Consider the following 112,400-nt stretch of genomic DNA (forward strand, 5'->3'; position numbering starts at 1 on the left):
AACGTCGCGTCGAACACGTTGTCGACGTTGAGGTAGATCCGCACGCCCGGCGCGATCTGGTAGTACGAGATCAGGTTGACCAGCGTGTATTGCGGCAGGTTGAAGGTCGCGAGCGCCGTCCCCGCGGCGCGCCGGCCGACGAAGTCGAGGCCGCCGCCCAGGCCGAGCCCCTTCAGGTCGCCGCTCTGGAACTCGTAGACGGTCTGGAACGCGAGGCTGTTGGCGGGCACGTTGGCGATGCGCGTGCCGACCGGCAGAGTGTTGTCGCGGGCGACGGCCGCGTCGACGCGCGTGTAGGTCCCGATCACGCGCCAGCCCGGGGCCAGGTAGCCGGCGGCGGTCAGGTCGAAGCCGCGGCTGCGGACCGTGCCGGTGGCCACGCTGAAGTTCGGGTCGACCGGATCGGTGCTCAGGACGTTGGAGCGCCGGATCTCGAACAGGGCGGCGGTGGCGTCGAGGCGCCCATCGAGCAGGCTGACCTTCGCGCCGGCCTCGTAGCCCTCACCCTCCTCGAACGCGAAGGGCCGGCCGCTGCGATCCGTGCCGATATTGGGCCGGAACGAGCGCGCGTAGTTGCCGTAGAGCGCGACCGTGTCGGTCAGGTCGTAGAGCAGGCCGAAGCGCGGCGTCGCCACCAGACCCTGGAGGCTGGTGGTGCTCTTCGTGAGGTTGTTCGTCGAGACCAGCCCGAGGTCCTCGACCCGGACGCCCAGGAGGGCGTGGAGGCGGGGCGTGAGGTCGATCTGGTCCTGCACGTAGCCGGCGTAGCTCTCGGTCTTCTGCAGGAAGTTCGTGACCCGCGCGGTGATCGGCGGCAGCGGCTGGCCGTAGCGCGGCGCCAGCAGGTCGAGGAGGAACGGGTTCGTCGCGACGTTCGAGCGGTTGAACACCTCCCGGTAGCGGTAGCTGTCGTATTCCAGCCCGAGCAGGAGCGTGTGGCGGAACGGGCCGGTCTCGAACTTGCCCGCGAGATTCGCCTGCAGGTCGAGGTCGGACCACGTCAGGTCCCGCCATTCCAGGGTCCGCCGCTGGGTCCGGCCATCCGGCAGCAGGCCGATGGCGCCGACGCCGTAGCCCGACAGGTTCCCGCCGAGCACCTGGGCGCCGACGTTCAGCACCCAGTCCTGGTCGAACCGGTGCTCGACGCGCAGCTGGCCGAGGGCGTTGTCGACATGGGCCGGCGGCAGGCCCGGCTCGCCGATGAAGCGGCTGCGCGGCAGGGCGCGCACGTTGCCCCCCAGCGGGACGATGCCGCGGTCGAAGGTCTGCGCCGTGCTGACGAAGTCGCCCTCCAGGGTGACGGTCGTGTCCGTCGTCGGCTTCCAGGCGATGGCCGGGGCGAGGGCGTAGCGGTCGCTGGTGACGAAGTCCCGGAAGCTGCCGTTGTCCTCGACAGCGCCGGTGACGCGGGCCAGCACCTGCCCGCTCTCGTCGAGGGCGCCGGTGGCGTCGAAGGTGCTCCGCTTGGCGCCGAAGCTGCCGTACTGCGTGCCGACCGTGAGGGAGCGCGCCGCCAGCGGCTGCTTGGTCACGATGTTGAAGGTGCCGCCGGGATCGCCGCGGCCGTACAGGAAGGCCGAGGGGCCCTTGAGGACCTCGATGCGCTCGATGGAGACGATGTCGGGGCTGTTGGGGTAGCCGCGGTTGATCGGGAACCCGTTGCGGTAATACTCGCCGGTCGCCACGCCGCGGATCGTGAACTCGGTCAGGCCGAGACCGCCGAAATTGTTGCCGCGGCCGACGCCCGCGAGGTCGAGGGCGCTGTCGATCCGCGTCGCCGCCGCGTCCTCCAGCACCTCCTGCGGCACCGCCACGATGGTCTGCGGCACCTCGCGGACGGGCGTGTCGGTCCGCGTGGCGCTCACCGCCCGCGTGGCCCGGTAACCGTCGATGCGGGACGTCCCGTCGCCGGTCCCCGCCACCGACAGCTCCTCCAGCTGGACTTCCTGGGAACTGTCAACGGCAAGTTGAGCCCAGCCTGGAGACGGGAGCAATACCGGAGCGAGGAAGAGGGAGATTCTGGCTGCGCGCCCGGAAACGCCGCGCGAAGCCCGCGTGCAAGACCTTGCACAGTTACGCCGTACCACGATGTCGACCATTCTGTTTCGAGTGGCGCCAGATACGGTGCGGAAACATTCACGGTCAAGCTTGATCGCCGGCGGAGCCTCCAGGCTAGATTTTGAATAACTACAATCTGATCGGGATCGACGGTGCGCCCGCACGAAGCGCGCGAAGACGCCGTCGTCGCCGGTTCGAGCGGTGAGGGAAGGGGAGGTCGCTCCGGCGCACGGGCTCTCAACACGCCGGGTCGCGGGGCATCTGCACAGACGACGCCTCTCGCGTCGTCCGAGCGATCTTCACCGATTCGCGCGCCGCCCAGACAGGTCGGAGCGGGACCTGTTCCCGGTCAGGCGCCGCCGAGCAGCCGCGCCCGGCGCTCGAGGACCGTGGGCCAGACCTCGGGATTGACGAGCCGCGGCGGCGTCTCGCCCCGGAGCAGGCGGACGATCTGCTCGGCCCCCCAGGCGGCCACGTTGCGCCGCGCCTCGTGGGTGACGCCGGCGGTGTGGTAGGTCGCCACCACGGTGTCGAGCTGCAGCAGGGCCGCGTCGAGGGACGGCGGTTCCGGCGACCAGACATCGAGGCCAGCCCCGGCGAGATGGCCGGCGGTGAGCGCGGCGGCGAGCGCCGCCTCGTCGTGGACCCCGCCCCGGGCGGTGGTGATGAACAGCGCCCCCGGCTTCATCGCCGCGAAGGACTCGGCGTCGAAGCTGCCCCGGGTGGTGTCGTCGAGGGGGCAGTGCAGAGACACGATGTCGGACTCGGCGAGCAGCCACGCCCGGTCCACCGGCTCCGCGCCGCGGGCCCGGATCTCCGCGTCCGGGAGGAGGGGATCGTGGGCGAGGACCCGCATGTCGAAGCCGCGGGCCAGCTTGGCGACCTCCCGGCCGGTATGACCGATCCCGATGAGGCCCAGGGTCGCGCCGCCGATCTCGTGGCCCATCAGCGATTCGCGGGTGAAGCCGCGCGCGGTCCGGAGCAGGCGGTCGGAGACGCAGATCTTGCGCGAGACGGCGAGCATCAGGCCGATCGCCAGTTCCGCCACCGAGCGGGCATTGCCGCCCACTTGGTTCACCACCGCGACGCCGGCCCGGGTGCAGGCGGTGGCGTCCACCGTGTCGAAGCCCGCGCCGGCCGACGAGACCGCGAGCAGGTTCGGGCATTCGGCGAGCAGCGCGTCGGTCACGTGCCAGCGGCGCGGCAGCTCGTCCCGCGCCGGCGAGACGTGGAGGACGTGGGCCCGCGCCAGCAGCGCCGCGAGCGCGTCCTCCGGTCCCTGCAGGTCGCCGACCTGCAGGTCGATGTCGGGCTCGGCCCCCAGGCGCGCGTCGAAGACCGGATTGATCCAGACGTTGAATCGGCAGACGCGCTTGGGGGCCGACACCCGGTTCAGCCCTTCACCACCGCGTCGATCGCGTCGATGACGTGGTCGATGTTGTGGGTGTTGACGGCGGCGACGCAGATCCGGCCCGTCTCCAGGGCGTAGACCTCGTGGTCCTCGCGCAGGCGGGTGGCCTCGGCAGGGCTCAGGCCCGTGTAGGAGAACATGCCCTTCTGCGCCTTGATGGCGTCGAAGCCGCGCTCCGGGTGGCGCTGCTGCAGGCTGTCGGCCATCCGCTCGCGCATGGCGCGGATCCGGTCGCGCATCTCGCCGAGTTCCCGCTCCCAGTCGGCGCGCAGCTCCGGGTCGGTGAGCACGATCTCGACGATCGCCGCGCCGTGGGTGTGCGGGTTCGAGTAGCTCGCCCGCACCAGCCGCTTGGCGAAGGCCTCGACCTTGGCCTTCGCGGCCGGGTTCTCGGCCACGATGGTGAGCGCGCCGACGCGCTCGCCGTAGAGCGAGAACGACTTCGAGAACGAGGAGGCGACCAGGAATTCCTGGCTGGACTCGGCGAACAGGCGCACCGGCTCGGCGTCGGCGTCGAGCCCGTTGCCGAAGCCCTGGTAGGCGATGTCGAGGAACGGGATCAGGCCGCGCTCGGCCATCAAGGGCACGAGGTCCCGCCACTCGTCGAGGCCGAGATCGGCGCCGGTCGGGTTGTGGCAGCAGGCGTGCAGCACCACGATCGAGCCCTTCGGCAGATCCTGGAGATAGGCCTTCATGGCCGGGTAGTCGGCGCCGCCGGTCTCGGCCGAGAAGTAGGGATAGTCGACCACGGTGAAGCCGGCCTGGCCGAACAGCGCCTTGTGATTCTCCCAGCTCGGGTTGCTCACCGCCACGGTGGCGTTCGGGTAGAGCTTGGCCAGCAGGTCGGCGCCGGTCTTCAGCGCGCCGGTGCCGCCGATGCTCTGGAGCGTCGCGGCCCGGTTCTGGGACAGGATCGGCGCGCCCTTGCCGAACAGGAGTTCCTGGACCGCGTCGCGGAACGGCTTGGTGCCCTCGATCGGCCGGTAGGTCTTCGGCAGGCCCTTCTCGATCCAGCGCTTCTCGGCGGTCTGCACGGCGCGCAGGCGCGGCACCTTGCCGTCCGCGTCCGTGTACACGCCGACCACGAGGTTGAGCTTCTTGGGGCTCGGGTCGGCGTTGAAGGCCTCGAACAGGCGCATGATCGGGTCGAGCGGCGCGTCCTGGATGCCGGCGAACAGCGAGGTCATGATCGTCAATCGTCCCAGAGGGTCTCGGCCGGCGACGCGCGGAGGGGCGCCGGCACGCCCGGCGACGGGCCGGGCCGACGCCCTTATTCCGCACATCGCGCCCGCCCGCCAGCGCTTCCGCGCGCATCAGCATCCCGATCCGCTCAACGATCTGCGCGACGCTGCGCCCGACGATAGGCCGGGCGTTCCCTGTCCGGTGCCCTTCCGGTCGGGGCGCCGACGGTCCTAGAGTGCCGCCATGATCCGTCGCCTCGTCCCGTTCCTCGCCCTTCTCCTCGCCGCCGCCCCGGCCGTCGCGCAGGCACCGGTGCGGATCGGCCTGTCGGCGCCGCTGACCGGTCCGGATTCCGCCTTCGGCCAGGGGCTCCGGCAGGGCGCCGAGCAGGCGGTGGCCGATCTCAACCGCGTCGCGGGCGGCCGCCCGCGCTGGGTCCTCGTCCCGGCCGACGACGGCGGCGACGCGCGGCAGGCCGTCGCCGTCGCGAAGAAGTTCGCCGCCGACGGCGTGCGCCTCGTCGTCGGACCGCTCGAATCCGGGGCGGTCGCGGCCGCGGCGCCCGTCTACGAGGAGGCGGGCGCGGTCATGGTCGCGCCCGCGGCATCCTACGGGCCGCTGACCGGCCGGGGCCTCTGGAACCTGTTCCGCCTCGGACCGAGCGACGCCCAGCAGGGTCGGGCGGCCGGGGCCTACCTGGCGAAGGCCTTCGCGGGACGCCGGGTCGGGATCCTCAGCGACCGCTCGACCTTCGGCCGCGGCCTCGCCGACGCGGTGGCGGCGCGGCTGAAGGAGGCCGGCACGCCGGAGGTGATGTTCGACGGCTTCCCCCGGGGCAACCGCGACCTCGCGGACCTCGTCGCGCGGCTGAAGGCGGCGCGCCTCGACGCGGTGTATTTCGGCGGCCTCGCGCCCGAGGCCGTGACCCTGCTCCGCGCCATGCGCGAGGCCGGCCTCGGCGCGACCCTGGTGGCGAGCGACGGCATCCTCGACCCCGCCTTCGCCGCCGCGGCCGACGGGGAGGGGACGGTCATGACCCTGGTTCCCGATCCGCCGCGCCTGCCCGAGATCCGCGGCGCCCGCCCGGCGCCGCGCTCCCCCGAGGCGGAGAGCGTCGCGGCCAATGCCTACGCGGCCGTGGAGCTCCTGGCGCAGGCGACCGAGCGCGCCCGCGCCGCCGACCCGAGGACCGGCCGCATCGCGGACGGCCACAAGGTGGCCGAGGCCGTGCGGACGGGGCCGTCCCGGACGCTGCTCGGATCGGTGGCCTTCGACCCGCGAGGCGACCGCGCCGGAGCACCGATCGCCCTGCGGATCTGGCGCCGGACGCCGGACGGTCGCCTCGACTACGCCGGCAACGACGCCGAGCCCTGAGAGCCGGCAAATCGTGTCGATGACGGAACGTGTTCGGTGTCCGTGACTTGCCGCCGGTTCCCGCGGGGACTACATGCGGGCGGTGCTGCTGAGCTGGCGCGGGCGGTCCCCCGGATCGGATCCGCGCCCTGCGGCGTTTCCCGAGCTCGATGACAGCCGAACACGCATTGCCGGAACGCCTGCTGCCGGACGGTCCGACTGGAGAAGGTGCATGGCGAAAGAAGAATTGATGCAGTTCGATGGTCTCGTGATCGAGATCCTGCCGGATGCGCGCTACCGCGTGCAGCTCGACCAGGGCCACGAGATCGTGGCCTACACGGCCGGCAAGATGAAGAAGAACCGCATCAAGACGCTGGCGGGCGACCGGGTGACGGTCGAGATGTCGCCCTACGACCTCGAGAAGGGCCGCCTCGTGTTCCGCCACAAGGACGAGCGCTCGTCCGGACCCCGCCCGCCGGTGCGCGGCGGTCAGTTCCGCCGCCGTTGACGACCGGGCGCGCGCGCCGGGCTTCCCCGGCCGCGCCCGCCTACCTGCTCTTGACCGTCACGGCGCTGCTCTGGGCCGGCAACGCCGTCACCAGCCGCTGGGCGCCCGGTCACGTGTCGCCCCAGGTCATCACGACGCTCCGATGGGCGGTCGCCTGCCTGGTGCTTATGCCCTTCGCCGCGCGCCGGCTCGCCGCCGCGTGGCCGCTCCTGCGGCCGCACTGGCTGCGCATCCTGCTGATGGGCGGCCTCGGCTACACGGCCTTCAACTGCCTGTTCTACGCGGCCGGTGTGCATACCGGCGCGATCAACCTCGCCCTGTTCCAGGGGGCGATCCCCGTGCTGGTGATCGTCCTGAACCGGGTGGCCTACCGGGTGCCGGTCACGCCGGGGCAGGTCCTGGGCGTGGCGCTGACCCTGGTCGGCGCCGGCCTCGCCGCCACGCACGGCGACCTGTCGGTGCTCACGACCCTCGCGTTCAACCGCGGCGACGTGCTCGTCTTCGGCGCCTGCCTGCTCTACGCGGGCTACACGATCTTCCTGCCGACGCGCCCGAAGGTGCCGGCCCTGGTGTTCTTCGCCGCGATGGCGGTCGCGGCCTTCGTCACCTCGCTGCCGCCGCTCGCCGTCGAGTGGGCGACGGGCCACGCCGTCTGGCCCAACCGCGAGGGCTGGCTGATGGTCGCCTTCGTGGGCCTCGGGCCGTCGCTGCTGGCGCAGCTCTTCTTCATGCGCGGCGTCGAGATCATCGGCCCGAACCGCGCCGGCCTGTTTGTCAACCTCGTGCCGATCTTCGGCGCGATCCTCGCCGTCCTGCTGGTCGGCGAGCCGTTCGGCGCGACGGAAGGGGTCGCCCTGGCCCTGGTGCTGGCCGGGATCGCCTGCGCCGAGCGCCTGAAACCGGCGCCCGCCGCAAAGGCCACTCCGGAAGCCGCCTACTCGCAGACGCGGACGCGGCGGATGTAGACGTCGCCGTAGGCATCGTAGGTCCGGCGGCGCTCGAAGTGGCAGACCGGGCCGTAATCCTCCTCGACGTAGACCGGCGGCGGGGCGCGGTAGACCGGGCGGCCCGGGTAGTAGCCGTTGTTGGCCGACGCGATGGCGCCGCCGACGGCCAAGCCGCCGAGCACGCCGAGGGCCGCGGCGCCGCCGGCGCCGATGCCGTCGCGGGCCTGGGCGGCCGGCGCGAGCGTGGCGAGGCTCCCGACGACAAGGCTCGTCGCGAGAAGGTACTTCATGACATCCCCCTGAAAGCAGGCGATTCGTGCCGATCGATCGGCACAGAGCTGCTAGCACACCCGAGCTTTGGGGCGTTTGTTCGGCCGCACGTGCCGGCTTGACGTGAGGTGCTCCGCCGCACCAAACCCGGGGGCGAGCCGGAGGGCGAGCGAGAGGAGCGGCGACCGTCATGGTGACACGGGGCTTCGTCGGACGCAGGCAGCCGCCCGAGACCGGCGCGCGCCTGCCGCCGGGTCAGTATCTCACCGACGATTTCCCGATCCTCCAGATCGGCCCCAACCCGACCGTCGACATGGCGACGTGGCGGTTCACGCTGCGCGAGGGATCCCGGCCGATCAAGGCGTGGAGCTGGGCGGAGTTCGAGGCGCTGCCCCGCACCACCTGGCGCGGCGACATCCACTGCGTCACCAAGTGGTCGAAGTTCGACACGACCTGGGAGGGCGTCAGCTTCGACGACATCCTGACCGATGCCGGGATCACGGCACCGACCGGCTACCTCCTGGCGGAATCCCACGACGACTACACCACGAATGTGCCGGTGGCCGACCTCGTGGGCGGTCGCGCCCTGGTGGCGACGCGCTACGACGGTCAGCCGATCCATCCGGATCACGGCGGCCCGGCGCGGCTCTTCGTGCCGCACCTCTATTTCTGGAAGAGCGCCAAGTGGGTGAAGGGCCTCCGGTTCACTCAGACCGACACGGCCGGCTTCTGGGAGCTGCGCGGCTACCACATGTACGGGGATCCCTGGCGTGAGCAGCGCTACATCGGTGACTGAGGCGGTTCCTGAGGTGGTGACTGACGCGGTGACGGACACAGTGACTGACCCGGCGTTCGAGCCCATCGTCTTCCGCTGGCACGAGGCGGAGATCACCGCGATCGCGCCGGTCACGCCGCACGTGAAGAGCGTCCGGCTGCGCTGCGGCCTCGCCGAGTCCTACCGGGCCGGGCAGCACGTCGATGTCCGGCTCACCGCCGAGGACGGCTACCAGGCGCAGCGGAGCTATTCCATCGCCTCGGCGCAGGACGGCAGCGGCACCCTGGAGCTGATGATCGAGGCCCTGCCGGACGGCGAGGTCTCGGGCTGGTTCTCGCACTGCGCCGAGGTCGGCGACCGGGTCGAGCTGCGCGGGCCGATCGGCGGCTCGTTCTCCTGGGACGGGTCTGACGGCGGGCCGCTGCTCCTGGGCGGCGGTGGGTCCGGCGTGGTGCCGCTCCTGGCGATGCTGCGGCGGAGGGCGCAGCACTGGCGGGCGATCCCGGCGGCGCTGATCTACTCGGCCCGCACCCGCGCGGAGGCGATCGCGGTCGCCGAGCTGGAGCGGCTCGCCGAAACGGATCCCAACTTCTCCCTGCATCTCGCCACGACGCGCGAGCCCGGCGGCAAGCGGATCGACGCGCACCTCGTCGCCGACGCGCTGGCGCGGATCGGGGCGCCCGGGAAGGTGTTCCTCTGCGGCTCGAACCGGTTCGTGGCCGCGGCCTCGGACCTGATCCTGGCGCAGGGCGTCGCGCCGGGCCTGATCCGCACCGAGCGCTTCGGCGCCTGAACGAGGCCTGACGCTTTCCGGTCGAGGATCTCGGCTCTGTCGTCGTTGCGAGCGGAGCGACGCAATCCGGAGTGCGCCACGTTCTCCAACGTCGCGCCGCCCCGGGTCGCTTCGCTGCGCTCGCGACGACGGAGCGGGTTGCACCGACCGAAGCGTTCCGCCGGAAGCCGAATCAGGGGCTGAAGATCAGCACGAGGTAGACGAAGAACAGCACGAGGTGCACCGCGCCCTCCAGCACGGTGGTGCGCGAGCCCGAGAAGGTCTGGGCGCTGAGGATCAGCGTCACGGCCAGCAGGGTCATCTCGGTCGGCTTGAGGCCGAGCACCACGGTCTGGCCGGTGAGCAGCCCGATGGTCAGGATCGCCGGCACGGTGAGGCCGACCGTGGAGGTGGCCGCCCCCAGGCACAGGTTGATCGCCCGCTGGAGCTCGTTGCGGGCCACCGCCTTGAGCGCCGAGATCCCCTCCGGCGTGAACACGATGGCGGCGATCAGCACGCCGCCCAGCGCCGTCGGCGCGCCGAGCGCCGCGATGCCGTGGTCGAGGATCACCGCGAGGCTCTTGGCCAGGATCACGATCGGCAGGACGTTGGCGAGCAGCAGGCCGACATGCTTGGCGACGCTGCCGCCCGAGACCGGATCCGCGCCGTGCGGCGGCTCCGTCGCCTCGGGGATCTCCGCGTCGATGAAGAACTCGCTGTGGCGCCCGGTCTGGATGAGCAGGAACACGCCGTAGAGGGCGAGGGTGAACACCGAGAACGTGACCGCCTGAAGCGTCGTCAGGGTCCCGTCGCTGGTGGAACTGGTGAAGTTCGGGATGATCAGCGCGATCGTGGTGAGCGGGATGATCACCGCCATGAAGGCCGAGGCACCCTGGAGGTTGTACCGCTGCTGGTGGTGGCGCAGGCCGCCGACCAGGAGGCCCAGCCCGACGACGCCGTTCAGCACGATCATCAGCACCGCGAACATCGTGTCGCGACCGAGGGTCGGCGCGTCCTTGGCCGACAGCATCACGGCGGAGATCAGCGCCACCTCGATGATGACGATCGCCAGCGTCAGGACCAGCGTCCCGAGGGGCTCGCCGAGGCGGTGTGCCAGTTCTTCGGCCTCGTGCACCACGCCGAAGGCGGCCCAGACGATCACGGCGAGCAGCCACGCGAACAGGCCCCCCGCGAACAGGGGCTGCGACAGGTCTCCGAGCCAGTCCTTGCCGAACCACGTGAAGGCGAGAACCGTCGCCCAGGCTACCGCCACCCGCAGGGCTGCCATCATGATGAACGTGTACTCCGCTCGGTTCGCGTCGGGCCTCGACGTGCGCGATTCAAGGGAGCCTTAGCAGGTCGTCGGACCAGTGTCGGCGTCGACGGCCGATCGGCCGCGGGTCCATTCGCGCGCCGATGAGGCGGGCCGGATCCCGGATCGAGCGCGCGCAACCGCCCCATGCTGCGACGGGAGTGGTCAGTCGGCCCGGTTGGCGTTACCTTCCAGGCACCCGAATAAAGTCCGGCGCCTGATTCCCCCGCCGCGCGATGGCGCGCTGCCGGGCGCGGCACGGCCGTTGAGAGTTCCCGAAGCTTGCCTTTCCCGACCCTGCCCGCCCCCCTCGCGCGGGCCCTGAGCGACCGCGGCTACGCCGACCCGACGCCGGTCCAGGCCGCCGTGCTGGAAGCCGCCGCCGGCTCCCGCGACCTCCTCGTCTCGGCCCAGACCGGGTCCGGCAAGACCGTGGCCTACGGCCTCGCCATGGCCAGCATGCTGATCGGGGAGGCCGAGCATCTGCCGCCCCCGGCGGCGCCCCTCGCCCTCGTGATCGCCCCGACCCGGGAACTCGCCCTGCAGGTCCAGCGGGAGCTGTCCTGGCTCTACGGGCCGGCCGGAGGCCGTGTCGCGGCCTGCGTCGGCGGCATGGATCCGCGCCGGGAGAGCCGGATGCTCGCGGACGGCACCCACATCGTGGTCGGGACGCCGGGCCGCCTGCGCGACCACCTCGAGCGCCGCAACCTCGACCCGACGGCGCTGCGCGCCGTGGTCCTCGACGAGGCGGACGAGATGCTCGATCTCGGCTTCCGCGAGGACATCGAGTTCATCCTCTCGGCGACGCCCGCCGAGCGGGCCACCTACCTGTTCTCCGCGACCCTGCCGAAGGCGATCGAGACGCTGGCCGAGCGCTACCAGCGCGGGGCCCTCCGGCTCGCGATCAAGGGCGAGACCAAGGGCCACGCCGACATCGCCTACCGGGCGGTGCGGATCATGCCGCGGGAGACCGAGCACGTGGTGCTCAACCTCCTGCGCGAGGCCGACGCCGCCACTGCGATCGTCTTCTGCAACACCCGCAACGCCGTCCGGCACCTCCAGGCCAGCCTAACCGAGCGGGGCTTCTCGGTGGTGGCACTCTCGGGCGAGCTGGGGCAGGGCGAGCGCAATGCCGCGCTCCAGGCCCTGCGCGACGGCCGCGCCCGCGTCTGCGTCGCCACCGACGTGGCCGCCCGCGGCATCGACCTGCCGTCCCTCAGCCTCGTCATCCACGCGGATCTCCCGCACGACGCCGAGGTGCTCCAGCACCGCAGCGGTCGCACCGGCCGCGCCGGCCGCAAGGGCACCTCGGTGCTGCTGATCCCCAATTCCCGGCGGCGCCGGGCCGAGCAGATGTTCGCCATCGCCAAGGTGAGCCCCGAATGGTCGGGGCCGCCCTCGGCCGACGAGATCCGCCGGCTCGACGGCGAGCGCATGCTCTCCGACCCGCTCTTCGCCGAGCCGCCGGCCGAGGAGGACGTCGCGCTGGCCGAGACGCTGCTCGCCGGCAAGAGCCCCGAGGAGCTCGCCGCGCTCCTGGCCCGCGTGTACCGCACCCGCCTGCCGGCCCCCGAGGAGGTCAGCGATCCGGGCGAGGGCCGCGCGCCCCGCGGCGAGCGTCCGCCCTACGACCCGATGGACCCGGAGCGGATCGCCGCCATGGGCCCGGCGGTCTGGTTCCGGCTGAACCTCGGCCGCCGCGACAACGCCGACCCGCGCCGGCTGCTGCCGATGCTGACCCGTCGGGGCGGGATCGGGCGCCAGGAGATCGGCGCCATCCGGATCTTCGACCGCGAGACCAAGTTCGAGGTGCGTGGCAATGCGGCGGCGCGCTTCGCCGAATCCTTCGCCCGCAATGGCTCGCCGGAGATCCAGGTCGAGGCGCTCGCGGGCGATGGGGCGCCGGCCGAGCGCAGGGGGCCACCCGCCGGGCCGAAGGGATTCGCGAGCCCGCGGGCCGGCAAGCACCAGCGCAAGGCCGAGCGCACCGGGCCGAAGGGCGACAAGGCCGGGCGCCAGACGGGCCGGGCCTGAGCGCCGGCCCCGGCAGACGTCCGGCCCCGTGAGCGGGGCCGGCGCGGCGGCTCAGAAGACGTTCTTGACGGCGTCGCCGAGGGCGTCGACGCTCTCCTTCAGCTTCCGCCCGGCCGGCGCCAGGGACGGGAGCTTGATGCCGAGCACCTCTGTATCCTCAGCCTCGGCGGGCTCCGCCTGGGCAACGGTGGCGGCGCCCTTCGCCTTGTCGGCGGTCCGCGTCGGCGCGGGCGTTTGGCGGGTCGCCGCCTTGGGCGCCGGCTTCTCGGGGCGCTCGATCTTCTCGGCGCGCTCCGTCCTCTCCGATTTCCCGGAGCGCTCCGTCTTCTCGGCCCGCTCCTTCTTCTCGGGACGCTCGGCCTTCTCCGCGCGCTCTGTGCTCTCCGCCACCGGCTTCGGCGCGGCCGGCTCGACGAGCTCGCGGGCCCGGACCGTCTCGGAGGCGCGGGGCGTCTGAAGCGCGGCCGTGCGGACCGGCGCCAGCGGCGCGACTTCCCGCGCGGCCGCGACCGGCGTGACTGGCGTCGGAACCGGGATGCGCTGCGTCGGCGCGACGGGGGCCGCGGCGACCTTCGCGGGCTGCGGGGTCGCCGGCCGCGGGGCGTCGGGCGCGGGCGGCGTCGGCGTGATCGCCGCGAAGGCTTCCGGCAGCGACACCATCCTGAGCGCCGGTGTCTCCGGCTTGGCGGGCTGCGCCGGGGCTGCCGCCGCCTGGACGGAGCCCTTGATGGCGGGCAGCCCGTCCTTCAGCTCCGGCCAGTCCGCGGCCTGCCGGGACGCGACGATCTTCACGGGGGTCGGCGCCGCCAGGCCGGCCATCACCGTCGAGGCGGCGACGCCGAAGCCGACCAGCGCGCTCGCGCCGGCCACGCTGAACAGCGCGACCTTGAGATTCAGCGACGGCCCGGGCTTGGCCGACGGCGTCCGGTCAGGCCGGGTCTCGGACGGGTCGAGGTTGAGATCGATCATAGGCCGGGGTCTCTGACACGATACACGCCGCGCGCGACCGGGCTCCCCTTCACCGGCCGCCACACTCCGAGGATTCGAAGGTGGTTCGACTCTGGTGGCGATAGAGGAGCTGCAATACGGCGCAATGATGTCGGTCCGAATTGCCTGCCCAGCCAGTCCTGGCGCGGCTATCCACAAGATTACGCCGCGCCGCTTAAGAATCGGTGTTCGCCCCGTCCGCTGCACTGGGGGCGGGGCGGCCTGAGCACGTCCGGGGCGCCACTCTGCCGGCCGCCCGCGGCGGGCGCCATGGACTTCGCCGGCGCGGTCGCTATGCGTCAGCGCGTGGATACCCGCCCGAACCTGTCCCCGCGTACCGAGACGGCCGAAGCGCCGGACGCTCCCCGGCTCCGCCGCTGGCCCTGGTCGGCGTGGTCCACCCGCGCGCGGCTCGTCGCGGTGGTCCTGCTGATCGACGCCTTCGCGGCCGTGATCTCCTGCGCGGTCATCGTCCTGAACGCCCGGTCGGCCGTGCGCGTCGAGACCCGCGCGTCGCTCGCGACCGTCGAGTCGCTGGTGGCCGACACGATCCGCCTGTCCGACACCGCCGCGCCCGACACGCTGCTCCAGACCCTCGACCTGCGCTTCAAGGTCCTCCGGCACGTCCGGGTCGCCGTGCTCGACGCGGACGGCGACGAGGTCGGCCGGCCGCTGCCGCCGCCGCGCGCCGACCGGGAGGCGCCGCGCTGGTTCGCCGACCTGATCATGCCGCCGATCGAGCGCCACGCCCTTCCGATCGTCGTCAACGGGCGGCGGCTCGGCACGGCGCAGATCACCACGCAGCCGATGGACGAGATCGACGAGATCTGGGGCTACGCCCGGGCGCTCTCGCTGACCACCCTGGCGATCAACGCCGCGATGCTGATCGCACTCTACATCGCGCTGGGCCGGATCCTCGCGCCGCTGCGGCGGCTCGGCGCCGGCCTGACCCAGCTGGAGCACCACGACTACACCGCCCGCCTGGAGCCGCCCGGCGCCCGGGAGCTGGCCGTGATCGCCGAGCGGTTCAACAAGGTCGCCGAGGCCCTGGGCGAGGTCCGGGCCGCCAACGGCCGCCTCAACCGCCAGCTCCTGACCGCGCAGGACGACGAGCGCCGCCGGACGGCCCTGGAACTGCACGACGAGTTCGGTCCGTGCCTGTTCGCCTTGGAGGCCAACGCCGCCTCGATCGGCCGCATCGCCTCCGGCACGGCCGAGCCGAGCCGCGAGAAGCTCGCCGCCCGGGCAGCCGAGATCAGTGCGATCGTCGGGCAGGTCCAGACCGTCAACCGGGAACTCCTGAACCGCCTGCGGCCGCACGGCCTCGGGCAGGCGCCCCTGGCGACCTGCCTCGACCTGCTCCTGCGCGGCTTCGGGCAGCGCCATCCCGGCATCACCTTCGCGGGCCGCTTCGACGGGCTGGCCCGGGGCTACGGCGACCTCGTGGACCTCACGGTATTCCGCTGCGTGCAGGAGAGCGCCACCAACGCCGTGCGGCACGGCGCCGCGACCCGGGTGGAGGCCGAGGCGGCCGAGACCGGCGGCCGGATCGACCTCACCATCCGCGACAACGGCACCGGAATCCCGCCTGAACACGGTACCGGGCTCGGTCTGTCGGGGATGCGCGAGCGCGTGGAGGCCCTCGACGGCACCTTCGCCCTTGACAATGCCGGCCCCGGGGCGATCGTCCGGATCACGATCCCCGTTCCGCCCGACCGGGGCGACGAGAACAACACCGCGCCGAGCGCATGAACGCCATCGCATCCCAGATCGACGCCGCCGCCACGCGCCTGCCGGTTCTCGTCATCGATGATCACCCCATCGTCCTGCAGGGCTGTCGACGCGTGCTGGAGGATTCCGGCGTCGAGACCATCGCGGAGGCGACGACCGTCGTCGGCGGCTACCGGATCTTCCACCGGCTCCGCCCGCCGGTCGTGATCTGCGACCTGACCTTCCAGGGCAGCGGCATGGCCGGGCTCGGCCTGATCCGGCGGATCCGGGCGGTCGCGCCCGAGACGCGCATCCTGGTCTTCAGTATGCACAACGACCCGGTGATCGTCGCCCGCGCCCTCGAGGCGGGGGCCCTGGGCTACGTCCTCAAGGACCACGCCTCGGCCGAGCTGTTCGAGGCCTTCGCCAAGGTCCGCGTCGGCGAGGTCTACCTCGACCGGCGCCTCGCCACCGAGGTGGCGATGCTGCGCGCCGACGCCCGCCGCGCGCCGGAATCGCAGCTGACCCCCCGCGAGCAGCAGATCCTGGCGCGCCTCGCGCAGGGCCGCTCCTACGGAGCCATCGCGGCCGACCTGTCGGTGAGCTACAAGACCGTGACGAACGCCTGCTCGCAGATGCGCCAGAAGCTCGGCGTGCGCACCCTCGCCGAGCTGATCCACGTCGCCGTCACCCACGCGCAGCGGCAGGGCTAAGCCGTGGCATCCCCCGGACCTGACGACGCCTTCTCCCGGGAGGCCTGGGCGCGCAACGCCGCCGCCTACGAGACCATCCGTTCGATGCCGTTCAACGCCGAGCTCGCCGCCGGCACGCTGCCGCAAGACCGGTTCCGGCACTACATCGTGCAGGACGCGCACTACCTGATCGGCTTCGGCCGGGCGCTGAGCCTCGCCGCCGCGAAGGCGCCGGATCCGGACACGATCGTGCAGTTCTCCCGCGCCGCGCAGGAGGCGATCGTGGTCGAGCGCGCCCTCCACGGCGGCTTCTTCCGCGACTACGGCATCGGGCCGGACACCTTCGCGGCCACGCCCCTGACGCCGGCCTGCGACCACTACGTCAGCTACCTCACGGCCACCGCCTACGCCGAGCCCTACGCGGTCCTCTGCGCGGCCCTGCTGCCCTGCTTCTGGATCTACAAGGCGGTCGGCGACGACATCTTCGCCCGCGCGGCGCCCGACAACCCGTATCGCGCCTGGATCGACACCTACGCGGGCGACGATTTCGCCGCGGCGGTCGCGGCCATGATCGCCGCCACGGACTGCGCGGCGCGGGACGCGTCGGAGGCCGAGCGCGCGCGGATGCACCGGGCGTTCACGCAGGCCACCCGGCTCGAGTGGCAGTTCTGGGACAGCGCCTACCGCGACGCGGCCTGGGCCCTGTGAGCCGCCCGGCGCGCCCGTGACCGCGCCGGACGCCAGCCGCCGCGATCTCGTCGCCGCCGCGCTCGCTGCAGCCCTCGCCGCGCCGCTCCGTCCGGCCCTGGCCGCCGCCGGCGATCCGGCGCCGATCCCGCCGGATCGTCCCGTCCGGATCGCCATGCTGGTCTATCCGGGCCTCACCGCGCTCGATCTCGTGGGGCCGCAGACCTTCCTCGCCGGCCTCGCCCCCGGCAGCCTCCACCTCGTCGGCGCGGAGCCCGGGCCGGTGACGAGCGACACCGGCCTCGTTCTGGTGGCGACCCACGGCTTCGCGACCTGCCCGGCGGACCTCGACGTCCTGTTCGTCCCCGGAGGCGACGGCACCCCCGCACAGATGGGCGACGCCGCGCTCCTCGCCTTCCTGCGCGACCGCGCCGCGCGGGCCGGCTGGATCGCCAGCGTCTGCACCGGGTCGCTGATCCTCGGCGCGGCGGGCCTGCTGCGCGGCTACCGCGCGACGTCGCACTGGAGCGTGCGCGACGCGGTGCTGCCGCTCCTGGGCGCCCGGCCGGTGGCCGAGCGCGTCGTCTTCGACCGCGACCGCGTCACCGCGGCCGGGGTCTCGGCGGGGCTCGATCTCGGGCTGGCGCTCGCCGCGCGCCTGCGCGGGGATACCTACGCCCGCACCGCGCAGCTCGTCGCCGAGTACGCCCCGGCGCCGCCCTTCCGCGCCGGCACGCCCGCCGAGGCCGGGCCCGCGACCGTCCGGGCGGCCGAGGCGATCCTCGCGCCGCTGGTGACGGGGGCGGAGGCCGCAGCGCGCCGGTGAGCGCCGCGCCGGCGATGCAACCGGGCCACGGTCCGGCGCGACGTGCGGCGGCGTGCTTGACGACGCGCCGCCGGGGCCCGAACTGTTGCGGTGCACGATCCCCCGGAGCCGCCATGTCCCTGATCGCACGCCTGCGCGCCTACGCGGCCGAGGCTCTCGGCGTCGGCACGCAGGAGACCGTGGACGAGACGCATCTCGCGGCCACCGCGCTCCTGGTCCACGTCGCCCGCGTCGACGGCATCCTGGCGCCGGCCGAGAGCGAGCGCCTCTCGCGCCTCGTGCAGGGCCACTACGCCGACGGTCCGGACGCCGCGCGGGCGCTGATCGAGCGCGCCGCCGCCATGGATTCGGAGGTGCGCGACGTGGCGAGCCTCGTGGAGATGATCCCGCACGAGGCCGACCGGTCCGAGCGCGAGGAGCTGCTGACCATGGCGTGGTCGGTCGCGGCGGCGGACGGCAACGTCGACGAGTTCGAGGAGGCGCTGGTCGAGCGCCTCGGCCGCCTGCTCGGCTTCGACGAGGCTGCCATTGCGGCGGCCCGCCGCAGCGGACAGCAGGGCGTCGCGGCCGCGTAGTCCCGGCAGCCCGCGATGATCGCCAGCCTGGCCCTGATCCTGCTCGCGCAGCTGCTGGGCGAAGCCCTCGCGCGCGGCGCGGGCGTCCCGATCCCGGGGCCGGTGATCGGCATGGGCCTGATGTTCGCGTTCCTGCTGCTGCGCGACAATGCCCGCCTCGGCCTGCCGCGCGTGCTGCCGAAGCCGCTGACCGACGGGACGCTCGAGACGACCGCGCGCGGGCTGCTGATGAACCTGTCGCTCCTGTTCGTCCCCGCGGGCGTCGGCGTCGTCGGCCGCCTCGACCTGCTGCGGGCGCAAGGCGCCAAACTGGCCCTCGTGCTGGTCGTCTCGACCGCCCTGTCGCTGCTGGTCACCGTCCTGGTGTTCCGCGCCGTCGCCGCGCTGGTCGAGCGGCGCGGGACCGACGGGGAGCCCTGACGGGTGGCCGGCGACTTCTCGCTCTGGGTCTACCTCGCCAAGACGCCGCTCCTGTGGCTGACGGTGACGCTGACCGCCTACGTCCTGGCGGACCGGATCGCCGCCGTGACCGGCCGGCACCCGATCGCCAACCCCGTCCTCATCACCGTCGTCCTGGTGGGGGCGGTCCTGGCCGTCACTGGCACGCCCTACGGGGCCTATTTCGAGGGCGCGCAGTTCGTCCACTTCCTGCTCGGGCCCGCCACCGTGGTGCTGGCGATGCCGCTCTACGAGCGGCGGGCGACCGTCCTGCGCGCCCTCGCGCCGATGCTGGCGGCCCTCGCCGCCGGCTCGGCCACCACCCTCGCCGTGGTGATCGGCCTCGCGCGCCTCCTCGACATCCCGCAGCCGATCCTCGTCTCGCTGGCCCCGAAATCCGTGACCTCGGGCGTCGCGATGGGCATCGCGGAGGCGCTCGGCGGCGACCCGACGCTCACGGCGATCCTGGTGATCCTCACCGGCATCATCGGGGCGATCCTCGTGACGCCGATGATGAACCTCCTGCGGATCCGCGACATGCGCGCCCGCGGCTTCGCGGCCGGGCTCGCGGCCCACGGCATCGGGACGGCCCGCGCCTTCCAGGTCAGCGAGGTCGCCGGCACCTTCGCGGGCATCGCCATGGGGCTCAACGCCTTCCTGACGGCGATCCTCGCGCCCCTGGCGCTGCACCTGCTGTTCTGAGCACCTGCTGTTCTGAGGCCTCAGGCGTCCAGCCGGTCGGCCACGGCCTCGGCGAGCGACAGGCTGGAGGTCAGGCCGGGGCTCTCGATCCCGAACAGGTGGACGATCCCCGGCAGGCCGTGCTCGGCCGGCCCGTCGATCCGGAAGTCGGCCGCCGCCTCGCCGGGCCCGGTCAGCTTCGGCCGCAGGCCCGCGTAGTCCGGGTACAGCGCCCCGTCGGGCAGGCCGGGCCAGTAGCGCCGGATCGCGCCGTAGAAGGCCTCGGCGCGCGCGGGATCGACCCGGTAGTCGAACCCGTCGACCCACTCCACGTCGGGCCCGAAGCGGGTGCGGCCGGCGAGGTCGAGGGTGAGATGGATTCCGAGGCCGCCGTCGATCCGCGGCGCCGGGTAGATCAGCCGCGAGAAGGCCGGCTTGCCGGTGCAGCCGAAGTAGTTGCCGCGGGCGAGGCGCAGCGTCGGGACGCGCTCGGCCGGGTAGCCCTCCGTGCCGGCGGCCAGGGCCGGGGCACCGAAGCTCGCGGCGTTGACCACCGCGTCGAAGGCCATCGTGCCGGGCTCGGCGCCGCCGAACGCGGCCCGCCACTGCCCGTCCCGCCGTGCCAAGCCCTCGACCGGGGTGCGCAGGGCGAGCGCGCCGCCGTGATCCTCGATCGCCCCGAGCAGGGCGAGCATCAGCGCGTGGCTGTCGACGACGCCGGTGCGTGGCGAGTGCAACGCCACCGTGCAGGCGAGATTCGGCTCCAGCTGCCGGGCGGCGCGTCCGTCGAGGAGTTCGAGGCCCGGGACGCCGTTGGCCTCGCCCTGGCGTCGGATCGCCGCGATCTTCTCGGCCTCCGCGTCGTCGGAGGCGACGATCAGCTTGCCGCACGCGCGATGCGGGACGCCGTGACTCGCGCAAAAGTTGTATAGGCGCCGGGCGCCCTCAACGCAGTGGTGCGCGCGCTCGGATCCGCCCGGGTAGTACATGCCGGCGTGGATCACTTCCGAGCTGCGGGAGGAGACCCCCGTCCCGAAGGCGTCCTCGGCTTCCGCCACGATGACGGCATGCCCGCGCAGCGCGAGTGCCCGCCCGATGGCGAGTCCGACGACGCCGGCTCCGACGACCAGGGCCTCCATGTCTTCGCGTTCTCCAACGCGCCCGGTTGGGCAGGTGAGTCCTCAATACCGCACTTGAGCCGGAACAACGACGCGCCCGTTGATTCGTCGTTGACCCTAAATCTCAATCCTAAGTAGAAATATCGGCGCGATAAATGCGCGGCTCGGTTGTAGCGGCGGCGGACTGGCCCATAATGAGGCCATCCGCCGCCTCCGGCCGAGGCCGAGAACGTCTCAGGGACATGCACCGGCCGTCGGCGGCGAAGAGCCCGACGGAAACCGACGAGAGCCACATCCGAAACACGTAGAATCGAGGTGACGACCATGCAGATGACATCGCCGAGCGTCGAACTCGCCGCAAAGATCCTGAGCGCCTACGTCACGCGCAACAGTGTCCCGGCGGGAACGCTGCCGGACCTGCTCTCCGAGGTACACCGCTCGATCACCGCCCTGGACCAGCCCGCGGAGCCGCAGGTCCGGCGGCCGACCGAGGCGCAGATCCGGGCCTCGATCCGGCCGGACACGCTCATCAGCTTCGAGGACGGCAAGCCCTACAAGGCCCTGCGGCGTCACCTGACGATGCGCGGCCTCACGCCCGAGGCCTACAAGGCCAAGTGGGGCCTGCCCGTCGATTACCCGCTGGTCTCGGCGGTCTACAGCGCCCGCCGCTCGACGATCTCCCGCCAGATCGGCGAAGGCCAGCGCCTGCGGATGCAGCAGGCCGCGGAGTAAATGGGCGTCGGTCGCCGGCGCGCGAGCCCGGCGACCGGTCCTCACGGCCAGCCCGGGTTCTGCGCCTCGGCGGCGGCGGTCGCCACTTCCTGGATCAGCAGGGCCACGAGCCCGGACCATCCGGTCTGGTGCGACGCGCCGACCCCGCGGCCGCTGTCCCCGTGGTAGTACTCGTAGAACAGGACGTGGTCGCGGAAATGCGGATCCTCCTGCTCGATCCGGCTGTCGCCGTAGACCGGCCTGCGCCCGTCCGGGCGGCGGGTCGAGAGGCTGATCAGCCGCCGTGACAGGTGGGCGGCGATCTCCCGGAGCGCGTAGGTCCGGCCCGACCCGGTCGGCGCCTCGACCCGGAAATCCGGGCCGTAATAGTCGTGGAAGCGGTTCAGCCCGGCGATGAGCAAGTAGTTGACCGGCATCCACACCGGTCCCCGCCAGTTCGAGTTGCCGCCGAACAGCCGCGAGCGCGACTCGGCGGGCTCGTAGGCGAGCCCCAGGTCCCGCCCGTCCCAGGCGAAGCAGAACGGCTCGTCCGCGTAGACGCGGGACACGGCACGCAGCCCGTAATCCGAGAGGAACTCGTTCGGGTCGAGGGCGCGGTGGAGCAGCGCCTTCAGCCGGTGCCCGCGCAGCAGCGACAGCAGCGCCGTCTGGCCCTCGCCGGGCTCGTTCCAGCGCGAGACCAGGGTCGCGAGGTCCGGGCGGTTCTTGAGGAAGAACACCATTCGGCTGCGCAGGGACGGCAGCCGCGCGAGGTCGCACTCGTTGATCACCGCCACCGCGAAGATCGGGATCAGGCCGACCATGGTCCGGGCGCGGATCGGGAGGCGCTGCCCGTCGCGCGTCTCGATGACGTCGTAGAAGAAGCCGTCCGGCTCGTCCCACACGCCCGCGCCCGTGGCGCCGGCGATGAGGAGGAAGTGCTCGAAGAACTTCTCCGCCATGTCCTCGAAGGTCGGGTCGTCGAGCGCCAGCTCGATGGCGATCCGCATCAGGTTCAGCGCGTAGGTCGCCATCCAGGCCGTCGCGTCGGACTGGGTCAGCGTGGCGCCGTCGCCTACCGGCTTCGACCGGTCGAAGATCCCGATATTGTCGAGGCCGAGGAAGCCGCCCTGGAACAGGTTGCGGTCGTCGGAATCCTTCCGGTTCACCCACCACGTGAAGTTCAGGGTGAGCTTGTTGAAGATCCGCTTGAGGAAGGCGTGGTCCGGCTGGCCGGTGAGCGCCCGGTCCAGCTCGAACACCCGCCAGGCGGCCAGCGCGTGGACCGGCGGGTTGGCGTCCCCGAAGCCCCACTCGTAGGCCGGCAGCGCGGCGTTCGGGTGGGTGTAGGCCTCGTCGACCAGCAGCAGGAGCTGGTTCTTGGCGAAGTCCGGGTCGATGAGCCCGAACACGATCGCCTGCAGGGCGAGGTCCCAGGACGCGAACCAGGGATACTCCCAGGCATCCGGCATCGAGATGATGTCGTTGGCGCGCAGGTGCGACCAGTCGCTGTTGCGGCCGTGTCGCCGCTCCGGCGCCGGCGCGGGCTGCGCCGGGTCGCCGGCGAGCCACTCGCGCACGTCGTAATGGTAGAGCTGCTTCGACCAGAGCATGCCGGCGAGCGCCTGCCGCTGCACGAGCCGCATCTCGGGATCGGCGATCGGCGCCTGGAGCGCCCCGTAGAAGTCGTCGGCCTCGCCCTCGCGGGCGGCGAAGAAGGCGTCGAAATCCGCGAAGGGCGCGCCCGGCGCGGTCTCGGCGCGCAGGCGCAGGCGCACGGTCCGCGTCTCGCCGGGGCCGAGATGCAGGTCGTAGCGGGCGGCGCACTTGGTGCCGGACAGGGTGTTGACGGCGGCCCGGTCGCCGCCCACGACGCACCGGTCGATCCCGTCCTTGTAGAAGCCCTCGGCGGGGCCGCTGCCGAACAGCCGGTGCGTGTTGGTCTCGTTCTCGGTGAACAGCAGGTCGCCCGCGCCCTCGGCGAAGAACCGGAAGGTCGGCATCTCGGGGTGGCGCGCCCAGACCGAGCCCTCCGACCCGGCCATCAGCTCCGGCTTCGGCGTGCCCTGCTTCCACGACCACGTGTTGCGGGCCCAGAGCTGCGGCAGCAGCGTCAGGGCGGCCGGGTCCGGGCCGCGGTTGGTCGCGGTCACCCGCATCAGGATGTCGTCGGGGGCGGCCTTGGCGTAGGCGACCTCGACGTCGAAGTAGCGGCCCTCGTCGAACAGGCCCGTGTCGAGGAGCTCGAATTCCGGGTCGTCGAGGCCGCGCCGCGCGTTCTCCTCGACCAGGCGCCCGTACGGGAAGGCGGCCTGCGGGTACTTGTAGAGCATCCGCATGAAGGCGTGGGTCGGGATCCCGTCGAGGTAGTAGTAGAGTTCCTTGACGTCCTCGCCGTGGTTGCCCTCCTGGTTGGTCAGGCCGAACAGCCGCTCCTTCAGGATCGGGTCGCGCCCGTTCCACAGCGCCAGGGACAGGCACCAGTTCAGGTGGCGGTCGCCGAAGCCGCCGATCCCGTCCTCGCCCCAGCGATAGGCGCGGGACCGGGCGTGGTCGTGGGGCAGGTAGTCCCAGGCGTCGCCCTTCGGGCTGTAATCCTCCCGCACCGTGCCCCATTGCCGGTCGCTGAGGTACGGCCCCCAGCGGCGCCACGCCGGATCGGAGCGGGCCTCGACGAGACGGCGGCCCTCGGCGGTCTCGAAGAGGTGCGGCGGCACGCCGTCGGGCTTGGTCATACGCGCGCTGCTCCTGCCCCCGCGGATCCGTACCGGATAAAGCCGCGACGCCGGCGGGGAAAGTCAACGCCCCGCCGCGACCGGATCGCCGCGGGGGATCGCGCGACGCGCGATCACACGATGCGGATCGACAGGTCCGGCAGGCCCTCGATGGAGCCGGCGAGCACGTCCCCGCGGACGACCGGCCCGACATTCTCGGGCGTTCCCGAGAAGACGATGTCGCCCGCCTTCAGCTCGAAGGCCCGCGACAGCTCGGCGATCTGCTCGGCGACCGACCAGATCATGTCCGACAGGTCGGCGTCCTGCCGCACGGTGCTGTTCACGGCGAGCCGGATGCGGCCGCGCGCCGGATGCCCGACCCGGGCGACCGGCAGGATCGGCGTGATCGGCGCGGACTGGTCGAAGCTCTTGCCGATCTCCCAGGGCTTCTTCTGGTTGCCCATGCCGCGCTGGAGGTCCCGGCGGGTCATGTCGAGGCCGGTGGCGTAGCCGTAGACGTGGTCGAGCGCCTGCGCGGCCGCGATGTCGCGACCGCCCGACTTCAGCACGGCGACGAGCTCGATCTCGTGGTGGTAGTTCTGGGTCAGCGACGGGTAGGGATGGTCGGCGACGCCGCCCGCGACGACCTGCACGGCATCCGCCGGCTTCTGGAAGAAGAAGGGCGGCTCGCGCGACGGGTCTGAGCCCATCTCGCGGGCGTGGGCCGCGTAGTTCCGGCCGATGCAGTAGATCCGGCGGACCGGGAAGACCTGCGCCTCGCCCAGGATCGGGATGATGGCCTGCGGCAGCGGGAACAGCGGGGCCGGCTGCGCCTCGGCGGCCGCGGCGGGGCCGAGGCCCGCGGCGGCGCCGGCGGCGACCGCCCCGAGCGCGCGGCGTCGACTGATCGTCACCATGGCCGTGTCCCTTCACCGCGATCCGCGCGGCGCAAGCGGGCGATACGACCGCGCGGGGCCGGCCGCCAGCGGATCCGCGGCCGGGATGGAGAGGCTCAGGCGGTCCGTGTCACCCGGATCCCCTCCGGGGCCGCCGCGACGCGCAGCCCGGTGTAGTCGGCGATCGTGGGATGATTGGTCCTCACCGGCTCGTGATGGGTCGCGGTGACGACCACGACGGCGGCATCCGCGGCCTCGGCCGCCCGGATGCCGGCCGGGGCGTCCTCGAACACGAGGCAGTCCGGCGCCGAGACGCCGAGGCGCCCGGCCGCCAGGAGGAAGCAGTCCGGCGCGGGCTTGCCCCGCGCCACGTCCTCGGCGGCCACCAGAAGGTCGGGGACCGGCATGCCGGCCGCCGCGAGGCGGCGCTCCGCCAGCCGCCGGGGCGCCGAGGTGACGATCGCCCAGCGGTGGCGCGGCAGCGCCTCCAGGAAGGCCTGCGCCCCCGGGATCGCCACGATGTCGTCGACATCCGCCATCTCGGCCTCGGTGATCGCGGCGGCCTCGGCCACGGGATCGACGCCCGGCAGGTTCAGCCGCCGGATGGTCTCGACCGACTGCACGCCGTGGATCGTCGGCAGGAAGGACGCCGCGTCGAGGCCGTGCGCCTCGGCCCAGCGCGACCAGATCCGCTCCGCGGAGGCGATCGAGCTGATGATCGTCCCGTCCATGTCGAACAGGAGCGCCGCCAGGGGGCGCGACGGGAGGGCTGACTCGGGCATGGGCGAGGGCTAGGCCGGCGGCGCCGTCCCGGCAACCGGCCCGCGCGCATGGCCGCGTCTCGCGCGTGGCCGGGCCTCCGGGACGCCTTCGCCGGCGGTCGCGGCAGGTCCGCCCGCTTCACGGGCCGATGCCTTTGGTGTAGCGCGGGGGCAATCCCGGGCCGTCGGCGGCCCTGCAGAAGCGAATATCGACCGACCATGCCGAGCCGCATCGACGCCACCTTCGCCCGCGCCCGCGCGGAGAACCGGTCCGTCCTCGTCACCTACGTGATGTCCGGCGATCCCGATCCCGCGACCTCGCTCGAGGTCCTGAAGGCGCTGCCGGGCGCCGGCGCCGACATCCTGGAATTCGGCCTACCGTTCACCGACCCGATGGCGGACGGCCCGGCGATCCAGGCGGCCGGCCTGCGGGCGCTCAAGGCGGGCCAGACGGTGTCGGGCACCCTCGACCTCGTGCGCCGCTTCCGCGCCGGCAACGACACCACGCCAATCGTGCTGATGGGGTACTACAACCCGATCCACACCTACGGCGTCGACCGCTTCCTCGACGACGCGCTGGCGGCCGGCGTCGACGGGCTGATCGTCGTCGATCTCCCGCCCGAGGAGGATTCCGAGCTGTGCCTGCCGGCCCTCGGCAAGGGCCTCGCCTTCATCCGCCTCGCCACGCCCACCACCGACGAGCGGCGCCTGCCGGCCGTCCTCGCGAACACGGCGGGCTTCGTCTACTACGTGTCGATCACCGGCATCACCGGGACGGCGACCCCGGATTTCGGCAAGGTCTCCGAGGCGGTCGCCCGCATCCGGCGCCACACCGAGCTGCCCGTCGTCGTGGGATTCGGCGTCAAGACCGGCGCCCACGCGGCGGCGATCGCCGAGGGTGCCGACGGCGTCGTGGTGGGCTCCGCGCTCGTGGACGCCCTGGTGCGCTCCCTCGACGGCGAGGGCCGGGCGCAGGCCGGAAGCGTCGAGGCCGTGACGGAGCTGGTGCGCGAACTCGCCGCGGGCGTGCGGTCGGCGGGCGTCGGGCGGGCCGCCTGACGGGCGGACCGGGCACCCCTGGCGGCGGAGCGCGCCCCACCTGATATCTGCGCGGGCTTGAAGCGGACGGACGCAAGTCGATGGTCGAACCGATGAACTGGATCTCGGAGGTGGTGCGCCCCCGGATCAAGACCTTGTTCAAGCGCGAGACGCCCGAGAACCTCTGGGTCAAGTGCCCGGACACGGGGCAGATGGTGTTCCACAAGGAGGTGGAGGCCAATCACTGGGTCATTCCCGGTTCCGAGCATCACCTGAAGATGGGCGCCCAGGCGCGCCTGAAGATGATGTTCGACGAGGGCACGTGGATCGACGTGGCCCTGCCCGAGGTCACCCCCGACCCGCTGAAGTTCCGCGACGAGAAGCGCTACGTCGACCGGCTCAAGGAGGCCCGGGCCAAGACCGGCCTGCAGGACGCGTTCAAGATCGGCTTCGGCCGGGTCGGCGGCCTTCCGATGACGCTGGCCGCGCAGGAATTTGGCTTCATGGCCGGATCGCTCGGCATGGCGGCGGGCGAGGCCTTCGTGCGCGGCGCCGAGACGGCGCTGGAGAAGCGCACGCCCTACGTGCTGTTCGCGGCCTCCGGCGGCGCGCGCATGCAGGAGGGGATCCTGTCGCTGATGCAGATGCCGCGGACCACCGTGGCGGTGCGCCGACTCAACGCGGCGCGGCTCCCCTACATCGTGGTGCTCACGAACCCGACCACGGGCGGCGTCACCGCCTCCTACGCGATGCTGGGCGACGTCCACCTCGCCGAGCCCGGCGCGCTGATCTGCTTCGCGGGACCGCGGGTGATCGAGCAGACGATCCGCGAGAAGCTGCCCGACGGCTTCCAGCGGGCGGAGTACCTGCGCGAGCACGGCATGGTCGATCAGGTGGTCCACCGGCACCAGCTCAAGGAGACGATCACGCGTCTCTGCAGCCTCCTCACCAACGCGGCCCAGGCCGGCGCGCCGGCCGCGGCCTCCGAGGCGGCCTGAGCCCGGCGATGGCCTCGTCCGACGCCTTGATGGCGCGCTTCCTGGCGCTCCACCCCCGCACCATCGACCTGTCGCTCGGGCGCATCGAGCGGCTGCTCGCGCGGCTCAACCATCCCGAGCGCCGCCTGCCGCCCGTGATCCACGTGGCCGGCACCAACGGCAAGGGCTCCACCATCGCGTTCATGCGGTCGATCCTGGAGGCCGGGGGCCTGGCCGCCCACGTCTACACCTCCCCGCACCTCGTCCGCTTCCACGAGCGGATGCGCATCGGCGGGATCGGCGGCGGGCACTTCGTGGACGAGGACCGCCTGGCCGACGCCTTCGCGCGCTGCGAGAGCGCCAATGCCGGCGAGCCGATCACGATGTTCGAGATCACCACGGCAGCGGCGTTCCTGCTCTTCTCGGAGAGCCCGGCCGACGTGCTGCTCCTGGAGGTTGGCCTCGGTGGCCGGCTCGACGCCACCAACGTCATCGACCGGCCGGCCTGCGCGGTGGTGACGCCGATCGGCCGCGACCATGCCGAGTATCTCGGCGACACGGTCGAGTCGGTCGCGACCGAGAAGGCCGGGATCTTCAAGCGCGGCTGCCCGGCGGTGATCGCCGCCCAGGACTACGCCGAGGCCGACGCCGTCCTCTGCCGGCGCGCGGAAGCCCTCGGGGCCGGGCCCGTGCTGGTGGGCAACCAGGACTTCTCCGTGCACGAGGAGCGCGGCCGGCTCGTCTACCAGGACGAGACCGACCTGTTCGACCTCCCGCGGCCGCGCCTCGCCGGGCGTCACCAGCTGGTCAACGCCGGAACCGCGATCACCGCGCTGCGCGCCGCCGGGTTCGGCGACATCGGGATCGCGGCCCTGGAGCGGGGCCTGACCGAGGTCGAGTGGCCGGGCCGGCTGCAGCGCCTCGGCCGCGGCCGGCTGGCCGCCCAGCTCGATGCCGGCACCGAGCTGTGGCTCGACGGCGGTCACAACATCGACGGCGGCCGGATCCTCGCGGCCGCCATGGCGGATCTCGGCGAGAAGAGCGACGTGCCGCTCGTCCTCGTGGTCGGCCTGCTCGGCACGAAGGACGCCGACGGGTTCCTGCGCAACTTCGTGGGCCTGGCCCGGGCCCTGGTGGCCGTCCCGATCACCGGGACCATGGCCGCGCGCCCGGCCGAGGAGGTGGCCCGGATTGGCGAGGATGTCGGCCTCAAGACCTACGCGGCGCCGAGCATCGAGGCGGCCCTCGCCCTCGTGCGGGACATCGCCTTCGAGCGCCCGCCGCGAATCCTGATCTGCGGATCGCTCTACTTGGCCGGCATGGTTCTCGCCGCCAACGACACGCCGCCGGTCTGAGTCGTCTCCAGTCTGGGAGCGCCGCGCGCGGCCGCTGTATCAAGTGGCCGGGAACCGGAGACCTGTGAAATCCGGATTCTGCATTCGAAAATCCGTCGAATCGCCGCAATCGCCCGGACGGACACCCGTCCACGGCCACGCTTTCCTCCCGCTGTGGCAGCTAAGCTACATCCTCGCGGGGCCCGATCGCATAGTTTCATCGGCGATCGGGCTTATGCTGGGGATCACAGTAATGAAGAAGCTTCTCACCTCTCTCGCGGCGTTCACCGCGCTCACGGCCGCCGCTTCGGCCGCCGACCTGCCGCGCCGCGCCGCGCCGCCGCCGGTGTTCACCCCCGTTCCGGTGTTCACCTGGACCGGCGCCTACTTCGGTATCAACGCCGGCTACGCGTTCGACGCCAGCAGCAACTCCACCCGCGGCTTCGTCCAGACGCCCGGCAACCCGGTCGCTCTGGTTCCGGGCGGTCTCGTCCCCTACCAGGCCCTGCTGCCGAACGGCTCGTCGCTGGTCTACAGCAACGACAGCCGCGAGGGTTTCTCGGGCGGTGGCCAGATCGGCTACAACTGGCAGCTGACCCCGGGCTCCGGCGCCGTGATCGGCTTCGAGGCTGACGCCCAGTACCTCGACTTCGGCCGTCGCGCCCGCTTCGCCACCAACGCCGTGGCGATCAACCCGGGCTTCATCCCGGTCAACGGCACGCTCAACACCATCGACTTCTTCGGCACCGTCCGCGGTCGTCTCGGCTGGGCCTTCGACCGGACCCTCGTGTACGCCACCGGCGGTTTCGCCTACGCCACCGGCACGGATGACGGCGCTCGCGTCGGCCTGCAGAACTTCGCCGGCCGCCGGAACGACTTCAAGACCGGCTGGACGGTCGGCGGCGGTGTCGAGTACGCCCTGCCCACGGACTCGTTCCTGAACTTCTTCCGCTCCTCGGCCGTCACGCTGAAGGTCGAAGGTCTGTACGTGAACCTCGACAACAACAACGGCCGCGCCCAGGCGCCGCTGGTTGGTGCTGCGATCTCCCCGGTCGGCCTCGTGCCGGTGTACTCGCTCGCCGGCGCCAGCCGGAACGAGAACGCCTTCGCCGTCGTCCGCGCCGGCCTGAACTACAAGTTCGGCTCGTACTGAGACGGAATACGGGATCCCGGGCCAAGCACCGGGATCCCGAAATAAAAAAACTTGGGCTCGAAACCGAGAAAGCCCGGCCTCGCGGCCGGGCTTTCTTTTTGTCGTTCGGAGCCTTGACGGCGGATCAGGCGGTCTGGGCGCCGATCCAGCGCGACAGGTCGCCCTTCGGTGCGGCGCCGACCTTCTGGTCCACGCGCTCGCCGTTCTTGAAGAGCAGCAGCGTCGGGATCGAGCGGATGCCGTACTGGGCGGCGATCTGCGGGTTCTCGTCGACGTTGACCTTGGCGATCTTCACCTTGCCCTGCAGGTCGGTCGCGATCTCCTCGAGGGCCGGGCCGATCTGACGGCAGGGGCCGCACCACTCCGCCCAGAAATCCACCACGACGGGCTCGGCGGACTTGAGAACGTCCTGCTCGAAGCTCGCGTCGGTTACTTTCACCGTCGCCATAACGTCACCTTTCGGAATTCGCCGCCCGTCGGGCGGCGTCGAACGGGCAGAGGCCCGCGCGGTCCGGTCAGAATTGGCGACGGCCCGGCGCCCGGTCAAGAAGTCCGGTCGCCGGGGGAGGGCGGGGGTGCCCGGGACGCACGGCTCTCTCGGTGAATCGCCCCACCGCGACGTGCGCTGGCGCATGCGGACCGCTTCCGGGCACGCGCCCCGGGGCTACGGGTCACGCCTCGATCCCGATCCGGTCCAGGGCCGTCGCGACGTCGTCGGCATCGAGGGCGCGGATCACCGGCCCCGAGGTCCAGACGAGAATCGGCCGGATCGTCCGGCCCGGGTAGATCTGCGCGAGGAGGCGCGCGTAGAGGGCGATCTGGCCGGCCTCCGCGGCGGGCAGCGGCGCGCCGGGCTCGGGCGGGCGCCCGGTCTTGAAGTCGGCGAGGTGCACCATGTCCGCCGTCACGGCGAGGCGGTCGACGCGCCCCTGGACCACCCTCTCTGTCCCGCCGGCACGGACACGCCCCGACAGCGCCACCTCCGCGCGGGCGTCCCGGGCGAAGAGCGGCGCGAGGTCGGGGGCGTCGATGATCCGGAGGACCGACCGGACGATCGCGGGGGCGGCCGCGCGCGGCAGACCGGGCGCCCGGGCCTGCACGAAGGCGCGCCCGGCCGTCTCCCGGCGGTCCGGCTCGACCCGGGGCAGGTGCTGCAGCAGGGCGTGTGTCAGGATCCCGCGGCGCCGGGCCTGCGCGTCGGCGAGGCGCGGCGGCGGCACGCGCGCGCCGTCCGCCGCCTGCGGGGCGCCGGACGGGTTCAGGGCCTCGGGGGTCGGTTCCGGCGGCACCGGGCCGCGCAGCCAGTCGGGCTCCGACCCGGCCTCCGCTCTGGCAGACGCGGCACCCGCGGCGGGGGCGGGATCCGGCGGGGCGCCGTCCTGCCAGAGGGTCGCGGGGCCGTAGGGGAGTTCCAGCGCCCGGCCGGCGCCGAGTGCCGCCTCCAGGCCGGCCTGGATCATCCGGCACCACGCCGCCTCGGTCTCGCGCTCGTGGCCGCGGAAGGGCGCCACGATCAGCCGGTCGGCCGCGCGGGTCATGGCGACGTAGAGCAGGCGGTTGTGCTCCTGCCGGGCCTTGGCGAGCAGGGCCGCCCGCGCCGCGTCGGTGGCGGCACAGTCCTGCGTCCGCCCGCCCGACCAGACCGGCGGCAGGGCGATCTCCGTCGCCGGGAGCGGCAGGAGGGGCGGGTCGTTGCGGCCGAGGGGCTCGCACCCGTCGAGGATCACCACGACCGGCGCCTCCAGGCCCTTGGCGCCGTGGACCGTCATGACCCGGACCTCGTCGCGGCCCGATTCGAGGTCGCGCTTGACCGTGTGGCCGGCCTCGGCCCCGACGTAGCGGGCGAGGAAGCCGCCCAGCGACGGGGCGTCCTCGCCGGTCTCGGCCTGGGCGGCGGCGGCGAGGAACACGTCGATCGCGTCCCCGGCCTCGCCGCCGAGGCGGGCGACCAGCTTGGCCCGGCCGCCCTGCGGCCCGAGGAGCCGGGCGTAGAAACCGAACGGGCCGTGGAGCCCCGCCAGGGCGATCCAGCCCGACAGGGCCTCGAGCCCGCGCCGCGCGGCCGCGTCGCCCGCCGCGGCGTGGCTGTGCAGGGCATCCTCCAGGGTCTCGGCGAGGTCGCGGCGGGCGGCGATCCGCACGAGGTCCTCGTCGGTGAGCCCGACGAGTGGCGTCTTGAGGGCGGTGGCGAGGGTCAGGTCGTCGGCCGGCAGGAGGCCCGCCCGGCCGGCGGCGACCAGGTCGGCCACCGCGATGTGGGCGGAGACCTCGAGCCGGTCCTGCCCGGCGACCGGGACGCCGAGCCCCTTCAGGGCGCGGATCGCCTCCTCGAAGGCCGGCCCGCGCTTCCGGACCAGGATCAGGACGTCCCCGGGGCGCCAGATCCGGCCGGTCGCGTCCCCCGCGGTGGTCCAGGCGCGCACCGCCTGCGCCACCCGGCGGGCGGTGACGATCGCCGGGGCGCTGGTCTCGGGCGCGTCCACGGGGGCGGTCCAGGCATCGGGCTCCGCGGCCGGCTCAGGCTCGGCGATCGGCCACAGCTCGACGGCGCCGGGCGCGCCCGGCCGGGCGCTGGCGTGCACGGTCGTGCGGACCGTGTCCTCGAAGGACAGGCCCTCGTTGTGGGCGTCGAGGGCGAAGACCGCGTCGACGGCGCGCAGGACGAGATCGGTCGAGCGGAACGACAGGGTGAGCGGCACGTCCTCGAAGGTCAGTCCGGCCGAGCGCGATTCCGCGATCCAGGACGCGCGGGTCAGGGCGAATTCCCGCGGCTCCGCGCCCTGGAAGCCGTAGATCGACTGCTTGGGGTCGCCCACCGCGAAGCGCGTGCGGCTGCCGGACCGCGCGCCCTCGCCGGCGGCGAATTCCTGCGTGATCGCCCGCAGGATCGCCCACTGCTCCGGGTTCGTGTCCTGCGCCTCGTCGACGAGGACGTGGTCGATGCCGCGGTCGAGCTTGTACAGGACCCAGCCGGCGCCGACGCGGCCGAGCAGGTCCAGCGCCTTGTGGATCAGGTCGTCGAAGTCGAGGGCGCCGAGGCGCGCCTTCTGCGCCTCGACGCGGCGGTGGATCTCGGCGGCGATCTGGAACAGCGCCTGCGTGCGGGCGTGGGCCCGGGCGGCGCGCAGGCGGTCGAACAGAGGATCCAGCCGGTCCCGCTCGGCGAGCAGCGCCGCCTTGGCGCCGGCCGGCACGCCCTTGGTCCCCAGGCTGCTGTCGGCCTTGGGCTCGTCCTTCTGGGTGAAGAAGACCGCGCGGTAGAGCGCGAGCGCCTCGGCCCGGTCGGGAAGGTCCGCGGAGCGGAGCCGCTCGGCCTCGGCGGCTTCGAGCGCGTCGGCGAGCTTCTCGTCGTTGGCCTTGCCGGTGCGCAGCGCCGCGACCAGCGCGGCGCGCTCCTCCGGGCGGCACCCGGGACCGCCCTCGAGGATCCCGGCCTCGATCCGCTCGGCGGATTCCTCGGCCGCCAGCCCCAGCGCCCCGTGCAGCCGCCCGAAGGCCCGCTCCAGGCCGGCGGCGTCGCCGATGAAGCTCCGCGCCCGCATGGCCGCCCGGATCGCCGCCCGCAGGGTGTCGCCCGTGGCTTCCGGCGTGACCCGCGCGAGGGCCGCGCTGAGCGGCGTGTCGCCGTTCGCGACGGCGTCGGCCAGGACGTTGGCCATCTCGATATCGAACAGTTCCCGGGCCTTGGCCTCGTCGAGCACCACGAACCGGGCCGGCACGTTCGCCTCGAAGGGGAACATGTGGAGCAGCCGCTCGCACAGGGCGTGCAGCGTCTCGATCTTGAGGCCGCCCGGCGTCTCGACCGCCCGGGCGAAGAGGCGGCGCGCCAGGCGCAGGCGCTCGGGCCCGGCGCGCTCGCCGGTGAGCTCGGCGAGTTCGGCGGCGAGGGTCTCGTCGTCCAGCGTGACCCAGCGGCCGAGCAGCCGGAAGACGCGGATCGCCATGTTGGCCGCGGCGGCCTTGGTGAAGGTCAGGCAGAGGATCCGGCCGGGCGGCGCCTCGTCGAGGAGCAGCCGGACCACCCGGTCGGTGAGGACCTTGGTCTTGCCCGCGCCGGCATTGGCCGAGACCCAAGCCGAGGCGCGCGGGTCGGCCGCCCGACGCTGGTTGGCGCGGGTCAGGTCGTCGACGACGAAGGGGGCGGGGGCGTGCGGGGTGACGCTGCTCAACGGTCCGGTCCGGCTCGGCTGCCGGCTCTCTCTACAACAGAAACGCGCCCGCAGGCCCGCCAAGGCGTCACACCGGCCCTCGCGGGATTGCCCCGGGCGCGGCGCCGTCCCATGGATGCAGACGATCCCTTCCGCGCACACCGAACACGCCCGTGACCCAGCCGACATCCGAGCCGGCGCGCCCGCCGATCCGCTTCCGCGGCCGCTCCTTCATGGCCACCGTCCTGGCGCCGATCCCCCCGGTCGCCGACTGGTTCGGCGACCTCGACGCCCTCAACCGCCGTGCCCCGAACTTCTTCGCCGGCCGGCCGGTGATCCTCGACCTGTCCGGATTGCGGCTCAACCGCGAGGATCTCGACGGGCTGCTCGCCGAGCTGGCCGCCCGCAACATCCCGATCCTGGGGATCGAGGGCGCGGCGCCGTCGCTCCTGGATTCCGCGACCCCGCCGGCCCTGTCGGGCGGGCGCCCCGCGGGGGAGATCGCCGCCCCGGACGAGTCGGCCGCGGACGCGCCCGCGCCGGCCGAGCCGCAGGCCAGAGAGACGGCCCGCTCGCTGATCCTCGACGCGCCCGTGCGCTCCGGCCAGACCGTGCTGCACCTCGAGGGCGACGTCACGGTGCTGGGCGCCGTGGCGTCGGGCGCCGAGGTCATCGCGGGCGGCTCGATCCACGTCTACGGCGCCCTGCGCGGCCGCGCGATCGCCGGCGCCGCCGGCAACCCGACGGCGCGGATCTGGTGCCGGCGGTTCGAGCCGGAGCTGGTCGCGATCGACGGTCTCTACCGCGCCGCCGACGACCTCGACCCGGCCTTCCGGGGGCAGGCCGTGGAGGTGCGGCTGCTGGAGGACGCGATCAAGCTGAACCTGTTCGAGCGAGGTTGAGAGGCTTCGCAGCTCCGGCGTTCAGGCCGTCGGTTAACGGCCTTTCAGCCCGCGCAGAACCCACGGAGACCGGGGCCGAGCCCCCCGCGACGCGCGCCCGAGGGCGTGAGACCATCCTCCGCTGCCCCGATACAAGGATCCCGGCAGAATTTGCCGACCGGATCAGAAACTTAACCCTTCGGTAACCATACCCGCCGTCAATGGTCCGGTAAGGACTCTTAACGGGCGGACATGAGCGACACCCTCCCCGAGCCGATCGACCCGGAGACCGCCACAGCGGCGGCTCCTTCCGCGCCCCGGCCGCTCAGCCTGCGCGGGCGGGCCTTCAAGGCCCTGGCCCTCTCCCCCGAGCCGCCGCTCCCCGAGTGGCTCGCGGGCCTCGACGCGGCGCTCAAGCGCTCGCCGACCCTGCTGAAAGGCCGGGCCGTCATCCTGGACTGCGCCCAGCTCAAGCCCGAGCCGGACGCGCTCGAGACGCTCATGAACGAGCTCAAGGCCCGCGGCATCGCGGTCCTGGGCATCGAGGGGGCCGACGCGGTGGTGGACGGCCTGCCGCCGCTGCTGGTCAAGGGGCACCCGTCCGAGACGATCGAGATCCCGAGCGTCCCGGCCGAGCCGGAGCCGCAGGTGGTCACCTCGATCACCGTCGAGGGCTCGGTCCGCTCCGGACAGAGCGTCATCAACCCGACCGGCGACGTGACCGTGATGGGGTCCGTCTCCTCCGGGGCCGAGATCCTGGCCGGCGGCTCGATCCACGTCTACGGCGCCCTGCGCGGTCGCGCGATCGCCGGAGCCGCGCGCAACCCGCGCGCACGAATCTACTGCCGCAAATTCGAACCCGAGTTGCTGGGGATCGACCGCCTCGTGCGGACGGCGGAGGACATGGGCACGGCCCTGCGCGGCAAGGCCGCCCAGGTCTGGCTCGATGGCGGCAACATCCGAATGGCAAGCCTGGATTAAGGGAGATCGACGCGTGGCAAAGGTTCTCGTCGTCACATCGGGCAAGGGCGGCGTCGGAAAGACGACGACGACCGCGGCCCTCGGAGCGGCCCTGGCCCAGGGCGGGCAGAGCGTGTGCGTCGTCGACTTCGACGTCGGCCTGCGCAACCTCGACCTCGTCATGGGCGCCGAGCGCCGGGTCGTCTACGACCTCATCAACGTGGTCAACGGCGACGCCAAGCTCCCGCAGGCGCTGATCAAGGACAAGCGGCTCGAGACCCTGCACCTGCTGCCGGCCTCGCAGACCCGCGACAAGGACGCGCTCACCGACGAGGGCGTGGCTCGGGTGATGGACGAGCTGCGCGCGAAGTTTGACTGGGTGATCTGCGATTCCCCCGCCGGCATCGAGCGCGGCGCCCAGCTCGCCATGCACCACGCCGACGTGGCGGTGGTCGTGACCAACCCCGAGGTCTCCTCGGTGCGCGACTCCGACCGGATCATCGGCCTCCTCGATTCCAAGACCGCCAAGGCGGAGAAGGGCGAGGACATCGAGAAGCACCTGATCCTCACCCGCTACGACCCGATGCGGGCCGACCGCGGCGACATGCTCAAGACCGAGGACGTGCTCGACATCCTGTCGATCCCGCTGCTCGCGATCATCCCGGAGAGCCAGGAGGTGCTGCGCGCCTCGAACCTCGGCTGCCCGGTGACGCTGAACAACCCGCTCTGCGCCCCGGCGCGGGCCTATGCCGACGCGGCCCGCCGGCTCAAGGGCGAGTCCGTGCCGATGAGCCTGCCGGTCGAGCGCAAGTCCTTCCTCGACAAGCTGTTCATGCGGAGGGCGGCGTGAGCATCCTGGGACTGTTCCAGAAGCGCAGCTCCGGCGCGGTCGCCCGCGACCGCCTGCAGCTGATCCTCGCCCACGAGCGCGCGGAGTCGGGTCGCCCCGACCTCGTGATCCAGCTCCGGGAGGAGATCCTGGCGGTGATCGCCAACCACGTCGCGGTCGAACCCGACAAGGTTAAGGTCACCCTGGAGCGCGGCGAGGGTGTCTCGACCCTCGGCCTCGACATCGAGCTGCCGCTCGGTGCCTCGGGCAAGCTCGACGCCAAGCTGGCCGCGAAGCTCGCCGAGGTCGCCGCCAACAAGGGGGCCGCCAAGCCGGCCTCCTCCAAGAAGGCCGCTTGAGCCGGGCGGGGAGCGTCCCCGCCGGCACGGAGATCCACGCGCCGCGCCCGGTCCGCCGGGTGCGGCTTCGTCGTTCCTTCCACGAACTCCGGTCCCGACTCTCGACCGAGCGCCCCGTCGCGCCATCTCGGAAACCCCGGGGGAGGCCGATGAGAGGATCGCCATGCCGAGCGCCACGACGGACGACGGGATACGGCTCCACTACGAGGAGAGCGGCCGGGGGACGCCGCTGATCTTCGTCCACGAGTTCGCCGGCGATCACCGCAGCTACGAGGCGCAGCTGCGCCATTTCGGCCGGCGCTACCGCGCGGTCGCGTTCAACGCCCGGGGCTACCCGCCCTCCGACGTGCCGGAGTCCGTCACGGCCTACGCGCAGGCGCGCGCGGCCGACGACATCCTGGCCGTCCTCGACCATCTCGGCGCGCCGAAGGCCCACGTCGCCGGCATCTCCATGGGCGCCTTCGCGACCCTGCATTTCGGCCTGCGGCACCCCGACCGCGCGCTGTCGCTGTGCCTGGGCGGCTGCGGCTACGGCGCGGAGCCGGAGCGGCAGGCGCTGTTCCGCGCCGAGGCGGACGCCACCGCCGCGATGCTCCTCCGCGACGGCATGGCGGCCTTCGCGGAGCGCTACGCCGTCGGGCCGACGCGGGTGCAGTTCGAGACCAAGGACCCGCGCGGGCACGCCGAGTTCAGGCGGATGCTCGCCGAGCATTCGGCCCTCGGCTCGGCCAACACCCAGGCCGGCGTGCAGAAGGGGCGGCCGTCGCTCTACGATCTCACGGACGAGCTGGGGCGCATGACCGTCCCGACCCTGATCGTCGCCGGCGACGAGGACTGGCCCTGCCTCACCCCGAGCCTGATGCTCAAGCGGGTCATCCCCTCCGCCGCCCTCGCCGTGCTGCCCAATACCGGCCACGCCCTCTCGGTCGAGGAGCCCGACGCCTACAACCGCCTGCTGGACGACTTCCTGGCGCAGGTGGAGAGTGGCCGCTGGCCGATGCGCGACCCGCGGGCGATCTCGGCGACGATCACCGGGATCAGGGGCTGACCGGCGCGCGGGGGATCAGCCGGAAGCGCGCGGGGCGATCGGGCTGGGTCGTCACGACCGCCTGGGGCAGCACCGGCTCGCGCTCGTCGAGCACCAGCCGGAACCGCTGGAGCACCCGCGCCAGGGAGAGGACGGCCTCGCTCAGGGCGAATTGCGCGCCGATGCAGACCCGCGGGCCGGCCCCGAAGGGCAGGTAGGCGAAGCGCCGCGGGGCGGGGGCGCCGGGCAGGAAGCGGCCCGGATCGAACGCGTCCGGGTCCGGCCAGAGCGACCGGTGGCGGTGGAGCACCCAGGGGCTCACCATGACGATGTCGCTCGCCTTGACCGCGTGGCCCGCCACTGTGTCCGGGCCCAGCGCCCGCCGGACGACCACGAAGGCCGCCGGGTACAGGCGCAGGGTCTCGTCGATCACCGCGCGGGTGAGCGGCAGCCGCCCGTCGCTCTGGCAGCCGGTGGGGTCGGCGAGGTCGGCGGCCCGGGCCTCGGCGGCGACCCGCTCCTGCACCTCCGGCGCGAGGGCCAGCAGGTAGGCCGCCCAGAACAGCGTGCCGGCCGTGGTCTCGTGACCCGCCAGGATCATGGTGGCGACCTGGTCGCGCAGCTCGTCGGGCGTGAAGGCGGCGCCGGTATCGGGATTGCGCGCGGCCGCGAGCAGGTCGAGCAAATCGCCCGAGCGGGACCTGTCCCCCTCGACCGCCCGGCGCGCCGCGATGATCCGGTCGAGGAAGGGGATCCACCGGCGCCGGAACCGGCGGCGCGACCAGTCGAGGGGCACCGGCCAGCCCGGGGGGGTGACGATGTCGAGGAGGTGCGGCCGCCCCATCCGCTCGGCGTACTCGGCGATGAACTGGCGCAGCTCGGCGCCGTGCTGGTCCATCCCCACCGAGAACATGGCGCGCCCGGCGATCTCGAGGGCGAGCCGGTAGAAGGACGTAAACAGGTCGACCGGCCCCGCCGCGGCCTCGGCGGCGATGCGCTCCATCCCGTCGGTGACGGCCGCGGCGATGTGGGGCACGAGGCCGTCGATCGCCCGCGGCGTGAAGGCCGGCGCCAGGGTGCGCCGCTGGTGCCGCCACGCCGAGCCCTCGCTGATCAGGAGCCCGTCGCCGAGGATCGGGCGCAGGATGCGGGTCGTCCCGGTGGTGCGCGCGTAGTTCGCCTGGTTCTCGACGAGCACCCGGCGGATCGCCTCGGGGTCGTTCAGCACGAAGCTCGACCGCCCGAGCAGGCCCCGGCGGGTGACCGGCTCCTCGAAGGCGCGCCGGGGGAAGCCCGCGAGCGCGTTGTCGCGGATCGACCGCAGGTAGGCGGGCAGCGGCAGCTCGCGCTCGGGCGGGGCGCGGTGCGGCGGCACCACGCGCGGCGTCCCGGCGAGGCTCGGGATCGTCCGGTCCGGGGTCGCGGTGGCGTCCGAGAATGTTGGCATGGGGTGCCATCCTGTGCCGGAGACGGGCAGCCCTGTAAACCGCCGGCCGCGCCCCGCGCGGACCGGTCACGCTTACGTCATTCCGCCGCCGTGCGCAGGCGCGCTTCGGCACTCCGGTCGGCACTCTGGATCGGCAGGCGCGCGGGGAACCGGGCCGGGTCGGATTCCGGCGACAGGCTCGCCACGAGGCTCGCCCGGGGCAGGGCGGTCTCGGTCACGTCGAGCAGCGTGTCGACGCCCCGCTCCAGGTGCTCGTCCACCCGGTCGACCACGAGGATCTCCGGCTCGCGCAGGATCGCCCGCGCGAGGCCGACCCGCACCCGCACGCGCTCGGCGAGCGCCTGCCCGCGGTTGCCGACCTCCTTCTCGAGGCCGCGCCGCTGGATCGGCCGCTCCAGGTCGAACTCCCGGAACACCGCGCGGGCTTCCTTCTGGATCAGCGCCTCGCCGTGCATCCGCGCCGTGTCGATGCGGCCGAACAGCAGGTTGTCGAGGACGGTGCTGCGCGGGTTGATCCGGTTCGGGTCGTAGGATTCGACGTCGCAGCCGTCGTCGCCGTGCATGAAGCCCTGCACGACCGCCCGCGCGCCGACCATGCGCTTGGCCAGGGTCTCGTCGAGCAGCCCGAAGCGCATCCGCGGCTCGACATAGGCGAGGGCCAGCGCCAGGAAGGCCACGCTGTCGGTCTCGCTCAGCCGCCCGTCCTCGGGCAGGCGCGCGAGCCGGCGCAGGTAGTCGGGCAGCGCGTCCGGGGTGATCAGCGAGAACCGCCGGAACAGCGGGTGGCCCGGCGGCACGTCGGCGAAGATGTCCTTGAGGTTGCTGGCGATGGCGACGCCCATCCGGTCGAGCTCGTCGAGGAGCTTCACCTTCTCCAGCGCGTCGCGGAACAGGGGGACGCCGGCGAGGCGGCGCGGATCCGTCAGCGTCGGGTCGCGGGGGACGCCGAACAGCAGGTTCTCCCCGACGGTGGCCTGCTCGTTGTAGTGGCCCCGGGCGAAGGGGATCACGAGGTCGGCGAGACCCTTCTGGGCGAAATGCTCGCGCAGGTGCTCCCGCGCCGCGATCATGCGCTGGCCCACCGGCGTGTCGTGGGCGACCGAACTCAGGGCGCCGAGCCCGAACCGGTAGAGCTCGTCGCCGAGGTCGAGCCGGCCGAGCAGGTCGAGCAGGCGCTCGTCGAGCTCGTCGGCATCCCGGACGCCGAGGCGCTTGAAGTCGATCCAGGGGTCCTCGACGCTGTCGCAGGGGTTGCCGGTCTTCACCGCCTCGTTGATCCGCGCCTTGCTGAGGTCGAGGCTCTTGGTGCGCAGCGGGTGCACGCGCAGCCCGTAGAGGACGTTGTCGCGCAGCGTCCCGGGGAACAGCACGGGCTGGACGCCCGCGTAGGCGATGCGCCGCGCGTGGTCGCGGCGCGGCAGCGTCGAGAGGTCGTGCTCGCCGATCCGGACCGTGCCCCCGGGCGGCGCCTGGAGCCCGGCGAGCACGCGGACGAATTCCTGCGCGATCGCCCCGGGCGGGACCAGGGCGACCTGCCCGGGGAGGCGCACCTCCGCGTCGCCGACCTCGATCAGGGAGCCGCCCTGCGGATCGCGCAGTTGCAGGCCCTCCAGCCGCAGCGGCCCGCCGAGCCGGGGCGCCGCGCGCTCGGATTCGTGCTCGGCCGGCAGGAGGCGCTGCGGGCCGAAATGCGCCGCCACGGTCTCGTACTTGACCTCGACGTCGAGGCGCTGCTGATCCCAGTCGATCAGCTCCTTGAGGGGCGGCGGCAGGTCCCGGTAGGCGGCCAGGACCGCCACGAGCTGGCCGATGTCGAGCTGGCCCTTCAGGGCGAAGTAGCCGCCGATCGCGTAGAACAGGAACGGCGTCACCTGCGCGAGCAGGTTGTTGAGGTATTTGACCGCGAACTTGCGGCGGTAGATCCGCAGGCGCAGGTCGTAGAGCCGGTAGAGGCGGCCGCCGATCTCCGCGCGTTCCCAGCGGCCGGTGTCATTCAGCGTCACCGCCTGCAGGCCGTCGAGCACCTCGGCGACGCGCCCGGCCAGGGCGCGGGACGCGATCTGACGCTGGCGGCTGAGACGGATGATCTCCCGCCGCAGCCGCGGGATCACGGTCATCTGTACGGCGACCATGCCGCCGGCCGCGATGCCGAGCCAGATGTTCTGCATCATGATGAAGGCCAGCGCCGTCGCGGCCTGCGTGCCCAGGAACACCGGCACCACGATCGCGTCGCCGATGAAGGAGCCGATCGGCTCGACCTCGTCCCGGATGATCGTCGCGGTCTCGGAGGATTTCACCTCCCGCTGCGTCTCCGGGGAGAAGCGCAGCATCAGCGAGAACAGCTGGAACCGCAGGCGGCGCAGCATCCGCTCGCCGAGAATGCCCTTCTGGAGGTTGATCCAGAACTTGAACGCGCCGTTGATCAGGACGAGGCTGAGGAACAGCGTCGACAGGCTGAGCAGCAGCTCGAACCGGTCGAGCTGGAACCCCTCGAACAGGTGCGTCTTGCCGCCGCCCAGGAAGGCGGGCCACTCGACGGTGAGCTCGAGGAACGGCGCGGTCGCCTCGCCGTGCGCGTAGGCCTTCCCCGTGATCGCGTCGTTGACGATGCGCTTCGGCAGGTCGAGCGAGGCGAAATAGAACGGGAGCGACGCTAGCACGACGGCGCAGATCCGGAGCTGCGCGACCTTGGAGTAGCGCCAGATATACGGGAACAGCCGCGGCTCAAGCGCGCGCATCGTGTCCTTCCGACGAAAGCCCGCCCTGGCGGCCCGAGGGCCGAATCGCCGCAGCCGGACGCCTGATCCTGGTCGATACGCTACCCGAGGGATCCGGTTTCATCCAATACAGCCCGATAAACGCAGCTTTCCGCCGGTCGCGGTGTCGTCGCGCCGTCATATAGGGCAACCGGCGCCGGAGCGCGCGCGCGGAGCAGCCCTGCGCCCGCGGCCAGGAGGCGTGCGGCGACGGATTCCGACGCCGGTCTTCCCCCAGCAATCCCGGTCACGCGAGGCCCCCATGACTTCAGCGGCCTTGCCCAAGCGCGCGTGTCCTTATATTGCGACGCAACCACCACGACTCCGTACCTGAACCGGCGCGGACGGCCGCGCCGCGCGGCCGCCAGGGAGCCGGCACAACCCGTTTCGGGCCGCCATGAATCTGCGCAACATCGCCATCATCGCTCACGTCGACCACGGCAAGACGACCCTCGTCGACAAGCTGCTGGCCCAGTCCGGCACCTTCCGCGAGAATCAGCGGGTCGAGGAGCGGGCGATGGACTCGAACGACCTCGAGAAGGAGCGTGGCATCACGATCCTGGCCAAGGCGACCTCGGTCGTCTGGAAGGACACCCGCGTCAACATCGTCGACACCCCCGGCCACGCCGATTTCGGCGGCGAGGTCGAGCGCATCCTGTCGATGGTCGACGGCGTGATCGTGCTGGTCGACGCGGCCGAGGGGCCGATGCCGCAGACCAAGTTCGTGGTCGGCAAGGCGCTCAAGATCGGCCTGCGCCCGATCGTGGCGATCAACAAGGTCGACCGGCCGGACGCGCGGATCAACGAGGTCGTGAACGAGGTGTTCGACCTGTTCGCCGCCCTCGACGCCACCGACGAGCAGCTCGACTTCCCGATCCTTTACGGCTCGGGCCGCAACGGCTGGATGGCCGATACCCCCGAAGCCGACCCGTCCGTGGGTCTCGAGCCGCTGTTCGACCTCGTCCTCAAGCACGTGCCACAGGCGAAGACCGAGGAGGGTCCGTTCCGGATGCTCGGCACCCTTCTGGAGGCCAACCCGTTCCTGGGCCGCATCATCACCGGCCGCATCGCCGCGGGCTCGGTGAAGCCGAACCAGTCGATCAAGGTGCTCGACCGCAACGGCAAGGTCGTGGAGACCGGCCGCGTCTCGAAGATCCTCGCCTTCCGCGGCCTGGAGCGCGCGCCGATCGACATCGGCGAGGCGGGTGACATCGTGTCGATCGCCGGCCTGATGAAGGGCACCGTCGCCGACACGTTCTGCGACCCGCAGGTCGAGACCCCGATCCAGGCGCAGCCGATCGACCCGCCGACCGTGACCATGTCGTTCATCGTCAACGACAGCCCGCTCGCCGGCACCGAGGGCGACAAGGTCACGAGCCGCATGATCCGCGACCGCCTGTTCAAGGAGGCCGAGGGCAACGTCACGCTCAAGATCGAGGAGGCGGCCGACAAGGACAGCTTCTACGTCTCGGGCCGCGGCGAGCTGCAGCTCTCGATCCTGATCGAGACCATGCGCCGCGAGGGCTTCGAGATCGCCGTGTCGCGGCCGCGGGTCGTGTACGAGCGCGACGAGGCCGGCGCCCTGCTCGAGCCGATCGAGGAGGTCGTGATCGACGTCGACGAGGAGCACTCGGGCGTCGTCGTGCAGAAGATGTCCGAGCGCAAGGCCGAGATGCTGGAGATGCGGCCGTCCGGCGGCAACCGCCTGCGCCTTGTGTTCCACGCCCCGACCCGCGGCCTGATCGGCTACCAGGGCGAGCTGCTCACCGACACCCGCGGCACGGCCATCATGAACCGGCTGTTCAAGGCCTACGAGCCCTACAAGGGCGAGATGCCGGGCCGGCGCAACGGCGTGCTGATCTCCAACGACCAGGGCGAGGCCGTGGCCTACGCCATGTGGAACCTGGAGGACCGCGGCCCGATGATGATCGAGCCGGGCTGGAAGGTGTACCAGGGCATGATCGTCGGCGAGCACAACCGCGAGAACGACCTCGAGGTGAACGTGCTCAAGGGCAAGAAGCTCACCAACATCCGCACGACCTCGAAGGACGAGGCCGTCCGCCTGACGCCGCCGATCCGCATGACCCTGGAGCGCTCGCTGGCCTGGATCCAGGACGACGAGCTCGTCGAGGTGACGCCGAAGTCGATCCGCCTGCGCAAGGCGATCCTCGACCCGAACGACCGCAAGCGGGCCGAGCGGTCGAAGGAGAACGCCGCCTGAGGCGCGCGACCGTCACCGAACGTGAACGACGGGCAACCGGGCGCTCAGGCCCGGTTGCTGATGTGGCCCTTATTCCTGGCCGCTCTCGGACCCATCGAACCCTTATGCCAGGGGCGATACTTCGATGGGGCGGACCCGAGAGGCCCGCGTGAACCCCGTGACACCGATGCCCGTCGCGCTGAACCCGCTTTCGTCGCTCGCGCAGGCCGCCGCCGCGCCGCCCTCATACCTCGTCGGCCAGGACGGCGAGGGTCACTGGGTCGCCGTCGAGACCGGTGGGCGTGCCGGAGGCATCTTCCGCAGCCGCCAGGACGCGATCCGCTACGCCTGCGTCGAGACCGGCTGCCGTCCCGGCGACGTCCCGCTGGCTTCCGGGCCGATCCCCTTCCGTCTCTCCTGAGCCGCGCGCCGCCGCGCGGGGGATGCCGCCGCGGCGGCATCCCGGTCGCGTCAGCTGCCCCCGGGATCGGTCTCGTCGTTCTGCGTTCCGCCGGCGGGCGTCCCCTGGCCGGGCTTGCCCTCCGTCTTCTCGTTCGGGTCCTTGACCGCGTCGGGGGCGACGTTCTTCGGCTTGTCCGGCTGCGCGCCGGTCTCGCGACGCTCGGTCATTCCCGATTCTCCCGCTCCGCCCGGTAGTGCCCGCCCGCGACCTTCGTGTCGGCAGCCGGACCCCGCGAGGCCTTCTGGTCCGAGTGGCCGCCCGAGGAGCCGCCGACCGCGGGCGGCGCGCGCCCGGGCTCTCCGGCCGCGCCCCATCCCTCCTTCGGTTCGGTCCGCGGCGCCTCGCCGGAGCCCATGTCGGTGATCGCCGCCTGATCGGCCGTCTGATGGCCGCCCCCGGCGGGCGGGCTCCCGCGCGAACCGACCTTGTCGTCGGGCTTGCGGGTGACCGTGCCGGATTCGCTCGTCGGCCTGACCATCAGCGCTTCCCGTCGTCCTGGCCGACGGCGGCGGTGGCGCGGTCGATCGCCTCGCCGAGATTCGTGTCGGACCGCGCCTTGTCCTCCATCTGGCCGAGCTTCTCGCGCGGCGTCTCGGTCTCGTCGGCCACCGCGGCATCGGCACCCTCCCGCGCGGGTCGTCCGGTCTGGTCTGTCATGGCTCGCCTCTCTGCCTCTTCGGGGGACAACGGAGGCGGCCGGGGAGGGTTGCGCGAACTGGCCGACCGGAGGCGGTCGGTTCAGGTCTCCGGCCCGACGATCCGGGGCAGGACGGCCTGCATGAGGCGCCGCGCCGCATCCTCCGCGGCCCCGCGATCCGATGCCCGCGCCTCGATCGTCAGCAGATCGCCGTCCCGGAGGATGACCGCGGTCGCCCCGGCGCCGCCGTCCAGCGCGTACACGCTCAACCAGCCGATCGCCGGGCCGGCGGGCAGTGCCGAGAGCCGGCAATCCGGATTGCGCCGCACGCAGAGCGCCTCGAGCGCCGCGAGGGTCGTCCTGCCCGAGCGGACCCGGGCCTCGGTCCCGTCCGTCAGGCGCCCGAGCCGCAACGCGATCGTCGGGGCGCCCGCGCAGGCGGCGCAGTGCAGGCCGAGCTGTCCGGCCTCCGCCCGCGCCGTGGCCGCCGGTCCGAACGCCGTTCGGGCGGCTTCGGCCAGGCCGGTCAGGTCGTGGACCGCGAAGCCCAGGGCCATCGCCGCCTGAGCCCAGAGGCCGAACACGAGAAGCAGGAGGCCGCGCATGATATCGTCACTGTCCGTTCGCCGGTCGGCGTTAGCGGAGAGTTTTTCTGGCGTCCAGGCACGGCAGATCGCAGTGTTGATCCGAAAATTGCGCCCAAAACTCAGTATTATCCTGCGAATAAGTTCTGAGAGAGACAGATACTGATCAAAGAAAAATGATTTTATGACTGTGATAAAATGAAAAATTCCGTGGGTCGCGACGATCGTTCCCGTCCCCGGCGGACCGGAAGCGCGCGCGGATCCAAATCGCCGCGATCCGCGCCGGTGCGATTCGATCGGCGCTCCGTAGGGGAGCGGCCCGAAGGCCGCTCCGATGGCCGGTTCAGCCGATCCCGTCGAACAGCGCCGAGGAGATGTAGCGCTCGGCGAACGAGCAGGCGACCGTCACGATCCGCTTGCCCTGAAACTCGGGGCGCTTGGCCAGCTCCAGCGCCGCCGCGACGTTGCCGCCGGTGGAGATGCCGCCGGGGATGCCCTCCAGCCGGGCGAGCGCCCGGGAGGTCTCGAACGCCGCCTGGTTGGTGACCTTCAGGACGCCGTCGAGGATGCTCGTGTGCAGGTTGTCGGGGATGAACCCGGCGCCGATGCCCTGGATCTTGTGCGGGCCGGGCTGGCCGCCGGAGATCACCGGGCTGTCCTCCGGCTCCACCGCGAAGACCTTCAGGTTCGGCAGGCGCGGCTTCAGCACTTCGCCGACGCCCGTCACGGTGCCGCCGGTGCCGACGCCGGCCACGAACGCGTCGAGCTGGCCGCCCGTGTCGCTCCAGATCTCCTCGGCGGTGGTCTTCCGGTGGATCTCCGGGTTGGCCGGGTTGGAGAATTGCTGCGGCATGACCGAGCCCGGGATCTCCTTCAGGAGCTCCTCGGCCTTGGCGATCGCGCCCTTCATGCCCTGCGCGCCCGGCGTGAGCGCCAGCTCTGCACCCAGGAAGGCGAGCATCTTGCGCCGCTCCAGCGACATCGTCTCGGGCATCACCAGGATGAGCCGGTAGCCGCGGGCCGCCGCCGTGAAGGCGAGGGCGATGCCGGTGTTGCCCGAGGTCGGCTCGACCAGCGTGCCGCCGGGCTGGAGCTTCCCGGAGGCCTCCAGGGCGTCGATCATGTTGACGCCGATGCGGTCCTTCACGCTCGCGATCGGGTTGAAGAACTCGAGCTTCAGCAGGATCTCGGCGTCGACGCCGTGCTCCTTGGGCAGCCGGTTCAGGCGCACCAGAGGGGTGTTGCCGATCGTCTCGGTGATCGAGCCGTAGACACGGCCGTGGCCGACCTTCGCCGGTGCGTTGAGGGTATCGGCCATCGCGGAACTCCTGCTCGTGGTGACGGATCGGACAGATGTCGTATCCGGGAGAGGCCCCGCCAAGGGATCGCCCTCGCGTGGGGAGGCTTGACCGGCCCGGACGGGAGGCTGCGATATCGCGTTGCCGCGGCCGGAGCAATCGGGCTAAGTGCCGTTGCCGAAAGTTCTTTCCGGAATTGGGCGAACTTTCGCGGCGGGGTGGAAGACCTTTATTGAGCGGCCCGTTCCTGATGGAATTCTATTCTCCAGCCCGTCCGGCCGCGGCCGGCGCTGCCCGACCATCCCGCCCGACGGGCGGACGGGGCCTCCCTCTTCGGCCGACTCGTCGGGCCGCTCTTCTGGCGGGCCTCGGGCTGGTCCTGGCGCGGCCGGCGCGCGCCGCCGAGGCGCTCCGCGTCATGCTCGCCACCGCGACGCCGGGGGGCGGCTTCCCGGCCTTCGGGGAGGCCTTCGCCGGCGCGGTCGCAGCCGCGGACCCGGCCCTGACCGTCGAGCGGCGCGCCACCGGCGGGTCGTCCGAGAATGTCGGCCTCCTCCGCGCCGGCCGCGTCGATCTCGGCCTCGTGCAGGGCGAGTATGCCTACCCGGCCCTCGCCGAGGGCAGCGGCCTGACCGTCCTGGCGCCGATGTACCCGACGCCGGGCCTGTTCGTGGTGCCGGCGGCCAGCGCGATCCGCTCGGTGGCGGACCTGCGCGGGCGCAGGGTCGTGCTCGGCACGCACAAGTCCGGGCTGACCGTCATGGGCCGCAGCGTCCTCGGCGCCTCGGGCCTCGATCCCGAGCGCGACATCAGCCCGATCCTCCTCGACCGGGCCGGCGACGGCCCGGCCCTGGTGCGGGAGGGCCGCGCCGACGCGCTCTGGGGCGGCGGCCTCGATTGGCCGGGCTTCCACGCGCTGGCCGCGGATCCGGGCGGGGCCCGCTTCTTCGGACCGTCCGAGGCGGCCATCGCGCGCCTCGCGCAGCCCGGCGCGGCGACGCGGCGCCTCACGGTTCCGGCCGGCAGCTTCGCCGGGCAGGCGGAGCCGATCGCGACGGTGGGGTCCTGGAGCTTCGTGATCGCGCGGCCCGGCCTCGACGAGGAGACGGCCTACCGGATCGTCTGGGCGCTGGCGCGGACGGAGCTCACCGAAGCGCAGCCGAGGAACCTCGTCGGCCTCGTCCCGGCGGACCGGGTCAATCCCGGGACCGCCCGCGTCCTCCGCGAAGCCGGCGTGACGCTGCGCTGACGGCGCGGGGGCTCAGCGGAACGAGGCGACCCGGCGATCGCGCTTCCGCTCGGCGGCGGGCTGGTAGGCGATCTCGGCGTGGTGGGTGCAGTACGGCAGGCCGGTGATCGAGCGCGCGCCGCAGAAGCGGAATTCCGGCGTCGTCGGGTCGCCGAGGGGCCAGCGGCACATGGATTCCCGGAGGTCCATGATGGTGACGCGCTCCGACACCGCGAGGGCCACGGGCGCGGGCGCCGCGGCCGGCGCGGGCGCCGGGAAGTCCGGGGCCGGACGGTGGGCCAGGATCGCGACCGGCTCGGGCGCCTGCGTCTCGACCACCGCGATGGCGGTCTCGATCTCGACCGTCTTCGACGGCGGGACGGCGGTGGCGGCTTCCTCGCCGCCGCGGGCGCGACCGGCCAGACCGAGGCGGTGGACCTTGCCGATCACCGCGTTGCGGGTGACGCCGCCGAGTTGCGCCGCGATCTTGCTGGCGCTCTGCCCGTCTTCCCACAGGCGGCGCAGCAGCGCCACGCGATCGTCCGTCCAGCCGAGACCCGCTTCCATCATCCCCTCCGCCCCCTGCGGCTCGGCCGCGTTCCCGAAGGCCAGTCCGCGTCTTCCAGGCCGACAGGAGCCGTTATCCCGGCCGACCGTGTCGCCGCGCAGACCGCGCCCCCGCGCACCGGCTGCCGCATCGCGTGCGACACCCTGTCTCGCCAGGCCACGGGGGAACCCTAGCGCGGCGCTCGCGAACGTTGCAAGGGCGGGCGGTCGCCGGGCACGAGCTGCCGCGACGCCTGTCCACCGGCAATGACCCGGGTTGGCCGGGTCCGGCGCGATCCTGCGCGGCCCCGGCGCGGTCCCGGCGCGGTCCCGCCGGTGTCCGGTACGGCGCCGCACCGTCCGGGCCGCCGGCCGCAGCGGCCACGCTTGCGCCCCGATCGCGTGGGATCGTGACCCCACCGCAACAGCGCGGCCTTATCGTTCCTCCGAAGCCGGCTAAGACGGAACAGGCGATACGGCCAAGCTCGTTCCGTGTGGCAGAGTGGGCGCGTTTCGCGGTTCGAGGAAGTGACGATGGGTGTTCGTCAGGTCAGCCTGCGCATGGCGGTGGCGTTCGGGCTGGCGGGTCAGGTCGCGGCCTGCGGCAGCGTTCCGCGGACCCCCTACAGTGCCGAGCAGGCGGCCTTCGCCACCGTGCCGGGCATCCCCGGCGCGCGCGTCTTCGCGGACGCGTCGGTGGACACGATCGCGGCGCTCGCCGCCAATCCGGAGCGGCGCCTCAAGGGCTTCACCTACCTGGCCCTGTCGGGCGGCGGCGGCGACGGCGCCTACGGGGCGGGCGTGCTCAACGGCTGGACGGCGTCCGGCAAGCGGCCCGAATTCACCCTGGTCTCCGGCGTCTCGACGGGCGCGCTGATCGCGCCCTTCGCCTTCCTGGGCCCGGCCTACGACCCCTACCTGACCGAGTTCTACACGAGCGGCGTCGCCAGCGAGCTGGTGGCCTCGCCGAACCTGGCCAACGTGCTGTTCGGCTCGGGCCTGTTCGGCGACGGGCGCCTGCGCAACCTCATCGACCGCTACGTCACGGACGATCTCCTCAAGGCCGTGGCCGAGGAGCACGCGAAGGGCCGGCGCCTGCTGGTCGTCACGACGAACCTCGATTCCCAGCGCGCGGTGATCTGGAACATGGGCGCCATCGCGGCGAGCGGGGTGCCCAACGCCCGCCAGCTGTTCCGCGACGTGCTGGCGGCCTCGGCCAGCATCCCGGCGGTGTTCCCGCCCCAGTTCATCGACGTCTCGGCCGGCGACGCGCGCTTCCAGGAGATGCATGTCGACGGCTCGGTGGTGACCCCCGTCTTCACCCTGCCGCAGACCCTGCTGCTGCGCGACGGGCGGATCCGCACCGGCGGCAAGGCCGAGATCTACGTGGTGATCAACGGCCGCCTGGAGCCGGAATTCGAGGTCACGAAAGACAACACGCTCTCGATCGTCGAGCGCTCCTTCACCACCGCGAGCCGCGCCCGCTCCCGCGCGACGCTGACGGCGACCTACGCGCTGGCCCGCACCAACGGCATCGGCTTCAATCTCACCTACATCGACGAGAACGGCCCCAAGGCGTCCGCCGCGAAGGGCTTCGACACCGCCTACATGCGGGCCCTGTACGACGCCGGTTACGAGAAGGGCCGGACCGGCACCTTCTGGCAGCACGCGATCCCGGCGGCGCCGGTGCTCAAGGCGACCGCCAGCGCCGTCGCGAACTGACCGCCTAACGGTCCGCCGCGCGCCCGGCTCGGGCGCGCGGCGAATGGCGCGGGCGGACGACGCGCCTACTTGCCCAGGATCTTCGTTACGAGGCGGCCGAGCGGCGTCGCCGTGCTGGCGTTCCGGTCGTCCCGGTCGACGGGGCGGTTCTCGTTGCCGAGGATCTTGGTGACGATGCGTCCGATCAGGTTCACGGGTCGGCCCTCCGGTATCGCGCCCAAATGGTGCAGCTTCCCCAACAACGGGTCAGGCGCGGGCCGCGTTCCAGCCCGGCGCCCGATCGGGCGCCTCAGACCTGCATCAGGCGGATGTTGTTGGTGTTGCCCGCCGTGTGGAACGGGATGCCGGCGGTGACCACGATGACGTCGTTCGGCCGCGCGAAGCCCTCGTCCTGGGCGTGGTGGCAGGCCTTCGAGGTCATCTCCTCGTAGCTGTCGACGTCCTCCGTCAGGACGCTGTGCGCCCCCCAGAGCAGGCTCAGCCGCCGCGAGGTCGCGACGTTGGGGGTCAGGGCCAGGATCGAGGCCGCGGGCCGCTTGCGCGCGACCCGGGCGGCCGTCGTCCCACTCGCCGTGTACGCGACGATGGCCGCGGCGCGCACCGCCTCGGCGAGGTCGGCCGTGGCGGTGGCCACCGCGTGGGGCGGCGTCTCCTCCTCACCCGGCTCCGAGGCCGCGACGATCGAGTGGTAGAGCTTGTGGCCCTCCACGCTCCGGATGATCCGGTCCATCATCGCCACCGCCTCGACCGGGTAGCGGCCGGTCGCGGATTCCGCCGAGAGCATCACGGCGTCGGCGCCGTCGTAGATGGCGGTGGCGACGTCCGACGCCTCCGCCCGGGTGGGCGCCGGGGCATTGACCATCGAGTCGAGCATCTGGGTCGCCACCACCACGGGCTTCACGGCGAGCCGGCAGGCCCGGATCAGCTCCTTCTGCCGCCCCGGCACGTCCTCGTGCGGGATCTCGACGCCGAGATCGCCGCGGGCGACCATCACGGCGTCGGAGAGCCGGATGATGTCGTCGATCCGCTCCAGCGCCTGCGGCTTCTCGATCTTCGACATGATGCCGGCGCGATCGCCGATGATCCCCCGCGCCTCGATGACGTCGGACGGCTTCTGGACGAACGACAGGGCGACCCAGTCGACGCCGAGATCGAGCCCGAAGGCGAGATCCGCCCGGTCCTTCTCGGTCAGCGGCGACAGGTCCAGCAGCGTGCCCGGCAGATTCACGCCCTTGCGGTTCGAGATCGGACCGCCGGTGACGACCTCGGCGGTGATGGAGGTCCGCTCGGGTCCGGTGACCCGCACCCGCACCCGGCCGTCGTCGATGAGGAGTTCCTGGCCCGGCACGACGGCGTCGAAGATCTCCGGGTGGTGCAGCGGGATCGCCTGCTTGTCGCCGTCGGCGCCCTCGAGGACGAAGCGCACCGTCTCGCCGGCCTGGAGATCGAGCCGTCCGCCCTGGAGCGTGCCGATCCGGATCTTCGGGCCCTGGAGATCCTGCAGGATGCCGATCGGCCGGCCGACCTCCTTCTCGAGGGCGCGGATGGCCGCGTGGACCTTGGCGTGATCCGCCTGGAGGCCGTGGCTGAAATTGAGCCGGAACGTGTCGACGCCGGCGAGGAACAGGGCGCGGAGCTGGTCCGGGGCGGAGCTGGCGGGACCGACGGTGGCGACGATCTTGGCGTGGCGGTGACGGCGCATGCGGGTCTCGGCCTCCTGAGGCTGCCTCTGGGAATCGAGCCGGGCGCTCGGTCGCGCCGACGGCGCTCACATCGGTCCGCGACGGCCCCGCGGCGAGGCCTCGCGACGCTCGGCGGGCGATTTTTCGCGCGGCGGGCCGATTCGGCGGGGAGCTATCTGGCCGCCTCGCGGGCGATCCCGGCAAGCCCGGCGTCGAACACGCCCGTGATGTCGGCGACGGCGTCGGCATCGCTCATGCCCTCGGCGTCGAAGGTCGCGCTCCAGATCACCGTGGAGCCCGCGCCGTCGCGACGGACCGCCAGCGTCGCGTTGTAGGCGCGCACCGGCAGGGGCCCCTGGATGAAGCTGTAGCTGTAGCTCATGCCGGTCTCGTCGCGCGCGGTCTCGACCTCGGCGATCGTGCCCTTGCCGCCCTTCACCACGAGGCCGCGGATCTGCGCGCGGATGCCGTCATCCTCGTCCTCGCCCGACAGGATGCAGCGCTGGACCTGCGGGTGCCAGTGCTGGATCGCGCAGAAATCGCCGACCAGCGCCCAGACCGCGGCGGGCGGGGCCGGGATGTCGCGGCTGCGGGTGACCTCCAGGGCGCTGGCCGGCCCGGCGGCCAGGACGGCCGCGCCGATCGCCGTCAGGGAAGCGGGATGCATCACGGGTCGGTCTCCGGTCCGCCGGGCTGATGTGACGCGACTTGGAGCGCCGCCCGGCCGCGGCGAGCCCCGGGGCCGCGACGGACCGCGTCTCGAAGGTGTCGCTGCCGGCGCGGTATGCTACGCCGCGCCCGTCAGGATCACCGGAGATGCCCATGGACGATCGCGCTGCGCCGGAGCGGCCCGCGACCCGGAGCGGCGCCGCGCGCGCGGCCCTGACGACCGGCGCCGCGCTCGTCATCGGCACGGCCATGCCGGCGCTCGCCGCGGGGTCGGACCCGTCGCCGCCGGCCGCGCCGCAGGCTTTCGAGGCCTGCCGGGCCGACCTGATCGCCTGGGTCACGGCCCGCGCCGTGCCGCAGGGCCTCGCCGAGGCGCAGCTCGCCGCGCTCAACCCCGACCCGGACGTGATCGCCGCGCCCCAGAGCCAGGGCGAGTTCGTCCGTCCGATCTGGGACTACATCGAGGCCAGCGTCACGCCGGCCCGCGTCGAGGCCGGTCTGCGCAAGCTCACCGAGCACGCCGACACGCTCGCCGCCATCGAGGCCAAGTACGGGGTCGACCGCCACGTCCTGGTGGCGTTCTGGGGGGTCGAATCGAGCTACGGCGCCGTGCTCGACAACCCGGCGGTGGTGAAGCCGGTCGTCCGCTCGCTCGCGACGCTCGGCTGCAGCGATCCCGCCCGGGCGACCTACTGGCGCGACGAGCTGGCGGCGGCGCTCCAGATCCTGGCCTGGAACCAGGCGCCCCTGGACCGGATGCCGGCGGGGCTGACCGGGTCCTGGGCCGGCGCCATGGGGCACACGCAGTTCATGCCCAGCGTCTACCAGCGCGAGGCGGTCGATTTCGACGGCGACGGCCGGCGCGACATCTGGACCTCGGTGCCGGACGCCCTCGCGTCGACGGCGAACTATCTTCGCAGCCACGGCTGGAAGCCCGGCGCGGGATGGGGCAGCGAGGCGGTGCTGCCCGAGACCTTCGACGCGGCGCTCGCCGACGAGACGACGGTCCGCACCGTCGCGGCGTGGCGGGCGCTCGGCGTGAGGCCCGCCCGCGACCGCGCCCTGCCGGACACGGCCGAGGCGACCCTGATCCTGCCCGCCGGGATCCGCGGCCCCGCCTTCCTGCTGCAGCCGAACTTCGCGGTGATCCTCCGCTACAACACGGCCCTGTCCTACGCGCTGACCGTCGCGCTCCTGTCGGACCGCCTGCGCGGCGACCCGGGCCTGGTGCACGACTGGCCACGGGGCGACCGGCCCCTCACCGGCGACGAGCGGCGCGACCTGCAGACCCGCCTGACGGAGCGCGGCTTCGCCACCGGCGGGGTCGACGGCAAGATCGGCCCGAAGACGCGGGCGGCGCTGCGCGCCTTCCAGGGGTCGGTCGGCCTGCCGCCGGACGGTTACGCCGACGCCGCGCTGCTGGACCGGGTCCGGGCCGCGCCCTGACGGACGCTCACGCCAGGAAGGCGGGCTCGTCCCGGGCGAGCACCCGCTTGACGCTCTCCAAGTGGAGGCGGGCGCTCTCGGCGCGCCCGGCCGCCTCCTGGGCCGCCACGCGCTTCACGATCGCCTCGGGCACGGCCTTGAGCGCGCGCCCCGTGCTCATCGCCAGGACCTGCGCCTGCGCGGCGCGCTCCAGGTAGTAGAGGTCGTCCCAGGCCTCCGCGATCGTCTCGCCCAGCACCATCACGCCGTGGTTCTTCAGGAACACGACGTCCGCCTCGCCGGCGCTCTCGGCGATCCGCCGGCCCTCGGACGAATCGAGCGCGAGACCGTTGTAATCCTCGTCCACCGCGATCCGGCCGTAGAAGCGCAGCGCCGTCTGGCCCGCCCACATCAGGGGCTCGCCCTCCAGCATGGCCAGGGCCGTGGAATAGGGCATGTGGGTGTGGAACGCGGCCCGGGCGCGGGGCTTCAGCCGGTGCAGCTCGGCGTGGATGTGGAAGGCGGTGGCCTCGGGCTGGCCGTCGCCCTCGAGGACGTTGCCGTGGAAGTCGCAGAGGAGCAGGCTCGACGCGGTGACCTCCGCGAAGGCGAGGCCGTAGGGATTGACCAGGAACAGGTCGGGCCGCTCCGGCAGCACCGCCGAGAAGTGGTTGCAGATGCCCTCTTCCAGGCCGTTGCGGGCGGCCCAGCGCAGGCAGGCGGCGAGGTCGATCCGGGCGCGGCGCACGCTGTCGGCGTTCAGGGGCTCGTTGCTGCGGGCGGGCGGGGTTCCCGGGGCGGTAACGGCGTGCGCCATGCGTGCGGGCTTTCCTGTGTCGGGGTTCGGGCCGGGGACTCGACCGGTCCCGCACTCTAGACGCTCGCTCGCCCCTGCGCAGCCGCTCCGCGCTCAGGCGCGGCCGTCCGTGACGCCGCCGACGAGATTGAGGGCGAGCAGGAAGTCCGACGCGAAATCCGTGCGGATGACCGGCTCGCGCGGGATCGCCTCGCGCAGGAGATCGCGCTCGGCCCGCCGCGCCGCGACCGCTTCCGCCACCGAGACGCGCCGGAACGACAGGCTCGCCCCGCCCCGGACCTGCGCCAGACGCCCGAGATCCGGGCCGATCACCGTGGCGATCTTCGGGTAGCCGCCGGTGGATTGCCGGTCGGCCATCAGGATGATCGGCAGGCCGTTGCCGGGCACCTGGATCGCCCCCATGGCGACGCCGTCGGAGACGATGTCGTGCCCCTTGGCGTGCCTCAGCGGCGTGCCGTCGACGAAGCAGGCCATCCGGTCGCCCCGCGGCGAGACCGTCCAGGGACCGGCCAGGAAGGCCTCGACCTGGTCGGGCGCGAAGTAGTCGTCCTGCGGGCCCAGCACGACCCGGATCTCCCGGCCGTCGCGCTCGAGCCAGGGCGCGACGAGCCGCTGCGGCGCTCCGTCCGACGTCCGGCCCTCGGCGACGGGGAGGCGGTCGCCCGCGGCGAGGCCGCGCCCGTCGAGGCCGCCGAGCCCCGAGCGGGTATGGGTCGCCGCCGAGCCGAGGACCGGCGCCACGTCGAGCCGCCCGGCGACCGCGAGGTAGCCCCAGGCGCCGGCATCGCCGGCCCGCACGACGAGGGTCTGGCCGGGCTCCAGGGCGAGCGCGACCGTGTCGGGCAAGGGCAGCCCGTCCAGCGCGACGCGGAAGCCCGGCGCCAGCAGGGCGAGCCCGACGGCGCCATCCTCCGCCGAGACGGTGACGCCGCCGGTGGAGATCTCGATGGCGGTGGCGTCGAGGGGGTTCGACGCCGCCCGGTTGGCGGCGGCGTGCATCAGCGGGTCCATCGGGCCCGCGGCCGTGATGCCGTAGCGCAGGTAGCCGTGCCGGCCCCCGTCCTGCAGGGTGACGCCGGGTCCGGCGGAGTCGATGACGAGGGCGGTCATCAGCGCGCCTCCCCGCGGCGGGCCACCGGCTCGCCGGCCGCCTCGCGGGCCGTGAGGGCGTCGAAGGTCGCGGCATCCACGGGCTCGAAGCGGATCAGGTCGCCGGCGCCGACGAAGAAGCTCGGGTCGCGCTCCGGCGCGTAGAGGCGGGCCGGCGTCGCGCCGATCACGTACCAGCCGGTCGGCATCGGCACGGTCGCCACCGCGGCGAGGCCGCCGCCGATCATGATGGCGTTGCGCGGGTGCGGCGGCCGCGGGCTCGGCCGCCGGGGCACCGCCAGGGGCTGCGGCAGGCCGCCGAGATAGGCGAAGCCCGGCGCGAAGCCGTACATGTAGACCCGGAACGTCGTGGCCGCGTGGGTCGACACCACAGTCTCCGGGCTCAGGCCGCTCCGCTCGGCGACCTGCGCGACGTCCTCACCGTGGGGGGCGTCGTAGCAGCAGGGCAGGGTCCAGAGGTTCGGGCTCGCCGCGCGCGCGGTCGCGCCGGCCACCAGCGCCCGGACACGCGCGGCCAGCGCTTCGCGGTCGAGCACCAGCGGGTCGTAGTGCAGCATCAGGGAGCGGTAGGTCGGCACGCGCTCGCGCAGCCCCTCGGGCGGGTCCGCCCCGAGGGCGTCGTCGAGGGCCAGGACCCGGTCGCTGATCGCCGGATCGACGGTGCTGCCGAACTCGACCACGAGGGCCGCCTCGCCGGCGTCGAGGAGGCGGGGCTTGTCCAGCGCCGCGCTCACGGCCGGAACGGCGCCAGCGTGACGCCCGCGCCCTCCAGCCGGGTCCGCACCGCCCGCGCCGTGGCGACGGCGTGGTCCGAATCGCCGTGGACGCAGATCGAGCGGATCGGCGTCGGCAGCGTTTGACCGTCGGCCGTGAGGATCGCGCCCGCCTCGACCATGCGCAGGACGCGGTCGGCCGCCTCGCCGGCATCGGTGATCATCGCGCCGGGCTGGCTGCGGGGGATCAAGAGGCCGCTCGGCGTGTAGCCGCGATCGGCGAAGATCTCCTGGTGAACCTCGAGGCCGCAGGCCTCGCCCGCCGGCACCTGGGCGGTCAGCGCGATGGCGAGCAGCGCGAGCTCCCGGTCCACCGCGCGGACCGCGCGGGCGATGGCGTCGGCCACCGGCCGCTCCTCGGCGGCGACGTTGGCCAGCGCCCCGTGCGCCTTCACGTAGGTGATGCGGTGGCCGGCATAGGCGGCGAGCGCCTGCGCGGCGCCGATCTGGTAGGCGACGAGCCGCTCGATCTCGGCGGGGCTGTAGGGCATCCGCCGCCGCCCGAAGCCCCAGAGATCCGGGAAGCCCGGATGGGCGCCGACCGCGACGCCGCGCTCCTTCGCCAGCGCGAAGGTCCGGGCCATGATCTCGGGGTCGCCGGCGTGGAGGCCGCAGGCGACGTTGGCCGAGGTGACGATCCCGAGGATCGCCGCGTCGTCGCCGCAGGCGTAGGCGCCGTAGCCCTCGCCGAGGTCGGAATTCAGGTCCACGCTGGTCATCGCCGCCGCTCCGCGTGCCGATCGGGTCTCATAGGGCCGCAACGGGTTCCGGCTCGGCCGGATCCGCGCTGCGAGAATCGAGCGCGCGGCCCGCCGTCTCCGGCAAGAGAAGCGCCGCGACGATCACGAGGCAATAGGCGCCCGCCGCCACGACGCCGATGGCGATACCGAGTGTCAGCGAACCGCTGAGGTGGCCCACCACGGCCGGGCAGATCGCGCCGGTGGCGCGGCCGAAATTGTAGCAGAAGCCCTGCGCGGAGCCGCGGATCCGGCTCGGGAACAGCTCGCTCAGGAAGGCGCCCATCCCGGAGAAGACGCCGGAGAGGAAGAAGCCCAGCGGGAAGCCGAGGATCAGCATCACCGGGTCGGTGATCGGGATCAGCGTGTAGGCCAGGACGAGGATGCCGGCGCAGAAGCCGAACAGGACGAAGCCCAGGCGGCGCCCGATCCGGTCGGAGAGCCACGCGCTGGTCAGGTACCCGACGAACGACCCGAAGATCAGCATCAGCAGGTAGCCGCTGGTGTTCAGGACCGAGAGGTTGCGCTCGGTCTTCAGGTAGGTCGGGAGCCATGTCGTCACGGCGTAGTAGCCGCCCTGCATGCCAGTCGCGAGGAGGCTCGCCAGCACGGTCCGGCCGATCAGCGGCCGGGAGAAGATGTCGAGGAAGCTGCCGGTGTCGCCGACGTCCCGCATGGCGGCGCGGGTCTGCCGGTAGACCTCGGGGTCCTCGATGTTGCGGCGGATCCAGAAGATCAGCACCGAGGGGAGGGCGCCGAGCCAGAACAGGATCCGCCACGCCACCGCCGGCTCCGCCAGGGCGAACACGGCCCAGAAGGCGATCGCCGCGCAGGCCCAGCCGACCGCCCAGCTCGACTGGACGAGCCCCACCGCCTTGCCGCGGTAGCGGGCCTGGATCGTCTCGGCGATCAGCACCGAGCCCACCGACCACTCGCCGCCGAAGCCGAAGCCCTGCAGTGCGCGGGTCACGAGCAGCTGCTCGTAGGACTGGGTGAAGCCGCTGAGCACCGTGAACAGGGTGAACCACGCGACGGTGCCCTGCAGGACGACGACCCGGCCGTAGCGGTCGGCGAGGATCCCGGCCGCCCAGCCGCCGATCGCCGAGGTCACCAGCGCGGCGGTCGCGATGTTGCCGGCCTCGACCTTGGTCAGGCCCCAGACCACGACCAGGGTCGGGATCAGGAACGTGTAGATCATGTAGTCGAACGCATCGACGCCGTAGCCCGCGAAGGCCGCGCCCAGGACCCGGCGCTCCGCCGGACTCGTGTCTCTCACCCACATGGCGCAACTCCTTTGCGGAATGGCCGCCGCGCGGCCGGGATGGTCACAGGAACGGCAGGTCGCGGTTGAGGAGGTCGGTGATCAGCATGTGACCGGGCGCGTGGGTGATGCAGAGCGGCAGCCGCGCCGCCATCGCCACAGCCTGGGGGGTGACCCCGCAGGCCCAGAAGACCGGGATCTCGTCCGGCTCGATCGGCACGGGGTCGCCGAAATCCGGCCGCGCGAGGTCGCGGATGCCGATCAGGCCCGGGTCGCCGAGATGGATCGGCGCCCCGTGGACCGCCGGCATCCGGGCCGTCACCTGCACGGCCTTGATGGCGTCCGCCGCCTTCATCGGCCGCATGGAGACGACGAGCGGGCCGTGGAACGGACCCGACGGCTGGGTGGCGATGGAGGTCCGGTACATCGCAACGTTGCGGCCGAGGGCGACGTGCCGGAGCGGGATGCCCGCCTCGATCAGGCCGGCCTCGAACGAGAAGGAGCAGCCGAGGACGAAGGTGACGAGGTCGTCCCGCCACACGCCGGTCAGGTCGGGCAGCTCCGCCACGAGCGCGCCGCCCTCGTAGACGCGGTAGCCGGGGACGTCTGTGGCGAGGTCGAGATCGGTCCCCAGCGTCGGCAGTGCGCGGTCGCCGGGCCGCGAGACGCCGAGGATCGGGCAGGGCTTCGGGTTCTGCTGGCAGAAGCGGTGGAAATCCTCCGCCATGGCCCGCGGCAGGATCATCAGGTTGCCCTGCGCGTGGGCGGGGACGAGACCCGAGGTGTGGCCCCGGAACCGACCCGCGCGGATCGCGCGCCGCGCGTCCGCCGCGTCGGCGAAGACAGGTGGCGCGCCGTCGGCGCCCGCGTGCTGGCTCACCGCGTTGATCTCCCTGGCTGGTCGTCGCGCGCCGGAGCGGCCGCGTCGGCCGTCCGTATTCCGCGAGATCCCGATCGCTTCAGCGATTCATTTCCTGCGGCAACGATCCCATCGCGCCGCGGAGCAGGCCAATCGTGATTGCGAATGGGGCGCGATAAACCGGACTTATCGGCCGGCGGCCCAGGTCTCGGCGGCCCAGGTCCCGGCGGCCCAGGTCTCGGCGACGTCCTGGGCGAGGCGGGCCGCGTCCGCCACGAAGTGATGGGCCGGCCGCTTGGTGTGCATCGCCGTGAAGGTCAGGTCCGAGAGCTGCGGCTCGGCTGGCAGGACGCGCAGGGTGCCGGCACGCAGTTCGGCTTCGACCACGGCCGGGGGGATCACACAGATCCCGAGGCCCTCGACGCCCATCTTCACGATGGTGGCCAGGGAGGCGCTCGTGTGGATCTGGCTCGGCAGGAGGTTCTCCTGGAGGACGAGGTCGCGCAGCTCGACGTAGGGGCTGGTGTTGCGCGGGTAGGTGATGAGCGGGTGGTGCAGCAGCGCGCCGAGGCTCAGGGGCTCGTCGTCCGGCAGCAGGCCGGGCGCGGCGATCCAGGCGACGGGGGTGCTGAACAGGGGCCGGTTGGCGAAGCTCGGCAGGGTGATCGGCCCGACGAGGAGGGCGAGGTCGATCTCGTCGGCGACCAGGGCGGCCTGCATGTTCGGCGAGATGTCGACCGTGATGTCGACGCCGATCCCGGGATGGGTGGCGCGCATCCGCTCGATGAAGCGCGACAACCACAGGTGCACGATCGTCTCGGACACGCCGAGCCGCAGGGTGCCCCGCGTCCGGCCGGTCTCGTGCAGGGCCGCGCTCATCTCGGACTGGAGCGCCAGGAACCGCTCCGCGAAGCCGAGGAGCAGGCGTCCCCGCTCCGTCAGCGCGACGTCCCGGCTGCGGCGCTCGAACAGCGTCCCGTACTCGTGCTCCAGGGCCGCGATGCGCTGGGAGACCGCCGGCTGCGTGGTGTTCACCTTCTCACTGGCGCGGCGAAAGCTCGAGAGTTTCGCGACCCAGTAGAACACCTCCAAGCTGCGGAAATCCGCCATCCCGCGATCGTCCCGCCTCGCCGTCGTGCTCGGTCATATCGCGCCCCGATGCGCGCGAGCGCAAGCGCGCGGCCGCCGCTCGCCGCTAGAGGTTCGACACGCTCGTGGCCGGACGGGCCGGGCGCATGTGCGCGAGCAGCAGGCGCGCTTCCGCGACGAGGGGATGGTCCAGGTACCAGAGGCCGCAGGCCCAGCCGGCGATCCCGGCGGCGATCGCGGCCGCGAGGCTCGGGAGCGGCGTCTCGGCCGACCATCCCCAGGCCGACATCACCAGGACGGCGGGCGCGACGGCGATGCCGGTCAGGACGGCGGCGTGGAGGTAGATGGGGGCGTAGTCGCGCCGGAACGTGTCGGTCATCCGCTCGAGATGCGGCCGGTAGAGGCCCACGGCCAGGAGCGCCTCGCCGACCCGTGCCGCGCCCGCGCCGCCGAGTCCGAACAGGCAGCCGATGCTGAACATCACGAGGCCGGCGCCGTGGCGCAGGAACTCGAACCGCGCCTGCAGGGCGGTCTGATCCCGGATCAGGAACACCTCCCAGGTCATGCTGAGCGAACTCAGCACGATCGCCGCCAGGGACAGCAGGCAGAAGGGCAGCGCCGCGCCGTCCCAGCCCGGACCGAGCAGGACGCGCATGATCGGCCCGGCCAGGACGGCCGCGCCCGCGAAGGCCGGCCAGAGCAGCACGGTGATCATCCGCAGCGTGTGGAGGTAGCAGGTGCGCAGGGACTGCCCGTTCCGCTGCTGGTTCGCGAGGTCCACGAAGGTGATGCGCGTGATCACCACGTGCAGGTGGTCCCACATCAGGGTGTTGAGGCTCGCCGCGCGGGAGTACAGGCCGAGGGCGCTGAGCCCGAGCATCCGCCCGAGGACGAGGTCGCCCATCCGGCCGGCGATTCCCGCAACCCCCGCGATGGCGAAGAGCCGGCCGCCGTAGGTCAGGATCTCGCGCCAGCCCGCGAGGCCCATGCGCAGCGACACGTAGCGCAGGCCGAGGCCGTTCGCCGCCAGCGCCGCCGCGACGGCGCCCGCGGCCTGCCCGTAGGCCTGGCTCATGTAGCTGAAGCCGAGGAGCGCCAGCGCCAGCATCGCGCCGCTGGCGACGAGACCGCGCAGCATGTTGACGAGGGCCACGCCGCGGAAATTGCCGTGCCGCTCGATCATGGCGGCCGGGCGGAATTCCAGCGCGCCGACCAGCGGCACGACGGCGAGGATGGCCAGGGCGCGCTGGACCTCCGGCTCGCCCAGGAGGACGCTGCCGAACACGCTGAAGGCCAGGATCAGGATCGCCGCCGCGCCCGACAGGATCAGGTTCACCGTGAACACGCTCGCCAGCAGGGCCCCGTCCACCCGGTCCGCCCGGACGATGTAGCTCGACAGGCCGCAGGAGCGCAGCGTGGACAGCAGGCCCGCGATCGCGGCGGCGAGGCTGAAGATGCCGGTCTCGTGGGGCGTCAGCAGCCGCGCGAGGGCCAGCGAGGTGCCGAACTGTGCCAGGAACAACCCGCCCTGGCAGAATCCCATCCAGGCCAGGCTCCGGCGCTTCGAGAACGCGGGCGGCGCCGTCGCTTCCGGCCCCTCTCGGAGTTCTGCCATGGGATCCTTCGGACGCGACAGGGTGGCGGCGGCGCTGGCGGCGGCCAGGGCGCGATCGGTCGGGACGGCTTAACAGTGCCCGGTGGACCGCGGCAGCTGGCCAATCGGAGGACCGGGCCCACGCCCGATGGCCGAGGTCAGGTCGGGCCGCCGTGCAGATCAGGCGCTGCAGAGAGGCCCGAGAACTCGCCCGCTCCCGAGTCCGGGTATCCGATTTGACTGTATCGGGCGGACATATCCATGATCTGCACGCGTCATGAACCGGCACGTAATATATTCATCTTGCCGAGCGCACTTCGAGCCCCGTTCACGCTGGCAGCACCGTATGCCGAGGCCGAACGAAGATTTCCGAATGTGCAAGCGGCGCGCGGCACGGTCGGGATGATCCGATGTTTCGGTCGAAGACCTCGCGGAACAACTTGGAGGTCAGGTCGAGAGGCCCGATGGGTCGCATTCCGTCACGGCGCGCGCGTGCTCTATTCCGCGTTATCGCCGATGGAACAGTAAATCTCCGCAAGATGTTCCCGGCTTGACGGGTTGGTGAGATCGAATGCGCGAGATCATTGTCCGATGCCGGCGCGGATCTGGACTTTCCTATAGCCCGTCAGAGGATCCAAGCGGCCGTCGCTGTGCGTCGACGACGCCGGATATTGCGCCGCCACAACTGCAAGACATTCGGTTCCGCATCCAAAAGGCGTAGCCGCCCCTACGGCGCACGGATCGAGGAAGTGCAATAATATTACTATACATTGTCTGTGACTCGTTTTAGAAGGTCGCAATTCTGGCAGTATTTATGGAATAATGCCAAATGAAAATCAGCTTCATCGTATGTACTCGCAACCGTGTAGCGTCCTTTCTGCAGACGCTCGACTCGGTGGTCCGCGCGATCGAGGCCGCGCCCGAAGCTGAGGCCGAGATCATCGTCGTCGATAACGGGTCCGCGGACGGCACGGACGCGGCGTTGAAGCGCTGGTCCGCGTCCGTCTCGATCGATCGACGCGACGTTCTGCTCCTCACGCAGGCGCGCCCAGGTGTCGCCGGGTCTCGGAACGCCGCGATCGCGCGCGCGTCCGGAGACATCATCGCGTTCATCGACGACGATTGCGTCGTGTCGGACCAGTATCTGCGGGATCTGATCGCGCACTATGCCGGCGACACGGAAAGCGTCATCCGCGGTGGCCGTGTCGAACTGGGATCGACCCAGGACATCGACTTCACCACGAAGACCGAGGCCCTGGCCAGCCGGCTGACGTACCCGGCCCATCCCGGCGGCTTCGTCCACGGCTGCAACATGACCTGCAGCCGGGCCGTCATCGAGCGGATCGGCGGGTTCGACGCGGCGTTCGGCCCCGGGGCGACGTTCCGCGCGGCGGAGGACACGGACTTCATCTACCGCGGCTGGGCGGCCGGCGTGGCGGTCGAGTACGTGCCCGACATGAGCGTCAAGCACTTCCACGGGCGCCGGGACCCGCGCACGATCGACCGGCTGCACTGGAACTACCAATTCGGCAACGGCGCGCTCTACGCCAAGCACATCGGCCGCAGCCCGTGGCTGATCAAGCACCTGTACTGGTCCGCCCGCAACGCCGCCCGCGAACTGGTCGGGGGCCCGCGCTTCGACGCGCAGCTCGGCCTGACGTGGCGCGCCATCGTGACCGCCAATCTGAGCGGCGTCCTGGCCTTCGCCTGGCACAGCGCGCGGACGCTGCTGACGCGCGCGCCCGCCCGGGCCTAGGGCGGAACGCGCCGGCGGGAGGCGCGGGAGCGCGGCCCGCTCAGCGGGCCGGCGCGCCGCCGGGCCGCGCGAGGCGCGTCCGGCCGAGCATCCGGAGCGTGACGCGCCGCCCGAGCTTCATCGCCGGGTAGAGAAGCCGCGCGCGTCCGGGGCTGCGCAGCAGCCGCGCCAGGAGCCGGCTCGCCGCGCCCCGGTCGTCGCTGAGGCGCGACAGCAGGACGAGGGCGTCCGCGCCGTAATAGAGGTCCGGGCCGTGCCGGACGACCATGCCCTCGTCGAGGTCGTACCCGCGCCGCGCGATCTCGTCGACCAGGGGACCCCCGCTCCGGGCGTCCACCAGGGCGACGGTGCCGACCGACCGGCGCAGGGCCATGAGGTGCACGTAGTTGGAGCAGAACGGGCATTCGCCGTCGTAGACCACCGTCAGGGCGGCCGCGGTCGAGGGGGCGGTCATGGCGTCAGGTCGATCCTGTGCTCGGCTTCGGACACCACGCGGCGGACGGGGACGCCGTCCTGCAGGCTGAAGCAGACGGATTCGCGCCGGTACACGTAGGCGACGATGTCGGCCATGGCGAGGGTGTCGAAGCCGGCGGCGTACTGGAGCGGGACGAAGAAGTGGTGCGGATAGACCGCGTAGGGGAACAGGCCCGTCCTGTCGCGGATCGCGCTGACGAGGCGGTGGTAGCCCCGGACGTAGGCGTCCAGCGCCGGCCCGTCGATCTCCGACTTCGAGTATTCCTGGCCCAGGCCGTCCGGCGCGGTCAGGACGGGAACGTCGCAGGTCGTCGAGGCCGTGACCTTGCGGAAGACCTGCGTGCCGCCGTTCGGGTTGTCGAGGGCGAAGGCGTTCGCCGCGTCGGGCGCGCCGTAGGCCATGTGGGCGAACGGGTAGGAATAGAAGGTGAAGAAGTTGGTCGGCACGTAGTGCCGCCGGCCGGTCCGGTCGACCGCCTCGAAGTACATCTTGTTGTTGGCCAGGGTGTCGTACCAGCCGAGCCAGGCCTGGGTCATGAACGTGTTGCCGGTCAGGATGAACAGCACCGACAGGATCCCGACCGAGACCGGGGGCCGCTCGTAGTGCCGGCTCACGACGACGGCCGCGATGGCAAGGTTCAGCATGATCCAGGGGGCGAAGTTGGCGCCCATGAGCACGATGATCGACAGGTGCATCACGTCGAAGCCGAGGAGCAGCAGCAGCAGCCAGCGGCGCGGCATGAGGATCCCCACCAGGGCGATGCCCTGGCCGACCAGGATGAGCGTGTTGGTCAGCGCGCTCGAATGGCTCAGGATCGTGCGCATCGCCTCCACCAGCACGGGCCAGCCGGCGTAGGGGACGTGGTTGTTGTCGAGACCGACGATGAAGATCTTGCCGGGATCGTTGTTCAGCAGCCAGGAGAACGGCCCGTCGTCGAGCGTGATCTTGGCCAGGAATGACGAATAGTAGTTGCCGAGGTGGATGCTGATCGCCGCCGCGATCAGCACCTTCGAGAACATCGCGCTGGCCGACGCGACGTCCGACCGCGCCGCGGCGCCGAGCCCGCGCCAGTCGCGCAGACGCGCCGTCCCGTGGGCGATCAGCAGGCCCGCGGCGAGGCAGAAGCTCACCTCCGCGAGCGGCACCACGTCGGTGATGTGCCCGTGCCAGAGGCCGGTCACCCGGATGACCGCCTGCTTGCTCCAGACCAGGTAGGTGGCGCTGATCAGGGCGAGCGAGGGCCAGCGCAGGCAGAGCACGCCGCCGGCCACGGCCGCGACCCACAGCACCGCGATGGCCGTGACGGCGACGGTCGCCTTCGCCCCGGGCAGAATGACGGGGAAGAGCGGGTAGTGGATCAGCGCGTAGCCGCCCGCGATCACGCCGATCATCTGCAGCAGCCGGACCGACGCGAGATCGGCGGCGGCGAAGTGCACCCGCGTCATCGCGAGGGCCAGCGCCACGGGCAGCACCACGCCGTAGTAGTTGTTGATCGCCGTGACGCCGTGCGAGACCTTCAGCAGGACCAGCAGGGCGCCGATCTGCGCGAGCAGGATCAGGTAGTAGCGCGCCCGCTCCGCCACCGGTCGGACGAGGCGTCGCAGGGCGGTGTCGAGGGCCTTGTCCGGGCCGGTGATCGGGAGCGTGCTGCTCATCGTCTGTCTTCCGCCGCGCTGGTGCGACCGCCGCTGCGCGCAGCGACGACCTCTCATCCTCAAGGGCCCGCTTTGACGGGGCGGCCAGCGGCCGAACGGGGTCCGCCGTCATGCGGGCGTCTCGAGGAGGACCCGCCGCGGACCTGTCCTGCCGCCCCGGGTTCCTGCCTCGCCGGAGAGCTTGGCACTTCACGGGGGTGTGAGAGGCTGCAAAGAGGGCGATCGCCCCTACGCCTTTCGGCTACCCCGACCGTCCCGGCCCCCGGGCTCTACCCGCCGCTGCGCGCGGTGGGACGGGCGTCAGCGCGGCGCCTGTCCCGCCAGCGGTGAGGTCTCGTCGACGAACGTCAGCTTGGCGGCGACCCGCCCCGCCAGGACCCGGCGGCGCGCGGCGAAGAGGGGCTTGAGGATCGGGTTGCCTTTCAGGAAGGCCGCGATCCTGGAGCGGGACGTGAAGATGGTCGACTCGAAAGGTTTCCGCGAGACGGCGTTCGGGACGAGCGCGCGACCGCATGTCAGGGCGCCGCGCTCAAAGAAGTAGGCCCAGTTGTCCGACGTCACCGCGACCGGGCGGTTGGCCCGCAGGATCCCCTCGGCCGCCGACCGGGTGATCACGTAGGCTGCGGCCGTGCCGAGGCTGCTCATGTCCATGGGCAGGCACAACCGGTATTCGCCGATGGTGACGGTGTCGACCGAGCTGAACGGCCCGACCGTCTCGGCCCAATTGAAGAGCAGGACGACGTCGCCCGGCTGCAAGGCGGCCTCGATGCCGGCCACGATCTGATGGATCTGCGGCGGCAGAACGACGTCATCCTCGACGATGAGCGCGTGCGGCAGGTCGAGCGCGATCATCCGCTCGTAGGCGCTCATGTGGGACAGCGCGCACCCGATCTGCCCGGCCGTCAGGTCGGGTTGGAACGGGGCGTTCGGATCCGGGACCGGGCCTTCATAGCCGGTGATCTCGCAGCGCGGCCCCCACACCTCGGCGAGGTGCCGGGATAGGTAGGCGTGCCGTTCGCGGAACCGGGGCAGGGAGATCCCGAAGCAGTACATCGTAATCACCTCTGATGGGGCCCGTCGGGCCGGCCGCGTTCGGCGGCCGTGATCCTTCCCGACCGCGTCCTCCGGCTCCGGCCGTCCGGATCTGCGCCGGGGTCCGGACGTCGCTCGGGCCTGCGAGCTCAATCGCGGGCGGCCGGGTCGCTCCCGTCGACGGTCGGCGACCGCACCACCGGCAGGATCGCCGCCAGCAGGAGCTGGTGGAGACCGTGATTGACGAAGAGCGGGCACTCGAAACAGACCAGGACGAAGAGCTGGCTCATGAACAGGATCGGCCATGCCTCGACGTAGCCGGAGGAGCGCGCGAAATGGGCGATCACCCGGCGCGCGGTGTCGAGCAGCGCGGCCGTGAAGAGGACCAGGCCGACGATCCCGAACGCCACGGCCGTGTCGATGAAGTTGTTGTGGAAGAACCACAGCTTCTGCTTCGTGACGAAGTGCAGGTAGGCGGCCGTGGTGAGCGGGCTCTCCCAGTAGGCCTTGTAGCCGATGCCGATGAGCGGCTCCCGCCAGAACTGGTCGAGGCCGAACTGCCAGAGGATGGTGCGGCCGGTCAGCGTGGTGTCCTTGCCGAGATCCGACAGCACGCTCGCCGAGATGTCGGCGCCCCGCGCGGCGACGACGAGGATCCCGACGCCCGCCAGGGCGATGGCGATGCCGAGGCAGAAGCCCGTCACGTGCTTGCCCTGGCGCCACGCGAAGATCGCGGCGAGCGGCAACAGACCCGCGGCGGCCGCTACCAGGGCGGTGGCCGAGTGCGTCGACACGAGGAGCGCCAGGGCCAGGCAGAATCCGAACGCGGTCAGGAGACGGTTCCAGCCCTGCAGGAACAGGCAGGCCGCGCAGAGGATCTGGAGGCTCGACAGGGATCCGAGGACGTTCTTGTGCGAGTAGATCCCGGCCCAGTTGCCGTCCGTCCCGCGCGTCAGGGCAGGCGCCGCCACCGTGAGAAAGGCCGACAGGAGCTGTCCCGCCAGGAGGCCCAGGAAGACGATCCTGACGAGGCGGGACAGGCCCATCGTCGTCCGCAGGGTGATGCCGGCCACGATCGTCGCGAGCAGCTGGAGCCCGTGATAGGCCGAGAGGCCGGGCGTGAGGGACCACAGGGCGGACGCGATCGCCAGGAGCGGCCAGCTGAGCAGCAGCAGACGGCTGCCGAACAGGGTGGCGGCGAGGTCGCGGCGCATGACCAGGAACGCGAAGGCGATCAGGTCGCTGCCGATCCAGATCGCCTTGTCGACGCCCGGCAGCTTGATCTGCTCGCCGACCACCGGGGCGAAGAGGAACAGCACGATCCACGCGGCGGCGGCCACGCCGAGCCGCGGCATGGCCTCGGCCCCGCCATCGCCCGGTGCGCCCGAATGGGCCCAGCGGTGATCCGTTCCGTACGGCCCGCCCGGCGACCAAGCGAGGCCGCCGGCAGGACCGTGTCCGAGGCCCGTCAAGTGTCGTGGAAACGCCATCGCTCGATCTCAGACGCCCCGGGTGAGGCGGTGTCCCATCCGCCCCGCGGCCTGACACCGCTCGAGGCTGCCGCGGACACGCCCCCTCGCGAGTCGACGCTATCCCGGGCATCCCGGACTCAAGAACTCGACCAAACGAGGTAGCGGCGGCGCGGCGCTCGGGGACGACCGGATCGATGCGCGGTCCCGCCGGGCCGATGAAACGGCTCGGCCGGGCCCCGTGGGATAAGATGCCGCATCGAAGATCGGCCGCCGCGACGTGAGCGGCCCGGCATCTTCGGCGCCAATGTCTGAATTCATACATTTATCCGCGTCGAAGGCACCGAAATCCGGTGTGCGGGCCGCTCTCAATCGAAGATCTGGGCAGTCGCGACGGAACTCACGGGACGATTAGGCACTTGGGAGATCGATAAATCTTGGAGGAGCGTTTGATGAAGGTCTCTCACCTAGCCGGCGCGGTTGCGCTTCTGGCCCTCGCTGCCGGGCCCGCCCTCGCGGCCCCGTGCAACACCGGAACCACGAAGTCGAACAGCCCCGATCAGCAGGCATCGAATCCCAAGAGCTCCGACGTCGACAAGTCGAGCAAGAATCTCGCTGGCGGCAACCAGCCCGCGTCGCCCGGCACGGTCGGTGCCATGAACAACGTGGGCGCCAACCAGACCGCCGACCGTCAGGCGCAGACGGACGCCGGCTCCAAGTCGAACTCGACCGATCCGGCCGCCGCGAACCTGGCCGGCGGCAACCAGCCCGCGTCGCCCGGCACGGTCGGCGCCATGAACAAGGCCGCCGCCGATCGGCAGACCGCCCCGGTCTCCGGCAACGATTGCTGATCCGAACCGACATAATCCCAGAAGACCGGAAGCCCGCCTCGCACCGTCGAGGCGGGCTTTCGCGTTCCCGAGCACCCTCGAGGCCCGACCCACGACCGGAACCGAGCGTGACAGTTTGAGCTGGCCGAGTTCGGGTGTATTTGGCATCGAAACCGGGTAGATTCGGCAATCGGTCTAGGGGAGGAGAGCGACGTGCGTGGTCGCCGGGCGCTGCTGCTCATCGGAGGGGTCCTGCTCGCGGCGGCCGGTCTCGCGGTCACGCCGACGGGCGAGCGCCTCCGGGCCGATGCCGGCCCGATCGTCGCCGAGGTCCGGGCGCGCGTCGCGGCGCTGATCCCCGAGCGGCGAGAGAACCTGTCGGCGGCGGCGCAGCTTCCCGCGCCGCGCACCGCCATCGAGGACGGCCGGACCCTGGTCCGGCTGACGCCGGCCGAGCGCGCCCGGATCGGTCTCGTCGCCGAGGCGCGTCCCGCCGTCCTGCACCGCCAGGAATTGACCGCCTACGGCAGCGTCCTCGACCTCGCCCGCATCACCGAGCTGACCAACAGCTACGCCGGCGCCGTGGCGGCGCTCCAGACGGCGCGCGCCCGGGTCGAAGTCTCGGCCAGCGCCGCCCGCCGGGCGCGGACCCTCGGCGCCGGCGTGGTGGCGGTGGCGCAGATCGAGACCGCCGAGGGCACGCTCCTGACCGATCAGGCGTCGGTCACGGTGGCGGAATCGCAGTTGCGCACCTTCGCGGCGACGGCGCGCCAGGAATGGGGGCCGGTGCTCGGAAAGGCGATCATCGAGCGGTCGCCGCTGGTGACGCGCCTGATCGAGCGGGCCGATTTCCTCATGCAGGTGACGTTGCCGCCGGGGGAGACCCTGCCGGAGGCGCCCAAGGCCGCTTTCGCCGAGGTGCCGCCGCAGAGCGAGCGGGTCGCTCTCCGGCTGGTCTCGCCGGCGACGCGGACCGATCCGCGGATCCAGGGGCAGAGCTTCTTCTATCTCGTCTCCGGCGACAGCGGTCTCCTGCCCGGGACCAGCACGATGGCGTTCCTGCCGGCGCCGCGCGCGGTGAAGGGCGTCCTCGTGCCGGAGGACGCCGTCGTCCACGGCGAGGGTGGCACCTGGGTGTATCGCGGGACCGGCGACGGCGCCTTCGTGCGTCACCCGGTGCGGCCGGACGCGCCGATGTCGGCCGACGCCTTCGTGGTCGAGGATCTGGCGGACGGCAGCGAGATCGTGCTGCGGGGCGCGCAGGCGCTCCTGTCCGAGGAGATGAAGAGCCGCATCCGCGTCGTGGGCGACGACGATGACTGAGCCGCCCGCTGCCGCCGGTCGCGGCGGTCCGCAGGCGGCCCTCGTCGGTTTCGCCGTCCGGCTGCCCAGGGTGGTCCTGGCGCTCGCCTGCGCCGTCCTCGTCTTCGGGCTCTACGCCCTCTCGGGGGCGCGCTACGACGTGTTCCCGGAATTCGCGCCGCCGACCGTGACCATCCAGACCGAGGCGCCGGGCCTCGATTCGGAGCAGGTCGAGGTGCTGGTCACGCAGCCCGTGGAGGTGTCGGTCGGCGGCCTGCCGGGCCTGGAGACCCTGCGCTCCACCTCGATCCAGGGCCTGTCGGTGATCACCGCCGCGTTCCGGTCCGGCAGCGACGTCGACCGCATCCGCCAGCGGGTCAACGAGCGCCTGGCGGCGCTCGCCGGCCGCATGCCGGCCGGCGTGGCGGCGCCCGCCATGACCCCGCTGACCTCCTCGACGTTGACCGTGCTCCTCGTGGGTCTCACCTCCGAGACCCGCGACGCCATGGACCTGCGCCAGGTCGCGGAGTGGACCGTGCGGCGGCGGCTCCAGGCGGTGCCCGGTATCGCCCAGGTCTCGATCTACGGCGGCGGCGTGCGCGCCCTGCAGATCCAGGTCCGCCCCGACGACCTGATCCGCTTCCAGATCGGCCTCAACGACGTCCTGACGGCCGCCCGGAAGGGGACCGGCGTGCGCGGGGCGGGCTTCGTCGACACGCCGAACCAGCGCGTCCTGCTCCGGACCGAGGGGCAGTCGCTCACCCCGGAGGCGCTCGGGCAGATCGTGCTCCATAACGACGGCGGGGCGAGCGTGGTGCTCTCCGACGTGGCGACCGTCACGGCCGCGCCCGAGCCGGCGATCAGCGCGGCCCTCGTGGACGGCAGGCCCGGCGTGCTGCTGATGATCGGCGCGCAGGTGGGCGTCGACACCCGCGCCGTGACCGCCCGCCTGGAGGCGGCCCTCGACGAGCTGCGCCCGGTCCTGAAGCGCGACGGCGTGAGCCTGCGGGCCGACCTGTTCCGGCCGGCGAACTTCGTGGACGTGGCCACCGGCAACGTGATCGAGGCGCTGGCGCTCGGCGGCGTGCTGGTGGTGGTCGTGCTCCTCGTCTTCCTCGCGGACTGGCGGGCGGCCCTGATCAGCGCCACGGCGATCCCGCTGTCGCTGATCGCCGCCGCCCTCGCCCTCCAGGCGTGGGGCGAGAGCCTCAACACGATGACCCTTGGCGGCCTCGCCCTCGCCATCGGCGAGGTCGTCGACGACGCGGTGATCGGCGTCGAGAACGTCGCGCGCCGGCTGCGGGAGTCGCGGGGCGGACGCCGCGGCCTGCCGCGCGTGGTGCTCGCCGCGATGCTGGAGGTGCGGACCTCGGTCGCCTACGCGACCCTCGCGGTGATCCTGATGTTCCTGCCGGTCCTGGCGCTGACCGGCGTCGCCGGCCGTCTGTTCGGGCCGCTGGCGCTCGCCTACATCGCGGCCGTCGTCGCCTCGCTCCTCGTGGCGCTCACGGTCACGCCGGCCCTGGCGCTCCTGCTCCTCGGGGGCCGGATGGGGCGCGACTCCGGCGCCGCGCCGCCCGATCCGCCCGTGGTGCGCTGGAGCCGCGCCGCCTACCTGCGGTTGCTCGCCGGGATCGGGCGGGTGCCGCGGGTCGCCATGGCGGGCGCCCTGCTGGTCACCCTCGCGGGCGCCGCCGTCCTGCCGACCCTCGGCGCGGTGTTCCTCCCCGACCTGAAGGAGGGGCACATGATCCTGCACATGGTCGCCATCCCCGGCACCGCGCTGCAGGAATCGGAGCGGCTCGGGACGCTGATCACCGGCGACCTGAAGGAGATCCCCGGGGTGCGCGCCGTGGCGGCGCAGATCGGCCGGGCCGAGGCCGCCGAGGACACCGCCGGGCCGCACTACAGCGAGATCCACATCGACCTCGAGCCCGGGCTCGACGGCGCCGCCCAGCGCCGGGTCGAGGGCGCCATCCGGCAGCTGATCGCCGGCTTCCCGGGGGCCGCCTTCTCGCTCAAGACCTTCCTCACCGAGCGCATCGAGGAGACGGTCTCGGGCTTCACCGCGCCGGTCGTGGTCAACGTGGTCGGCAGCGACCTCGACCGGATCGAGGCGGCCGCCCGCTCGGTGGCGCAGGAACTCTCGGAGGTGAAGGGCGCCCGGGACGTCCAGCAGGCCTCGCCGGCCGGGCTGCCGCAGGTCACGGTGGCGCTGCGCCCGGTGGACCTGCGGCACTGGGGGCTCGACCCCGTGGAGGTGCTGGAGGCCGTGCGCACCGCCTACCAGGGCGACACGGTCGGCCAGACCTATCGCGGCAACGCCGTGTTCAACGTGCTGGTGATCCTCGACGCCCGCGTGCGGGACCGCCTCAGCGCGGTGGGCGACCTGCCCCTGCGGACGCCGGGCGGGCGCTACGTCCGGCTGTCGCAGGTCGCCGACGTCTACGAGAGCGCCGGCCGCTACCAAGTCCAGCATCTCGGCGCGCAGCGGGTGCAGGCGGTGACCGCCAACGTCGCCGACCGCGACGTCGCGGGCTTCGTGGCGGCGGCCAAGCGCAAGATCGCCCGCGAGGTGCGGCTGCCGGAGGGGGTCTACGTGACCTTCGCGGGCGCCGCCGAGGCGCAGGCGGCCGCCCGCCGCGACCTGCTGGTCCATGCCGGGATGGCCGGCTTCGGCATCGTGGTCCTGCTGGCGATCGTCACCGGCTCGGCGGCGAACCTGCTCCTCGTCCTCGTCAACCTGCCCTTCGCCTTCGTGGGCGGCGTCGCGGCCGTGGCGCTCACCGGCGGGGTGCTGTCGCTGGGCTCGATCGTCGGCTTCGTGACCCTGTCGGGCATCTCGCTGCGCAACAGCGTGATGCTGATCGCCCATTACGAGCAGATGGTCACCCGGGACGGGCGCGCCTGGGACACCGCCACGGCGGCGGCGGGCGCCGCGGACCGGATGGTGCCGATCCTGATGACGTCCCTGGTGACGGGCCTCGGCCTGCTGCCGCTGGCGCTCGGGGCCGGGGAGCCCGGCCGCGAGATCGAGGGCCCGATGGCCCTCGTGATCCTCGGCGGCCTGATCACCTCGACGGTGCTGAACCTGCTGGTCCTGCCGGTGATGGCGCTGCGCTACGCCCGGTTCCGGCGCGCGGACCCCGCGGATCTGGAACTGACCGCGGTCGGGTCCTGAGGCCGCGGTTCGCCGGCGGCCCTACCACCAGCTCGCGCGGGTCTCGGGCGCGGGCGGCCGGCTGCTCGTCGCCGGGCGCAGGGAGTGGTCGAGGGCGGCGAGCACGCGGCGCACGGCCTCCTCGTAGGTCGCCGCCACCGGTTCGCGCGGCCGGGCGAGCGCGACCGGGACGGTCTCGTCGAGGCGCCCGGGCCGCGGGCGCATCACCACCACCCGGTCGGCCAGGGTGACGGCCTCCCCGACATCGTGCGTGACGATCAGGATCGTCGGCTTCGACTCGGCCCAGAGACCGAGGAGCTGGTCGTGCAGCCCCTTGCGGGTGAAGGCGTCGAGGGCCGAGAACGGCTCGTCGAGGAGCAGCACCCGCGGCCGCGCCACGAAGGCGCGGGCGATCGCCACGCGCTGCTGCTGGCCGCCGGACAGCTCCCGCGGCCAGCGACCGCCGTGCTCGGCGAGCCCGACGCGCTCCAGGGCGTGGGCGACGCGGGCGCGGCGCTCGGACCGGGACAGGTCGGCGAGGCCGAAGCCGACATTGCCGGCCACGTCGAGCCAGGGCAGCAGGCGCGGCTCCTGGAAGACCACGCCCACGCTCGGATGGGGCGCGCGGATCGTCTCGCCGTCGACCGCGACGGCGCCCGCGCTCGCGTGGTCGAGCCCCGCGATCAGCCGGAGCAGGGTCGTCTTCCCGCAGCCCGAGCCGCCGATCAGCGCGACGATCTCGCCCTGCTCGACCGACAGGTCGATGCCCGCGAGCGCCTGCGTGCCGTCCGCGTAGGTCTTGGAGAGGTCGTCGACGGTCAGCACGGGCGTCTCTCGGCGGGCGTGGCGTGGGGATCGCGGCGCGGGGCGGCCTCCCGGTCCGCGGCGCGCGTCCGCACCGGCGCCGCGGTCACAGGCTGTCCCGCACGGTATCCTGCCACCGGGTCAGGGGGGCTGTCAGCGTGACCAGGGCCATGTCGGCCGCCTTGCCGACGAGGGCGAAGGCGATGATCGCCGCCACGATCTGATCGGGCTTGCTGAACTGCTGGCCGTCCACCAGCAGGTAGCCGAGCCCCTCCGAGGCGCCCATCAGCTCCGCCGCCACGACGAACAGGAAGCCGAGGCCGAGCCCCGTGCGCAGGCCCACCAGGGTCGCCGGCAGCACGGCCGGCAGCAGGATCCGGCGCGCGAGGGCGAGGCGGGACAGGCGGAAGATCCGGCCGACCTCGACCAGCTTGCGGTCGACCGAGGCGATCGCGCCCGAGACGCCGACATAGACCGGGAAGAACACCCCGACGGCGATCAAGAGGACCTTCGGCGTCTCCAGGATGCCGAACCACAGGATGAAGAGCGGCACCCAGGCGAGCGACGGGACGGCCCGCAGCGCCTGCAGGCTCGGGTCGAGGAGCCAGCGCAGCGGCGGGACCGTGGCCACGAGGGCGCCGGCCAGGATCCCGGCCGCCGCGCCGCAGAGGAAGCCGAGGCCGACCCGCACGAGGGTCGCCTCGACATGCATCCAGAGATCGCCCGAGACGGCCAGGGCCCAGAGGGTCGCGGCGATCCGGCTCGGCGGCGGTAGCAGCCGCCCCGACGCCGCGCCGCTCGCGACCGCGATCTCCCAGCCGATCGCCAGGACGAGCGGCAGCAGCAGACCCAGGCCGGCGCGACCGCCCCGCCGCAGAAGCGGCACGCGGCCGCTCACTGTCCGGCGACGGGATTGAAGCGCGTGTCGAGCAGCCCGTCGACGGCGGCGGACACGTCGGTGCCCGCCGGGATGATCCCGGCCTGCTGCAGGGCGGTGCCGGCCGCCTTGATCGACTGCGCCTGGGCCGGGCCGATCGCCGGCTGGGAGAGGTCGGTCCGCTCGAGCTGCCGGGCGATCACCGGCTCGGGCAGCTTGGTGGCCGCCACGAGGGCCGCCGCGAGCGCCTGCGGGTTGGCCAGCGCGTAGGCGCGCGCCCGCTCGTAGGCCGCGATCACCGTCCGGACGAGGTCGGGATGGGCGGTGGCGAAGTCCTCCCGGACGTCGAGCAGGCCCCAGGTGTTCGCCGCGGCGTCGCGGTAGACCAGCACGTCGCCGTTCTCGATCTCGGCCGCCGCCATCATCGGGTCGAGGCCGGCCCAGGCATCGACGTCGCCGCGGTCGAGGGCGGTCCGCCCGTCCGCGTGCTGCAGCAGCACGAGCTTGGCGTCGCGCTCGGTGAGGCCGGCGCCCTGGAGCGCGCGGATCAGGAAGATGTGCGGATCGGTGCCCCGGGTGACGGCGACGCGCTTGCCCTTCAGGTCGGCGGGCTTGGTGATGCCGCTGTCCTTGCGGGTCACGAGCGCCGTCCATTCGGGGCGCGAGTAGGCGTAGATCGCCTTGATCGGGTTGCCGTTGATGCGCGCCACGAGGGCCGCCGCGCCGGCCGCCGACCCGAGATCGATGGCGCCGGCGTTCAGGAACTCCAGGGCCTTGTTGGAGCCGAGCGACTGGACCCAGCGGACCTTGATGCCCCGCGGCGCCAGCGCCTCCTCCAGGAAGCCCTTCTCCTTCAGGAGCAGGCCGACCGGGTTGTAGGTCGCCCAGTCCAGGCGGATCTCCTTCGGGTCGTCGGCGCGGGCCTCGCGCGGCGCGAGCGCGCCGAGGCAGGCCAGGGCGAGGCCGGCGGCCAGGAGGGATCGGCGGGTGGAGCGCATGGTCGGGCCTGATGTCGTGGCGAAACGGAGGGCGGGGTGCGGGGCCGGCGCGGGGCAGGGGATCCGCGCCGCGGCGCGGTCCCGAGCGGTCTCGTCCGGGCGGCTGGGTTCAGGGGCGCGGCGCCGTCGGCGAGACGATCGGCCGGGCGCATCCGGCGCGTCCGAGACCCGGGACCGCCCCGATCGCGCGATCCGCGCCGACACATCCCCCGGCTGCGGGATCACGCCCGGTCCGCCCCTGCGTCTTCATCGTACCTGCGCGGCCCTCGGCGTGACTGTGAATACAAGATCCTGTCGGCCGGTCGCGGAGTCAACAAAAGGGCTTTCTCTACTTCACGGCGTCGAAGCAAGAATTTTCGGTCGGCCGACCCAGGACGAGAAGAAATTACGCGTCCGCGCGCGCGAGGAACGGCGTCTGTCCTCCCGGGCCGCGCCGCGGCCACGCTGGAGCCGCGCCGCCCGCACTCACGTGAGACCGCGGCTTCGGGCTGACGGGTCCTTCCGGCGCCCGAAGGCGCGCCAGGGTGGCGGCTGCCACGACGGTTGAACCGCCGGCGCTCGACTGTCGGAAGCGATCCGCGCCCGCGCCAGGACTGTAACCGTTGCCGCATCGCCGAGCGACGTGCAGAGTTCGATGTCTCTGGCACGGGGGGAAATCTGCCATGGTCTCGAGAATCGTCGTGATCGGCGGCGGCTTCGCCGGTCTGTGGGCCGCCGCCGCCGCGGCGCGCGCCCGGACCGAGTTCGGCCTCGGCGACTGCGTCGCGGTCACGGTGATCGCGCCGGACCCGTTCCACGTCATCCGGGTCCGCTGCTACGAGGCCGATCTCGGCGACCTGCGCGTGCCCCTCGACGACGTGCTCGGGCCGATCGGCGTGGAACGCCGCGAGGCGCGCGCGATCGACATCGACCCCGCGGCGCGCACGGTCACGGTCGAGTCCGCGGCGGCGTCCGCGGTGTCGTCCGCCGCGTCGTCGGGCGTCGTCGAGACGCTGGCGTACGACCGCCTCATCCTCGCCGCCGGAAGCCTGCTGTGGCGCCCCGAGATCCCGGGAATCGCGGGCGCCTTCGATGTCGACACCTTCGCGGGGGCCCAGGCCCTCGCGGCGCATCTCGATCGTCTCGGTGACCCGGGCGGGCCGGATGAGGCCGGCCGCTGGACCGCCGTCGTCATCGGCGGCGGCCTGGTGGGACTGGAACTCGCCTGCGAGCTGCCCGCCCGGCTCGCCGCTGCCAGGGACCGGGCCGGGGCCACGGGTCCGGTGCGGACCATCCTGCTCGACCACGCGCGCGAGGTCGGGAGCGCCATGGGCGCGGCGGCCCTGCCGGGGATCCGCGAGGCCTTGCGCGATGCCGGCGTGACCTGCATCGGCGGTGCGCGGGTCGGTGCCGTCGATCGCGCCGGGGTGACGCTGGCGGACGGGACGCGCCTGCCGGCGTGGACGAGTGTCTGCGCCACCGGCATGCGGGCGAGCCCGCTGGGCGGTACGCTCGGCCTCCCCCTCGACCCGCTCGGGCGCCTGCCCGTCGACGCCTTCCTGGCCGTCCAGGGGCTCGCTGGCGTCTACGCGGCCGGCGACATCGCCTCGGCTGCGGCGGACGATGCCGGTCATCGCACGGTGATGTCGTGCCAGCACGCCCGGCCGATGGGTCGGTTCGCGGGTTTCAACGCGGTCTGCGATCTCGCCGGCCGGCCGGAGCGGCGGCTGCGCTTCGCCGCGCCCGACTACGTCACCGTGCTGGATCTGGGCGCCTGGGGGGCGGTCTACACCGCCGGCTGGGATCGCGGCACGCTGGTCTCGTCGGGCGCCGCCGCGAAGGCGACGAAGCGGATCATCAACGGCACGCGCATCTATCCGCCCCTCGACCGCGACGCCGCGTCCATCCTGGCCGCGGCCGCGCCGATCATCCAGGCCGCGCCCGCGACGCAGGCCGCGCGATGACGCCGGCCCGAGCGCGGCCGGTCCGGGAGTCCGGTCGTCGGCGGTCGATATCCTGCCGAAACCGCTCGAAGCGCCTCGGAGACTGGAACCGAACCGGCGGAAGATTGTCGAGCCTTCCCGTCCGGGCCTGCCGAGACTGATTGGGCCGCCACGAACTGTCCAGGATTCGCGCCGCCGCGCCGCCGATTAACCACCCATTAACCATACCGAAGATTGTATTAGCTATTGCCAAAATCCCGCCAGGGTAGAGCCATCATGGTCGCGGCCCCCACAGCCACGTGGTCCCACATCCTCTCGCAGGTCGCCGACAGCCTGGACCGCTTCGTCGAGGGACCGTCCGCCGAGATCCTGAAGCTCAAGCCGACGTTCGACACGGTCGAGGGGCCGGCCGCGCTGTCCGCGCCGCGCATCGAGCCCGTCGCGCACCCGCCGATCCTGCCGGAACCCGCGGTCAACGACGCGGGTCCCGCGCCGGTCCTCTGCGAGTCCGAGGCGGTGTCGGACTGGATGAGCACGCTCGACATCATCACCGGCATGGCCGGCCGCGCCGAAGCGCAGAAGCAGCGCCTGCAGGAGCAGAGCATGTCGCACGAGGCCGCCCTGGCCGCCGCGCAGCGCGCGCTGGCGGAGACCCGGCACCGCCTGCAACTATCCGAGATGCGCGTCCGCGAGGTCGAGGCCCGCGCCGATATCCGGCTGCAGCGCGTCCAGGCCGAGGCGGACGCCCAGGTGCAGGACATCCGCGCGGAGGCCGAGGCGCGCGTCCGGACGATCCGCGCGGAGGCCGAAGCCTGGGTTCGGGCCGCCGAGGAGCAGGTCCGCGTCGCCGACCTGCGCGCGGAGACGGCGGAGAAGTGGCTCGGCCGGATCGACGCGGCCGCCAAGGCGCTCCTTCTGGGCGGCCACGTGAGCCGCGGCCCGGCGGGCGCCTGAGGCCGAGTGCCGGGGCCGGGCCATGTCCGCGTCGGGCACCCGGCCCCACCGCGGCGCTGCTCCAGGCCGTCCGCCGGGACCCGTTTCCGGACGCGCTCCGCGCCGAGGACGGAGCGCCGCGGTCTCCCGCGCGGTCGAGGCCGGCTCGCCGATCCGCGGGTGGACCGTACCGATCCGGTCTGTCGCCGTCGCGGCACTCGCCCTGCCGCTGCCCCTCTGCGGCTGCGTCTCCGGCCGCGTCCCGTCCGCCGACATCGCCGTGGCGGAGCCTCCGACGGCCGCGCCGGCCGCGGCGCGGCCGCCCGATCCGGCCCTCGACCCGGCCATCGTCGCGGATTCGTCCGGGTGGCGCCTGCGGCTCACCCGCCTCTGAGGCGCGGCCTTCCCGGCACGGCCGATCTCCTCGGCGGCCTCCGCGCCCGCTCAGAGTCCGAACGTCACCCGACCGCGTTCATCGATCCGCCAGGCCGGGTTCCAGGCGATCTCCCAGGCATGTCCGTCCGGATCGCTCAGATATCCGCGGAATCCGCCGTGGGGCGGTTCGTCGGCCGCGCGCAGGAGCGTCCCGCCCGCCGCGACGAGCCGCGCGATGGTGGGCGCGACGTCGCCGCGGTTCGGGACGTTGTGGGCGAGGCAGAACGCGCTCGGGCTCGGTTCGCTCGCGCGCCGCATGTCCTGGTCGAGGTTGGGGTTCTGCCAGGTTCCGAGCATGAACCCGTTCATCTGGTAGAAGACGATCTCTTCGTTCTCGAACACGGGAGCCCAGCCGAAGCCGTCGCCGTAGAAGGCGCGCGATCGGCCGAGCGATGAGACGCCGAGCGTGATGACCGAGATCTGCTGCTGCATCGTCGGATCCTAGCATCCGACACGGGCGCGTCGCGCGAAATGTCGAAGGCCTTGCGCCGTCGACACGATGCCAGTCGGCCGGCGCACGCGGTGGACGGGCCCATTGTCCGGCCGCGCGCTCGGCGCCGACGCGCCGCTCTCTCGATCCTCAGTCTTACAGAATGTTCACGTCGTCGAAGGGCAATTGTCAGCTAGGCATCGCAACCCGAGAAGCGGTCAGGTATTGACGAGGGGGAGCAGAGTTGAAGAGCTCTCAGGCCCCGGTAGGGGCGATTCACTTCAGGGAGTCGAGACGATGATCGATCCTGGCACTTTCCGCGAAGCCATTCTCGCTGTGGTTGTTCTTGGAGGAGGGGCTCTCGTGGTCGAACAGTACATCCGCACCCGCGCCTGGCCGCGCTCCCGGCAGAATGGCCCGGATTGCGGGGCGCGCACGCGCTGAGCCGCGCGCGATCCCGAACGATCCGGCGACGGAGCGGAGATCTCCGAGGCGGTCGGCACGAACCTCGAGGATCTCCGCGGCGGCGCGCGCGGGAGCGTCCGCCCGGATCGCGCCTGCCGCGCGGCGGCCGTGACGGAGGTCGACCGGGTTCGTCCGATACTGCCGGACGTCGCGGGTCGTAAGCAACGCGGTCCACGAATATTGCTCACCGACCGCGGCGTCGCCTATTCTCGACACTCAGGGCCCGCCAGGACCGGCCGGCGAATGAGGGCGCGATCATGGGCGCGAACCGGCGACACGCGGTCCCGGACTTCTCGGGCTACCCGGACCTCGTCGTGATCTATCTCGGGATGAAAGTCCGCACCCTGGCCGGCGTGAAGACCCTGCTCGGCTTCGGGCCGCGGATCGACAGGGTCGGCGCGGCGCGGCCAGAGGGCCTCCTGCACTACGAGAACAACATCATCTTCAGCCTGCGCCCGCTCCATGTCGGCATGCGCTGGTATTGGCGGGACATGGACAGCATGGTCGCGTGGTCCAAGTCCGAGCCGCACCGGATCTGGTGGCGGGATTTCCTGCGCGACACGCGCGGCGTCGGCATCTGGCACGAGACCTACCACATGCGCGGCGGTATGGAGGCGATCTACCACGACGTGGCCGAGCCGGTCGGATTCGCAGCCTTCTTGCCGATGCAGGAGGCAAGGGGCTCGCTGGCGGCCCGGCACGGGCGTTACGCCTCGTCCGACCTGCGCGACCTCCCCGCCGACAACGCGCCGGACGCCGCAGTCCCGCGCTGAGGCTCCGGCCGCCCGGCCGGAGTTCCGGTGCGGCGGATGAGCCGTGCGCGACGCGGGGTCCGCCCGTGCGCACGGTTCGGCTGGACACCGGCCCGCGCGGAAGGCACGGAGCGGATCAGGCACGATGACGGTCGGTTCGATGAGACAGGATACCCTGCGCCTCGGCGCGTTCTTCTACGCGACCGGCCACCACGTCGCCGGCTGGCGCCATCCCTCCAGCGAGGCCGACGGCGGGCTCGTCCTGGAGCGCTACGTCGGCTGGGCGCAGCGCGCCGAGGCCGCGAAGTTCGACCTTATCTTCCTGGAGGACGGGAGCGGGATCCGCGACCTCGACCTGCGGTCGAGCGAGCGCACCGCGCGCTCGACCCATTTCGAGCCGCTGACGCTGCTGTCGGCCCTTGCGGCGGTGACGCGCCGGATCGGTCTCGTCGCCACCACCTCCACCAGCTTCAACGAGCCCTTCAACGTCGCGCGCCGGTTCGCCTCCCTCGACCATCTCAGCGGCGGGCGCGCCGGCTGGAACCTCGTGACCTCCGCGACCGACGCGGAGGCGGCGAATTTCGGCGGCGACCGGATCGGCCGTCACGCCGACCGCTACGAGCGCGCCGAGGAATTCGCGGACGTGGTCCTCGGCCTCTGGAACACCTGGGACGACGGCGCCGTGATCATCGACCGCGCGAGCGGCCAGTTCTCGAAGCCGGACGGCTTCCGCCCGCTGGATCACCGGGGCAAGCATTTCGAGGTCCGCGGTCCGCTCAACATCTCGCGGACGCCGCAGGGCCAGCCCGTGCTGGTGCAGGCCGGCGCTTCCGGGCCCGGCAAGGACCTCGCGGCGCGGACCGCCGAGATCGTCTTCACCGCTAACCAGACTCTGGAGGAGGCGGTCGAGTTCTACGGCGATCTCAAGGGGCGCATGCCCGGCTTCGGTCGTGCGCCGGATGACCTCAAGATCATGCCCGGCCTGTTCCCCGTCGTCGGGCGCAGCGAGGCCGAGGCGCGGGCGAAGTTCGAGGCGCTGCAGGACCTGATCGACCCGGTGGTCGGGCTGGCGCTGCTCGGTCGCATGATCGGCGGCCACGATCTGTCGGGCTACGATCCCGAGGGGCCGGTGCCGGAGTTGCCCGAGACCGAAGGCATCAAGTCCCGCCAGCAACTCATGTTCGACCTCGCCCGCCGCGAGGGCCTGACCCTGCGCCAGCTCTACCTGCGCATCGCCGGCGCGCGCGGCCACTCGCAGATCGTCGGCACGCCGGCCCAGATCGTGGACGAGATGGAGGCGCGGTTCCGGGCCGGCGGGGCGGACGGCTTCAACATCATGCCGCCGACGCTGCCCGGCGGCCTCGACGACTTCATCGCGCTGGTCCTGCCGGAGCTGCGGCGGCGCGGCCTGTTCCGCACCGAGTACGAGGGCCGGACGCTGCGGGACCATCTCGGCTCGCGCCCGCCGGCCGGGTTCGGCCCCGGTCGGGCCGCGGTGTAGCGGCGGGCCTCTTCCCGGGTCCGATCGGGCGAGGCGTCGCGACCCCCTGCGGCGTCTCGGACCGCATCATGATTGCGCACAAGCGATCCCCGCTGTGGTACAGCCACGCCACGAGGGCCGAAGGCCGCCATCGGCGAGTCGTGACAGGGGCGACCGGGCATTGACGGATCAGCAGGAACGCACGCGTTTCGAGGCGGAATTCGCCCGCACCGACGCGAGCACCGACCCCTTCGTCTCCGCCGTCCGGGCGACGCGGATGCCGATGCTGATCACCGATCCCCATCAGCCGGACAACCCCATCGTCTTCGTCAATGCCGCCTTCTCCAAGCTGACCGGGTACGGCCACGACGAGATCATCGGCCGGAACTGCCGGTTCCTTCAGGGGCCCGAGACCAGCAAGGCCGACATCGCGAAGATCAGGGTGGCGATCGCCCGCCGCGTGCCGATCGAGATCGAGCTCTTGAACCACAAGAAGAACGGCGAGCTCTTCTGGAACCGGCTGCTGATCTCGCCGGTCTTCGATCGCGACGGGGAGCTCACCTACTTCTTCGCGTCGCAGTTCGACGTGACGCTGGAGCGGGAGAAGCTCGCGCGGATGCAGCGCGACCGGGAGGCGCTCGAGCAGGAGATCGAGCGCCGCACCAGCGACCTCACCCGCAGCGAGGAGCGGCTGCGATTCATCCTGAAGGCCGGACGTTTCGGCTCGTGGACTCTCGATCTCGCCGACATGCGGCTCGTGGCCTCCGAGACCTGCAAGGAGAATTTCGGGCGGGTGCCGGGCGAGGCGTTCAGCTACGAGGACCTGATCGCCGCGATCGAGCCCGAGGACCGGCCGCGCATGCAGGCGGCGGTGCAGACCTCGATCCGCGAGCACAGCGACTACGACATCGAGTACCGGGCGCGCACGCCCGGCGGCGAGCTTCGCTGGCTGCAGATCCGGGGTCAGACCTTCTACGACTCGGTCGGGCAGCCGCTGAGCATGGCCGGCGTCTCCATCGACGTGACCGAGCGCAAGCGCGCGGAGGAGCACCGCGCCCTCCTGGCCGACGAGCTGAACCACCGGGTGAAGAACTCGATGGCGACCATGCAGTCGATCGCGCACCAGACCCTGCGCAACGCCGCCTCCCTGGAGGAGGCGCACAGGACCCTCGACGCGCGGCTGCACTCGCTCTCGGCGGCCCACGACGTCCTGACCCGCCAGAGCTGGATCGGGGCCACGCTCGACGTCATCGTGGAGGGCACCCTCCAGGCGTTCCGGGGCGGGGCGGGACAGCGCTTCCTGATCAACGGACCGGAGGTGTGGCTGACGCCGCGCCTGACGCTCGCCTTCACGATGGCGCTGCACGAACTGGCGACCAACGCCGTGAAGTACGGCGCCCTGTCGAACGACCGGGGGCGAGTGGTCCTGAACTGGGACGTGGTCGACGGGGCGACGCCGGCCCGTCTCTGGTTCCGCTGGGAGGAGGTCGGCGGACCCGCGGTGACGGCACCGGCCCGCGGCGGGTTCGGCACGCGCCTCATCGAGCGGGCGCTGGCCGCCGAGATGGGCGGCTCGGCCGAGATCGAGTACCGCCCCCGCGGCGTGGTCTTCACGCTGGACGCGCCGCTGCCCGACCGCGCGTCCGCCGCGGCGGAGGCGACGGTCTGAGGATCGCGTCCCGCGGGCCCGCCGCCGGTCAGGTCATGCGGGTCAGGACGGTCTCGTTCCAGAGCCTGCGGTGCAGGAACGCCATCGCGGCGTGGCCGAGCACGACGACGAGGAGCGTGAAGCCCAGCCAGTAGTGGAACAGGTCGGCGGGCAGCATCATCCACTCGATCTTCGTCTCGCGCGCCGGCATCACCGGGATGCCGTAGGGCGCGAAGGGCTTGCCCGATCCGTACTGGCGCAGCAGCGCGAGGCTCGGGACCAGGACCATCAGGAGATAGATCAGGCCGTGACCGGCCGCGACCGCGCGCCCCGGCGCGCCCGGATGGGCGGGGCGCCGGTGAAGATTCGCGAGGCCCCACACTCCGCGCAGGAGCACGAGCACGAACAGGGTGAAGCCGAGGGTGAAGTGGCTGCCGCCGACGAGGCGGGTGAGCGCCGCATCGCCGATCGTGACGTAGAGCAGCGCCCCGGTGAATTGCCAGGCGAACAGGGCCGCCATCACCCAGTGGAAGCCGCGGCTGACGCGGCCGTACCGCTCCGGCGTGTCCAGCCAGACGGTCCGCGATGCGGTGGCGTGGCCGCTCTGCCCCGTCACGCGGCGTTCTCGGTCCAGAGGTCACCGGCCAGGCCGTCCCCGCGCAGGATCTCGGAGGCCGCGCTGGTGAGCGCGTGATCCGGTCCGGGCTGGCGCAGGTAGGTGGCGAGATCGCGCGACAGCCGCTCCAGCGGATGGCCGCGCAGGAAGCCCTGGAGGCCGACCGAGCGCTGGGCCAGCTGGAGGATGTCGAGGCCGGCGCGCTCGACCGCGAGTCGGACCAGGTTGATGTAGGCGACGACGCGCTCCGGCGGCCTCGCCGCGTCCGACGCGACCTGCGCCCCGCGCTCGACCCAGAGACGCGCGCCCTCGACCGCGATGGCGCCCTCGCCGAGGCGCGCCAGCTGGTGCGGATCGCTCCCCCGGCCGAGGCGGCGCAGATGGCCGCGCCAGGCATCGAACACGGCCTCGATGCCGCCGAGCTGCACCGCCGCGAAGCGCCACGCGCCGCCCGAGAAGGCCGGCTGCCGGAAGTAATCGTCGGGCTGGCCGAGGATATCGTCGGCCGCGAAGGCGAGGCCGGTGAAGTCGATCGTGCCGGTCGCCGAGGCGCGCATGCCCTGCGCCCGCCACGCCGAGAGATCGGACCGCGTGCCGGCGTCGAGCGGCACCACCATCATCGCCGTGCCGCCCTGTCCCGGATGCCGGGCGGTGACGAGGGCGCGGGTGACGAAGCCGGCGCCCGACGCGAAGGTCTTCACGCCGCGGAGATGGCCGTCGACGTCCGAGGCCTCGATCGTGAGGCCGCCTTCCCCCGGCTCGGTGTTCCAGACACCGAACAGGTGGCCGGCGCGCGCGTCGGCGAACAGGCGGACGCGCTGGGCGGGTGAGCCGTACCGGGCGACGAGCTGGAGGGCGTTGACGTGACCCTCGTAGAGCCGGCCGAGAGCGAGGCTTCCGTAGCCGACCAGCCGCAGAACCTCCGCCAGGGCACCGGCGCCCGGCTCCGTCCCGAGGCCCGCGCCGCCGTGATCCACCGGCACGGGCGCGGCGAGCAGCCCCAGGCGGGCGAGATCGGCGATGTCATCCAGTGGGAAGCCGTCGTCGTGATCCTGGGCGTCGGCGCGCGCGGGCGCCGACGCGGCGATCGCGCGCGCGGCCGCCTCGGAATCGTAGACGGGATCCAGGCGGGTCCACTGATCCATGCGCCTGACTCCTCTCAGAGCGCCACCGCGTCGACATTCAGGCGAATGGCCGCTGAGGGGCGGTTGCCCACGGTCGCGCGCTCGGGTCTCGTCACGTATGGGCCCCCATTGCCCGCAGAAGATGCGGAAGATCCTAAAAAACTAACCTAAGACTGAGCCATCCTTTCCCCGGCCGCGGCTGCGACCAATGCGACCGTCGTCGATCCGGGCTGCTCTCAGTTCAGCGTCCGGTTGGCGCGCAGCCGCGCTACGGCCAGATCGACGAACGTCCGCACCTTCGCGGGCGCGTGCCGGCCTTCCGGGTACAGGACGTGGACCGGCAGCGGCGCTTCCTCGTAGTCGGCGAGCACGATCTGCAGGTGGCCGTCCCGCAGGTCCGGGCCGATCTGGTAGTTCAAGACACGCGCCAGCCCCCAGCCCGACCGTGCGGCGCCGATCGAGACCTCGTTGGTGTTGCCCTCCAGAGTGGGGCGGACGACCACCCGCTCGTTCCGGCTGAACCGCCACTCCGGCGACGCGAAGGCCCCGGTGGAGACGGCGATCCGGTGGCGCTTGAGATCCGCCGGGGTCGCCGGCACGCCGTGCCGCGCGAAGTAGTCCGGGGCGCCGCAGATGACGTGGCGCACCGACCCGACCCGAGCGGCCGTGAACCCAGAATCGGTCAGGTGGCCGATGCGGATCGCCACGTCGATTCCCTCCTCCACCATGCTGACCGGCCGGTCGACGAAGAGGGTCCGCGCCACCATGGTCGGGTAGGTGTCGAGGTAGTCGGTGACGATCGGGAGCACGTGCATCCGTCCGAACAAGACCGAGGCCGTCACCGCGAGCGTGCCCGACGGCGTCGCGTTGGAGCCGGCCGCCGCCGATTCCGCCTCGGCGATGTCGGCCAGGATCCGCCGGCAATCCTCGTAGTACCGGCTGCCCGCTTCCGTGAGCTTCACGGAGCGGGTCGTCCGGATCAGGAGGCGGGCGCCGATGGTCTCCTCGAGTGCCGCCACGGCGCGCGTCACGGCCGGCGGGCTCATGTGCAGGAGGCGGGCGGTCTGCGCGAAGCTCGCCGTCTCGGCGACCTTCGCGAAGATGCGCATGGCCTGCCACCGATCCATAGCCTCGCTCCGGGTTCTCGCGGCCGGGTCGCGACGCTCACGCCCGATCCGGCCCGCCGCGTCGGCGTCCCGGCCGAACGGTCAGAAGCCGAAATGGCTCAGGCCCGGATGGTCGTCCGGCCGGCGCCCGAGGGGCCAGTGAAACTCGCGGTCCGATTCCGCGATCGGCAACGCGTTGATGCTGCTGTGCCGATAGCGCATCAGCCCGTCGTCGGCGAGGCGGACCTTCGTGATCGTGCTCTGCGCGTCGAAGGGCGGCGGCGGACGGGACAGGACGGGCTCCTTGTCCTCGGGGAAGGTTCAGCCCGGCTCCGGTAGCGGCGCAGGATGATCCGCCGGCGCCGGTCCCGCGAGGCGGAACACGGCGCGCGCCGTGCCGTCGCGCGCGTCAGAGCGCCAGCTGCACCCGGTCCGTGCCCTCCGCGGGCACCGCGGAGCAGATCAGCACCTCGTCGTCAGCCACCAGTGCGCTCGGTTCCCTCAGATAGGTCACCGCGCCGGCCAGCAGCTTGGTGCGGCAGGTCCCGCAGCTGCCCTCGCGGCAGCTGAACTCCGGTGCGAGACCCTTCGCCTCGGCGAGGTCGAGGAGGCTGCCCGAATCCGGCGTCCAGCGCGCTTCCTTGCCGGTGTCGAGGAAGGCGACCGGCACCGTCTCCATGGAGGCCGGCGGGCGCGGGGGCGCGGCCGCCGCCGTTCCGGCGTCGCGGATGAGCCCCGATGGACCGAACGCCTCCGCGTGGATCCGGTCGTCCGCCACGTTGTAGCCGCGCAGGCCGTCATAGAGCGCCTGGGTGAAGGCCGACGGGCCGCACAGGTAGAAATCGTAATCCGCGAAGGCCAGGAACCGCGTGAGCAGGGCCATGTCGATCCGGCCCGCGGCCTCGTAATCGACGCCGGCCGTCGCATCGGAGACTTCGCTCAGGACGCGCACGATCCGCACGGCTCCCTGCGCCGCCGCGGCGAGTTCGGACAACTCCCGGTCGAAGGCGCGCTCGGCGCGGGTGCGGGCAGCGTAGACGAGCGTGGTCGGTCGGATCTTGCGGGTGCGCAGGCCCTCGTAGACCACGTGCCGGAGCATCGCGAGGAGCGGCGTGATCCCGACGCCGCCGGCGAGCAGCACGGCCGGGCGCGCCGCGCTCGCATCGAGGGTGAAGCCGCCGCCGGGGGCGCGCGCCTCGACGATGTCGCCGACCTGGACTCGGTCGTGGAGGTGCCGCGAGACGGTGCCGTCGCGCTTCACGCTGATCCGGTAGGTCGGGTCCGAGGGCGCGACCGAGAGCGTGTAGGTTCTTATGACCGGCGCGTCTGCCCCCGGCAGCGTGACGCGGATCGGCAGGTGCTGGCCCGCGCGGTGCGGGAGCCGCCCGGCCCCGTCGTCCGGGGTCAGGTGGAAGGACCGGATCGTGCGGCTCTCGTCGACGATCTCGGCTACCCGGAACGGCCGCCACAGCGTCGCGCGCTCGGCCGCCCGGACGCGGTCGGCGGCCTCCGCCCAGTCGCCGGTCATCAGTGCGTTCGGCGACCAGCCGTCCGGCCGGAACGACCAGCGCAGCGGCAGGGCACCGCGTCGGCGGATCACCCGGCGCGGCCGGAAGCTCCAGAGCCGCTCGGCGCCCTGGAAGGCCGCGATCTCGGGCGAGTCCAGGATCACCGCGGCGTCGCCGGTCAGCTGCAGGAGATCGCCCGTCTCGAAATCGGTGAAGACCAGGCCGGCCCTGCCGTTCAGGAAGATGTTCCCGAGCGTGGCGAAGAACAGGTTGCCGGCGAAGTCTGGGATGGTCAGCGTGCCGTCCGCGGCGATGCGGACGAATCCCGCCTTGCCGCCGCGATGCGAGACGTCGACCTGGCGCCGGCCCTCCCGGTCGGCGTAGGAGGCCACGAAGAACGTGTCCGCCGCCGCGATCAGGCCGCGGGCTTCCGGGTCGAGCTCCGCGCTCTCCTCGGCGGGGGCCGGAGCTGGGGCGCCCGGCTCGCGGACGAAGCTCATGTCGCGCAGCTGGATGTATTGCGGGCAGTTCCCGAAGCTCTGGTCGACTGCGAAGTGCAGGACCCCGCCGGCCCTGGAGCGGACGAGGCCGTTGACGCGGTTGCGGCGGCGGCTGTCCAGCGCGATCCCGAGGAGGCCGATTGCGTCGCCGTCGCCCGTGCCCTCTGAGGCGGGGTCGGCCGGGTCCGGCCGCGCGGCGATGTCGAGGGTCGTGGCGGTCGGCGAGGTGATGAAGCCGGGACGGCCGGCCAGGAGCGTGGCCCAGGCGTCGCCCTGCCGGTCGACGCTGCCCAGCACGATGAAGGGGATCTCCGCGAAGAAGGCGCGGTGCTGATCGGGCATGAAGTCCCGCACCACCCGCTGGCCGACCACCGCCATCCGGTCGGCGGCGCCGACCGTCTCCTGGATGGACGTCTCGCCGGCATGCCATGTCGGCAGCGTCGCAAGGGTCTGACCGTCAGCCATCTTCGCGCCCTCCATCTGCATCCGCCCCCGGGCGCGGGTGCGCCCGGGGCCTTCCGGTCACGCCGCGGCCGTGAGGCCCGCGGGGGTCTGGGCGAAGGGGACGAAGCCCGGCAGGCCCTCGATCCGGCGCAGGAAGGCCTCGACCCGCGGGTAGCCCGACAGGTCCACGTTCCCCTCCGGGGCGCGGGCGAGGTAGCTGTAGACCGCCACGTCCGCGACGGTCGGCCGCTCGGCCGCGAGCCAGTCCCGGCCATCGAGATGCGCCTCGAGCCGCCCCAGGAGCGTGTGCGCCCGGGCGATCACCTCCTCCGGGTTGAACGTGGCGCCGAACACCGTGATCAGCCGCGCGGCCGCCGGCCCGTAGGCGAGCTCGCCCGCCGCGACCGAGAGCCAGCGCTGGACCGCCGCCGCGGCGCGCGGATCCTCGGGCAGCCAGTCGGACCGGCCGAGCCGCTTCGCCACGTAGACTAGGATGGCGTTGGAATCGGAGACGATCACGCCGTCGTCGTCGAGCACCGGCACCTGACCGAACGGGTTCATGGCCAGGAAGGCCGGCGTCTTGTGTCCGCCCGCCTTCAGGTCGACCTCGATCAGCGCGTGCGGGGCCTCGACCAGGGAGAGGAACAGGCGGGCCCGGTGCGCGTGGCCCGAGAGGGGATGGTGGTAGAGCTTCATGGCCGTGGATCTCCGTCGGGGGCCGGGATCGCCCCGGGCCGTGTGAGGAGAATGCCGCCGCGTTTGGGCGAGCAGAATAGGCGTTCTCCGCAGTTCATCATTCCGTAAATCGGAATAATTGCGCGGGCCAACGGTGCCGAGCGATCCTGCGCCGGGCTGGCGCGGCCGTCCTCCGCCTCGGCTCCGCGGGTACAAGCGCCGCGGACGGGCTTGGCACAGACGCCGATCAGCGACCCGGGAAGCAATCATCAAGACGCCGGTTCCGAAAAGACTGCGCGGGACTTGACACCGAGGCCATTACCGAGGAGCCTAGTTTTCAGGCGCGGGGCAAAGCTGCCCAGTTTCGCGCCAATACGTCACCATCTTTCACGGCGATGCCGCCCGCAGTGCTTCCGCACTGGCGGGCTTTTTGCGTTCTGAAGGATTGCATGGGCCTCAGCCATCACCGCATCGGAATCCTGTTCTCCGCGGACGGACCCTACGGTCTCGTCGGGAGGGCGATGCTGAACGGCGCGCTCCTGGCGGTCGACGAGGTGAACGCGCGGGGCGACTGCGTCCTGGAGCCGGTGATCCGCGATCCGCAGGGCGCCCTCGCGGGCTACGTCGCCGGCGCCGAGCGGCTCCTCGACGCGGGGATCCGCCACGTCGTCGGCTGCTACACCTCGTCGAGCCGCAAGGAGATCATCCCGATCTTCGAGAAGCGGGACGCCCTGCTCTGGTACCCGTCGCACTACGAGGGCTTCGAGACCTCGGCGAACGTGGTCTACACCGGGGCGGCGCCGAATCAGCACATCGTCCCGCTGGTGCGGCACCTCCTCGCCCGGGGCGGCCGCACCGCCTTCTGCGTCGGCTCCAACTACATCTGGGCCTGGAGAACAACCGGATCCTGCGGGAGACGCTGGCGATCGCCGGCGGCGGGGTCGCGGGTGAGCGCTATTTCGCGGTGGGCGAGACCGTCTTCGATCAGGTGATCGCGGCGATCCTGGACGCGAAGCCGGACTTCGTCTTCAACACGCTGATCGGCATCTCGGCGTACCGCTTCTTCCGCGACTTCCGGAGTGCCTGCGCGGCGCACGGCATCGACCAGGCGCGGACCATGCCGGTGGCGAGCTGCAGCCTCGCCGAGCCGGAACTGGAGGCGATCGGGCCGGAGGCGGTCGACGGCCACCTGTCTTCCAGCGTCTACTTCACGTCGATCGACACGCCCCGCAACCGCGCCTTCATGGCGGCCTACGCGGCGCGTTTTCCCGAAGGCCCGACCCCCTCGGCGGATGCGGAATCCTCGTACATCGCGGTGCATCTCCTGGCGCGGGCGCTGGCGCGGGCCGGGACCGAGGATGCCGCGACGGTGCGCCGGGCGGCCTGCGCCGACGAGTTCGAGGCGCCCCAGGGACCGGTGCGCCTCGACGAGACGACCCTCCACGCCTGCCTGACCCCTCGGATCGGCCTCTCGACGGCGGCGGCCCGCTTCACCATCGTGGCGCAGGCCGAGGCGCCGGTCGCGCCGGACCCCTACCTGGTGCGCAGCGATCCGCGCGTCGTGCCGGTGAGCCGGCGCCCGCGGCTGAAGGTGGTGCCATGACGACGCCCCGGCTGATCCAGAATTTCAGCGGTGCGCAGGCCCTGCTGATCGCGCCGCCGAGCACCGCCACGGACGTCCTGGCGAGCACCCTGATGAAGCTCGGGCTCACCGTGGCCTCGGTCGTCCCGGCCGGCGAGGCGCCGTGGCTCGATTTCGAGATCCTCGATCCCGAGCACCACATCGTCATCGTGGACGGCGACCTGCCGCTCCCGGGCCTCGCGGCGAGTGCCGTCCCCGACCTGCCCCCGGTGCCGGTGGTCGGGCTCGTGGGCGTCGAGGCGCCGAGCCGGCTCAAGGGGCTTCTCCAGCTCGGCGCCACCGGCCTGCTGCGCAAGCCGATCCACGGCGCCTCGGTCTACGCGGCCCTGTTCCTCGCGGTGAACGAGCACAACCGGCGTCGCTTGCTGGAGGAGCGCCTGGCCCGCCACGAGGAGCGGCGGCGCGGCCGGCGCCACGTCGTCAAGGCGATCCTGCGGCTGATGCAGGAGCACGGCCTCGACGACGACGCGGCCTACGAGGCCCTGCGCCGCGACGCCATGCGCGCCCGGCAGCCGCTCGAAACCTACTGCGAGGCGCTCGTGCGCGCCCGTCCGTCCGTCCCGGCGCCGGCCGCCGCGTCGCGGCTCGCCCGATCCTGAAATCACGTCGCCACCCCCGAAGACGAGGACGCCCGATGTCGAGAACGCCCCGCGGATCCCGCCTGTCCGCCCTCGCGGCCGCCATGCTCGCGAGCGCATCCCTGGCCGCCCCCGCGGCCCGCGCCGCCGACCCGATCAAGCTCGGCGTCCTCGAGGACCAGTCCGGCGACTTCGCGCTCGCGACCATCGGCAAGGTCCACGGCATCCAGCTCGCCGCGGACGAGATCAACGCCGCGGGCGGCATCGCCGGGCGCAAGCTGGAACTCGTGATCTACGACACGCAGTCCGACAACACGCGCTATCAGGAATTCATGCGCCGGGTACTCCAGCGCGACAAGGTCAACGCCGTCTTCGCGGGCTTTTCCAGCGCGTCCCGCGAGGCCTACCGGCCGATCGTCGACCAGCTCGACGGCTTCGCCTTCTACAACAACCAGTACGAGGGCGGCGTCTGCGACGGCCACATGGTCGTCACGGGCGCGGTGCCGGAGCAGCAGTTCTCGACGCTGATCCCGTGGATGATGGAGAAGTTCGGCAAGCGGGTCTACACGATCGCGGCCGACTACAATTTCGGTCAGATCTCGGCCGAGTGGGTGCGCAACATCGTCAAGGAGAACGGCGGCGAGATGGTCGGGGAGGAGTTCATTCCCCTCGGCGTGTCGCAATTCTCGCAGACGATCCAGAACATCCAGAAGGCCAAGCCCGACATCCTGATGACGCTGCTCGTCGGGACGGCGCAGGCCTCCTACTACGAGCAGGCGGCGGCCGCGAACCTGAAGGTGCCGATGGGTTCCTCGGTCAATATCGGCCAGGGCTACGAGCACAAGCGCTTCCAGCCCCCGAGCCTCGCCAACATGTACGTGACCACGAACTACATCGAGGAGGTCGACAGCCCGTCGAGCAAGGCCTTCCTGGCCAAGTGGAAGGCGAAGTTCCCGAACGAGCCCTACGTGAACCAGGAGGCCGAGAACTCCTACCTCGCGGTCTACCTCTACAAGCAGATGGTCGAGCGGGCGAACGGCTCGACCAAGCGCGCCGACCTGCGCAAGGTCATCGCGGCGGGCGACGTCTGCGTGGACGCGCCTGAGGGCAAGGTCTGCATCGACCCGAAGAGCCAGCACGCCTCCCACACGATCTACCTCGCGAAGGTCGACGAGAAGCACGCGATCTCCTTCCCGAAGACCTGGGACAACATCCAGCCCTACTGGCTCGGGAAGGCCGGCTGCGACCTGACGCAGAAGGATCCGTTGGCGCAGTACACGCCGAGCAACCCGCCGAAGCCCTGAGCTGCCGGGACGGGAATCCGCGCGACGCGGCCCCGGGCCGGAGACGACGCGACATCGCCGGGGCCGAGGCCCCGGCCCACAGCCATCACGAACGGGCCTCCGGATGGACCTGCTGACCCACGCCTTCACGTTTCTCTACCAGATCGGCGACGCGTTCTCGTTCCTGGTCCTCTCCGCCTGCGGCCTCGCGGTGGTGTTCGGCATGATGGGTGTGATCAACCTCGCGCACGGCGAGCTGATCATGTGCGGCGCCTACGTCACGGCGGCGACCTCGCGGGCCGGGCTGCCGCTGCCTCTGGCCATCCTGGCCGGCGCGCTCGTCGCCGGGGCCGTCGGCATGGTGATGGAGCGCCTCGTCATCCGTCACCTCTACGGGCGGCCCCTCGACACGATCGTGGCGACCTGGGGCATCAGCCTCGCGGCGACGCAGGGCACGCTGATCCTGCTCGGCTCGAGCATGCCGGGGATCGGCACGCCGCTCGGCAGCTTCACGGTCGGCGGCTACTCCTACTCGACCTACCGCGTGGTGCTGATGGTCGCCGCCGTCGCGGTGCTGGCCGGGCTCTACATCGCCTTCAACGCCACCCGCTTCGGGACGCTCGCCCGCGCCACCATCCAGGTGCCACACATGGCCGAGGCCCTCGGGGTCGACACCCGGACGGTCTACGCCCTGACCTTCGGCCTCGGCGCGGCGCTGGCGGGCCTCGCGGGCGGGCTCTACGCGCCGACCATGACGATCGTGCCGACCATGGGGACGACCTTCATCATGGAGGCGTTCGTCACCGTGGTGGTCGGGGGCGCCGACATCTTCCTCGGGACGGCACCGGCGGCCCTGGTGCTCGGCACGGTGCGGGCGCTGCTCACCACTTGGCAGGGCCAGCTGTTCGGGCAGATCGGGCTCCTCGTCGCGGTCATCCTGGTGATCCGGGTGCTGCCGCGGGGCATCTCGGGCCTGATCCTGCGCGAGCGGGCGTGAGGCCATGGCGATGACGCTGCTCCGCCGCCTCGAAGGCCCGCAGACCCTGGGACGCGGGCCCGCCTTCTGGACCGTCTTCGCGGTCGCGGTCGCGGCGGCCGTCGCCTACCCGTGGTTCGCCGACGGCTACACGGTCGGCAACACCGCCTACTTCTTCTGCTGGGTGTTCATGGCCCTCGGCCTGTGCCTGATCTGGGGCTATGGCGGCGCGCTCAGCTTCGGCCAGACCGCCTTCTTCGGCCTCTCCGGCTACGCCTACGGCGTGCTCACGCTGAACGTCGGCGCCGCCTACGGCTTCACCCTGGCGGCGCTGGTTCTGGCGGTGGCGCTCTCGGCCGTGATGGCGGCGCTCCTCGGCTACTTCCTGTTCTTCGGCCGGATCGGCGGGGTCTTCCTCGGCATCATCACCCTGTCGGTGACGCTCGCCCTGGAGCGCTTCATGGCGCAGACCGCCGGCCCGGAATGGAAGATCGGGGCGGCACGCCTCAACGGCTACAACGGCATGAGCGGCATGCCGCCCCTCACCGTGCCGTGGTTCGACGGCGACCTCGTGCTGTTCCCCGACGTGGCGCTCTACTACGGGCTGCTGGCTCTCCTGATCGTCGTCTACCTCGCGCTGCGCATCCTGGTGAACGCGCGGTTCGGCAACGTGCTGGTGGCGATCCGCGAGAACCCGGAACGGGCCGAGATGCTGGGCTACGACGTGCGGCGCTACCAGCTCGCCGCCTTCGTGATCGGCTCGGGCCTCGCCGGGCTGAGCGGCACGCTCTACACCGCCTGGGGCCAGTACATCACGCCCTCCAGCATGGGTCTCACCGCCGCCGCGCTGCCGGTGATCTGGGTCGCGGTCGGCGGCCGCGGCGACCTGACGGCGACGCTCATCGGCACGCTCCTGGTGCTCGGCGGCTTCCAGGCGCTCACGATCTACGGCAGCCAGTATGCCCTCGTGGTGATGGGCCTGCTCCTCGTCGCGGTGGTGCTGGCGGCGCCCGACGGCCTCGTCGTGGCGGCCCTGCGCGGCCTCGGCCGCCTGCGTCGCCGGGAGGCGGGCCGATGACGCCGCTCCTCGAGACCCGCAACCTCAGCAAGCATTTCGGCGGGCTGCACGTCACCAACGACGTGAACTTCGCCCTCGCGGCGGGGGAGATCCACTGCCTGATCGGACCGAACGGCGCCGGCAAGAGCACCTTCTTCCGCCTGCTGCTGGGCGAGTACACGCCGGAGCGGGGGCAGATCCTCTACGGCGGCGAGGACATCACCGCGCTCAAGCCCTTCGCGCGGATCCGGCGGGGCATGAGCGTCAAGTTCCAGGTGCCGGGCATCTTCCCGAGCCTGTCGGTCGCACACAACCTGGAGATCGCCCTACAGCACCATCTGGAGGGCGCCTCGCTCGGCGCCGAGATCCACCGACTGCTCGCCTTCCTCAATCTCACCGCGGCGGCCTCCGACCGCGCCGGCAACCTCAGCCACGGGCAGAAGCAGTGGCTGGAGATCGGCATGGCGATCAGCCTCAAGCCGCGCCTGCTCCTCCTCGACGAGCCCACCGCCGGGATGTCGCCGGACGAGACCTTCGCCACCGGCGAGATGGTGCAGGCGCTCAACCGCGACGGCGTCGCCGTGCTGGCCATCGAGCACGACATGGCCTTCGTCCGGCAGATCGCCCAGCGGGTGACCGTGCTCCACGTCGGGCGCATCTTCGCCCAGGGCACCACCGACGCGATCATCGCGGACGAGCGGGTCGCCGCGATCTACCTTGGGGAGGCGGACGCGCCGCCGCTTCGGAGCGTCGCCGATGCCTGAGCCGCTCCTCGCGACGACCGGCCTCCGCGCCGGCTACGGCGGCAAGCCCGTGCTGCAGGGCGTCGACCTCGCGGTCCGGCCCGGCGAGATCGTGGCGGTGATCGGCCGCAACGGCGTCGGCAAGTCGACGCTGATGCGCAGCCTCGTCGGGCTCCTGCCCGCCTCCGCGGGCGGCATCGCGTTCCGGGGTGCGGCGGTCGAGGGGCTCGCCGCCCACCGGCGCGCCCGCCTCGGCATCGGCTACGTGCCGCAGGGCCGCGATGTCTTCCCGCGCATGAGCGTCGTCGACAACCTGACGGTCGGCGCGTCGCTGCTGCCGAAGGGGGAGCGGCCGGATTACGAGCGCGCCTTCGGGCCTTTCCCGGTCCTGCGGGAGCGGCGCGGGCAGCGGGCGGGGACGCTCTCGGGCGGCCAGCAACAGCAGCTCGCCATCGGCCGCGTCCTCGTCGGCGGGCCTGAGCTGATCCTCCTCGACGAGCCCTCCGAGGGCATCCAGCCCTCGGTGGTGCAGCAGATCGGCCGCACCCTGGTCGATCTCAACCGCCGCACCGGGGTGACGATCGTGTTCGTGGAGCAGAACCTCGACCTGATCCGCGCCATGGCCCAGCGCAGCTACGTCATGGACAAGGGCCGGATCGTCGCGGAGCTGACGGCCGGTGACCTCGACGACCGCGACCTCGTGCGGCGCCACCTCGCCGTCTGACGACACGGCAGACAACCAAGGGAGAGACGACCATGCAGTGGCTCGACCAGTCCATCATGGCCCGCAAGGGCGTCGCCGGCGGCAAGCCCGGCCGGGAGCACACGATCACCGAGGCCGAGCAGGGCCGCTACCACTACGTCTACGGGCCCTTCGCCGAGCCGGTGCTGACCGTCGATCCCGGCGCCGTCGTTACCGTCGAGACGCACGACGCCTTCGAGGGCAAGATCCGCCACGAGACCGACAGCCCGACGCAGATCCTGAATTTCCCCTACCTCAACCCGCAGAACGGGCCGATCTACGTCAACGGCGCCGAGAAGGGCGACTGCCTCGCGGTGGCGATCCGCTCGATCCGGCCGCGCGGCCCGCAGCCCTGCGGCACGACGCTGATCATGCCGGAATTCGGCGGCCTCGTCGCCACCGGCGACACCGCGCTCCTCAATCCGCCGCTCCCCGAGCGGGTGCGCAAGCTCGAGGTCACGGCCGAGACCGGCGTGCGCTGGAACGACCGGATCACGCTGCCCTACCAGCCGTTCATCGGCACGATCGGCACCTCGCCGGAGATCGAGGCGATCTCCTCGCTGCAGCCGGACTATTACGGCGGCAACATGGACCTGCCGGACGTGGGCGTCGGCGCGGTGATCTACCTGCCGGTGAATGCGAAGGGCGCGCTCCTCTACCTCGGCGACTGCCACGCCGCGCAGGGCGACGGCGAACTCTGCGGCGTCGCGGTGGAGCACCCGACCCACACGACGGTGCAGATCGACCTGATCAAGGGCTGGACCTTCCGCTGGCCGCGGCTCGAGACCGAAGACTTCTACATGACGATCGGCTCGTCCCGGCCGATGGAGGACGCGGCGCGCATCGCCTACCGGGAGCTGATCCGCTGGCTCGCCGCCGATTTCGGCTTCGACGAGATCGACGCCTACATGCTGCTCACGCAGTGCGGGCGCGTGCGGCTCGGCAACATGGTCGATCCGAAATACACGCTCGGCGCCTCGATCACGAAGGCGATCGCCCACGCCTGACCGGCGACGGAGGAGGATGGCATGGATCTCGGGCTCAGAGGCCGCCGGGCGCTGGTGACTGGCGGCACCAAGGGCATCGGCGCGGCGATCGTAGACCTGCTGGCCGACGAGGGGGCGGCGGTCGCCCTCTGCGCCCGCAACGCCGCGGAGGTCGCCGGCAAGGTGGTGGCCCTCCGCGCCCGGGGCGTGGCGGCGACCGGGCGCGCCGTCGACGTCGCCGATTCCGCCGCGCTGCGCGGCTGGGTCTCCGAGGCCGCGGAGGAACTCGGCGGCCTCGACATCGTGGTGCCCAACGTGAGTGCCCTCGCGGTCGGCAGCGACGAGGCGGCGTGGCGCAGCGGCTTCGCCGTCGACATGATGGGCACCGTCTCGGCGGTCGAGGCGGCGATGCCGTACCTCGAGCGCTCCGAGGCCGGCGCGATCGTCGTCATCTCCAGCGTCTCCGGGCGGGAGATCGACTTCGCGGCCGGTCCCTACGGCGCCTTCAAGGCTGCGCTGATCCACTACGCGCAGGGGCTGGCCTTCCAGCTCGCGCCGCGGAACATCCGCGCGAACTCGGTCTCGCCCGGCAACACCTACTTCTCGGGCGGCGTCTGGCACCAGATCGAGACCGGCAACCCGGCGCTGTTCGCCGAGGCGCTCCGGCTGAACCCGACCGGCCGGATGGCGCGGCCAGAGGAGGTGGCCCGCGCCGCCGTGTTCCTGGCGAGCCCGGCCGCGAGCTTCATCACCGGCACCAACCTCGTGGTCGACGGCAGCCTGACCCGCGGCGTGCAGTTCTGACGCCGACCGGCCTCGCCCCGCACCGAGACACCTGCGACGTCCGAAGCACACCCGGCGCGTTCAGTACGGTCGTTCAGCGACGAAGTCCGGAGATCGCGAGGACTCACCACACTTGCGACGCATTTCGGCCGCTCTCGACTCTGTAAAGACAAGCTTGCCACGCGCGCTGGCACGCGGCACTCTCAAGCTTGGCCGTTCGCGCGGCGGTGGCACACCGCCCAGTCGCGCCGGGCTGCAGGACAGGGAAGTCCAGGGCGATGATGACGGACGATCGCGAGGCTGGCGGGCTCGACGGGCGCGGGCGCCTCGTATGCGAGGCGGGAGTTCTCAGCCGCCGGTCGTTCCTGGCCGGCTCGGCCCTCGGGATCGGCGCGCTCTCGCTCGGCGGGTGCGGGACGACCGACACCCTGCTCATGGCCGAGGCGGCGAAGACCTACGGGCCGATGCCGAACGAGAAGTTCCCGATCCCGGCCGTCGACGTCAGCAAGGTCAACCCGAAATACTACCGGCGGACCGTCCAGTACGCCTCGTCGGAAGCGCCCGGCACGATCGTGGTCGATCCCGCCAACTACTACGTCTACCGCATCGAGGGTGACGGCACCGCCACCCGCTACGGCGCCAATGTCGGCCGCCGGGGCTTCCTGTGGAACGGGAACGCCTATGTCGGCCGCAAGTCCGAGTGGGCGACTTGGACCCCGCCCAAGGAGATGATTCGGCGCCAGCCCGAGGCCGCGAAGTATGCCCGCGGCATGCCCGGCGGCCTCGACAACCCGCTCGGTGCCCGCACGCTGCACCTCTACCAGAACGGCGCCTACACGCTCTACACGATCTACGCCAGCAGCGACGCCGAATCGATCGGCACGGGCATCACCAGCGGTTGCGTCGGCCTGCTCAGCCAGGACATGATCCACCTCTACGCGCGCACGCCGGTGAAGACGAAGGTGGTCGTGCTGCCGGCCTGAGGGCGGGCAGCGCCCGCGCCGTCCCCGCTTCCCGGCGGCCCCGACATCCTGCAGGATCGGGTCCCCTGAGGTCCGACAGCGCGCCGGGAGCGCCCGCATGGCCTACGCGACGACGATCGAAGGCACACGCTTCACCTTTCCCGACCTGCGCAGCCTGCTCGCCAAGGCCACGCCGGAGCGCTCGGGCGACCAGCTCGCCGGGCTCTGCGCCGACGGGCCGGTCGAGCGCCTGGCCGCGCAGATCGCCCTCGCCGACCTGCCGCTCAAGACCTTCCTGGCCGAGGAGCTGATCCCCTCGGAGCAGGACGAGGTCTCCGACCTCATCGCCCGCCGGCACGACACGGAAGCCTTCGCGCCGGTCTCATCCCTGACGGTCGGCGCCTTCCGCGAGTGGCTGCTCGCGCCCGCCGCCGACGCGGACGCCCTCTCTGCCCTCGCGCCCGGCCTCACGCCCGAGATGGTCGCGGCGGTCTCCAAGATCTGCCGGCTGCAGGACCTCGTCGCGGTGGCCGCCAAGCGGCCGGTGGTGACGCGCTTCCGCTCCACCATCGGCCTGCCCGGGCGCCTCGCCACCCGCAACCAGCCCAACCACCCGACCGACTCGTCCGAGGGCATCCTGCTCTCGGCGCTCGACGGACTGCTGATGGGCTCGGGCGACGCGGTCATCGGCGTCAACCCGGCGACCGATTCCCTGCCGGACTACATCCGCATCGTCGAGCTGCTCGAGACCCTGCGCCTGCGCCTCGACGTGCCGACCCAGCACTGCTGCCTCGGCCACGTCACCGTGGCGATCGAGGCCATGGACCGCGGCGCGCCCGTCGACCTCGTGTTCCAGTCGGTGGCGGGCTCGCAGAAGGCCAATGCCGGCTTCGGCGTCGACCTCGCCGTCCTGCGCGAGGCCTCGGACGCTGCCCGCGCGCTCGGCCGCTGCCCGGAGGGCGGTCAGCTCATGTACTTCGAGACCGGCCAGGGCTCGGCCCTCTCGGCCGACGCCCACTGGGGCGTCGACCAGCAGACCATGGAGGCGCGCGCCTACGCGGTGGCGCGGGAGTTCGACCCGCTGCTGGTCAACACGGTCGTGGGCTTCATCGGTCCCGAGTACCTCTACGACGGCAAGCAGATCATCCGCGCCGGGCTGGAGGACCACTTCTGCGGCAAGCTGCTCGGCCTGCCGATGGGCGTGGACGTCTGCTACACCAACCACGCCGATGCCGACGGCGAGGACATGGACGCGCTCCTGACCCTGCTGTGCGCGGCCGGGGTCAACTTCGTCATCACGGTGCCGGGGGCGGACGACGTGATGCTGAACTACCAGTCATTGTCGCACCACGACGCGGTCTACGCCCGCGAGACCCTGGGTCGCCGTCCGGCCCCGGAATTCGAGGCGTGGCTGCGGGCCGTGGGCATCACGGACGGGCAGGGCCGGCTGGCCAGCGCGACGGGCGCGCTGCCCCCGGCCCTGGCCGAGGCGTCTCGGCTCCTGCCCGGGCGGGCGGCATGAGCGGCGAGCCGGCCCGACCGGGCCACCCGACGCTCCGCGACCTGCGCGGGCTGACCCAGGCGCGCATCGCGCTCGGCGCGCACGGCGCTGGCCTGCCGACCGGCGCGGCGCTCGCCTTCGGGCTCGACCATGCCCGCGCCCGCGAGGCGGTGTGGACGCCCCTCGACGCGGCCGCGATCCGCGAAGGGCTGCGGGCGCAGGGCCTCGACGCGGTGGAGGTCCGCTCCGCCGTGGCCGACCGAGCGGAGTACCTGCGCCGACCGGACAGGGGCCGCACCCTCGATCCGGAATCCGGGTCGGTGCTCGACGGGCACGGGCCGGGCTTCGACGTGGCGATCGTGATCGCGGACGGGCTGTCGGCGACGGCGGTCGCGCTGAACGCGGTCCCGGCGGCGGCGGCGCTGGCAGCGCGGGTGCGGCGGGCCGGCTGGCGCCTCGCGCCGGTGGTCGTCGCGAGCCAGGGACGTGTAGCGATCGGCGATCCGATCGGGGCGCGACTCGGGGCGCGCTGCGTCGTGGTTCTGATCGGGGAGCGGCCGGGCCTGTCGGCCTCCGACAGCCTGGGCTGCTACGTCACGTTCGGTCCGGCGCCGGGGCTGCCCGATTCCCGGCGGAACTGCATCTCGAACATCCGGGAGGGCGGCCTGGCGGTCGAGGCGGCCGCCGCGCAGATGGAGGCGCTGCTGCGGGCGATGCTGGCCCAGGGCACCAGCGGCGTCGCGCTGCGCCGAGACGATCCCGCAGACCCGAAGGGGCTGCCTGACGCGCGGGACTGACCGCTCGGACGACCCGGGCGGACGTCACGCGCGCTCCGCAGACGGGCTGCAGCCGAACTGGGACCGGTAGCAGCGGGCGAAATGGGCCGCGCTCGTGAAGCCGCAGGCCGTCGCGATCTCCCCGATCCTGAGCGGGCTCTGGCGCAGAAGGCGGCGTCCGTGGGCGAGGCGAATCGCCCTGTACTGGGCCGAGAAGCCGAGCCCGAGCTTGTCGAGGAACAGCCGGTCGAGGTGGCGCGGGCTTATCGCCGCGAGGCGCGCCATGGCGAGGCGGCCGAGCGGCGCCTCCACGGTCTTCTCCATCGTCTCCAGTACCGCCAGCAGAGCCGGATGGTGGATTCCGTAGCGCTCGACCGCGGAGGCCCGCTGCGGGTCGTCGGCGGCGCCGATGGCGGTGTGGAGGAACCAGTCGGAGACGCGCCGGGCGAAGGCCTCGCCCATGCGTTCGGCGATCAGGGCGTGGGCCATCTCCAGGGGCGCGACGCCGCCGCCGCAGGTCAGGCGATCGCCGTCGGCGACGTAGCGCGCCCGGCTCAGGCGCGCCTCCGGGAAGGTCTCGACCGTGGCACCGGCGTATTCCCAGTGGAGCGTGAACGCGCGATCTGCCAGCAGGCCCGCCGCGGCCATCAGGTAGGGACCGCCCGAGATGCCGCCGATGCGGACGCCGAGTCGCGCCATCCGCCGCAGGGTCGCGTGGATCTCGGGCCTGTCCCACCCGGTCGGCTCGCCGCCCGCGCAGACGAAGAGGGTGTGGAGGTGGCCGCGCTGGCGCGGCAGCGCCTCGGTGGGGACCTCGGCGCCCGACGAGGCGGCCACCCGGCCCTCCGACTCGCCGAAGTAGCGCAGGCGGTAGAGCGGCCGCCCGGCGAGTTCGTTGGCCGCCCGGAACGGCTCGCACCCCGAAGCGAAGGACAGCAGCGCGAAGCCGGGCACGAGGATGAAGCCGATCTCCTGTGGGCGATCCCCGGTCTCCGCCTCCATCTCGCACGCCCCCTCCGCTCCTCGATGGCTCAAACGTGCAGGAAACCGTCCGTTTCAGTCAAACGCCCGCCTCGGCATCCATCATGCTGTGTGCCGTCACCCCGTCCCGCGCGAGATCGCTTCCGGATGCCTCGACCTGCCGATCTTCCTCCGTTCCGCGCCGCCGCGGCGGCCCTTCCCGGAAGCGAGCGAGAGTGTCGGCCGTGAGCCGCCGCTACGACGTCGCCGTGCTGGGTCTCGGCGCGATGGGCAGCGCCGCGCTCTACCAGCTGGCGAAGCGGGGCGCCGCGGTCATCGGGCTCGACCGCTTCGCGCCGCCCCACGCGCTCGGGTCGAGCCACGGCGAGACGCGGATCACCCGTCAGGCGGTCGGTGAGGGCGCCGACTACGTCCCCTTCGTCACCGCCTCGCACCGCATCTGGCGCGAGCTGGAGGCCGAGACGGGCGAGACCCTGCTGAACGCCTGCGGGGCGCTCGTCATGGCCCCGGGCCACGGCGTCTCCTCGCACCACGGCAAACCGGACTTCGTGGGCCGGTCCATCAGCGCCGCGGAGGGCGCCGGCATCGTCCACGAGGTGCTGACAGGGGCGGAGGTGGCCCGCCGCTTCCCGCAATTCCTGAACCTCGCGGGCGACGAGAAGGCCTATTACGAGCCGGGCGGCGGCTACGTGTTCCCGGAGCGCTGCCTCGCGGCGCAGCTCGGCCGCGCGGGTGCCGCGGGCGCCGAGATCCGCACCAACTGCACGGTGGTCGGGCTGCAGCAGGACGGGAGCGGCGTCCGCATCGAGACGGCGGAGGAGACCATCCTGGCCGACCGCGCCGTCGTGGCCGCGGGCGCCTGGACGGCCCCCCTGCTCGGGAGCCCCTTCGACCGGCTCCTGACCGTCCGTCGCCAACTGCTGCACTGGTACACGCTCGCGGACGAGACCGCCTACGGGCCGCACGCGCCGGTCTTCATCTGGATGTACGGGACGAGCGACACGGAATACCTCTACGGTTTCCCGCCGCTCGACGGGTCCATCAAGGTCGCTACGGAGCAGTACAGCACCACCACTAGCGCCGACGGGGTGGAGCGCCGCGTCGACCCGTCGGAATCCGACGACATGTACCGGCTGCGCGTCGCGAACCGGCTGGCCGGCGCGACCCCGGAGGTCGTCCAGGCCGCCGCCTGCGTCTACACGGTGACCCCCGACCGCGGCTTCATCATCGACCGGCATCCCGCGATGGAGCGGGTCCTGGTCGTCTCCGCCTGCTCGGGGCACGGCTTCAAGCACTCGGCCGGCATCGGCGAGGCCGTCGCCGCGGAGCTGGCTGGGACCGGTAGCACCGTCGATCTCAAGCCCTTCGCTCTGGCACGTTTCAGTTGATGCGCCGGCCAATGGCTCGTGGATTGCTTGAAACCATGCCAAGATCCGTCGACCCGAGCAGGAAAGATCCGATGCGTCTCACCGTCCGCACCCTTCTGACCACCGGTGCGCTGGCCGCGCTCGCGGCGTTCTCGACCGTCGCGCTGCCCGGCCGGGCCACGGCCGCCGACGGCGTCGACGCGATCAAGAAGCGCGGAACGCTGATCGTCGGCGTGAAGGCGGATTACAAGCCGTTCGGCTTCCGCGACCCGAGCGGGACCATCATCGGCCTGGAGCCCGACCTCGCCGCCGACCTCGCCAAGCGGCTCGGCGTGAAGCTCGAGCTCGTGCCGGTCGTCTCGGCCAACCGGATCGAGTTCCTGCAGCAGGGCAAGGTCGATCTGCTGATCGCCACCCTGTCGGACAAGCCGGAGCGACGCCGCGTGGTGCAGGCGATCGACCCGAACTACTATTCCGACTTCGTGAACGTCCTGCTGCCCAAGTCGTCCGGCATCACCGACTGGGCGCAGCTCAAGGGCAAGCCGCTCTGCGCCACCTCGGGCGCCTGGTACAACAAGGACGTCGCGCGGACCTACGGGGCGGAGATCGTCGCCTTCGACGGGTCCGAGAAGCCGCTCTTCGCGCTCAAGCAGGGCAACTGCATCGGCTACGTCTACGACCAGAGCATGCTGCAGGGTAAGCTGCTCGACGACGACTGGAAGGCCAACTACGCGCTGCCGCTCAAGGGCATCCTCGATGCCCCGTGGATGATGGCGGTGGCGCAGGGCAACACCACGCTCCAGGCCGCGGTCGAGGACGCCACCAAGGACTGGATGAAGACCGGCTTCATCGTCAACGAGGAGAAGAAGTGGGGCATCGAGCCGACCGCTTACTCGAAGGCGATGCACGAGAAGTACAAGAACGCGACCAACTGATGCGGTTCTGTACGACGGCTCCGAGCGTTCGCCCGCGATGATCGCCACGATCCAGGCGTGGTTCCAGCAGCTCTACGAGACCACGGGCTTCAACTTCACGGTCTTCTACGACCCCTACGACTGGGACCGGTACGTGGCCGGCCTGCGGATGACGCTGCTCCTCGGGATCAGCACGATCCTGGCGAGCCTCGTCATCGGCGCCGTCGGCGCGCTCCTGCAGAGCGGGCCGTCGCGCGTCCTGCGGGCGCTGGTCAACGGCTTCGTGGTGGTCTTCCGCAACACGCCGCCGCTCGTGCAGATCTTCTTCTTCTATTTCGGCCTCGGGACGCTGCTCTCGGACATCCGCTCGGCCGACGGCCTGCGCGCGCCGATCCTCAACAATGTCCAGTGGGCGATCATCTCGCTGTCGCTGTTCGCGGGCGCGTTCAACGTGGAGATCTTCCGCTCCGGCATCGAGGCGGTGCCGCGGACCACGGTCGAGGCCGCCGAGGCCCTGGGCTACACCCGCTTCAAGGCCTACCGGTACGTCGTCCTGCCGCTGGCCCTGCGCGTCTGCCTGCCGGCGCTCAACAACAACCTGATCAACCTCCTCAAGACCACCACGCTGGCCTACGCCATCGCGGTCCCGGAGACGCTGTACGCGGTCAAGCAGATCTGGTCCGAATCGCAGAACGTGCTGGAGATGATGCTGGTGCTGCTCGCGACCTACGCGGTCCTCGTCGGCGTGCTCGTCTGGATCATGCACCGCTGGGAACGCGCCCTGCGGATCCCGGGATACGGCCGATGAACGCCGCCGATCCGCGGGGCGGGCGACCGGGCGACCTGCCGGTGCTGCTGCCCTTCGCGCTCCCGAAGGACGGCGCGGCGGCGCGCCTGCGCCCGGCCCATCTCTGGCTGCTCACCGGGCTCGCCCTCGTCGCCGTCCCGGCCTGGGCGCAGGGCGGGGTCGCCGCGCTGTCGCCGCTGGAGGTCGTGATCAAGTGGGCGCCCCTCCTGCTCACGGGCTTCGCCTTCAACGTCGCGATCTCGCTGATGGCGATGGCGATCGGGACGGTGGCGGGCATCGGGCTCGGGCTGGCCATGCTGGCCGAGGGGCGGATCCTGCCCCGCCTCGCGTGGTGCGCCACGCAGGTCTTCCGCAACGTGCCCTGGCTGGTCCTGCTGTTCTTCGTGATGTTCCTGGTCCCGTTCCAGGTCACGGTGTTCGGCGTCCGCGTGCCGCTGCCCGACTGGGTCAAGGCGACCTTCGGCTTCAGCCTGCCGGTCATGGCCAACGTCGCCGAGATCGTCCGCGGCGCAGTGCGCTCGGTGCCCAACACCCAGTGGGAGGCCGCCGAATCCCTGGCCTTCACCCGGCGCCAGACGATGTGGCGCATCATCCTGCCCCAGTGCGCGAAGCGCATGCTGCCGCCCTGGATGAACGTCTACTCGCTCATCGCGATGGCGACCGTGCAGGCCTCCATCGTCGGCGTCACCGAGATGCTGACGCTGACCGCGCAGGTGCACGCCGCCGAGGGCGGCCGCCCCGAGCTGTTCGCGCCGCTCTACGGCTTCGCGCTGCTGTGCTTCTTCCTCTACTGCTACCCGATCGACCGGTTCACCGCCGCCCTGGAACGCCGCTTCGAGACCCGCTGAGACCATGACGCGCGCGACCCTGGCCGCCACCCCGTCCCCGAGCTGGACCCCCGATCAGCCGATCGTCCGCGTCGTCGACGTGCACAAATCCTTCGGGACGTTCGAGGTGCTGAAGGGGATCAACTTCGACGTCCGCAAGGGCGAGGTCGTCTGCATCATCGGCCCCTCGGGCTCGGGCAAGTCGACGCTGATCCGCTGCGTCAACGCGCTGGTGCCGGTGAGCGCGGGCTCGATCCAGGTCGAGGGGATCGAGGTGACCGATCCGCGGCTCGACAAGCTGGCGCTGCGCCGCAAGGTCGGCATGGTGTTCCAGCAGTACAACCTGTTCCCGCACAAGACGGCGCTGCAGAACGTGATGATGGCCCCCATCCACGTCCTCGGGCAGGAGAAGCGCGAGGTCGAGGCCCGGGCAAGGGCGCTCCTCGCCAAGGTCCGGCTGGCCGGCAAGGAGAACGCCTATCCGGGCGAGCTGTCCGGCGGCCAGCAGCAGCGCGTGGCCATCGCCCGCTCGCTGGCGATGCGGCCGGACGTGATGCTGTTCGACGAGGTCACCGCCGCCCTCGATCCGGAGACGGTCAAGGAGGTGCTGGTGACGATCCGGGAACTCGCCGAGGAGGGCATGACCTGCATGCTCGTCACGCACGAGATGAACTTCGCCCGCGACGTCGCCGACCACATCTACTTCACCGACCGCGGCGTGATCGTCGAGCACGGGCCGCCCGCGACCTTCTTCGCCTCCGCCCAGGACGAGCGCACGCGCCGGTTCCTGTCGCAGGTGCTCTGAGCTCGCCGGGGTCAGGGCCGCGTCAGCGCGGCCCGGCCTCCCGCGCCACGATGTGGTCGGCGATCGCCCCGGCGGTGGTGAGCCAGATGGCGTCGCGGCGGTCTGCGATGTGCCGGAGCGCCTGCCGCAGGGGCCGCAGCCGGTGCGGGCGCCCGACGATGTAGGGATGGAGCGCGATGCCCATCACCAGCGGCGCGCCCCGAGACTGCTCCAGCATTTCTTCGAAGGCGTCGACGATGGCTTCGGCGAACTGGCGGCCCGTCTCCTTGCGGGCGACGATCGCGGGGATGTCGTTGAGTTCCTGCGGGTAGGGCACCGTCAGGATCCGGCCGCCGCCGCGGGTCGCGAACCAGGTCGGCTGGTCGTCGTGGTCCCAGTCGAGCAGGTAGCGGTACCCGGCCTCGGCGAGGAGATCGGGCGTCACCCGCGACTGTGAGATCCACGGCCCGAGCCAGCCAGCCGGCGGGCGGCCCTCCTGCGCGGCGATCACCGCGGTCGTCTCGGCGATCAGCGCCCGCTCGGCATCCTCGTCGAGGGTGCCTTGCCGCTCGGCGTTGGTGCGTCCGTGGCCGACGATCTCGTCGCCCCGCGACCGGAACGCCTCGATCAGCCCGGGGCAGTCCCGGTAGAGGTTGCTGTTGACGAGCACGCTCGCCGGCATCGCCAGAGCGTCCAGCATCTCGGCGATCCGCCACGCGCCGACCCGGTTGCCCCAGTCGCGCCACGCGTAGTTGAGCACGTCCGGCTGCGGGCCGCCGGGCGCCAGCTCGGCACCCAGGCCCTCGCCGAACGCGAAGGTCTCGAGGTTCAGCCCGACATAGACGGCCAGCCGCTTGCCCTCCGGCCAGTCGTAGACCGGGCGGTCGGGGAGGGCGCTATAGCCGTAGCGACCGTGTCCGGCATTCGTGTCCATCAGAGCCCCCGTTACGCCGCACCGAGATAGGCCGCTTCCAGCCCCTTGTCCGCCGACAGCTCCGCGGCGGTTCCGCGCGCGACGACCCGGCCCTGCTCCAGCACGTAGCCGCGGTCGGCGACCGTGAGGGCGAGCGCCGCCATCTGGTCGACGATCAGGATGGTGACGCCCTCGTCGCGCAGCTCGGCCACGGTCGCGTACAGGGCGTTGATCATCGCCGGGGCGAGGCCGAGCGACGGCTCGTCGAGGAGCAGGATGCGCGGGTGCGCCATCAACCCGCGGGCGATGGCCAGCATCTGCTGCTCGCCGCCGGAGAGCAGGCCCGCCCGGCTCGCCGCCCGGTCGCGCAGCCGCGGGAACCGGTCGAGCAGGCGCTCGACCTCGGCCGGGTCGATCGGCGTCCCGCGCCCGAAAGCGCCGAGGCGGATGTTCTCGACGACGGTGAGCTCCGGGAAGACCTGCCGACCCTCCGGCACCAGCACGAGCCCGCCTCGGGCGATCCGGTGCGCCGGCAGTGCCTCGACGCGCCGGTCGTCGAACACGACCGATCCCGCGACCGGGCGCAGCAGCCCTGCCAAGGCCCGCATGGCCGTGGACTTGCCGGCCCCGTTCGCGCCCAGCAGGGCGACGGTCTCGCCGGGCCGCACGTCGAGATGGACGCCGTCGAGGACGGGCGCGGCGCCGTAGCCGGCGGTCAGGTCGAGGACCGAGAGGACGGCGTCTGCCGGTCCCTGCCACGGCGCGCTCCGCGGCCGGGCCGGGGTATCGGCGCCGCCGAGATACGCGCGCAGCACCGCCGGGTCGCGCCGGATCTCGGCGGGCGTGCCGCGCGCGATTGGGCGGCCGGTATCCATGACGAGGATGTGGTCGGAGATGCCCATCACCAGCGGCATGTCGTGCTCGACCAGCACCACCGCGACGCCGCTGTCGGCGATCCGGCGGATCAGCCGGGCCAGCCGGTCGGTGTCGGCCCGCGACAGGCCGGCGGCGGGCTCGTCGAGGAGTAGCACCGCGGGGCTGCCGGCGAGCGCCCGGGCGATCTCCACGAGCCGCCGGTCGACGTGGGGCAGCTCGGCGGCCGGGCGGTCGAGGGCGCCCCGGTAGCCGACGAAGGCGAGGAGCGCGGTGGCCGTCGCGCGGTCCCGCGCCCGCGCGCGGCGCCACAGCCGGCCCGGCGCGAGGCCGAGGGCGACGTTGTCGGCCACCGGGAGCGAGCCGAACAGGCGCGTGGTCTGGTAGGTGCGCGCGATGCCGGCGCGGGCGACTACGTGGGCCGGCCGACCGGCGAGGTCGCGCCCGCCCAGCCGGATCGCCCCGGCGCTCGGGCGGTAGAAGCCCGAGACCATGTTGAGCACGGTGGTCTTGCCGGCCCCGTTCGGGCCGATCACGCTGGTGACGGCCGCCGGCCGGGCCGTGAGGTCGACGCCGTCCGCCGCCGTGATGCCGCCGAAGCGGATGCCGAGGCCCTCGAGGACGAGGGCCTCGCGCGCCGCCGTGCCGGGCAGCGGCAGCTCCTCGCCCTCGGCGGCGGCCGCCTCGTCGCGGCCTCGGGGCAGCAGCCGGGCGAGGCTGCCGACCAGCCCCGAGGGCACCAGCCACAGCACCGCCAGGGTCGCGACGCCGAAGAACAGCAGGCGGTACTCGGCGAGGCCGGACAGCGCCTCCGGCAGCAGCACGGTGACGAGGGCGCCGAGAAGCGGGCCGAGCACCGTGCCGGCGCCGCCGACGATCACCGAGAGGACGAACAGGATCGACTGCGAGAACGGGAACGAGCTCGGCGCGATGAACAGCATCAGCGGCGGCAGGATCGCCCCCGCGAGGCCGGTCAGGGCGGCGGAGATCGCGAAGGCCAGGGTCTTCACCCGGACCGGATCGAAGCCCAGAGCCGCCGCGGCGACGTCGGCGTCGCGCACGGCGCGCATCGCCCGGCCGAGGCGGCTGCGGGCGAGGACGTCGAACCCGGCGAGGCTCGCCCCGGCGGCGAGCACCGCCAGCACCGCGAGGCCGGCCGGCGAGAGCGGCTCGCCGAAAAGGCTCGGCGCGTCGGTCACGACGAGGCCGTTCTGGCCGCCGGTCAGCTCGCCGCCCTCGATCAGCCCGTGCTCGACGATGAAGCCGAAGGCGATCGTCAGCATGGCGAGGTAGGGGCCCTTCACCCGCATCGCCGGCACTGCCACGAGGCCGCCGACGAGCGCCGCGATCAGGGCCGCCGCCGGGAGCGCCAGCCAGAAGCTGACGCCGTGGAGCGTCAGGATCGCGCTCGCGTAGGCGCCGATCGCGTAGAAGCCGGCCTGGCCGAAGGAGATCAGCCCGGTCAGGCCGAGGAGCACGTTGAGGCC

101 protein-coding genes and 2 pseudogenes (2 of these 103 only partly in view) are annotated in these 112,400 nt (G+C 72.2%); 54 read left to right on the forward strand and 49 right to left on the reverse strand.

What is annotated here, in order from left to right:
• From BMY19_RS11970 to BMY19_RS11980, 3 genes are all read right to left on the reverse strand, one after another.
• A protein-coding gene (locus tag BMY19_RS11970; RefSeq protein ID WP_100251849.1) for a TonB-dependent siderophore receptor crosses the window boundary here: on the reverse strand, positions 1 to 1,922 show its 5' portion. 82 nt of this gene lie to the left of the window's left edge; the window shows 1,922 of its 2,004 coding nt (coding positions 1-1,922); its start codon is at positions 1,920 to 1,922; its stop codon lies beyond the left edge, outside the window.
• A 485-nt stretch (positions 1,923 to 2,407) separates the two neighbouring features.
• Positions 2,408 to 3,445 (reverse strand): hydroxyacid dehydrogenase, encoded by a 1,038-nt coding sequence (locus tag BMY19_RS11975; protein WP_100251850.1) that lies wholly within the window; start codon positions 3,443 to 3,445, stop codon positions 2,408 to 2,410.
• A gap of 5 nt (positions 3,446 to 3,450) precedes the next feature.
• Positions 3,451 to 4,656: an amino acid aminotransferase gene (locus BMY19_RS11980; protein WP_100251851.1), complete on the reverse strand. Its 1,206-nt coding sequence runs from the start codon at positions 4,654 to 4,656 to the stop codon at positions 3,451 to 3,453.
• 238 nt (positions 4,657 to 4,894) lie between these two features.
• On the opposite strand from BMY19_RS11980, the gene BMY19_RS11985 reads away from it, so the two are divergent.
• The 3 genes from BMY19_RS11985 to BMY19_RS11995 all read left to right on the forward strand — a co-directional run bounded on the left by BMY19_RS11985 (position 4,895) and on the right by BMY19_RS11995 (position 7,477).
• Complete coding sequence (locus BMY19_RS11985) at positions 4,895 to 6,025, forward strand: branched-chain amino acid ABC transporter substrate-binding protein (RefSeq protein ID WP_100251852.1); 1,131 nt, start codon at positions 4,895 to 4,897, stop codon at positions 6,023 to 6,025.
• A 211-nt stretch (positions 6,026 to 6,236) separates the two neighbouring features.
• Positions 6,237 to 6,512: a translation initiation factor IF-1 gene (infA, locus tag BMY19_RS11990; protein ID WP_012320343.1), complete on the forward strand. Its 276-nt coding sequence runs from the start codon at positions 6,237 to 6,239 to the stop codon at positions 6,510 to 6,512.
• A complete protein-coding gene (locus BMY19_RS11995) occupies positions 6,509 to 7,477 on the forward strand; it encodes a DMT family transporter (protein WP_100251853.1) in 969 nt (322 codons plus the stop codon). The genes infA and BMY19_RS11995 overlap by 4 nt, the downstream gene beginning before the upstream one ends.
• Here the strand turns inward: BMY19_RS11995 and BMY19_RS12000 are convergent.
• Complete coding sequence (locus BMY19_RS12000) at positions 7,447 to 7,749, reverse strand: hypothetical protein (RefSeq protein ID WP_012320341.1); 303 nt, start codon at positions 7,747 to 7,749, stop codon at positions 7,447 to 7,449. The genes BMY19_RS11995 and BMY19_RS12000 overlap by 31 nt on opposite strands.
• A gap of 170 nt (positions 7,750 to 7,919) precedes the next feature.
• Here BMY19_RS12000 and BMY19_RS12005 point away from each other — a divergent pair, with 170 nt between their 5' ends.
• Positions 7,920 to 8,525 carry a sulfite oxidase-like oxidoreductase gene (locus tag BMY19_RS12005; RefSeq protein ID WP_100251854.1) on the forward strand — a complete coding sequence of 202 codons (606 nt, stop codon included), beginning with the start codon at positions 7,920 to 7,922 and terminating at the stop codon, positions 8,523 to 8,525.
• Between the two features lie 28 nt (positions 8,526 to 8,553).
• The gene (locus BMY19_RS12010) at positions 8,554 to 9,297 is read left to right on the forward strand and encodes an FAD-binding oxidoreductase (protein ID WP_234081186.1); all 744 of its coding nucleotides are present in this window, start codon (positions 8,554 to 8,556) and stop codon (positions 9,295 to 9,297) included.
• Positions 9,298 to 9,469: 172 nt separating this feature from the next.
• Here BMY19_RS12010 and BMY19_RS12015 read toward each other — a convergent pair whose 3' ends face one another.
• Positions 9,470 to 10,567, reverse strand: a complete 1,098-nt coding sequence (locus BMY19_RS12015) for a calcium:cation antiporter (protein ID WP_042671759.1) — start codon at positions 10,565 to 10,567, stop codon at positions 9,470 to 9,472.
• A 303-nt stretch (positions 10,568 to 10,870) separates the two neighbouring features.
• On the opposite strand from BMY19_RS12015, the gene BMY19_RS12020 reads away from it, so the two are divergent.
• On the forward strand, positions 10,871 to 12,622 hold the full coding sequence (locus BMY19_RS12020) for a DEAD/DEAH box helicase (protein WP_056533145.1): 1,752 nt from the start codon (positions 10,871 to 10,873) through the stop codon (positions 12,620 to 12,622).
• Positions 12,623 to 12,673: 51 nt separating this feature from the next.
• Here BMY19_RS12020 and BMY19_RS12025 read toward each other — a convergent pair whose 3' ends face one another.
• Positions 12,674 to 13,591, reverse strand: a complete 918-nt coding sequence (locus BMY19_RS12025) for a hypothetical protein (RefSeq protein WP_100251855.1) — start codon at positions 13,589 to 13,591, stop codon at positions 12,674 to 12,676.
• A gap of 288 nt (positions 13,592 to 13,879) precedes the next feature.
• Here BMY19_RS12025 and BMY19_RS12030 point away from each other — a divergent pair, with 288 nt between their 5' ends.
• The 7 genes from BMY19_RS12030 (at position 13,880) to BMY19_RS12060 (ending at position 19,239) form a co-directional block, all read left to right on the forward strand.
• The gene (locus BMY19_RS12030; RefSeq protein ID WP_100251856.1) at positions 13,880 to 15,361 is read left to right on the forward strand and encodes an ATP-binding protein; all 1,482 of its coding nucleotides are present in this window, start codon (positions 13,880 to 13,882) and stop codon (positions 15,359 to 15,361) included.
• Positions 15,358 to 16,032 (forward strand): response regulator, encoded by a 675-nt coding sequence (locus tag BMY19_RS12035; protein ID WP_012320334.1) that lies wholly within the window; start codon positions 15,358 to 15,360, stop codon positions 16,030 to 16,032. The genes BMY19_RS12030 and BMY19_RS12035 overlap by 4 nt, the downstream gene beginning before the upstream one ends.
• A gap of 3 nt (positions 16,033 to 16,035) precedes the next feature.
• On the forward strand, positions 16,036 to 16,719 hold the full coding sequence (tenA, locus tag BMY19_RS12040; RefSeq protein WP_100251857.1) for a thiaminase II: 684 nt from the start codon (positions 16,036 to 16,038) through the stop codon (positions 16,717 to 16,719).
• 16 nt (positions 16,720 to 16,735) lie between these two features.
• Positions 16,736 to 17,524 carry a DJ-1/PfpI family protein gene (locus tag BMY19_RS12045; protein ID WP_170862956.1) on the forward strand — a complete coding sequence of 263 codons (789 nt, stop codon included), beginning with the start codon at positions 16,736 to 16,738 and terminating at the stop codon, positions 17,522 to 17,524.
• 113 nt (positions 17,525 to 17,637) lie between these two features.
• A complete protein-coding gene (locus tag BMY19_RS12050; protein WP_020093031.1) occupies positions 17,638 to 18,099 on the forward strand; it encodes a tellurite resistance TerB family protein in 462 nt (153 codons plus the stop codon).
• Between the two features lie 15 nt (positions 18,100 to 18,114).
• Positions 18,115 to 18,519 carry a CidA/LrgA family protein gene (locus BMY19_RS12055; RefSeq protein WP_020093032.1) on the forward strand — a complete coding sequence of 135 codons (405 nt, stop codon included), beginning with the start codon at positions 18,115 to 18,117 and terminating at the stop codon, positions 18,517 to 18,519.
• A 3-nt stretch (positions 18,520 to 18,522) separates the two neighbouring features.
• Positions 18,523 to 19,239, forward strand: a complete 717-nt coding sequence (locus BMY19_RS12060; RefSeq protein WP_020093033.1) for an LrgB family protein — start codon at positions 18,523 to 18,525, stop codon at positions 19,237 to 19,239.
• Between the two features lie 20 nt (positions 19,240 to 19,259).
• Here BMY19_RS12060 and BMY19_RS12065 read toward each other — a convergent pair whose 3' ends face one another.
• Entirely contained in the window at positions 19,260 to 20,357 is a 1,098-nt protein-coding gene (locus BMY19_RS12065) for an NAD(P)/FAD-dependent oxidoreductase (RefSeq protein WP_100251858.1), read from the reverse strand.
• Positions 20,358 to 20,660: 303 nt separating this feature from the next.
• Here BMY19_RS12065 and BMY19_RS12070 point away from each other — a divergent pair, with 303 nt between their 5' ends.
• A complete protein-coding gene (locus BMY19_RS12070; RefSeq protein ID WP_026604910.1) occupies positions 20,661 to 21,068 on the forward strand; it encodes a Ros/MucR family transcriptional regulator in 408 nt (135 codons plus the stop codon).
• Between the two features lie 41 nt (positions 21,069 to 21,109).
• Here BMY19_RS12070 and BMY19_RS12075 read toward each other — a convergent pair whose 3' ends face one another.
• From BMY19_RS12075 to BMY19_RS12085, 3 genes are all read right to left on the reverse strand, one after another.
• Positions 21,110 to 23,782: an MGH1-like glycoside hydrolase domain-containing protein gene (locus BMY19_RS12075; RefSeq protein WP_100251859.1), complete on the reverse strand. Its 2,673-nt coding sequence runs from the start codon at positions 23,780 to 23,782 to the stop codon at positions 21,110 to 21,112.
• Positions 23,783 to 23,895: 113 nt separating this feature from the next.
• Positions 23,896 to 24,678, reverse strand: a complete 783-nt coding sequence (locus BMY19_RS12080) for a fumarylacetoacetate hydrolase family protein (RefSeq protein ID WP_100251860.1) — start codon at positions 24,676 to 24,678, stop codon at positions 23,896 to 23,898.
• A 95-nt stretch (positions 24,679 to 24,773) separates the two neighbouring features.
• Complete coding sequence (locus tag BMY19_RS12085) at positions 24,774 to 25,439, reverse strand: HAD-IA family hydrolase (protein WP_100251861.1); 666 nt, start codon at positions 25,437 to 25,439, stop codon at positions 24,774 to 24,776.
• Between the two features lie 198 nt (positions 25,440 to 25,637).
• Here BMY19_RS12085 and trpA point away from each other — a divergent pair, with 198 nt between their 5' ends.
• The 4 genes from trpA to BMY19_RS12105 all read left to right on the forward strand — a co-directional run bounded on the left by trpA (position 25,638) and on the right by BMY19_RS12105 (position 29,920).
• Complete coding sequence (trpA, locus tag BMY19_RS12090) at positions 25,638 to 26,477, forward strand: tryptophan synthase subunit alpha (RefSeq protein ID WP_091927169.1); 840 nt, start codon at positions 25,638 to 25,640, stop codon at positions 26,475 to 26,477.
• A gap of 80 nt (positions 26,478 to 26,557) precedes the next feature.
• Positions 26,558 to 27,454: an acetyl-CoA carboxylase, carboxyltransferase subunit beta gene (gene accD, locus BMY19_RS12095; protein ID WP_091680513.1), complete on the forward strand. Its 897-nt coding sequence runs from the start codon at positions 26,558 to 26,560 to the stop codon at positions 27,452 to 27,454.
• An 8-nt stretch (positions 27,455 to 27,462) separates the two neighbouring features.
• Positions 27,463 to 28,788 carry a bifunctional folylpolyglutamate synthase/dihydrofolate synthase gene (locus BMY19_RS12100; RefSeq protein ID WP_100251862.1) on the forward strand — a complete coding sequence of 442 codons (1,326 nt, stop codon included), beginning with the start codon at positions 27,463 to 27,465 and terminating at the stop codon, positions 28,786 to 28,788.
• Between the two features lie 232 nt (positions 28,789 to 29,020).
• Positions 29,021 to 29,920, forward strand: a complete 900-nt coding sequence (locus BMY19_RS12105) for an outer membrane protein (RefSeq protein ID WP_020093042.1) — start codon at positions 29,021 to 29,023, stop codon at positions 29,918 to 29,920.
• Positions 29,921 to 30,044: 124 nt separating this feature from the next.
• Here the strand turns inward: BMY19_RS12105 and trxA are convergent, their stop codons facing one another.
• Positions 30,045 to 30,368, reverse strand: coding sequence for a thioredoxin (gene trxA, locus BMY19_RS12110; protein WP_010682902.1), 324 nt, complete (start codon positions 30,366 to 30,368; stop codon positions 30,045 to 30,047).
• Between the two features lie 223 nt (positions 30,369 to 30,591).
• A complete protein-coding gene (gene addA / locus BMY19_RS12115) occupies positions 30,592 to 34,089 on the reverse strand; it encodes a double-strand break repair helicase AddA (protein ID WP_100251863.1) in 3,498 nt (1,165 codons plus the stop codon).
• 212 nt (positions 34,090 to 34,301) lie between these two features.
• On the opposite strand from addA, the gene minC (BMY19_RS12120) reads away from it, so the two are divergent.
• The 5 genes from minC (BMY19_RS12120) (at position 34,302) to BMY19_RS12140 (ending at position 38,145) form a co-directional block, all read left to right on the forward strand.
• On the forward strand, positions 34,302 to 34,970 hold the full coding sequence (gene minC / locus BMY19_RS12120; RefSeq protein ID WP_056533382.1) for a septum site-determining protein MinC: 669 nt from the start codon (positions 34,302 to 34,304) through the stop codon (positions 34,968 to 34,970).
• A gap of 231 nt (positions 34,971 to 35,201) precedes the next feature.
• The gene (minC, locus tag BMY19_RS12125) at positions 35,202 to 35,930 is read left to right on the forward strand and encodes a septum site-determining protein MinC (protein ID WP_020093045.1); all 729 of its coding nucleotides are present in this window, start codon (positions 35,202 to 35,204) and stop codon (positions 35,928 to 35,930) included.
• Between the two features lie 13 nt (positions 35,931 to 35,943).
• Positions 35,944 to 36,759, forward strand: coding sequence for a septum site-determining protein MinD (minD, locus tag BMY19_RS12130; protein WP_020093046.1), 816 nt, complete (start codon positions 35,944 to 35,946; stop codon positions 36,757 to 36,759).
• On the forward strand, positions 36,756 to 37,097 hold the full coding sequence (minE, locus tag BMY19_RS12135) for a cell division topological specificity factor MinE (protein ID WP_100251864.1): 342 nt from the start codon (positions 36,756 to 36,758) through the stop codon (positions 37,095 to 37,097). Before minD ends, minE begins: the two co-directional genes overlap by 4 nt.
• 163 nt (positions 37,098 to 37,260) lie before the next feature.
• Positions 37,261 to 38,145: an alpha/beta fold hydrolase gene (locus BMY19_RS12140; RefSeq protein WP_100251865.1), complete on the forward strand. Its 885-nt coding sequence runs from the start codon at positions 37,261 to 37,263 to the stop codon at positions 38,143 to 38,145.
• Here the strand turns inward: BMY19_RS12140 and BMY19_RS12145 are convergent.
• Positions 38,135 to 39,571 carry a cytochrome P450 gene (locus tag BMY19_RS12145; protein WP_083916196.1) on the reverse strand — a complete coding sequence of 479 codons (1,437 nt, stop codon included), beginning with the start codon at positions 39,569 to 39,571 and terminating at the stop codon, positions 38,135 to 38,137. The genes BMY19_RS12140 and BMY19_RS12145 overlap by 11 nt on opposite strands.
• A 77-nt stretch (positions 39,572 to 39,648) precedes the next feature.
• Entirely contained in the window at positions 39,649 to 42,309 is a 2,661-nt protein-coding gene (locus BMY19_RS12150; protein ID WP_100251866.1) for an ABC transporter ATP-binding protein/permease, read from the reverse strand.
• 415 nt (positions 42,310 to 42,724) lie between these two features.
• On the opposite strand from BMY19_RS12150, the gene typA reads away from it, so the two are divergent.
• Together typA and BMY19_RS12160 are read left to right on the forward strand one after the other, a co-directional pair.
• The gene (gene typA / locus BMY19_RS12155) at positions 42,725 to 44,548 is read left to right on the forward strand and encodes a translational GTPase TypA (protein ID WP_100251867.1); all 1,824 of its coding nucleotides are present in this window, start codon (positions 42,725 to 42,727) and stop codon (positions 44,546 to 44,548) included.
• 166 nt (positions 44,549 to 44,714) lie between these two features.
• Positions 44,715 to 44,948 (forward strand): RAG2 PHD domain containing protein, encoded by a 234-nt coding sequence (locus tag BMY19_RS12160; RefSeq protein WP_100251868.1) that lies wholly within the window; start codon positions 44,715 to 44,717, stop codon positions 44,946 to 44,948.
• A gap of 50 nt (positions 44,949 to 44,998) precedes the next feature.
• Here BMY19_RS12160 and BMY19_RS30870 read toward each other — a convergent pair whose 3' ends face one another.
• The 5 genes from BMY19_RS30870 to cysK all read right to left on the reverse strand — a co-directional run bounded on the left by BMY19_RS30870 (position 44,999) and on the right by cysK (position 47,529).
• The gene (locus BMY19_RS30870) at positions 44,999 to 45,157 is read right to left on the reverse strand and encodes a hypothetical protein (RefSeq protein ID WP_020093053.1); all 159 of its coding nucleotides are present in this window, start codon (positions 45,155 to 45,157) and stop codon (positions 44,999 to 45,001) included.
• On the reverse strand, positions 45,154 to 45,468 hold the full coding sequence (locus tag BMY19_RS12165; protein ID WP_020093054.1) for a hypothetical protein: 315 nt from the start codon (positions 45,466 to 45,468) through the stop codon (positions 45,154 to 45,156). The genes BMY19_RS30870 and BMY19_RS12165 overlap by 4 nt, the downstream gene beginning before the upstream one ends.
• On the reverse strand, positions 45,468 to 45,647 hold the full coding sequence (locus tag BMY19_RS12170; protein WP_100251869.1) for a hypothetical protein: 180 nt from the start codon (positions 45,645 to 45,647) through the stop codon (positions 45,468 to 45,470). The genes BMY19_RS12165 and BMY19_RS12170 overlap by 1 nt, the downstream gene beginning before the upstream one ends.
• Positions 45,648 to 45,728: 81 nt before the next feature.
• On the reverse strand, positions 45,729 to 46,232 hold the full coding sequence (locus tag BMY19_RS12175) for a hypothetical protein (protein WP_100251870.1): 504 nt from the start codon (positions 46,230 to 46,232) through the stop codon (positions 45,729 to 45,731).
• 322 nt (positions 46,233 to 46,554) lie between these two features.
• Positions 46,555 to 47,529 carry a cysteine synthase A gene (gene cysK / locus BMY19_RS12180; RefSeq protein WP_020093057.1) on the reverse strand — a complete coding sequence of 325 codons (975 nt, stop codon included), beginning with the start codon at positions 47,527 to 47,529 and terminating at the stop codon, positions 46,555 to 46,557.
• Positions 47,530 to 47,759: 230 nt separating this feature from the next.
• Between cysK and BMY19_RS12185 the strand changes: the two genes are divergently transcribed.
• Positions 47,760 to 48,758, forward strand: coding sequence for a TAXI family TRAP transporter solute-binding subunit (locus BMY19_RS12185; RefSeq protein ID WP_100251938.1), 999 nt, complete (start codon positions 47,760 to 47,762; stop codon positions 48,756 to 48,758).
• Positions 48,759 to 48,770: 12 nt separating this feature from the next.
• On the opposite strand, the gene BMY19_RS12190 is transcribed toward BMY19_RS12185, so the two are convergent.
• Positions 48,771 to 49,304: a GcrA family cell cycle regulator gene (locus BMY19_RS12190; protein WP_020093059.1), complete on the reverse strand. Its 534-nt coding sequence runs from the start codon at positions 49,302 to 49,304 to the stop codon at positions 48,771 to 48,773.
• A gap of 513 nt (positions 49,305 to 49,817) precedes the next feature.
• On the opposite strand from BMY19_RS12190, the gene BMY19_RS12195 reads away from it, so the two are divergent.
• Positions 49,818 to 51,005: a patatin-like phospholipase family protein gene (locus BMY19_RS12195; protein ID WP_170862957.1), complete on the forward strand. Its 1,188-nt coding sequence runs from the start codon at positions 49,818 to 49,820 to the stop codon at positions 51,003 to 51,005.
• A gap of 65 nt (positions 51,006 to 51,070) precedes the next feature.
• Here BMY19_RS12195 and BMY19_RS12200 read toward each other — a convergent pair whose 3' ends face one another.
• The 3 genes from BMY19_RS12200 to BMY19_RS12210 form a co-directional block, all read right to left on the reverse strand.
• Positions 51,071 to 51,199 carry a hypothetical protein gene (locus BMY19_RS12200; protein WP_012320301.1) on the reverse strand — a complete coding sequence of 43 codons (129 nt, stop codon included), beginning with the start codon at positions 51,197 to 51,199 and terminating at the stop codon, positions 51,071 to 51,073.
• Positions 51,200 to 51,294: 95 nt separating this feature from the next.
• The gene (gene pyk / locus BMY19_RS12205) at positions 51,295 to 52,707 is read right to left on the reverse strand and encodes a pyruvate kinase (protein WP_020093061.1); all 1,413 of its coding nucleotides are present in this window, start codon (positions 52,705 to 52,707) and stop codon (positions 51,295 to 51,297) included.
• Between the two features lie 152 nt (positions 52,708 to 52,859).
• Positions 52,860 to 53,354, reverse strand: coding sequence for an SRPBCC family protein (locus BMY19_RS12210; RefSeq protein WP_100251872.1), 495 nt, complete (start codon positions 53,352 to 53,354; stop codon positions 52,860 to 52,862).
• 155 nt (positions 53,355 to 53,509) lie between these two features.
• Here BMY19_RS12210 and BMY19_RS12215 point away from each other — a divergent pair, with 155 nt between their 5' ends.
• Positions 53,510 to 54,802, forward strand: a complete 1,293-nt coding sequence (locus tag BMY19_RS12215; RefSeq protein ID WP_100251873.1) for a lytic murein transglycosylase — start codon at positions 53,510 to 53,512, stop codon at positions 54,800 to 54,802.
• A gap of 7 nt (positions 54,803 to 54,809) precedes the next feature.
• Here the strand turns inward: BMY19_RS12215 and BMY19_RS12220 are convergent, their stop codons facing one another.
• From BMY19_RS12220 to BMY19_RS12255, 8 genes are all read right to left on the reverse strand, one after another.
• Positions 54,810 to 55,598 carry an aldolase gene (locus BMY19_RS12220; protein WP_100251874.1) on the reverse strand — a complete coding sequence of 263 codons (789 nt, stop codon included), beginning with the start codon at positions 55,596 to 55,598 and terminating at the stop codon, positions 54,810 to 54,812.
• A 93-nt stretch (positions 55,599 to 55,691) separates the two neighbouring features.
• Complete coding sequence (locus BMY19_RS12225) at positions 55,692 to 56,708, reverse strand: 5-oxoprolinase subunit C family protein (RefSeq protein WP_100251875.1); 1,017 nt, start codon at positions 56,706 to 56,708, stop codon at positions 55,692 to 55,694.
• Positions 56,708 to 57,442 carry a 5-oxoprolinase subunit B family protein gene (locus BMY19_RS12230; protein WP_100251876.1) on the reverse strand — a complete coding sequence of 245 codons (735 nt, stop codon included), beginning with the start codon at positions 57,440 to 57,442 and terminating at the stop codon, positions 56,708 to 56,710. Before BMY19_RS12230 ends, BMY19_RS12225 begins: the two co-directional genes overlap by 1 nt.
• Positions 57,439 to 58,200, reverse strand: a complete 762-nt coding sequence (locus tag BMY19_RS12235; protein ID WP_100251877.1) for a 5-oxoprolinase subunit PxpA — start codon at positions 58,198 to 58,200, stop codon at positions 57,439 to 57,441. The genes BMY19_RS12230 and BMY19_RS12235 overlap by 4 nt, the downstream gene beginning before the upstream one ends.
• Before the next feature lie 28 nt (positions 58,201 to 58,228).
• On the reverse strand, positions 58,229 to 59,500 hold the full coding sequence (locus tag BMY19_RS12240; protein ID WP_091680544.1) for an MFS transporter: 1,272 nt from the start codon (positions 59,498 to 59,500) through the stop codon (positions 58,229 to 58,231).
• 43 nt (positions 59,501 to 59,543) lie between these two features.
• A complete protein-coding gene (locus tag BMY19_RS12245) occupies positions 59,544 to 60,359 on the reverse strand; it encodes a putative hydro-lyase (protein WP_100251878.1) in 816 nt (271 codons plus the stop codon).
• Between the two features lie 165 nt (positions 60,360 to 60,524).
• Entirely contained in the window at positions 60,525 to 61,448 is a 924-nt protein-coding gene (locus BMY19_RS12250; protein WP_020093070.1) for a LysR family transcriptional regulator, read from the reverse strand.
• An 85-nt stretch (positions 61,449 to 61,533) separates the two neighbouring features.
• On the reverse strand, positions 61,534 to 63,042 hold the full coding sequence (locus tag BMY19_RS12255) for an oligosaccharide flippase family protein (protein WP_244492281.1): 1,509 nt from the start codon (positions 63,040 to 63,042) through the stop codon (positions 61,534 to 61,536).
• A gap of 808 nt (positions 63,043 to 63,850) precedes the next feature.
• On the opposite strand from BMY19_RS12255, the gene BMY19_RS12260 reads away from it, so the two are divergent.
• A complete protein-coding gene (locus tag BMY19_RS12260) occupies positions 63,851 to 64,777 on the forward strand; it encodes a glycosyltransferase family 2 protein (protein WP_100251879.1) in 927 nt (308 codons plus the stop codon).
• 40 nt (positions 64,778 to 64,817) lie between these two features.
• Here the strand turns inward: BMY19_RS12260 and BMY19_RS12265 are convergent, their stop codons facing one another.
• From BMY19_RS12265 to BMY19_RS12280, 4 genes are all read right to left on the reverse strand, one after another.
• On the reverse strand, positions 64,818 to 65,231 hold the full coding sequence (locus tag BMY19_RS12265; RefSeq protein WP_100251880.1) for a DCC1-like thiol-disulfide oxidoreductase family protein: 414 nt from the start codon (positions 65,229 to 65,231) through the stop codon (positions 64,818 to 64,820).
• Positions 65,228 to 66,907 carry a hypothetical protein gene (locus BMY19_RS12270; protein WP_100251881.1) on the reverse strand — a complete coding sequence of 560 codons (1,680 nt, stop codon included), beginning with the start codon at positions 66,905 to 66,907 and terminating at the stop codon, positions 65,228 to 65,230. Before BMY19_RS12270 ends, BMY19_RS12265 begins: the two co-directional genes overlap by 4 nt.
• Positions 66,908 to 67,207: 300 nt before the next feature.
• Positions 67,208 to 67,867, reverse strand: coding sequence for a glycosyltransferase family 25 protein (locus tag BMY19_RS12275; RefSeq protein WP_280141625.1), 660 nt, complete (start codon positions 67,865 to 67,867; stop codon positions 67,208 to 67,210).
• A 221-nt stretch (positions 67,868 to 68,088) separates the two neighbouring features.
• The gene (locus tag BMY19_RS12280) at positions 68,089 to 69,294 is read right to left on the reverse strand and encodes an O-antigen ligase family protein (RefSeq protein ID WP_020093076.1); all 1,206 of its coding nucleotides are present in this window, start codon (positions 69,292 to 69,294) and stop codon (positions 68,089 to 68,091) included.
• A gap of 566 nt (positions 69,295 to 69,860) precedes the next feature.
• Here BMY19_RS12280 and BMY19_RS12285 point away from each other — a divergent pair.
• From BMY19_RS12285 to BMY19_RS12295, 3 genes are all read left to right on the forward strand, one after another.
• The gene (locus BMY19_RS12285) at positions 69,861 to 70,259 is read left to right on the forward strand and encodes a hypothetical protein (RefSeq protein ID WP_020093077.1); all 399 of its coding nucleotides are present in this window, start codon (positions 69,861 to 69,863) and stop codon (positions 70,257 to 70,259) included.
• Positions 70,260 to 70,451: 192 nt separating this feature from the next.
• On the forward strand, positions 70,452 to 71,561 hold the full coding sequence (locus BMY19_RS12290; RefSeq protein WP_042672442.1) for an RND family efflux transporter: 1,110 nt from the start codon (positions 70,452 to 70,454) through the stop codon (positions 71,559 to 71,561).
• Positions 71,554 to 74,721: an efflux RND transporter permease subunit gene (locus BMY19_RS12295; RefSeq protein WP_100251883.1), complete on the forward strand. Its 3,168-nt coding sequence runs from the start codon at positions 71,554 to 71,556 to the stop codon at positions 74,719 to 74,721. Before BMY19_RS12290 ends, BMY19_RS12295 begins: the two co-directional genes overlap by 8 nt.
• Positions 74,722 to 74,742: 21 nt before the next feature.
• Here the strand turns inward: BMY19_RS12295 and BMY19_RS12300 are convergent, their stop codons facing one another.
• From BMY19_RS12300 to BMY19_RS12310, 3 genes are all read right to left on the reverse strand, one after another.
• Positions 74,743 to 75,525, reverse strand: a complete 783-nt coding sequence (locus BMY19_RS12300; RefSeq protein ID WP_020093080.1) for an ABC transporter ATP-binding protein — start codon at positions 75,523 to 75,525, stop codon at positions 74,743 to 74,745.
• Between the two features lie 85 nt (positions 75,526 to 75,610).
• Entirely contained in the window at positions 75,611 to 76,390 is a 780-nt protein-coding gene (locus tag BMY19_RS12305) for an ABC transporter permease (protein WP_244435397.1), read from the reverse strand.
• 8 nt (positions 76,391 to 76,398) lie between these two features.
• Positions 76,399 to 77,379, reverse strand: coding sequence for an aliphatic sulfonate ABC transporter substrate-binding protein (locus tag BMY19_RS12310; protein ID WP_100251884.1), 981 nt, complete (start codon positions 77,377 to 77,379; stop codon positions 76,399 to 76,401).
• 662 nt (positions 77,380 to 78,041) lie between these two features.
• Here BMY19_RS12310 and BMY19_RS12315 point away from each other — a divergent pair.
• Positions 78,042 to 79,322, forward strand: a complete 1,281-nt coding sequence (locus BMY19_RS12315; RefSeq protein WP_100251885.1) for an NAD(P)/FAD-dependent oxidoreductase — start codon at positions 78,042 to 78,044, stop codon at positions 79,320 to 79,322.
• A gap of 255 nt (positions 79,323 to 79,577) precedes the next feature.
• Positions 79,578 to 80,255 (forward strand): cell division protein DivIVA, encoded by a 678-nt coding sequence (locus BMY19_RS12320; RefSeq protein ID WP_100251886.1) that lies wholly within the window; start codon positions 79,578 to 79,580, stop codon positions 80,253 to 80,255.
• A gap of 423 nt (positions 80,256 to 80,678) precedes the next feature.
• Here BMY19_RS12320 and BMY19_RS12325 read toward each other — a convergent pair whose 3' ends face one another.
• Together BMY19_RS12325 and BMY19_RS30455 are read right to left on the reverse strand one after the other, a co-directional pair.
• Positions 80,679 to 81,101: a VOC family protein gene (locus BMY19_RS12325; RefSeq protein ID WP_100251887.1), complete on the reverse strand. Its 423-nt coding sequence runs from the start codon at positions 81,099 to 81,101 to the stop codon at positions 80,679 to 80,681.
• Positions 81,102 to 81,375: 274 nt separating this feature from the next.
• Positions 81,376 to 81,780: a hypothetical protein gene (locus BMY19_RS30455; RefSeq protein ID WP_139215631.1), complete on the reverse strand. Its 405-nt coding sequence runs from the start codon at positions 81,778 to 81,780 to the stop codon at positions 81,376 to 81,378.
• 41 nt (positions 81,781 to 81,821) lie between these two features.
• On the opposite strand from BMY19_RS30455, the gene BMY19_RS12330 reads away from it, so the two are divergent.
• From BMY19_RS12330 to BMY19_RS12340, 3 genes are all read left to right on the forward strand, one after another.
• Positions 81,822 to 82,337 carry a DUF4188 domain-containing protein gene (locus BMY19_RS12330; protein WP_100251888.1) on the forward strand — a complete coding sequence of 172 codons (516 nt, stop codon included), beginning with the start codon at positions 81,822 to 81,824 and terminating at the stop codon, positions 82,335 to 82,337.
• 139 nt (positions 82,338 to 82,476) lie between these two features.
• Entirely contained in the window at positions 82,477 to 83,817 is a 1,341-nt protein-coding gene (locus tag BMY19_RS12335; RefSeq protein ID WP_100251939.1) for an LLM class flavin-dependent oxidoreductase, read from the forward strand.
• 160 nt (positions 83,818 to 83,977) lie between these two features.
• A complete protein-coding gene (locus BMY19_RS12340; protein ID WP_100251889.1) occupies positions 83,978 to 85,465 on the forward strand; it encodes an HWE histidine kinase domain-containing protein in 1,488 nt (495 codons plus the stop codon).
• 28 nt (positions 85,466 to 85,493) lie between these two features.
• On the opposite strand, the gene BMY19_RS12345 is transcribed toward BMY19_RS12340, so the two are convergent.
• The 6 genes and pseudogenes from BMY19_RS12345 to BMY19_RS12370 all read right to left on the reverse strand — a co-directional run bounded on the left by BMY19_RS12345 (position 85,494) and on the right by BMY19_RS12370 (position 91,438).
• A complete protein-coding gene (locus BMY19_RS12345; RefSeq protein ID WP_100251890.1) occupies positions 85,494 to 86,060 on the reverse strand; it encodes a cytochrome b in 567 nt (188 codons plus the stop codon).
• The gene (locus tag BMY19_RS12350) at positions 86,057 to 87,205 is read right to left on the reverse strand and encodes an acyl-CoA dehydrogenase family protein (protein ID WP_100251891.1); all 1,149 of its coding nucleotides are present in this window, start codon (positions 87,203 to 87,205) and stop codon (positions 86,057 to 86,059) included. The genes BMY19_RS12345 and BMY19_RS12350 overlap by 4 nt, the downstream gene beginning before the upstream one ends.
• 215 nt (positions 87,206 to 87,420) lie before the next feature.
• Positions 87,421 to 88,311 carry a LysR family transcriptional regulator gene (locus tag BMY19_RS12355; protein WP_100251892.1) on the reverse strand — a complete coding sequence of 297 codons (891 nt, stop codon included), beginning with the start codon at positions 88,309 to 88,311 and terminating at the stop codon, positions 87,421 to 87,423.
• 81 nt (positions 88,312 to 88,392) lie between these two features.
• Positions 88,393 to 88,527: pseudogene (locus BMY19_RS12360) on the reverse strand (DUF1348 domain-containing protein); the annotation flags it as partial.
• A 172-nt stretch (positions 88,528 to 88,699) separates the two neighbouring features.
• Positions 88,700 to 90,763 (reverse strand): 2Fe-2S iron-sulfur cluster-binding protein, encoded by a 2,064-nt coding sequence (locus tag BMY19_RS12365; RefSeq protein ID WP_100251940.1) that lies wholly within the window; start codon positions 90,761 to 90,763, stop codon positions 88,700 to 88,702.
• 57 nt (positions 90,764 to 90,820) lie between these two features.
• On the reverse strand, positions 90,821 to 91,438 hold the full coding sequence (locus BMY19_RS12370; protein ID WP_100251893.1) for a glutathione S-transferase family protein: 618 nt from the start codon (positions 91,436 to 91,438) through the stop codon (positions 90,821 to 90,823).
• A 428-nt stretch (positions 91,439 to 91,866) separates the two neighbouring features.
• Here BMY19_RS12370 and BMY19_RS12375 point away from each other — a divergent pair.
• From BMY19_RS12375 to eutC, 12 genes and pseudogenes are all read left to right on the forward strand, one after another.
• Positions 91,867 to 93,020: pseudogene (locus BMY19_RS12375) on the forward strand (transporter substrate-binding domain-containing protein).
• A complete protein-coding gene (locus BMY19_RS12380) occupies positions 93,017 to 93,658 on the forward strand; it encodes an ANTAR domain-containing response regulator (protein WP_100251894.1) in 642 nt (213 codons plus the stop codon). Before BMY19_RS12375 ends, BMY19_RS12380 begins: the two are co-directional and overlap by 4 nt.
• Positions 93,659 to 93,693: 35 nt before the next feature.
• Positions 93,694 to 94,941 carry an urea ABC transporter substrate-binding protein gene (locus BMY19_RS12385; protein WP_100251895.1) on the forward strand — a complete coding sequence of 416 codons (1,248 nt, stop codon included), beginning with the start codon at positions 93,694 to 93,696 and terminating at the stop codon, positions 94,939 to 94,941.
• 103 nt (positions 94,942 to 95,044) lie between these two features.
• Entirely contained in the window at positions 95,045 to 95,917 is an 873-nt protein-coding gene (locus BMY19_RS12390) for an ABC transporter permease subunit (RefSeq protein ID WP_100251896.1), read from the forward strand.
• Positions 95,918 to 95,927: 10 nt separating this feature from the next.
• Positions 95,928 to 96,974, forward strand: coding sequence for a branched-chain amino acid ABC transporter permease (locus tag BMY19_RS12395; protein ID WP_012320262.1), 1,047 nt, complete (start codon positions 95,928 to 95,930; stop codon positions 96,972 to 96,974).
• Positions 96,971 to 97,717: an ABC transporter ATP-binding protein gene (locus tag BMY19_RS12400; RefSeq protein ID WP_100251897.1), complete on the forward strand. Its 747-nt coding sequence runs from the start codon at positions 96,971 to 96,973 to the stop codon at positions 97,715 to 97,717. Before BMY19_RS12395 ends, BMY19_RS12400 begins: the two co-directional genes overlap by 4 nt.
• The gene (locus BMY19_RS12405) at positions 97,710 to 98,420 is read left to right on the forward strand and encodes an ABC transporter ATP-binding protein (RefSeq protein WP_100251898.1); all 711 of its coding nucleotides are present in this window, start codon (positions 97,710 to 97,712) and stop codon (positions 98,418 to 98,420) included. The genes BMY19_RS12400 and BMY19_RS12405 overlap by 8 nt, the downstream gene beginning before the upstream one ends.
• 32 nt (positions 98,421 to 98,452) lie before the next feature.
• Positions 98,453 to 99,445: an acetamidase/formamidase family protein gene (locus BMY19_RS12410; RefSeq protein WP_050731620.1), complete on the forward strand. Its 993-nt coding sequence runs from the start codon at positions 98,453 to 98,455 to the stop codon at positions 99,443 to 99,445.
• A 21-nt stretch (positions 99,446 to 99,466) separates the two neighbouring features.
• A complete protein-coding gene (locus tag BMY19_RS12415) occupies positions 99,467 to 100,228 on the forward strand; it encodes an SDR family NAD(P)-dependent oxidoreductase (RefSeq protein WP_100251899.1) in 762 nt (253 codons plus the stop codon).
• Between the two features lie 257 nt (positions 100,229 to 100,485).
• On the forward strand, positions 100,486 to 101,190 hold the full coding sequence (locus tag BMY19_RS12420; protein WP_100251900.1) for a L,D-transpeptidase: 705 nt from the start codon (positions 100,486 to 100,488) through the stop codon (positions 101,188 to 101,190).
• 97 nt (positions 101,191 to 101,287) lie between these two features.
• Positions 101,288 to 102,691 (forward strand): ethanolamine ammonia-lyase subunit EutB, encoded by a 1,404-nt coding sequence (locus BMY19_RS12425; protein ID WP_100251901.1) that lies wholly within the window; start codon positions 101,288 to 101,290, stop codon positions 102,689 to 102,691.
• Positions 102,688 to 103,467: an ethanolamine ammonia-lyase subunit EutC gene (eutC, locus tag BMY19_RS12430; protein WP_100251902.1), complete on the forward strand. Its 780-nt coding sequence runs from the start codon at positions 102,688 to 102,690 to the stop codon at positions 103,465 to 103,467. The genes BMY19_RS12425 and eutC overlap by 4 nt, the downstream gene beginning before the upstream one ends.
• A gap of 24 nt (positions 103,468 to 103,491) precedes the next feature.
• On the opposite strand, the gene BMY19_RS12435 is transcribed toward eutC, so the two are convergent.
• Positions 103,492 to 104,448 (reverse strand): GlxA family transcriptional regulator, encoded by a 957-nt coding sequence (locus BMY19_RS12435; protein ID WP_100251903.1) that lies wholly within the window; start codon positions 104,446 to 104,448, stop codon positions 103,492 to 103,494.
• Between the two features lie 203 nt (positions 104,449 to 104,651).
• Here BMY19_RS12435 and solA point away from each other — a divergent pair, with 203 nt between their 5' ends.
• The 5 genes from solA (at position 104,652) to BMY19_RS12460 (ending at position 109,148) form a co-directional block, all read left to right on the forward strand.
• On the forward strand, positions 104,652 to 105,815 hold the full coding sequence (gene solA / locus BMY19_RS12440; protein WP_100251941.1) for an N-methyl-L-tryptophan oxidase: 1,164 nt from the start codon (positions 104,652 to 104,654) through the stop codon (positions 105,813 to 105,815).
• A 71-nt stretch (positions 105,816 to 105,886) separates the two neighbouring features.
• Positions 105,887 to 106,729, forward strand: coding sequence for a transporter substrate-binding domain-containing protein (locus tag BMY19_RS12445; RefSeq protein WP_020093110.1), 843 nt, complete (start codon positions 105,887 to 105,889; stop codon positions 106,727 to 106,729).
• Positions 106,730 to 106,766: 37 nt separating this feature from the next.
• Positions 106,767 to 107,516 carry an amino acid ABC transporter permease gene (locus BMY19_RS12450; protein WP_100251904.1) on the forward strand — a complete coding sequence of 250 codons (750 nt, stop codon included), beginning with the start codon at positions 106,767 to 106,769 and terminating at the stop codon, positions 107,514 to 107,516.
• Entirely contained in the window at positions 107,513 to 108,364 is an 852-nt protein-coding gene (locus BMY19_RS12455) for an amino acid ABC transporter permease (protein ID WP_100251905.1), read from the forward strand. The genes BMY19_RS12450 and BMY19_RS12455 overlap by 4 nt, the downstream gene beginning before the upstream one ends.
• A gap of 4 nt (positions 108,365 to 108,368) precedes the next feature.
• Entirely contained in the window at positions 108,369 to 109,148 is a 780-nt protein-coding gene (locus BMY19_RS12460) for an amino acid ABC transporter ATP-binding protein (RefSeq protein WP_100251906.1), read from the forward strand.
• 22 nt (positions 109,149 to 109,170) lie between these two features.
• Here the strand turns inward: BMY19_RS12460 and BMY19_RS12465 are convergent, their stop codons facing one another.
• Both BMY19_RS12465 and BMY19_RS12470 read right to left on the reverse strand, forming a co-directional pair.
• Positions 109,171 to 110,061, reverse strand: coding sequence for a polysaccharide deacetylase family protein (locus BMY19_RS12465; protein WP_100251907.1), 891 nt, complete (start codon positions 110,059 to 110,061; stop codon positions 109,171 to 109,173).
• 11 nt (positions 110,062 to 110,072) lie between these two features.
• Positions 110,073 to 112,400 carry the 3' portion of a branched-chain amino acid ABC transporter ATP-binding protein/permease gene (locus BMY19_RS12470; protein ID WP_100251908.1) on the reverse strand. Its footprint extends 141 nt past the window's final position, so 2,328 of the gene's 2,469 nt are visible here — the last part of the coding sequence; its start codon lies beyond the right edge, outside the window; the stop codon is at positions 110,073 to 110,075.

Source organism: Methylobacterium sp. UNC300MFChir4.1 (assembly GCF_900110155.1).
Classification (GTDB): domain Bacteria; phylum Pseudomonadota; class Alphaproteobacteria; order Rhizobiales; family Beijerinckiaceae; genus Methylobacterium.

Excerpts from the sequence above, each read along its gene's own strand:
- BMY19_RS11980 (WP_100251851.1), bottom strand. The coding sequence starts at position 4,656 with ATGACCTCGCTGTTCGCCGGCATCCAGGACGCGCCGCTCGACCCGATC.
- BMY19_RS11985 (WP_100251852.1), top strand. The coding sequence starts at position 4,895 with ATGATCCGTCGCCTCGTCCCGTTCCTCGCCCTTCTCCTCGCCGCCGCC.
- infA (WP_012320343.1), top strand. The coding sequence starts at position 6,237 with ATGGCGAAAGAAGAATTGATGCAGTTCGATGGTCTCGTGATCGAGATC.
- BMY19_RS12000 (WP_012320341.1), bottom strand. The coding sequence starts at position 7,749 with ATGAAGTACCTTCTCGCGACGAGCCTTGTCGTCGGGAGCCTCGCCACG.
- BMY19_RS12005 (WP_100251854.1), top strand. The coding sequence starts at position 7,920 with ATGGTGACACGGGGCTTCGTCGGACGCAGGCAGCCGCCCGAGACCGGC.
- BMY19_RS12015 (WP_042671759.1), bottom strand. The coding sequence starts at position 10,567 with ATGATGGCAGCCCTGCGGGTGGCGGTAGCCTGGGCGACGGTTCTCGCC.
- BMY19_RS12025 (WP_100251855.1), bottom strand. The coding sequence starts at position 13,591 with ATGATCGATCTCAACCTCGACCCGTCCGAGACCCGGCCTGACCGGACG.
- BMY19_RS12030 (WP_100251856.1), top strand. The coding sequence starts at position 13,880 with ATGGACTTCGCCGGCGCGGTCGCTATGCGTCAGCGCGTGGATACCCGC.
- BMY19_RS12035 (WP_012320334.1), top strand. The coding sequence starts at position 15,358 with ATGAACGCCATCGCATCCCAGATCGACGCCGCCGCCACGCGCCTGCCG.
- BMY19_RS12050 (WP_020093031.1), top strand. The coding sequence starts at position 17,638 with ATGTCCCTGATCGCACGCCTGCGCGCCTACGCGGCCGAGGCTCTCGGC.
- BMY19_RS12055 (WP_020093032.1), top strand. The coding sequence starts at position 18,115 with ATGATCGCCAGCCTGGCCCTGATCCTGCTCGCGCAGCTGCTGGGCGAA.
- BMY19_RS12065 (WP_100251858.1), bottom strand. The coding sequence starts at position 20,357 with ATGGAGGCCCTGGTCGTCGGAGCCGGCGTCGTCGGACTCGCCATCGGG.
- BMY19_RS12070 (WP_026604910.1), top strand. The coding sequence starts at position 20,661 with ATGCAGATGACATCGCCGAGCGTCGAACTCGCCGCAAAGATCCTGAGC.
- BMY19_RS12075 (WP_100251859.1), bottom strand. The coding sequence starts at position 23,782 with ATGACCAAGCCCGACGGCGTGCCGCCGCACCTCTTCGAGACCGCCGAG.
- BMY19_RS12080 (WP_100251860.1), bottom strand. The coding sequence starts at position 24,678 with ATGGTGACGATCAGTCGACGCCGCGCGCTCGGGGCGGTCGCCGCCGGC.
- BMY19_RS12085 (WP_100251861.1), bottom strand. The coding sequence starts at position 25,439 with ATGCCCGAGTCAGCCCTCCCGTCGCGCCCCCTGGCGGCGCTCCTGTTC.
- trpA (WP_091927169.1), top strand. The coding sequence starts at position 25,638 with ATGCCGAGCCGCATCGACGCCACCTTCGCCCGCGCCCGCGCGGAGAAC.
- accD (WP_091680513.1), top strand. The coding sequence starts at position 26,558 with ATGGTCGAACCGATGAACTGGATCTCGGAGGTGGTGCGCCCCCGGATC.
- BMY19_RS12100 (WP_100251862.1), top strand. The coding sequence starts at position 27,463 with ATGGCCTCGTCCGACGCCTTGATGGCGCGCTTCCTGGCGCTCCACCCC.
- BMY19_RS12105 (WP_020093042.1), top strand. The coding sequence starts at position 29,021 with ATGAAGAAGCTTCTCACCTCTCTCGCGGCGTTCACCGCGCTCACGGCC.
- trxA (WP_010682902.1), bottom strand. The coding sequence starts at position 30,368 with ATGGCGACGGTGAAAGTAACCGACGCGAGCTTCGAGCAGGACGTTCTC.
- minC (WP_056533382.1), top strand. The coding sequence starts at position 34,302 with ATGGCCACCGTCCTGGCGCCGATCCCCCCGGTCGCCGACTGGTTCGGC.
- minC (WP_020093045.1), top strand. The coding sequence starts at position 35,202 with ATGAGCGACACCCTCCCCGAGCCGATCGACCCGGAGACCGCCACAGCG.
- BMY19_RS12140 (WP_100251865.1), top strand. The coding sequence starts at position 37,261 with ATGCCGAGCGCCACGACGGACGACGGGATACGGCTCCACTACGAGGAG.
- BMY19_RS12145 (WP_083916196.1), bottom strand. The coding sequence starts at position 39,571 with ATGCCAACATTCTCGGACGCCACCGCGACCCCGGACCGGACGATCCCG.
- BMY19_RS12150 (WP_100251866.1), bottom strand. The coding sequence starts at position 42,309 with ATGCGCGCGCTTGAGCCGCGGCTGTTCCCGTATATCTGGCGCTACTCC.
- typA (WP_100251867.1), top strand. The coding sequence starts at position 42,725 with ATGAATCTGCGCAACATCGCCATCATCGCTCACGTCGACCACGGCAAG.
- BMY19_RS12160 (WP_100251868.1), top strand. The coding sequence starts at position 44,715 with ATGCCCGTCGCGCTGAACCCGCTTTCGTCGCTCGCGCAGGCCGCCGCC.
- BMY19_RS30870 (WP_020093053.1), bottom strand. The coding sequence starts at position 45,157 with ATGACCGAGCGTCGCGAGACCGGCGCGCAGCCGGACAAGCCGAAGAAC.
- BMY19_RS12165 (WP_020093054.1), bottom strand. The coding sequence starts at position 45,468 with ATGGTCAGGCCGACGAGCGAATCCGGCACGGTCACCCGCAAGCCCGAC.
- BMY19_RS12170 (WP_100251869.1), bottom strand. The coding sequence starts at position 45,647 with ATGACAGACCAGACCGGACGACCCGCGCGGGAGGGTGCCGATGCCGCG.
- BMY19_RS12175 (WP_100251870.1), bottom strand. The coding sequence starts at position 46,232 with ATGCGCGGCCTCCTGCTTCTCGTGTTCGGCCTCTGGGCTCAGGCGGCG.
- cysK (WP_020093057.1), bottom strand. The coding sequence starts at position 47,529 with ATGGCCGATACCCTCAACGCACCGGCGAAGGTCGGCCACGGCCGTGTC.
- BMY19_RS12185 (WP_100251938.1), top strand. The coding sequence starts at position 47,760 with ATGGAATTCTATTCTCCAGCCCGTCCGGCCGCGGCCGGCGCTGCCCGA.
- BMY19_RS12190 (WP_020093059.1), bottom strand. The coding sequence starts at position 49,304 with ATGGAAGCGGGTCTCGGCTGGACGGACGATCGCGTGGCGCTGCTGCGC.
- BMY19_RS12195 (WP_170862957.1), top strand. The coding sequence starts at position 49,818 with ATGGGTGTTCGTCAGGTCAGCCTGCGCATGGCGGTGGCGTTCGGGCTG.
- pyk (WP_020093061.1), bottom strand. The coding sequence starts at position 52,707 with ATGCGCCGTCACCGCCACGCCAAGATCGTCGCCACCGTCGGTCCCGCC.
- BMY19_RS12210 (WP_100251872.1), bottom strand. The coding sequence starts at position 53,354 with ATGCATCCCGCTTCCCTGACGGCGATCGGCGCGGCCGTCCTGGCCGCC.
- BMY19_RS12215 (WP_100251873.1), top strand. The coding sequence starts at position 53,510 with ATGGACGATCGCGCTGCGCCGGAGCGGCCCGCGACCCGGAGCGGCGCC.
- BMY19_RS12220 (WP_100251874.1), bottom strand. The coding sequence starts at position 55,598 with ATGGCGCACGCCGTTACCGCCCCGGGAACCCCGCCCGCCCGCAGCAAC.
- BMY19_RS12225 (WP_100251875.1), bottom strand. The coding sequence starts at position 56,708 with ATGACCGCCCTCGTCATCGACTCCGCCGGACCCGGCGTCACCCTGCAG.
- BMY19_RS12235 (WP_100251877.1), bottom strand. The coding sequence starts at position 58,200 with ATGACCAGCGTGGACCTGAATTCCGACCTCGGCGAGGGCTACGGCGCC.
- BMY19_RS12240 (WP_091680544.1), bottom strand. The coding sequence starts at position 59,500 with ATGTGGGTGAGAGACACGAGTCCGGCGGAGCGCCGGGTCCTGGGCGCG.
- BMY19_RS12250 (WP_020093070.1), bottom strand. The coding sequence starts at position 61,448 with ATGGCGGATTTCCGCAGCTTGGAGGTGTTCTACTGGGTCGCGAAACTC.
- BMY19_RS12255 (WP_244492281.1), bottom strand. The coding sequence starts at position 63,042 with ATGGCAGAACTCCGAGAGGGGCCGGAAGCGACGGCGCCGCCCGCGTTC.
- BMY19_RS12260 (WP_100251879.1), top strand. The coding sequence starts at position 63,851 with ATGAAAATCAGCTTCATCGTATGTACTCGCAACCGTGTAGCGTCCTTT.
- BMY19_RS12265 (WP_100251880.1), bottom strand. The coding sequence starts at position 65,231 with ATGACCGCCCCCTCGACCGCGGCCGCCCTGACGGTGGTCTACGACGGC.
- BMY19_RS12270 (WP_100251881.1), bottom strand. The coding sequence starts at position 66,907 with ATGAGCAGCACGCTCCCGATCACCGGCCCGGACAAGGCCCTCGACACC.
- BMY19_RS12280 (WP_020093076.1), bottom strand. The coding sequence starts at position 69,294 with ATGCCGCGGCTCGGCGTGGCCGCCGCCGCGTGGATCGTGCTGTTCCTC.
- BMY19_RS12285 (WP_020093077.1), top strand. The coding sequence starts at position 69,861 with ATGAAGGTCTCTCACCTAGCCGGCGCGGTTGCGCTTCTGGCCCTCGCT.
- BMY19_RS12295 (WP_100251883.1), top strand. The coding sequence starts at position 71,554 with ATGACTGAGCCGCCCGCTGCCGCCGGTCGCGGCGGTCCGCAGGCGGCC.
- BMY19_RS12310 (WP_100251884.1), bottom strand. The coding sequence starts at position 77,379 with ATGCGCTCCACCCGCCGATCCCTCCTGGCCGCCGGCCTCGCCCTGGCC.
- BMY19_RS12315 (WP_100251885.1), top strand. The coding sequence starts at position 78,042 with ATGGTCTCGAGAATCGTCGTGATCGGCGGCGGCTTCGCCGGTCTGTGG.
- BMY19_RS12320 (WP_100251886.1), top strand. The coding sequence starts at position 79,578 with ATGGTCGCGGCCCCCACAGCCACGTGGTCCCACATCCTCTCGCAGGTC.
- BMY19_RS12325 (WP_100251887.1), bottom strand. The coding sequence starts at position 81,101 with ATGCAGCAGCAGATCTCGGTCATCACGCTCGGCGTCTCATCGCTCGGC.
- BMY19_RS12330 (WP_100251888.1), top strand. The coding sequence starts at position 81,822 with ATGGGCGCGAACCGGCGACACGCGGTCCCGGACTTCTCGGGCTACCCG.
- BMY19_RS12335 (WP_100251939.1), top strand. The coding sequence starts at position 82,477 with ATGAGACAGGATACCCTGCGCCTCGGCGCGTTCTTCTACGCGACCGGC.
- BMY19_RS12350 (WP_100251891.1), bottom strand. The coding sequence starts at position 87,205 with ATGGATCAGTGGACCCGCCTGGATCCCGTCTACGATTCCGAGGCGGCC.
- BMY19_RS12355 (WP_100251892.1), bottom strand. The coding sequence starts at position 88,311 with ATGGATCGGTGGCAGGCCATGCGCATCTTCGCGAAGGTCGCCGAGACG.
- BMY19_RS12365 (WP_100251940.1), bottom strand. The coding sequence starts at position 90,763 with ATGGCTGACGGTCAGACCCTTGCGACGCTGCCGACATGGCATGCCGGC.
- BMY19_RS12370 (WP_100251893.1), bottom strand. The coding sequence starts at position 91,438 with ATGAAGCTCTACCACCATCCCCTCTCGGGCCACGCGCACCGGGCCCGC.
- BMY19_RS12380 (WP_100251894.1), top strand. The coding sequence starts at position 93,017 with ATGACGACGCCCCGGCTGATCCAGAATTTCAGCGGTGCGCAGGCCCTG.
- BMY19_RS12385 (WP_100251895.1), top strand. The coding sequence starts at position 93,694 with ATGTCGAGAACGCCCCGCGGATCCCGCCTGTCCGCCCTCGCGGCCGCC.
- BMY19_RS12390 (WP_100251896.1), top strand. The coding sequence starts at position 95,045 with ATGGACCTGCTGACCCACGCCTTCACGTTTCTCTACCAGATCGGCGAC.
- BMY19_RS12395 (WP_012320262.1), top strand. The coding sequence starts at position 95,928 with ATGACGCTGCTCCGCCGCCTCGAAGGCCCGCAGACCCTGGGACGCGGG.
- BMY19_RS12400 (WP_100251897.1), top strand. The coding sequence starts at position 96,971 with ATGACGCCGCTCCTCGAGACCCGCAACCTCAGCAAGCATTTCGGCGGG.
- BMY19_RS12405 (WP_100251898.1), top strand. The coding sequence starts at position 97,710 with ATGCCTGAGCCGCTCCTCGCGACGACCGGCCTCCGCGCCGGCTACGGC.
- BMY19_RS12410 (WP_050731620.1), top strand. The coding sequence starts at position 98,453 with ATGCAGTGGCTCGACCAGTCCATCATGGCCCGCAAGGGCGTCGCCGGC.
- BMY19_RS12415 (WP_100251899.1), top strand. The coding sequence starts at position 99,467 with ATGGATCTCGGGCTCAGAGGCCGCCGGGCGCTGGTGACTGGCGGCACC.
- BMY19_RS12420 (WP_100251900.1), top strand. The coding sequence starts at position 100,486 with ATGATGACGGACGATCGCGAGGCTGGCGGGCTCGACGGGCGCGGGCGC.
- BMY19_RS12425 (WP_100251901.1), top strand. The coding sequence starts at position 101,288 with ATGGCCTACGCGACGACGATCGAAGGCACACGCTTCACCTTTCCCGAC.
- eutC (WP_100251902.1), top strand. The coding sequence starts at position 102,688 with ATGAGCGGCGAGCCGGCCCGACCGGGCCACCCGACGCTCCGCGACCTG.
- BMY19_RS12435 (WP_100251903.1), bottom strand. The coding sequence starts at position 104,448 with ATGGAGGCGGAGACCGGGGATCGCCCACAGGAGATCGGCTTCATCCTC.
- BMY19_RS12445 (WP_020093110.1), top strand. The coding sequence starts at position 105,887 with ATGCGTCTCACCGTCCGCACCCTTCTGACCACCGGTGCGCTGGCCGCG.
- BMY19_RS12450 (WP_100251904.1), top strand. The coding sequence starts at position 106,767 with ATGATCGCCACGATCCAGGCGTGGTTCCAGCAGCTCTACGAGACCACG.
- BMY19_RS12455 (WP_100251905.1), top strand. The coding sequence starts at position 107,513 with ATGAACGCCGCCGATCCGCGGGGCGGGCGACCGGGCGACCTGCCGGTG.
- BMY19_RS12460 (WP_100251906.1), top strand. The coding sequence starts at position 108,369 with ATGACGCGCGCGACCCTGGCCGCCACCCCGTCCCCGAGCTGGACCCCC.
- BMY19_RS12465 (WP_100251907.1), bottom strand. The coding sequence starts at position 110,061 with ATGGACACGAATGCCGGACACGGTCGCTACGGCTATAGCGCCCTCCCC.